The 110,525-nt window shown below is 70.4% G+C and carries 106 protein-coding genes and 2 tRNA genes; 49 read left to right on the top strand and 59 right to left on the bottom strand.

Translation table 11 applies throughout. The annotated features are described in order from the left end of the window. The 7 genes from MKK60_RS16315 to MKK60_RS16285 form a co-directional block, all read right to left on the bottom strand. A partial coding sequence (locus tag MKK60_RS16315) for a 3-deoxy-7-phosphoheptulonate synthase class II (RefSeq protein ID WP_243987302.1) occupies window positions 1-1,114 on the bottom strand: 1,114 nt, incomplete at its 3' end. A gap of 155 nt (window positions 1,115-1,269) precedes the next feature. Beyond that, window positions 1,270-1,638 (bottom strand): RNA polymerase sigma factor region1.1 domain-containing protein, encoded by a 369-nt coding sequence (locus MKK60_RS16310; protein ID WP_147842866.1) that lies wholly within the window; start codon window positions 1,636-1,638, stop codon window positions 1,270-1,272. A 55-nt stretch (window positions 1,639-1,693) separates the two neighbouring features. After that, window positions 1,694-3,079 carry a glutathione-disulfide reductase gene (gene gor / locus MKK60_RS16305; RefSeq protein WP_243987300.1) on the bottom strand — a complete coding sequence of 462 codons (1,386 nt, stop codon included), beginning with the start codon at window positions 3,077-3,079 and terminating at the stop codon, window positions 1,694-1,696. Continuing rightward, the gene (locus tag MKK60_RS16300; RefSeq protein WP_243987324.1) at window positions 3,076-4,263 is read right to left on the bottom strand and encodes an O-antigen ligase family protein; all 1,188 of its coding nucleotides are present in this window, start codon (window positions 4,261-4,263) and stop codon (window positions 3,076-3,078) included. Before MKK60_RS16300 ends, gor begins: the two co-directional genes overlap by 4 nt. A gap of 79 nt (window positions 4,264-4,342) precedes the next feature. Continuing rightward, window positions 4,343-4,915, bottom strand: a complete 573-nt coding sequence (locus MKK60_RS16295) for a DUF2059 domain-containing protein (RefSeq protein WP_405042593.1) — start codon at window positions 4,913-4,915, stop codon at window positions 4,343-4,345. Window positions 4,916-4,998: 83 nt separating this feature from the next. Further along, entirely contained in the window at window positions 4,999-5,712 is a 714-nt protein-coding gene (gene rpiA, locus MKK60_RS16290) for a ribose-5-phosphate isomerase RpiA (RefSeq protein ID WP_243987294.1), read from the bottom strand. A 166-nt stretch (window positions 5,713-5,878) separates the two neighbouring features. Next, window positions 5,879-6,343: a hypothetical protein gene (locus MKK60_RS16285; RefSeq protein ID WP_147858171.1), complete on the bottom strand. Its 465-nt coding sequence runs from the start codon at window positions 6,341-6,343 to the stop codon at window positions 5,879-5,881. A gap of 175 nt (window positions 6,344-6,518) precedes the next feature. On the opposite strand from MKK60_RS16285, the gene gph reads away from it, so the two are divergent. Next, on the top strand, window positions 6,519-7,202 hold the full coding sequence (gene gph, locus MKK60_RS16280) for a phosphoglycolate phosphatase (protein ID WP_243987287.1): 684 nt from the start codon (window positions 6,519-6,521) through the stop codon (window positions 7,200-7,202). On the opposite strand, the gene MKK60_RS16275 is transcribed toward gph, so the two are convergent. The 6 genes from MKK60_RS16275 to MKK60_RS16250 form a co-directional block, all read right to left on the bottom strand. After that, on the bottom strand, window positions 7,193-10,429 hold the full coding sequence (locus tag MKK60_RS16275) for an efflux RND transporter permease subunit (RefSeq protein WP_243987279.1): 3,237 nt from the start codon (window positions 10,427-10,429) through the stop codon (window positions 7,193-7,195). The genes gph and MKK60_RS16275 overlap by 10 nt on opposite strands. A gap of 143 nt (window positions 10,430-10,572) precedes the next feature. Continuing rightward, window positions 10,573-11,703, bottom strand: a complete 1,131-nt coding sequence (locus MKK60_RS16270) for a M48 family metallopeptidase (protein ID WP_409567414.1) — start codon at window positions 11,701-11,703, stop codon at window positions 10,573-10,575. Further along, window positions 11,700-12,953 (bottom strand): DUF898 family protein, encoded by a 1,254-nt coding sequence (locus MKK60_RS16265; RefSeq protein ID WP_243987275.1) that lies wholly within the window; start codon window positions 12,951-12,953, stop codon window positions 11,700-11,702. The genes MKK60_RS16270 and MKK60_RS16265 overlap by 4 nt, the downstream gene beginning before the upstream one ends. Window positions 12,954-12,986: 33 nt before the next feature. Continuing rightward, window positions 12,987-13,421, bottom strand: coding sequence for a tellurite resistance TerB family protein (locus MKK60_RS16260; RefSeq protein ID WP_147844056.1), 435 nt, complete (start codon window positions 13,419-13,421; stop codon window positions 12,987-12,989). Window positions 13,422-13,533: 112 nt separating this feature from the next. Further along, the gene (locus MKK60_RS16255; protein WP_147844055.1) at window positions 13,534-13,758 is read right to left on the bottom strand and encodes a YbdD/YjiX family protein; all 225 of its coding nucleotides are present in this window, start codon (window positions 13,756-13,758) and stop codon (window positions 13,534-13,536) included. 5 nt (window positions 13,759-13,763) lie between these two features. Continuing rightward, the gene (locus MKK60_RS16250) at window positions 13,764-15,821 is read right to left on the bottom strand and encodes a carbon starvation CstA family protein (RefSeq protein WP_243987273.1); all 2,058 of its coding nucleotides are present in this window, start codon (window positions 15,819-15,821) and stop codon (window positions 13,764-13,766) included. A gap of 206 nt (window positions 15,822-16,027) precedes the next feature. On the opposite strand from MKK60_RS16250, the gene MKK60_RS16245 reads away from it, so the two are divergent. Further along, window positions 16,028-16,894: an NAD(P)-dependent oxidoreductase gene (locus tag MKK60_RS16245; protein WP_243987322.1), complete on the top strand. Its 867-nt coding sequence runs from the start codon at window positions 16,028-16,030 to the stop codon at window positions 16,892-16,894. A 6-nt stretch (window positions 16,895-16,900) separates the two neighbouring features. Here the strand turns inward: MKK60_RS16245 and miaA are convergent, their stop codons facing one another. Beyond that, entirely contained in the window at window positions 16,901-17,824 is a 924-nt protein-coding gene (gene miaA, locus MKK60_RS16240; protein ID WP_243987271.1) for a tRNA (adenosine(37)-N6)-dimethylallyltransferase MiaA, read from the bottom strand. A 19-nt stretch (window positions 17,825-17,843) separates the two neighbouring features. Between miaA and serB the strand changes: the two genes are divergently transcribed. Then, window positions 17,844-18,740, top strand: coding sequence for a phosphoserine phosphatase SerB (gene serB / locus MKK60_RS16235; RefSeq protein WP_243987263.1), 897 nt, complete (start codon window positions 17,844-17,846; stop codon window positions 18,738-18,740). A 6-nt stretch (window positions 18,741-18,746) separates the two neighbouring features. Here serB and MKK60_RS16230 read toward each other — a convergent pair whose 3' ends face one another. The 6 genes from MKK60_RS16230 to MKK60_RS16205 all read right to left on the bottom strand — a co-directional run bounded on the left by MKK60_RS16230 (window position 18,747) and on the right by MKK60_RS16205 (window position 24,589). Then, window positions 18,747-19,169, bottom strand: a complete 423-nt coding sequence (locus tag MKK60_RS16230; RefSeq protein ID WP_313901133.1) for a hypothetical protein — start codon at window positions 19,167-19,169, stop codon at window positions 18,747-18,749. Window positions 19,170-19,261: 92 nt separating this feature from the next. Further along, window positions 19,262-20,785, bottom strand: a complete 1,524-nt coding sequence (locus tag MKK60_RS16225) for a Do family serine endopeptidase (protein WP_243987256.1) — start codon at window positions 20,783-20,785, stop codon at window positions 19,262-19,264. Window positions 20,786-20,912: 127 nt separating this feature from the next. Next, window positions 20,913-21,869 (bottom strand): protease modulator HflC, encoded by a 957-nt coding sequence (hflC, locus tag MKK60_RS16220; protein WP_147843690.1) that lies wholly within the window; start codon window positions 21,867-21,869, stop codon window positions 20,913-20,915. Beyond that, window positions 21,866-23,038, bottom strand: coding sequence for an FtsH protease activity modulator HflK (gene hflK / locus MKK60_RS16215; protein WP_243987249.1), 1,173 nt, complete (start codon window positions 23,036-23,038; stop codon window positions 21,866-21,868). Before hflK ends, hflC begins: the two co-directional genes overlap by 4 nt. A gap of 235 nt (window positions 23,039-23,273) precedes the next feature. Further along, window positions 23,274-23,795, bottom strand: coding sequence for a dihydrofolate reductase (locus MKK60_RS16210; protein WP_409567413.1), 522 nt, complete (start codon window positions 23,793-23,795; stop codon window positions 23,274-23,276). Then, window positions 23,795-24,589, bottom strand: a complete 795-nt coding sequence (locus MKK60_RS16205) for a thymidylate synthase (RefSeq protein ID WP_243987319.1) — start codon at window positions 24,587-24,589, stop codon at window positions 23,795-23,797. Before MKK60_RS16205 ends, MKK60_RS16210 begins: the two co-directional genes overlap by 1 nt. Before the next feature lie 121 nt (window positions 24,590-24,710). Here MKK60_RS16205 and selA point away from each other — a divergent pair, with 121 nt between their 5' ends. Then, window positions 24,711-26,132 (top strand): L-seryl-tRNA(Sec) selenium transferase, encoded by a 1,422-nt coding sequence (gene selA, locus MKK60_RS16200; RefSeq protein WP_243987241.1) that lies wholly within the window; start codon window positions 24,711-24,713, stop codon window positions 26,130-26,132. 171 nt (window positions 26,133-26,303) lie between these two features. Continuing rightward, the gene (locus MKK60_RS16195; RefSeq protein WP_147726067.1) at window positions 26,304-26,780 is read left to right on the top strand and encodes a MarR family winged helix-turn-helix transcriptional regulator; all 477 of its coding nucleotides are present in this window, start codon (window positions 26,304-26,306) and stop codon (window positions 26,778-26,780) included. 13 nt (window positions 26,781-26,793) lie between these two features. On the opposite strand, the gene MKK60_RS16190 is transcribed toward MKK60_RS16195, so the two are convergent. The 3 genes from MKK60_RS16190 to MKK60_RS16180 form a co-directional block, all read right to left on the bottom strand. Next, window positions 26,794-27,315 (bottom strand): SRPBCC family protein, encoded by a 522-nt coding sequence (locus MKK60_RS16190; RefSeq protein WP_243937735.1) that lies wholly within the window; start codon window positions 27,313-27,315, stop codon window positions 26,794-26,796. Between the two features lie 51 nt (window positions 27,316-27,366). Next, on the bottom strand, window positions 27,367-28,701 hold the full coding sequence (locus tag MKK60_RS16185) for an alpha-amylase family glycosyl hydrolase (RefSeq protein WP_243987230.1): 1,335 nt from the start codon (window positions 28,699-28,701) through the stop codon (window positions 27,367-27,369). 62 nt (window positions 28,702-28,763) lie between these two features. Beyond that, the gene (locus MKK60_RS16180) at window positions 28,764-30,158 is read right to left on the bottom strand and encodes a pentapeptide repeat-containing protein (RefSeq protein WP_243987221.1); all 1,395 of its coding nucleotides are present in this window, start codon (window positions 30,156-30,158) and stop codon (window positions 28,764-28,766) included. A gap of 185 nt (window positions 30,159-30,343) precedes the next feature. On the opposite strand from MKK60_RS16180, the gene MKK60_RS16175 reads away from it, so the two are divergent. Then, entirely contained in the window at window positions 30,344-32,635 is a 2,292-nt protein-coding gene (locus MKK60_RS16175; RefSeq protein WP_243987219.1) for an FdhF/YdeP family oxidoreductase, read from the top strand. A 103-nt stretch (window positions 32,636-32,738) separates the two neighbouring features. Here the strand turns inward: MKK60_RS16175 and MKK60_RS16170 are convergent, their stop codons facing one another. The 5 genes from MKK60_RS16170 to MKK60_RS28605 all read right to left on the bottom strand — a co-directional run bounded on the left by MKK60_RS16170 (window position 32,739) and on the right by MKK60_RS28605 (window position 37,201). Then, the gene (locus tag MKK60_RS16170) at window positions 32,739-32,954 is read right to left on the bottom strand and encodes a hypothetical protein (protein ID WP_147726058.1); all 216 of its coding nucleotides are present in this window, start codon (window positions 32,952-32,954) and stop codon (window positions 32,739-32,741) included. A 101-nt stretch (window positions 32,955-33,055) separates the two neighbouring features. Then, window positions 33,056-33,757, bottom strand: a complete 702-nt coding sequence (locus MKK60_RS16165) for a BA14K family protein (protein WP_243987211.1) — start codon at window positions 33,755-33,757, stop codon at window positions 33,056-33,058. 116 nt (window positions 33,758-33,873) lie between these two features. Further along, entirely contained in the window at window positions 33,874-35,106 is a 1,233-nt protein-coding gene (locus tag MKK60_RS16160; protein ID WP_243987209.1) for an acyl-CoA dehydrogenase, read from the bottom strand. A 128-nt stretch (window positions 35,107-35,234) separates the two neighbouring features. Continuing rightward, the gene (locus tag MKK60_RS16155; RefSeq protein ID WP_279604120.1) at window positions 35,235-36,152 is read right to left on the bottom strand and encodes an AEC family transporter; all 918 of its coding nucleotides are present in this window, start codon (window positions 36,150-36,152) and stop codon (window positions 35,235-35,237) included. A 116-nt stretch (window positions 36,153-36,268) separates the two neighbouring features. Continuing rightward, on the bottom strand, window positions 36,269-37,201 hold the full coding sequence (locus MKK60_RS28605) for a 3-hydroxyacyl-CoA dehydrogenase NAD-binding domain-containing protein (protein ID WP_243987205.1): 933 nt from the start codon (window positions 37,199-37,201) through the stop codon (window positions 36,269-36,271). Window positions 37,202-37,315: 114 nt separating this feature from the next. On the opposite strand from MKK60_RS28605, the gene MKK60_RS16145 reads away from it, so the two are divergent. The 5 genes from MKK60_RS16145 (at window position 37,316) to MKK60_RS16125 (ending at window position 41,985) form a co-directional block, all read left to right on the top strand. Then, complete coding sequence (locus tag MKK60_RS16145; RefSeq protein ID WP_147726062.1) at window positions 37,316-38,296, top strand: ABC transporter substrate-binding protein; 981 nt, start codon at window positions 37,316-37,318, stop codon at window positions 38,294-38,296. Next, window positions 38,296-39,105: an ABC transporter permease gene (locus tag MKK60_RS16140; RefSeq protein ID WP_243946193.1), complete on the top strand. Its 810-nt coding sequence runs from the start codon at window positions 38,296-38,298 to the stop codon at window positions 39,103-39,105. The genes MKK60_RS16145 and MKK60_RS16140 overlap by 1 nt, the downstream gene beginning before the upstream one ends. A gap of 7 nt (window positions 39,106-39,112) precedes the next feature. Further along, window positions 39,113-39,907 (top strand): ABC transporter ATP-binding protein, encoded by a 795-nt coding sequence (locus tag MKK60_RS16135; protein WP_147726064.1) that lies wholly within the window; start codon window positions 39,113-39,115, stop codon window positions 39,905-39,907. Window positions 39,908-40,001: 94 nt separating this feature from the next. Beyond that, complete coding sequence (locus MKK60_RS16130) at window positions 40,002-40,655, top strand: ABC transporter ATP-binding protein (RefSeq protein WP_147726065.1); 654 nt, start codon at window positions 40,002-40,004, stop codon at window positions 40,653-40,655. Window positions 40,656-40,743: 88 nt separating this feature from the next. Continuing rightward, entirely contained in the window at window positions 40,744-41,985 is a 1,242-nt protein-coding gene (locus MKK60_RS16125; RefSeq protein WP_243987203.1) for a capsule biosynthesis protein, read from the top strand. 27 nt (window positions 41,986-42,012) lie between these two features. Here MKK60_RS16125 and MKK60_RS16120 read toward each other — a convergent pair whose 3' ends face one another. Further along, window positions 42,013-42,753 carry a general stress protein gene (locus MKK60_RS16120; protein ID WP_243987201.1) on the bottom strand — a complete coding sequence of 247 codons (741 nt, stop codon included), beginning with the start codon at window positions 42,751-42,753 and terminating at the stop codon, window positions 42,013-42,015. A gap of 197 nt (window positions 42,754-42,950) precedes the next feature. Between MKK60_RS16120 and flhA the strand changes: the two genes are divergently transcribed. Next, window positions 42,951-45,098: a flagellar biosynthesis protein FlhA gene (gene flhA, locus MKK60_RS16115; RefSeq protein WP_147728230.1), complete on the top strand. Its 2,148-nt coding sequence runs from the start codon at window positions 42,951-42,953 to the stop codon at window positions 45,096-45,098. On the opposite strand, the gene MKK60_RS16110 is transcribed toward flhA, so the two are convergent. The 5 genes from MKK60_RS16110 to fliI all read right to left on the bottom strand — a co-directional run bounded on the left by MKK60_RS16110 (window position 45,010) and on the right by fliI (window position 49,136). Then, window positions 45,010-45,531 carry a hypothetical protein gene (locus tag MKK60_RS16110; protein WP_243987199.1) on the bottom strand — a complete coding sequence of 174 codons (522 nt, stop codon included), beginning with the start codon at window positions 45,529-45,531 and terminating at the stop codon, window positions 45,010-45,012. The two genes, flhA and MKK60_RS16110, sit on opposite strands and share 89 nt — an antisense overlap. Continuing rightward, window positions 45,528-45,998, bottom strand: a complete 471-nt coding sequence (locus tag MKK60_RS16105; protein WP_243987197.1) for a hypothetical protein — start codon at window positions 45,996-45,998, stop codon at window positions 45,528-45,530. The genes MKK60_RS16110 and MKK60_RS16105 overlap by 4 nt, the downstream gene beginning before the upstream one ends. Window positions 45,999-46,053: 55 nt before the next feature. Next, window positions 46,054-47,106, bottom strand: a complete 1,053-nt coding sequence (locus MKK60_RS16100; protein ID WP_147728231.1) for a lysylphosphatidylglycerol synthase domain-containing protein — start codon at window positions 47,104-47,106, stop codon at window positions 46,054-46,056. Between the two features lie 174 nt (window positions 47,107-47,280). Continuing rightward, entirely contained in the window at window positions 47,281-47,694 is a 414-nt protein-coding gene (gene fliJ / locus MKK60_RS16095) for a flagellar export protein FliJ (protein ID WP_243987195.1), read from the bottom strand. Between the two features lie 86 nt (window positions 47,695-47,780). Then, on the bottom strand, window positions 47,781-49,136 hold the full coding sequence (gene fliI / locus MKK60_RS16090) for a flagellar protein export ATPase FliI (RefSeq protein WP_147843018.1): 1,356 nt from the start codon (window positions 49,134-49,136) through the stop codon (window positions 47,781-47,783). A 418-nt stretch (window positions 49,137-49,554) separates the two neighbouring features. On the opposite strand from fliI, the gene ctrA reads away from it, so the two are divergent. The 6 genes from ctrA (at window position 49,555) to MKK60_RS16060 (ending at window position 55,349) form a co-directional block, all read left to right on the top strand. Continuing rightward, the gene (gene ctrA, locus MKK60_RS16085) at window positions 49,555-50,256 is read left to right on the top strand and encodes a response regulator transcription factor CtrA (RefSeq protein WP_147727979.1); all 702 of its coding nucleotides are present in this window, start codon (window positions 49,555-49,557) and stop codon (window positions 50,254-50,256) included. Window positions 50,257-50,671: 415 nt separating this feature from the next. Beyond that, on the top strand, window positions 50,672-52,234 hold the full coding sequence (locus MKK60_RS16080) for a 2-isopropylmalate synthase (protein WP_243987186.1): 1,563 nt from the start codon (window positions 50,672-50,674) through the stop codon (window positions 52,232-52,234). A gap of 142 nt (window positions 52,235-52,376) precedes the next feature. Next, a tRNA-Lys gene (locus MKK60_RS16075) sits at window positions 52,377-52,452 on the top strand. A 174-nt stretch (window positions 52,453-52,626) separates the two neighbouring features. Then, on the top strand, window positions 52,627-53,424 hold the full coding sequence (locus MKK60_RS16070; protein ID WP_243987184.1) for an ABC transporter ATP-binding protein: 798 nt from the start codon (window positions 52,627-52,629) through the stop codon (window positions 53,422-53,424). Further along, complete coding sequence (locus MKK60_RS16065) at window positions 53,424-54,308, top strand: ABC transporter permease (RefSeq protein WP_243937758.1); 885 nt, start codon at window positions 53,424-53,426, stop codon at window positions 54,306-54,308. Before MKK60_RS16070 ends, MKK60_RS16065 begins: the two co-directional genes overlap by 1 nt. A gap of 75 nt (window positions 54,309-54,383) precedes the next feature. Then, complete coding sequence (locus tag MKK60_RS16060) at window positions 54,384-55,349, top strand: ABC transporter substrate-binding protein (RefSeq protein ID WP_243987182.1); 966 nt, start codon at window positions 54,384-54,386, stop codon at window positions 55,347-55,349. Window positions 55,350-55,391: 42 nt separating this feature from the next. Here the strand turns inward: MKK60_RS16060 and MKK60_RS16055 are convergent, their stop codons facing one another. Together MKK60_RS16055 and MKK60_RS28475 are read right to left on the bottom strand one after the other, a co-directional pair. Beyond that, window positions 55,392-55,637 carry a hypothetical protein gene (locus tag MKK60_RS16055; protein WP_243987180.1) on the bottom strand — a complete coding sequence of 82 codons (246 nt, stop codon included), beginning with the start codon at window positions 55,635-55,637 and terminating at the stop codon, window positions 55,392-55,394. A gap of 121 nt (window positions 55,638-55,758) precedes the next feature. Next, window positions 55,759-56,559 (bottom strand): cold-shock protein, encoded by an 801-nt coding sequence (locus MKK60_RS28475; RefSeq protein ID WP_147858186.1) that lies wholly within the window; start codon window positions 56,557-56,559, stop codon window positions 55,759-55,761. Between the two features lie 306 nt (window positions 56,560-56,865). Between MKK60_RS28475 and MKK60_RS16040 the strand changes: the two genes are divergently transcribed. The 3 genes from MKK60_RS16040 (at window position 56,866) to MKK60_RS16030 (ending at window position 59,385) form a co-directional block, all read left to right on the top strand. Beyond that, window positions 56,866-57,339: a response regulator gene (locus MKK60_RS16040; protein ID WP_147729085.1), complete on the top strand. Its 474-nt coding sequence runs from the start codon at window positions 56,866-56,868 to the stop codon at window positions 57,337-57,339. A gap of 229 nt (window positions 57,340-57,568) precedes the next feature. After that, window positions 57,569-58,657: a Ppx/GppA phosphatase family protein gene (locus tag MKK60_RS16035; protein ID WP_147729084.1), complete on the top strand. Its 1,089-nt coding sequence runs from the start codon at window positions 57,569-57,571 to the stop codon at window positions 58,655-58,657. After that, complete coding sequence (locus tag MKK60_RS16030) at window positions 58,654-59,385, top strand: RlmE family RNA methyltransferase (RefSeq protein ID WP_147729083.1); 732 nt, start codon at window positions 58,654-58,656, stop codon at window positions 59,383-59,385. Before MKK60_RS16035 ends, MKK60_RS16030 begins: the two co-directional genes overlap by 4 nt. A 279-nt stretch (window positions 59,386-59,664) precedes the next feature. Here the strand turns inward: MKK60_RS16030 and MKK60_RS16025 are convergent, their stop codons facing one another. The 5 genes from MKK60_RS16025 to MKK60_RS16005 all read right to left on the bottom strand — a co-directional run bounded on the left by MKK60_RS16025 (window position 59,665) and on the right by MKK60_RS16005 (window position 66,967). Beyond that, window positions 59,665-60,897, bottom strand: a complete 1,233-nt coding sequence (locus tag MKK60_RS16025) for a DUF4167 domain-containing protein (RefSeq protein ID WP_243987178.1) — start codon at window positions 60,895-60,897, stop codon at window positions 59,665-59,667. A 442-nt stretch (window positions 60,898-61,339) separates the two neighbouring features. Beyond that, window positions 61,340-62,239 carry a peptide chain release factor N(5)-glutamine methyltransferase gene (gene prmC / locus MKK60_RS16020; RefSeq protein WP_409567412.1) on the bottom strand — a complete coding sequence of 300 codons (900 nt, stop codon included), beginning with the start codon at window positions 62,237-62,239 and terminating at the stop codon, window positions 61,340-61,342. Beyond that, entirely contained in the window at window positions 62,236-63,321 is a 1,086-nt protein-coding gene (gene prfA, locus MKK60_RS16015; protein WP_243987176.1) for a peptide chain release factor 1, read from the bottom strand. Before prfA ends, prmC begins: the two co-directional genes overlap by 4 nt. 60 nt (window positions 63,322-63,381) lie before the next feature. Next, window positions 63,382-65,646 carry a phosphoenolpyruvate--protein phosphotransferase gene (ptsP, locus tag MKK60_RS16010; RefSeq protein WP_243987169.1) on the bottom strand — a complete coding sequence of 755 codons (2,265 nt, stop codon included), beginning with the start codon at window positions 65,644-65,646 and terminating at the stop codon, window positions 63,382-63,384. A gap of 85 nt (window positions 65,647-65,731) precedes the next feature. Continuing rightward, window positions 65,732-66,967: an aspartate kinase gene (locus MKK60_RS16005; protein ID WP_243987167.1), complete on the bottom strand. Its 1,236-nt coding sequence runs from the start codon at window positions 66,965-66,967 to the stop codon at window positions 65,732-65,734. 280 nt (window positions 66,968-67,247) lie between these two features. Between MKK60_RS16005 and ubiG the strand changes: the two genes are divergently transcribed. From ubiG to MKK60_RS15990, 3 genes are read left to right on the top strand one after another with little or no spacing between them, the layout of a single operon-like run. Next, window positions 67,248-68,036 carry a bifunctional 2-polyprenyl-6-hydroxyphenol methylase/3-demethylubiquinol 3-O-methyltransferase UbiG gene (gene ubiG / locus MKK60_RS16000; RefSeq protein ID WP_243987160.1) on the top strand — a complete coding sequence of 263 codons (789 nt, stop codon included), beginning with the start codon at window positions 67,248-67,250 and terminating at the stop codon, window positions 68,034-68,036. 45 nt (window positions 68,037-68,081) lie between these two features. Further along, window positions 68,082-68,642 carry a YbhB/YbcL family Raf kinase inhibitor-like protein gene (locus MKK60_RS15995; RefSeq protein WP_243987153.1) on the top strand — a complete coding sequence of 187 codons (561 nt, stop codon included), beginning with the start codon at window positions 68,082-68,084 and terminating at the stop codon, window positions 68,640-68,642. Between the two features lie 49 nt (window positions 68,643-68,691). Next, complete coding sequence (locus MKK60_RS15990) at window positions 68,692-69,666, top strand: NADPH:quinone oxidoreductase family protein (protein WP_243987151.1); 975 nt, start codon at window positions 68,692-68,694, stop codon at window positions 69,664-69,666. A 4-nt stretch (window positions 69,667-69,670) separates the two neighbouring features. Here MKK60_RS15990 and MKK60_RS15985 read toward each other — a convergent pair whose 3' ends face one another. From MKK60_RS15985 to MKK60_RS15970, 4 genes are all read right to left on the bottom strand, one after another. Then, window positions 69,671-70,684: an adenosine kinase gene (locus MKK60_RS15985; protein ID WP_243987149.1), complete on the bottom strand. Its 1,014-nt coding sequence runs from the start codon at window positions 70,682-70,684 to the stop codon at window positions 69,671-69,673. A 67-nt stretch (window positions 70,685-70,751) separates the two neighbouring features. Then, complete coding sequence (locus tag MKK60_RS15980) at window positions 70,752-71,306, bottom strand: Uma2 family endonuclease (RefSeq protein WP_243987147.1); 555 nt, start codon at window positions 71,304-71,306, stop codon at window positions 70,752-70,754. 43 nt (window positions 71,307-71,349) lie between these two features. Continuing rightward, window positions 71,350-71,670, bottom strand: coding sequence for a hypothetical protein (locus MKK60_RS15975; protein ID WP_147843247.1), 321 nt, complete (start codon window positions 71,668-71,670; stop codon window positions 71,350-71,352). Between the two features lie 77 nt (window positions 71,671-71,747). Next, window positions 71,748-72,629, bottom strand: coding sequence for a sulfite oxidase heme-binding subunit YedZ (locus MKK60_RS15970; protein ID WP_243987145.1), 882 nt, complete (start codon window positions 72,627-72,629; stop codon window positions 71,748-71,750). A 203-nt stretch (window positions 72,630-72,832) separates the two neighbouring features. Here MKK60_RS15970 and MKK60_RS15965 point away from each other — a divergent pair, with 203 nt between their 5' ends. Together MKK60_RS15965 and MKK60_RS15960 are read left to right on the top strand one after the other, a co-directional pair. After that, complete coding sequence (locus MKK60_RS15965; protein ID WP_243987143.1) at window positions 72,833-73,852, top strand: aldo/keto reductase; 1,020 nt, start codon at window positions 72,833-72,835, stop codon at window positions 73,850-73,852. A 131-nt stretch (window positions 73,853-73,983) separates the two neighbouring features. Next, complete coding sequence (locus MKK60_RS15960) at window positions 73,984-75,105, top strand: DUF2336 domain-containing protein (protein ID WP_243987133.1); 1,122 nt, start codon at window positions 73,984-73,986, stop codon at window positions 75,103-75,105. A gap of 71 nt (window positions 75,106-75,176) precedes the next feature. On the opposite strand, the gene MKK60_RS15955 is transcribed toward MKK60_RS15960, so the two are convergent. Further along, a complete protein-coding gene (locus tag MKK60_RS15955; protein WP_243987131.1) occupies window positions 75,177-75,515 on the bottom strand; it encodes a hypothetical protein in 339 nt (112 codons plus the stop codon). A gap of 322 nt (window positions 75,516-75,837) precedes the next feature. Here MKK60_RS15955 and MKK60_RS15950 point away from each other — a divergent pair, with 322 nt between their 5' ends. The 3 genes from MKK60_RS15950 to MKK60_RS15940 are packed head-to-tail and all read left to right on the top strand — an operon-like array spanning window position 75,838 to window position 78,883. Further along, window positions 75,838-77,733 carry a PAS domain-containing sensor histidine kinase gene (locus tag MKK60_RS15950; protein WP_243987129.1) on the top strand — a complete coding sequence of 632 codons (1,896 nt, stop codon included), beginning with the start codon at window positions 75,838-75,840 and terminating at the stop codon, window positions 77,731-77,733. Window positions 77,734-77,765: 32 nt separating this feature from the next. Continuing rightward, the gene (locus MKK60_RS15945) at window positions 77,766-78,485 is read left to right on the top strand and encodes a peptidoglycan-binding domain-containing protein (protein WP_243987309.1); all 720 of its coding nucleotides are present in this window, start codon (window positions 77,766-77,768) and stop codon (window positions 78,483-78,485) included. Window positions 78,486-78,541: 56 nt separating this feature from the next. Next, complete coding sequence (locus tag MKK60_RS15940) at window positions 78,542-78,883, top strand: DUF1491 family protein (RefSeq protein WP_243987127.1); 342 nt, start codon at window positions 78,542-78,544, stop codon at window positions 78,881-78,883. Window positions 78,884-78,926: 43 nt separating this feature from the next. Here the strand turns inward: MKK60_RS15940 and gltX are convergent, their stop codons facing one another. Further along, window positions 78,927-80,270, bottom strand: a complete 1,344-nt coding sequence (gltX, locus tag MKK60_RS15935) for a glutamate--tRNA ligase (protein ID WP_243987125.1) — start codon at window positions 80,268-80,270, stop codon at window positions 78,927-78,929. 173 nt (window positions 80,271-80,443) lie between these two features. On the opposite strand from gltX, the gene MKK60_RS15930 reads away from it, so the two are divergent. Next, the gene (locus MKK60_RS15930) at window positions 80,444-80,752 is read left to right on the top strand and encodes a hypothetical protein (protein ID WP_147728608.1); all 309 of its coding nucleotides are present in this window, start codon (window positions 80,444-80,446) and stop codon (window positions 80,750-80,752) included. A gap of 176 nt (window positions 80,753-80,928) precedes the next feature. Further along, window positions 80,929-81,003: transfer RNA gene (locus MKK60_RS15925), tRNA-Val, on the top strand. Between the two features lie 129 nt (window positions 81,004-81,132). Here the strand turns inward: MKK60_RS15925 and MKK60_RS15920 are convergent. Together MKK60_RS15920 and MKK60_RS15915 are read right to left on the bottom strand one after the other, a co-directional pair. Continuing rightward, window positions 81,133-82,044, bottom strand: coding sequence for a neutral zinc metallopeptidase (locus MKK60_RS15920; RefSeq protein WP_147728610.1), 912 nt, complete (start codon window positions 82,042-82,044; stop codon window positions 81,133-81,135). 87 nt (window positions 82,045-82,131) lie between these two features. Beyond that, window positions 82,132-83,028 carry a uracil-DNA glycosylase family protein gene (locus tag MKK60_RS15915; RefSeq protein WP_243987307.1) on the bottom strand — a complete coding sequence of 299 codons (897 nt, stop codon included), beginning with the start codon at window positions 83,026-83,028 and terminating at the stop codon, window positions 82,132-82,134. 228 nt (window positions 83,029-83,256) lie between these two features. On the opposite strand from MKK60_RS15915, the gene MKK60_RS15910 reads away from it, so the two are divergent. The 3 genes from MKK60_RS15910 (at window position 83,257) to MKK60_RS15900 (ending at window position 88,062) form a co-directional block, all read left to right on the top strand. Further along, window positions 83,257-84,930, top strand: a complete 1,674-nt coding sequence (locus tag MKK60_RS15910) for an electron transfer flavoprotein-ubiquinone oxidoreductase (protein ID WP_243987123.1) — start codon at window positions 83,257-83,259, stop codon at window positions 84,928-84,930. Between the two features lie 277 nt (window positions 84,931-85,207). Then, window positions 85,208-87,076, top strand: coding sequence for a tetratricopeptide repeat protein (locus tag MKK60_RS15905; RefSeq protein WP_243987304.1), 1,869 nt, complete (start codon window positions 85,208-85,210; stop codon window positions 87,074-87,076). Between the two features lie 110 nt (window positions 87,077-87,186). Beyond that, window positions 87,187-88,062 carry a 4-(cytidine 5'-diphospho)-2-C-methyl-D-erythritol kinase gene (locus tag MKK60_RS15900; RefSeq protein ID WP_243987121.1) on the top strand — a complete coding sequence of 292 codons (876 nt, stop codon included), beginning with the start codon at window positions 87,187-87,189 and terminating at the stop codon, window positions 88,060-88,062. A gap of 59 nt (window positions 88,063-88,121) precedes the next feature. On the opposite strand, the gene MKK60_RS15895 is transcribed toward MKK60_RS15900, so the two are convergent. Further along, window positions 88,122-89,144, bottom strand: a complete 1,023-nt coding sequence (locus MKK60_RS15895) for a polyprenyl synthetase family protein (RefSeq protein WP_147725412.1) — start codon at window positions 89,142-89,144, stop codon at window positions 88,122-88,124. Between the two features lie 161 nt (window positions 89,145-89,305). Here MKK60_RS15895 and MKK60_RS15890 point away from each other — a divergent pair, with 161 nt between their 5' ends. After that, window positions 89,306-89,536 (top strand): DUF2007 domain-containing protein, encoded by a 231-nt coding sequence (locus MKK60_RS15890; protein ID WP_243987120.1) that lies wholly within the window; start codon window positions 89,306-89,308, stop codon window positions 89,534-89,536. A gap of 2 nt (window positions 89,537-89,538) precedes the next feature. After that, entirely contained in the window at window positions 89,539-90,288 is a 750-nt protein-coding gene (locus MKK60_RS15885; RefSeq protein ID WP_243987118.1) for a tRNA1(Val) (adenine(37)-N6)-methyltransferase, read from the top strand. 72 nt (window positions 90,289-90,360) lie between these two features. On the opposite strand, the gene MKK60_RS15880 is transcribed toward MKK60_RS15885, so the two are convergent. Next, complete coding sequence (locus MKK60_RS15880; RefSeq protein ID WP_187275371.1) at window positions 90,361-90,615, bottom strand: hypothetical protein; 255 nt, start codon at window positions 90,613-90,615, stop codon at window positions 90,361-90,363. Between the two features lie 228 nt (window positions 90,616-90,843). Between MKK60_RS15880 and MKK60_RS15875 the strand changes: the two genes are divergently transcribed. Next, on the top strand, window positions 90,844-91,698 hold the full coding sequence (locus MKK60_RS15875; RefSeq protein WP_243987117.1) for a S49 family peptidase: 855 nt from the start codon (window positions 90,844-90,846) through the stop codon (window positions 91,696-91,698). A gap of 45 nt (window positions 91,699-91,743) precedes the next feature. Here the strand turns inward: MKK60_RS15875 and MKK60_RS15870 are convergent, their stop codons facing one another. After that, window positions 91,744-92,007: a hypothetical protein gene (locus MKK60_RS15870; protein ID WP_147725407.1), complete on the bottom strand. Its 264-nt coding sequence runs from the start codon at window positions 92,005-92,007 to the stop codon at window positions 91,744-91,746. Between the two features lie 211 nt (window positions 92,008-92,218). On the opposite strand from MKK60_RS15870, the gene MKK60_RS15865 reads away from it, so the two are divergent. From MKK60_RS15865 to MKK60_RS15850, 4 genes are all read left to right on the top strand, one after another. Next, window positions 92,219-93,157, top strand: a complete 939-nt coding sequence (locus MKK60_RS15865; protein ID WP_243937789.1) for a glycine--tRNA ligase subunit alpha — start codon at window positions 92,219-92,221, stop codon at window positions 93,155-93,157. Next, a complete protein-coding gene (locus tag MKK60_RS15860; RefSeq protein ID WP_243987115.1) occupies window positions 93,154-93,600 on the top strand; it encodes a DUF3828 domain-containing protein in 447 nt (148 codons plus the stop codon). The genes MKK60_RS15865 and MKK60_RS15860 overlap by 4 nt, the downstream gene beginning before the upstream one ends. A 93-nt stretch (window positions 93,601-93,693) precedes the next feature. Next, the gene (glyS, locus tag MKK60_RS15855) at window positions 93,694-95,904 is read left to right on the top strand and encodes a glycine--tRNA ligase subunit beta (protein ID WP_243987113.1); all 2,211 of its coding nucleotides are present in this window, start codon (window positions 93,694-93,696) and stop codon (window positions 95,902-95,904) included. Window positions 95,905-96,121: 217 nt separating this feature from the next. Next, the gene (locus MKK60_RS15850) at window positions 96,122-96,475 is read left to right on the top strand and encodes an endonuclease domain-containing protein (protein WP_243936209.1); all 354 of its coding nucleotides are present in this window, start codon (window positions 96,122-96,124) and stop codon (window positions 96,473-96,475) included. 9 nt (window positions 96,476-96,484) lie between these two features. On the opposite strand, the gene MKK60_RS15845 is transcribed toward MKK60_RS15850, so the two are convergent. After that, window positions 96,485-97,486, bottom strand: a complete 1,002-nt coding sequence (locus MKK60_RS15845; RefSeq protein WP_147841290.1) for a magnesium transporter CorA family protein — start codon at window positions 97,484-97,486, stop codon at window positions 96,485-96,487. Between the two features lie 211 nt (window positions 97,487-97,697). On the opposite strand from MKK60_RS15845, the gene groES reads away from it, so the two are divergent. After that, a complete protein-coding gene (groES, locus tag MKK60_RS15840) occupies window positions 97,698-97,985 on the top strand; it encodes a co-chaperone GroES (RefSeq protein ID WP_055886789.1) in 288 nt (95 codons plus the stop codon). An 83-nt stretch (window positions 97,986-98,068) separates the two neighbouring features. Beyond that, window positions 98,069-99,721, top strand: coding sequence for a chaperonin GroEL (groL, locus tag MKK60_RS15835; RefSeq protein ID WP_147725401.1), 1,653 nt, complete (start codon window positions 98,069-98,071; stop codon window positions 99,719-99,721). Between the two features lie 328 nt (window positions 99,722-100,049). Here the strand turns inward: groL and MKK60_RS15830 are convergent, their stop codons facing one another. Further along, entirely contained in the window at window positions 100,050-100,733 is a 684-nt protein-coding gene (locus MKK60_RS15830) for a peptidase inhibitor family I36 protein (RefSeq protein WP_243987105.1), read from the bottom strand. Between the two features lie 318 nt (window positions 100,734-101,051). Between MKK60_RS15830 and MKK60_RS15825 the strand changes: the two genes are divergently transcribed. The 3 genes from MKK60_RS15825 to MKK60_RS15815 all read left to right on the top strand — a co-directional run bounded on the left by MKK60_RS15825 (window position 101,052) and on the right by MKK60_RS15815 (window position 104,063). Beyond that, a complete protein-coding gene (locus MKK60_RS15825; RefSeq protein WP_147841289.1) occupies window positions 101,052-101,345 on the top strand; it encodes a hypothetical protein in 294 nt (97 codons plus the stop codon). Between the two features lie 129 nt (window positions 101,346-101,474). Further along, on the top strand, window positions 101,475-103,589 hold the full coding sequence (locus MKK60_RS15820) for an ABC transporter ATP-binding protein/permease (protein WP_243987103.1): 2,115 nt from the start codon (window positions 101,475-101,477) through the stop codon (window positions 103,587-103,589). 174 nt (window positions 103,590-103,763) lie between these two features. Next, complete coding sequence (locus tag MKK60_RS15815) at window positions 103,764-104,063, top strand: hypothetical protein (RefSeq protein ID WP_147725398.1); 300 nt, start codon at window positions 103,764-103,766, stop codon at window positions 104,061-104,063. Between the two features lie 80 nt (window positions 104,064-104,143). Here MKK60_RS15815 and eda read toward each other — a convergent pair whose 3' ends face one another. The 3 genes from eda to MKK60_RS15800 all read right to left on the bottom strand — a co-directional run bounded on the left by eda (window position 104,144) and on the right by MKK60_RS15800 (window position 107,874). Then, a complete protein-coding gene (gene eda, locus MKK60_RS15810) occupies window positions 104,144-104,758 on the bottom strand; it encodes a bifunctional 4-hydroxy-2-oxoglutarate aldolase/2-dehydro-3-deoxy-phosphogluconate aldolase (RefSeq protein WP_243987101.1) in 615 nt (204 codons plus the stop codon). 22 nt (window positions 104,759-104,780) lie between these two features. Continuing rightward, complete coding sequence (edd, locus tag MKK60_RS15805; protein WP_147725396.1) at window positions 104,781-106,604, bottom strand: phosphogluconate dehydratase; 1,824 nt, start codon at window positions 106,602-106,604, stop codon at window positions 104,781-104,783. A 160-nt stretch (window positions 106,605-106,764) separates the two neighbouring features. Next, window positions 106,765-107,874 (bottom strand): type II asparaginase, encoded by a 1,110-nt coding sequence (locus tag MKK60_RS15800; protein ID WP_243987099.1) that lies wholly within the window; start codon window positions 107,872-107,874, stop codon window positions 106,765-106,767. Between the two features lie 178 nt (window positions 107,875-108,052). Between MKK60_RS15800 and MKK60_RS15795 the strand changes: the two genes are divergently transcribed. After that, on the top strand, window positions 108,053-108,268 hold the full coding sequence (locus MKK60_RS15795) for a hypothetical protein (protein ID WP_147725394.1): 216 nt from the start codon (window positions 108,053-108,055) through the stop codon (window positions 108,266-108,268). Window positions 108,269-108,407: 139 nt separating this feature from the next. Further along, on the top strand, window positions 108,408-108,656 hold the full coding sequence (locus MKK60_RS15790) for a hypothetical protein (protein ID WP_147725393.1): 249 nt from the start codon (window positions 108,408-108,410) through the stop codon (window positions 108,654-108,656). Between the two features lie 21 nt (window positions 108,657-108,677). Here the strand turns inward: MKK60_RS15790 and MKK60_RS15785 are convergent, their stop codons facing one another. Both MKK60_RS15785 and MKK60_RS15780 read right to left on the bottom strand, forming a co-directional pair. Further along, entirely contained in the window at window positions 108,678-108,953 is a 276-nt protein-coding gene (locus MKK60_RS15785; RefSeq protein ID WP_243987088.1) for a hypothetical protein, read from the bottom strand. A gap of 9 nt (window positions 108,954-108,962) precedes the next feature. Next, the gene (locus MKK60_RS15780) at window positions 108,963-109,853 is read right to left on the bottom strand and encodes a DNA/RNA non-specific endonuclease (RefSeq protein WP_405042548.1); all 891 of its coding nucleotides are present in this window, start codon (window positions 109,851-109,853) and stop codon (window positions 108,963-108,965) included. A gap of 513 nt (window positions 109,854-110,366) precedes the next feature. On the opposite strand from MKK60_RS15780, the gene MKK60_RS15775 reads away from it, so the two are divergent. Further along, window positions 110,367-110,525 (top strand): 1-deoxy-D-xylulose-5-phosphate synthase N-terminal domain-containing protein (locus tag MKK60_RS15775; protein WP_243936377.1); only part of this gene is annotated, 159 nt, incomplete at its 3' end.

The raw sequence follows: 110,525 nt of genomic DNA, 5'->3' as shown, positions 1-110,525 counted from the left end.
TCACCCGCTCGAACGGGCGCGTCTTGTAGCGGCCGGCCGAGATCGTGTTGCCGTGCATCGGATCGCAGACCCACACGACGCTGCGCCCCTCGCGCTCGATCGCGCGAACCAGGCGCGGAAGATGCTCGCCGACCTTGTCCGCCCCGAACCGGCAGATCAGGCTGAGCCGACCGGCCTCGTTGCCGGGATTCAGCTTGTCGACGAGCCGGATCAGGCCGTCGGCCTCCATCGACGGCCCGCACTTCAGGCCGATCGGGTTGCAGATGCCGCGGGCGTACTCGACGTGGGCGTGATCGGGCTGGCGCGTCCGGTCGCCGATCCACAGCATGTGGCCCGACGTGGCGTACCAATCGCCGGTCGTCGAATCGACGCGGGTCATCGCCTCCTCGTAGCCGAGCAGCAGCGCCTCGTGGCTGGTATAGAAGTCGGTGGTCCGCACCTCCTGGTGCGTCTCGGGATTGATCCCGATGGCGCGCATGAAGTCGAGCGCCTCCGTCATCCGCTCGGCGACGTCGGCGTAGCGAGACGATTGCGGGCTGTCCTTGACGAAGCCCAGCATCCAGCGGTGGGAGTTCTCGAGGTTGGCGTAGCCGCCGGTCGCGAAGGCGCGCAGCAGGTTGAGCGTCGCCGCCGACTGCCGGTACGCCTCGAGCTGCCGGCGCGGATCCGGAATGCGTGCCTCGTCCGTGAAGGTCAGGCCGTTGACGATGTCGCCGCGGTAGCTCGGCAGGCTGACGCCGTCGAGCGTCTCGGTCGGCGAGGAGCGCGGCTTGGCGAACTGCCCGGCGATGCGCCCGACCTTCACCACCGGCGACGCGCCGGCGAAAGTCAGCACCAGCGCCATCTGCAGGAACACGCGGAAGAAATCGCGGATGTTGTCGGCCGAATGCTCGTCGAAGCTCTCGGCGCAATCGCCGCCCTGAAGCAGGAAGGCCTGCCCGGTGGAGACGCGCGCGAGCGCCGTCTTGAGCTTGCGCGCCTCGCCGGCGAAGACCAGGGGCGGGAAGCTCGCGAGCTGGGCCTCGACCGCTTCGAGGGCGGCCGGATCCGGATAGGCCGGCACCTGCTGAATCGGCAGGTCACGCCATGTCTTCGGTGTCCAACGCTCGCCCATCACACAACTCCCCCGCACCGTGCGGCGATCTTTTCTCCACGCCGAATCCTGGCGCGAAGCGCGGCTTATAGAGTGCTTTTTTCCGGGGTGCGAGATGAGGCCGGCGCAGGCCAGGGCGGATCGGGGGTCAGGTCCCGTATCCGCCTCCGCGAAGATCAGCCTTCGCCGTCCTCGACCTCGATGCCGTGCTCGGCCAGGATCCAGAAGATCGCTTCCAGGTCCTCCGCCGAGACGTCCCGGGGCGGAAGCGCCTCCTCCAGGTCCTCGTAGGTCAGGCAGCGGCTGCGCCGGGCCGCCGCCTTCGTCAGCAGCGCCTCGATCGCGCCCTGGATGTCGGGCGCCAGCGCGTCCCGGCTCGGCAGGGTGGTGGTGAAGGCCGGCCGGAGCGCGTCGGCCAGGAGGCCGTCGATCACGCGCTGACGCCGCGCCTGCGCGTCGCCGGCCGTCGGCACCGGCTCGGCCGGGCCGGCCTTGCCCGGCTCGCGCTTGCCGGGGTCTTTCTTGCCGGAGTCTTTCTTGCCCATCGATCGGATATGGCTCGTGAAACCGCGCCGTCGAGACCCAGCGCGACCGGGATCGTCAGCCGACGGCGACGGGATGCTTGGTCACCTGCGGGACCCGCATGGTGACCAGTTCCTCGGACGCGGTCGGGTGCACCGCGATGGTGCGGTCGAAATCGGCCTTCGTCGCGCCCATGGTCACCGAGATGCCGACCGCCTGGATGATCTCGCCGGCATCGTGCCCGAAGATGTGGACGCCCACGACCTTGTCGCTGGCGCAGTCGACCAGCACCTTCATCAGGATTTTCTCGTCGCGTCCCGACAGCGTCGCCTTCATCGGCCGGAAGCTCGCCTTGAACACGTCGATCTTCCCGAAGATCGCGCGGGCGGTGTCCTCGTTGTGGCCGACGACGCCGATCTCCGGGGTCGAGAACACCGCGGTCGGGATCAGGCGGTGGTCGACGCAGGTCGGCTTCTCGCCGAACACCGTGTCGGCGAAGGCGTGGCCCTCGCGGATCGCGATCGGCGTGAGGTTGGCGCGATTGGTGACGTCGCCGACCGCGTAGATCGAGGGCACCGCGGTCCGCGAGTAGGCGTCGACCGGGATCGCGCCGGCGGCGTCGGTCTCGATCCCGACGCGGTCGAGGCCGAGCCCGCCGACGTTCGGGCGCCGGCCGGTCGCGATCAGCACCTGGTCGACCGTGATCGTCTCGCCGTCGTCCAGCGTCGCGGCGATGCCGTCCGCGACGCGCTCGAGCTTCGCGAGGGTGCGCCCGAGCTTGAGCGACATCCGCCTGGCGTAGGCTTCGCCGAGCGCGTCGCGGATCTCGTCGTCGAAGCCACGCAGCAGCCTGTCGCCGCGATGGAGCAGCGTCGTCCGGCTGCCCAGGGCCGAGAACACGCCGGCGAACTCGACGGCGATGTAGCCGCCGCCGATCACCAGGATGCGCTCGGGCAGCGTCTCCAGCTCGAACACCTCGTTCGAGGTGATCGCCAGCTCGGCGCCCGGCACCGCCGGTTCCTTCACCGGATGGGCGCCGACCGCCACCAGGATCACCTTGGCGGTCACGCGCGCGCCGCTGCCGACGAGGCGGATCGTGTGCGCGTCCTCGATCACGGCGCGCTCCGGCACCACCGTGACCCCGGCGCGGATCAGGTTGGCGTCGTAGATCCCTTCGAGCCGGGTCACCTCGGCGTCGCGCCGCCGCTTCAGGACGCTCCAGTCGAAGCGTGGTGCCTCGACGGTCCAGCCGAACCCGGCGGCGTCCTCGAACTCGTCGGCGAAGCGACCGGCATAGACCATCAGCTTCTTCGGCACGCAGCCGCGGATCACGCAGGTGCCGCCGACGCGGTACTCTTCCGCCATCGTGACGCGGGCGCCGTAGCCGGCCGCGATCCGCGCGGCGCGAACGCCGCCCGAGCCGCCGCCGATGACGAACAGGTCGACGTCGTAGGTGTCGGTCATGACGGGGTCCGATCGGGCGCGGCCGAAGGCCGGGGAAGGGGTGCCTGCGCGGTGCGGTGCCCGGCATCGCGCAGCCAGGTGATGGCAGCGCCGAGGCCGGCGGTCCACCACGCCGCCCAGGTGTTGTGCTCGACCAAGGCGATGGCCGCCGCCGCCGCGATCAGGGCGAGCGCCGTCGCGCGCTCGGCCGAATCCGAACCCGCGACCGGCGCGAGCATCAGCATCGAGACGGCCGCCACGAGCACGGCGCCGACGACGCCGAGCTCGGCCCAGACCTGAAGGAACGCGTTGTGCGGATGGCCGACCGCCAGAAGCGTGCGCATCTCGGGATCGAGGCGTTGGGCCACCGGCGTCTCGGCGAAGCGGGCGGAGGTGCCGAAGCCCGCCCCGACCCACGGATCCGCCGCGACCGCGGCGCCGAAGCTGCGGGCGATGGCGACGCGGGCGCGCGACGAGGAATGCACCAGCCGCTCGTGCGCGGCCTCCGGCATGAAGCGATCGAGCAGGTCGCCCTCCACCGGCGCCAGCGCCACCGCGAGGCCGAGGCTCAGCCCGGCCACGCCGACGGCGAGCCGGCCCGGCACGAGCCGCGCGAGGGCGAACATCGCCCCGCCGGCGATCAGCCCCATGGCGGCGGCTCCGCTCACCGAGCGCAGGATGCCGAGGGTCGCGAAGGCCAAGGCGACGAGGGCGAGAACCCGCCGGCCCTGCCGCCACAGCGCCAGGGCGAGCGGGCCGGCGACGACGGCGAGGGTCAGCGCCGGGCGGTTGTAGACGAATTCCGCCACCCGCTGACCGAGCGCGCGCTGCAGCGGCAGGCCGGTGGCGAGGCCGACGGCGATGGTCAGCCCGGCGAGCACCACCATCGCCGCCGCGAGCGGGGCCGCGAAGGCCGGGATGCGCCCCGGCGCGAGGCGGACGAGGAGGTAGGCGGCGACGAGCGTCGGCAGGAACTCGCCGGCCATCCGCAGCGACAGCGCGGGGAACGGCGTCCAGGCCAGGGTGAGCGCGCACCAGGCGAGGAACGCCAGCCCGGCGAGGCCGATCGGCCTCGCGAGCGGCGGGACGAGGCGGCGCGGGACCGCGCCGGCATCCTCTACGCAGCGCCCGGCGAGGAACAGGACGGCCGCGACGACGACGACGAGGGGGCTCGACCGGTTGGCCAGCGCCATCGCCAGGGGCATCACGGCGAGCGCGACGGCGCCCGCTGCATAGAGTCGTTGGGACGGGGACACGGGCCGGCCGCGCGGTCGATTCGTGTGCCTACTGGAGCTGGTGCCCGCGCTTGCCCATCTCGGCGCGCACGCGGACCATGACGTATTCCGAGACTTCCTGGGTCCAGGTCTGCATCGCCTGCACCATCTCGTCGAGGATCTGAGGCTGGGTCTCGACGTAGCGCTTGCCGGCGGGCGAGCGGAAGAACGCCGCGATGTCCTGCAGCTCGGCTTCGCTGAGCTTGTTCGCGTAGATTCGCGCCGCGGTGTCGATGATGCGCTGCTTCTGCAGCTCCATCTCGGGGTTGAGGCCCTGCAGCACTTCGTCGAGGTCCTTGCTCAGCTCGGGGCGGGTCACGGTCTGCTGCTTGATCTGCTCGGCGAAGGCCGGAATGATCGAGTCGAACGAGCGCGCGATGCCGGAATTGAGCATCACCTCGCGGGCGAGCGCGAGATGGTTGGCGCCGATCGTCGGGGCGCCGCGCGTGGCCGGGGCGGCGGGCGCGGCCGGCGTCGCGGCGGGCTTCTGAGGCGCAGCCTTCTGGGCCTGTGCGAGGCCGGGCGCAGCGGCGACAAGGGCCGCGACCAGCACGGGGAAGAGGCGGCGGGAGAGGACGGGCATTCCGGGCATTCCTGAAGCGAGGGGAAGAGCCGGCGCCGGCATCCGAGACCGTCGCCGGGGTGCCGTCGGGCGCGCTGATGCAGCTATGCGAGGCTGCCGATCACGGTGATCTCGGCCTGCCCGTCGCGGTCCTCGGCGAGGATGGCCGCGGTGGCGATCCCGAGGAACAGGCCGTGCTCGACCACGCCCGGCACCGACCAGAGCAGCGCCGACAGCCGCTCGGCATCGGCGATCCGCCCGAGGCGCGCGTCGAGGATGTGGTGGCCGCCGTCGGTCGTGAGCGGCGCGCCGCCGGGGGCCATGCGCAGCGCGACCGCACCCGTGCAGCCGGCGCGCGCGATCGCCGCCTCGACGGCGCGCCGGGTCGCCGTGAGGCCGAAGACGTTGACCTCGATCGGCAGCGGGAAGGCGCCGAGCGTCCCGACGCGCTTGGCGGCATCGGCGATCACCACCATGCGGCGGCTGGCGCAGGCGACGATCTTCTCGCGCAGCAGCGCCGCGCCGCCGCCCTTGATTAGCCGGAGATCGGCATCGACCTCGTCGGCCCCGTCGATCGTCAGGTCGAGCTCGGGCAGTTCCTCCAGCGTCGCGAGGCGGATGCCTTCCCGCGTCGCCGCCGCGTGGGTCGCTTCGGAGGTCGGGACGCCGACGACGTCGAGGCCGTCGCGAACCCGCGCGCCGAGCAACGCGACGAAGGCCGCCGCCGTCGATCCGGTGCCGAGGCCGAGCCGCATTCCGGGCTCGACGAGATCGAGGGCGCGGGCGGCGGCCGCGCGGCGCAGGTCCGGGCCGCTCACGACGACGTCCCGCCGTCGGGTCTCACGAAAGGATGCATGCGCAGGGTGCCGGTCCGTCCCGTTGGGATGCGGCACGCCCTAGCATGGCCGCCGTCGCGCCGGGAAGCCGCGGTACCGGCCGAGACCGGTATTCGGATGACGATCCCCCCGGTGGGATCTGGCTTCGTCAGAACCGGCTGCCCCCCTGCGGCGGCGTCGCGCTCGCGCCGGCCCGGCCCGGGACGCTGCCGACGAGCGGCGCCTCGGCGGCCCCCTCGGCCGACGGGTTGGTCTGCTGGGTGCAGACGACCTGCTCCTTCTTCACCAGCACGAAGCAGATGCTCATCTCGCCGGTGCGGTAGTTCACCCGGAACACGCCCGCCTCCCGGGTGTGGCGCGTCGCCACGAGCCCGTATTCCGACGGGGGCTGCGCACCCGCGCCCTCGCCGGCCGCGAAGCAGACGGTGAGGCCGATGCCGCCGGCGCCTTCCTGCAAGCCGTACTGGCACGAGGTGACCTCGCCGGTGACCTTGTCGACCCGATACATGCGGTTGAGGTCGGCCTGGGGCGCCGGAACGAACTCGAACGAGGCGGCGGCGGCGGTACCCGGCGCGAGCAGGCCGAGGCCGAGGGCGAGCAGAGGGAGTTTCATGGGGGGTCCCGGAGGGTGTGACGCCCCTCCTTTCGAGGGTTTTTCGGGCAAGTGTGGGGCGCCGCACGCCGTCTCGCGCACGACCCGAACGGTTTCGAAACCTGCCCGCAACCTTGCCCCGCCGCGGGTGGCCGGCTAGCGAGGGCCCCTCCCCCCGCCGCCCCGGAAAGACCCGATGCCCACCCTGCCGAAGATCGCCGTGTTCGACCTCGACGGCACCCTGGCCGAGACCGCGGGCGACCTCGTCGGCACGCTCAACGTGCTGCTCGTGCGGGAAGGCCTGCCGGAACTGGCGCTCGAGGAGGCCCGCGACCTGATCGGCGCCGGCGCCAAGGCGCTGATCCGCCGCGGCTTCGAGGCCGCCGGCCGCGAGCTGACGCCGGAGCGGCACGAGGCGCTGTTCGGCGACTTCCTGGAGCATTACGGCGCGCATCTGTGCGAGCGCTCGCACCTCTATCCCGGCGTGGTCGAGGCGCTGGATCGGCTCGAGGCCGAGGGCTTCCGGCTGGCCGTCTGCACCAACAAGGACGAGGGGCTCGCGGTCGACCTGCTCGACCAACTCGGCATCGGCGGCCGTTTCGCCGCGATCTGCGGGCGCGCGACCTTCCCCTACAGCAAGCCCGATCCGCGCCACATCACGCTGACCATCGGCCGGGCCGGCGGCGATCCGGAGCGCGCGGTGATGGTCGGCGATTCCCGCGCCGACATCGATGCCGCCAAAGCCGCCGGCATCCCGGTGGTGGCGGTCACCTTCGGCTACACCGACACGCCGGTGGACCAGCTCGGGCCGGACCGGGTGATCTCGCACTTCTCGGACCTGCCCGGTGCCGTCGCCGAGCTGCTGTCGGCTCAGGCGTAGTCCTCCGGCACCCGGACCTTGCCCGCGCGCAGCAGCGTGTAGAGGAACGGCACGAACAGCAGCGTCGCCGGCGTGCCGAAGGCGATGCCGCCCATCACGGCGCGGGCGAGCGCGGCGTTCTGCTCGCCGCCCTCGCCCGTGCCGAGCGCCATCGGGATCAGGCCGAGGAACATCGCGCCCGCCGTCATCAGCACCGGGCGCAGGCGCGTCTCGCCGGCGAGCAGGGCGGCGTCGACCGCCGAGCACCCCGTCGCCTCGCGATGCTCGCGGGCGAAGGTGACGAGCAGGATCGAGTTCGCGGACGCGATGCCCACCGACATGATCGCGCCGAACAGCGACGGGATCGAGAAGGTGGTGCCGGTGATGAACAGGCTCGCGACGATGCCGCAGAAGGCGAGCGGCAGGGCGGCCAGCACCACGAAGGGATCGCCCCAGCTCTGATAGTTCACCGCCATCAGCAGGTAGACGGCGATGAGCGCGATGCTCAGGCCGACGCCGAGGCGCAGGAACGCCGAGTCCATGTTCTCGATCTGCCCGCGCACGGTGATCTTGTCGGGCACCGGCAGCGCCTTCTGCTCCTCGTCGACGATGGTGCGGATCTCCCGCGCCACCGAGCCGAGGTCGGAATCCTGCACCGCCGCGTAGATGTTGTAGGTCGGCGCCGTGTTGACGTGGTTGACCACGGTCTGCGTCGCCTCGCGGCGCAGGGTCGAGACGCTGGAGAGCAGGGTCAGCACGCCCGGCTGGTCGCTGTTGGCGCGCACCAGCAGCGGCGTGTTCTGCAGGTCGGTGAGCGAGGCGTTGCGGTATTCCGGCGTCTGCACCCAGAGCTGGTACGGGATGCCGGTCTTCGGGTCGGTCCAGAAGTTCGGCGTCACCTGGAAGGAGCCCGACAGGGAGACGTTGAGCCCCTGCGCCACCTGCTGCTGGGTCAGCCCGAGCTCCGAGGCGAGGCGGCGGTCGACGTCGACGAAAAACTGCGGCGTGCCGACGATCTGGTGCAGGTGCACGTCGACCGCGCCCTTCGTCTCCTTCAGGCGGCGGACGATGTTCTGGGCGACCGCGAGGTCCTTCTCGGCGTTGCGGCCCGAGACCTGGATGTCGATCTGCGCCAGCGTGCCGAAGTTCAGGATCTGCGTGATGATGTCGGAGGGCTGGAAGTAGACGATCACGTCGGGGAAGCGCTCGCGCAGCACCTCGCGCAGGCGCTTGGTGTAGGCGCCGACGTCGCCGTGTCCCTCGCGCAGGTTCACCAGCATCTGGCCGTCGTTGTAGCCGACGAAGGAGCCGTCCGAGAACGCGAAGTTGTAGTTGTTCGAGGGCAGGCCGATGTTGTCGAGGATCTGCTCGATCTCGCCGTCCGGGATCACCTCGCGCACCGTGGCGCCGACGGCCGCGAAAACCTGCTCGGCGGTCTCGATCCGCATGCCGGGCCGGGTGCGCAGGTGCAGCGTGAGCTGGCTCGAGGCGACCTGCGGGAAGTAGTCGCGCCCGACGAAGGTGAACAGCCCGGCCGTGCCGAGGAACACCAGCAGGACGACGGCGATCGTCGCGACGCGGCGGCGCACCACGACGTGGAGCAGCCCGAGATAGCCGCGGTGGAAGCGCTCGAAGCGCGCCTCGAAGCCGTTCCGGAAACGCCCGGCGACGTGGATCACCGGGCGCCCGAGCCAACCGATGGCCCGCGCCACCCGCCCGCGCCGCGGCGGCGCGACGGCGTCGGGCCCGCCGCCATGTCGCTCGACGTACTCGCGCGCGACCAGCACGTCGATCAGCACCGGCACGAGGGTGCGCGAGAGCAGGTACGAGGTCAGCATCGCGAACACGACCGCGAGCGCCTGCGGTGTGAACAGGTACTTCGGCGTGTCGGCCAGCGCGAAGACCGAGACGAAGGCGGCGCAGATCGACAGCGTCGAGATCAGCGTCGGCTTCGCGATGCTGGCGGCGCCCTCGACCACGGACTTGCGGAACGGCTCGCCCTCCTCGAACAGCCGATAGGTGTTCTCGATCGCCACCGTCGCGTCGTCGACGAGGATGCCGACGGCGAGCGCGAGGCCGCCCAGCGTCATCACGTTGATGGTCTGGCCGAGCGCGGCGAGGATCGCGAGCGAGGTCAGGATCGAGAGCGGGATCGAGATCAGCACGACGATGGTCGAGCGCCACGAGCCGAGGAACAGCAGGATCGTCAGGCCGGTGAGGCAGGCGGCGATCGCCGCCTCGTGGATCACGCCCTCGATCGCGGCGGAGACGAAGACCGACTGGTCGAACAGCGGCTTGATCGCCATGCCGTCGGGCGCGGCGGCCTGGATCTCGGGCAGCACCTTCTTGACGTTGTTGACCACGTCCAGCGTCGAGGCGGTGCCGTTCTTGAAGATCCGCATCAGCACCGAATGCAGCCCGTCCGAGCGCACGATGTTGACCTGAGGCGGGCCGCCGTCGCGGACGTAGGCGACGTCGCGCACCAGCACCGGCTGGCCGGCCACGACCTTGATCGGGATCTCGTTCAGCGCCGCGATCGCGTCCGGGGTCGCGTTGAGCAGGACCGGATATTGCTGCTCGCCGATCTTGACCAAGCCGGAGGGCACAGTGAGGTTCTGCGCTGTCATCGCGTTGGTGACGTCGAGCGCCGTGAGGCCGAGCGCCCGCAGCGCCTGGAGGTCGAGATCGACCATGATCTGTCGCGGCGTGCCGCCGAACGGCGACGGCAGCGTCGAGCCCGGCACCTGAACCAGGCGCTGGCGGATGCGGTACTGCGCGTAATCGTAGACCTTGGTCAGGCTCTCCTTGGTCGAGGTCAGCGCGAGCTGGATCACCGGCACCGAGGAGGCCGAGAACCGCAGCACGATCGGCGGCTGCACGCCCGGCGGCATCGCCGAGCGGATCGAGTTCATCGCCGAGACGACCTGGGTGATGGCGAGGTCGACGCTGACCTCGCCGTCGAAGTAGATCTTCTGGATCGCGGTGCCCTGGAGCGTCGTCGACTCCATCCGCTTGATGTTGTTGACGTTGTTCGAAAGCGAGAACTCGGCGTAGGTGGTGATCCGCCGCTCCATCTCCGGCGTCGACAGGCCGGTATAGGTCCAGACCACCACGACCACGGGGATGTCGACGATCGGCAGCACGTCCTTGGGCGCGACCACGATCGCACCGCCCCCGGCGAGCATCATCAGCACGGCGAGCACGTAGGTCGTGATGCGGAACTTCAGTGCGTACTGGACGAGGCCCATCTGGTCTCCGCGATCCGGCCACGGCCCGGATCATCGCATCATGAATTCAGGCGCCACCGAACGCGAGTATTGTTTCGCGATCATGTCCGCGCGCTGCGGCTGCGAAGAGGCCGCAGGCCCTTGCGGCGTGGTCGAAGGCCGGCTCAGACCCGCCGTCGCTGGCTCGGGCGGGGTTTCGGTGCAGGCTTGTCCGGCCCGTCCGTCGCCCCGGGGCAGATCCCGCGCAGCTGCATCCAATCGGCGTCGCTCAGGATGTGCCTGTCGGGGTCCCGGGCCCCGGCGAGGGCGCGGATCGTCGCGGCACGCTCGCGGGTGAAGGGATGGCTGCGCAGGAGGGCCGGGTCGGCATCCGCCTCGTCCTTGGCGATCCGCTCGAGCATCGAGGCCAGCGCCGCCGCGTCGCCGCCGGCCGACCGCATCGCGGCGACGGAATAGGCGTCGGCCGCCCGCTCGGCATCGCGGCTGTAGCCGGCCGAGAGCACGGCCTGGCCGAGGGCGACGATCACGGTGGAGCCGGTGAGGTCGCCGAGCACGAGGCTGAGCAGGAACGACGTGCCCGAGGCCTGGATCAGCGCCCGGGTCGGATCGCGCAACGCCACGTGCCCGAGCTCGTGCGCCAGCACGCCGGCGAACTCGTCGGCGCTCCGCGCCTTGGCGATCAGCTCGGAGAGCACGACGACGCGCGCGCCCGGCAACGTCACCGCGTTCGCGGTGTCGTGGCGGCGGACCGTGACCGCGAGATCGGGCGGCAGGCCGCGACCGGCCGCGAGGCGGGCGACGAGGCGGTCGAGCACGGCCCGGCCGGCCGGCTCCGCGCAGGGCGCCGGTTCGCCCATCAGGTCGAGCACCTGCGCCTCCACCGCGGTGCCGAGGCGCGCCTCGATGCCGGCCGGCACCAGCGGCGCGAGAACGCCCGCCGCGATCGGAAGGCCGAAGAACACGGTGAGCAGGACCGCGATGCCGACCGCAAGCGAGCCGGCGACGAGGCGCCAGGTTCCTCCGCCCGCGTCCGCGCGCTTGCGCAGGTCGGGGCAGCGGGTTTCGAGACATGCGGCGAACGACGGGTCCACGACCTCGACATGGCCGGGATCGCCCGCGATCCCGAGGCGCAGCAGCGGGGCCTGCCCCTCGCCGGCCCGCAAATCGGTCAGGTTCCAGTCGCGATGGACCTCCAGCCCGGTGATCTCGAGGCGCTCGCCGAGGTGCAGGGTCACCGCGTGCGGCGCGGCGCTCCGTCCGTCGAACCAGCGGCCGGACGCGGTGAGCGCCATCAGAACCCGATCTGCAGCGCGCCGCCGACGTCGAGCGCGTCGGCGAGGCCCTCGTTGAGGCCGCTGCCGGGCCCGTGGCTCGCGGCGAGGATGCGGTTCAGGCCGTCGGCATCGGCCACCTGCGTCGTGGTCGCGACCGCGGCCCAGAGTCGGGCCTGGACGACGCGCACGTACAGCACCGCGAAGGCGAGCGCGCCGCCGAGATAGAGCAGGCCGCCGCCGAGCACCGCCGCCCAGGCCAGCCCGTCGCCGCCCGCGGCCCGCGCGGCGAGGCCGGCGAGCAGCGCGATCAGGCCGACCACCACGACGAAGCCGAGGAGCGACAGCGCGTAGACGAGGTAGGGCCAGTAGAATTGCCGCGCGCGGAGCGTCGAGACGAGGCGTACCGGCCCGAGGCGCGCCGCGTTCATGAAGACCCGCGTCTCGCGCGCCCGATAGAACGGCACCAGCAGGAGCGAGAGCGGAAGGCAGAAGCCGGCGGTGATCCCGAGCGCGACGGCGAGGGTCGCGATCCGGGTGCCGGCATAGGCGGGGTTGAGGATGAGATCGCCGCCCTTGCCCCCGGGCTTGGGCAGCATCAGGTCGATCGGCAGGACGAAGTCGTTGGCGGCGATCAGCGCCAGCAGCAGGGCGAGCACCGGGCCGAGCGCCACCGCGTAGAACAGCAGCCAAGGCCCGAGGAGCGCGCGCCCGCGCGCGTCGGACGCCATCCGGCCGGTGCCGATCAGGGTGTGGCCGATGCGGTAGCGCTCGAGGCCGGCGCGCATGAACGGGAAAGCGAGGCCCAGCGTCGCCAGCGTCAGCGCCCACCACAGGGCTGCCCGGCCGGCATAGGCGAGGCCCGAGCCGTCCTGGCCAAGGCGGATGCCGCGCCACAGCGTCCGCATCGCCCGGTAGCGGCGCCCGCGGTAGATCGCGAACTGCCCGAGCAGGAACAAGATGACGAAGGACAGGATCGCCGAGTACGGCGCCAGGCTCGGCAGCGCGATCGCCAGGCCGAACAGCCCGACATAGATCACGATCAGCAGCCCGAGGGCCGCGAGGAAGCCGAGAAAGAGCTCGCGCCCGGTGCCGGTGTAATCCGCCGGGCTGCCGTCGACGACGGTGCGGCTCCAGAAGAAGCGCCGCAGGTCGGTCATGTACCAGAAGCGGTAGATGCCGAAGGTGACGAGCGAGAGCAGGAACCCGACGAACGCGAGCCCGGTGAGGCCGCGGAGCCGGGTGTCGAAGGCAACCTGTCCGGTCCGCGACATGGATCCCCTTCCGGGCCTGCGATCGACGGCCGGTCAGCGCAGCAGGGCCGATTTCTCGACCTGGAGGGCGGCGGCGATCTCGTCGAGCGCCTTGTGCTCGACCTCGCTGATGCCGCCGAAATCGGCGACGTCGGCGGCGATCAGGAAGATGTCCTGGCGCTGGTCGAGCGGCCGGTCGGCGATGGCCGCGACGTGGCGCAGGTTCTCGATCCGCCCGGCGCGGGTCTTGGCGCGGGCGATGCCCTCGTACAGCTCCTGCTCGATCCGCAGGGTGTCGTAGGATTTCTGGAGGATCGGGTTGGCGCGCATGCCCGAGATCGCCGACTCGACCTCCTCCTCGTCGACGTCGCCGTCGGCGATCGTCACGTTGGCCGCGGCCGAAACCGCGGCAGCAAGAAACAGGCCGTCGCCGGCATAGGACATGATCGTCCGGCCGAACCGCAGAATGGCGTCCTGGAAGATGCTCATTGCCTACCTCGCACTCGCCTGACTCACGGGAAATGCCCGTTCGGAGTCAAGCGTTTCCCGCCCGCGACCGGGCCGCATCCTCGAACGATCCGTCCGTCACGCCGTCGCATGGTCAACAGCAGCGAAATCCGCTGGTGTTGCCGACACCGAACCGCGCGTTCTCCCGATGGCGGAAGAACTCGATCTCGGTCATCGGCGCCTGGTCGGGATGCGTCCGCGCGACGTGGGCGGCATAGGCCGCGTAATCGCCCTGCCCCACCATCAGGCGCGCGCCGTCGCAGACGCACTTGGACAGGGCCTTCCAACGGTCGCGCAGGTTCTGCGAAGCTGCCTCCATCGGCCCTACTCCGCCGCGACGATGCGGGCTTCGCTCTCGAGGGCCGTCCAGCGGTCGGAGCGCAGCGCCTTGACGCAGGCGGCGATGCCGAAGCCGGCGATCGCCACGACGAGGCCGATGAACAGCGCGGCGAGCACCGCGTCGATCCGGTCGTTCAGCACGATCTGGCCCATCTGGCCGAGGTCCTTGGCCGGTGCCAGCACCTTGCCTTCCGCCAGCGCGCCCGCGTAGCGCTCGGCATGGGCGAGGAACCCGATCTTCGGGTCGGCGGAGAAGATCTTCTGCCAGCCCGCGATGAGGGTGCAGATGCACAGCCACGCGGTCGGGATGATCGTCACGAACGCGTAGCGCTCGCGCTTCATCTTGAAGATCACCACCGTGCACAGCGTCAGCGCCACGGCGGCCAGCATCTGGTTCGAGATGCCGAACAGCGGCCATAGCGTGTTGATGCCGCCGAGCGGGTCGGTCACGCCCTGGTAGAGGAAGTAACCCCAGGCGCCGACCGCGATGGCCGTCGCCAGGATGCTCGGCACCCAGGCGTTGGTCTGCTTGAACGACGGCACCGCCAGCCCGACCAGGTCCTGCACCATGAAGCGGCAGGCGCGGGTCCCCGCATCGACCGCGGTGAGGATGAACAGCGCCTCGAACAGGATCGCGAAGTGATACCAGAACGCCATCATCGCCTTGCCGCCGATGGCGCTGGAGATGATGTGCGCCATGCCGACGGCGAGGGTCGGCGCGCCGCCGGCCCGCGCGACGATGGTGCGCTCGCCGACGTCGCTGGCGGTCTGGGCGATCACCTCGGGCGTGGTCGGGAAGCCGAGCTTCGTCACCGCGGCGGCGGCGGTCTCCGGCGTCGTGCCGAGGAGCGCGACCGGCGCGTTCATCGTGAAGTACACGCCCGGATCGATGACGGTGGCCGAGACCAGCGCCATCACCGCGACGAAGCTCTCCATCAGCATGCCGCCGTAGCCGATGAAGCGCGCATCCGCCTCGCTGGCGATCAGCTTGGGCGTGGTGCCCGAGGCGATCAGCGCGTGGAAGCCCGAGACCGAGCCGCAGGCGATCGTGATGAACAGGAACGGGAAGAGCTGGCCCGCCCAGACCGGCCCGGTGCCGTCCACGAACTTGGTCACCGCCGGCATCTGCATGTGCGGGGCGACGAAGGCGATGCCCAGCGCGAGGCCGACGATCGTGCCGATCTTCAGGAAGGTCGAGAGGTAGTCGCGCGGGGCCAGCAGGAGCCAGACCGGCAGGATCGAGGCGACGAACCCGTAGCCGATCAGCATCCAGCAGAGCTGCGTCCCGGTGAAGGTGAAGGCCGGGCCCCAGACCGGGCTGTCGGCGATCGCGCCGCCGCCGAAGATCGCCGCCATCAGCAGGACGAAGCCGAGGATCGAGACCTCGCCGATGCGGCCGGGGCGGATGTAGCGGGTGTAGACGCCCATCAGCATCGCGATCGGGATCGTCGACATCACGGTGAAGGTGCCCCACGGGCTCTCGGCCAGCGCCTTGACGACGATGAGCGCGAGCACCGCCAGCAGGATCACCATGATCAGGAACGTGCCGAACAGCGCGATGATGCCCGGGACGGTGCCGAGCTCGGTGCGGATCAGCTCGCCGAGCGAGCGCCCGTCGCGCCGCATCGAGACGAACAGGACCATGAAGTCCTGCACCGCGCCGGCGAGCACGACGCCGGCGAGGATCCAGAGCAGGCCGGGCAGGTAGCCCATCTGCGCGGCCAGCACCGGGCCGACGAGGGGGCCGGCACCGGCGATCGCCGCGAAGTGGTGGCCGAACAGGACGCTCTTGTTCGTCGGGACGTAGTCGAGCCCGTCGTTGTGGAGGACGGCCGGCGTCTCGCGCTTGGGATCGAGCCGCATCACCTTCTCGGCGATGAACAGCGCGTAGTAGCGATAGGCGATGAGGTAGACGCAGACCGCCGCGACGACGAGCCAGAGCGCGTTCACCGCTTCGCCGCGCTCGACGGCGACGATGGCGAGCGCCGCCGCCCCCAACGCACCGACCAGGGCCCAGGGGCCATGCCTACCGATCGCGCCCATCGTTCCACTCCCGAAGCCGGCACTCGGGGGCCGACGATCCCGCGCGTGATGCCGCAATTTTGGATTGAGGAAAATCCCCATCGCGGCAGCGAGTGGACAACCGCGCGGCGTTGTCGCGATCCGCTTCGCATCGTCGGCGCCGCGGTTTGACGCTGCGGTGCGCGATACCTAGACCGCTCCAGCAGCACACGAGACGGAGACGGATGATGGCGAAGGTCGCGTTCCTGGGGCTCGGCGTCATGGGCGCCCCGATGGCCGGACACCTGGTCAAGAAGGGCCACTCGGTCACCGTCTACAACCGCACGGCCGCCAAGGCCGAGGCGTGGGTGGCGGTCAACGGCGGCGCGCATGCGCCGACGCCGCGCGAGGCTTCCGAGGGCGCCGAGATCGTCTTCGCCTGCGTCGGCAACGACGACGACCTGCGCGGCGTCGTGCTCGGTCCGGACGGCGCGCTCGCCGGCATGGAGGCCGGTGCGATCTTCGTCGATCACACCACCGCCTCGGCCGAGGTGGCCCGCGAGCTTGCCGAGGCCGCGACCGCGAGGGGGCTGGGCTTCATCGACGCCCCGGTCTCCGGCGGCCAGGCCGGCGCCGAGAACGGCATGCTCACCGTGATGTGCGGCGGCGGCCAGGGCTGCTACGACAAGGTCGAGAGCGCGATCGGCGCCTATGCGCGCGCCTGCCGGCTGATGGGGCCGGTCGGGGCGGGCCAGCTCACCAAGATGGTCAATCAGATCTGCATCGCCGGCCTCGTCCAGGGGCTGTCCGAGGGCGTGCACTTCGCCAAGAAGGCGGGGCTCGACGTGGAGGCGGTGCTTTCCGTGATCTCGAAGGGGGCCGCCGGCTCCTGGCAGATGGAGAACCGCGGCTCGACCATGAACGCGGGGAAGTTCGATTTCGGCTTCGCCGTCGACTGGATGCGCAAGGACCTCGGCATCCTGCTCGACGAAGCGCGCCGCAACGGCGCCAAGCTCCCGGTCTCGGCCCTCGTCGACCAGTTCTACGCCGACATCCAGGCCATGGGCGGCAACCGCTGGGACACGTCGAGCCTCGTCGCGCGCCTGGAGCGCTGAGATCCCTCAGCCGATTTCCGCCATCGCCGCCTCGGGCGTTAGCCAGCGCCACTCCGCCCCCATCTGGTGGCGGAACCAGGTGAACTGGCGCTTGGCGTAGCGCCGGGTGTCGGCCTGCCCGCGCACGATCGCCTCCTCGAGCCCGATCGCGCCGTCGAGATGCGCGATCAGGCCGGGCACCCCGTGGGCGCGCATCACCGGCAGCAGCGGGTCGAGGCGGCGCTCGCGCAGCGCCGCGACCTCGTCGAGGGCGCCCCGCTGCATCATCGTGCGGAAGCGCGCGTCGATGCGGGCGCGCAGCAGCTCGCGCTCGGGCGCCAGGAAGATCTTCAGCAGCCTTCGCCCCGCGAGCGGACCGGGCACGCGTGGCCCGTGGAACGCGGCGATCGGCCGGCCGGTGGCGGCGAGGATCTCGAGCGCGCGCATGACCCGGGCGCGGTCGCTCGGCCGCAACAGGGCGGCGCCGGCGGGGTCGCGTTCGGCGAGATCAGCGTGCAGCGCCTCGGTCGGGCGGCCCTCGCTCTCGGAGCGGATCGCGGCGCGCACGGCCTCCGGCACCGGCGGGAGGTCGGACAGGCCCTCCTCCAGGCTGCGGAAGTACAGCCCGGTTCCGCCGACGAAGACGGGCAGTCGCCCGTCGAGACCGGCCAGCAGCGACGCGGCGTCCCGCGCGAAATGCCCGGCAGAGTAGTTCACCGCCCCGTCGACATGCCCATAGAGGCGATGCGCGACGCTTGCCTCCTCCGCCAGCTCCGGTCGCGCCGAGAGGATGCGCAGGTCGGCGTAGACCTGCATCGAGTCGGTGTTGACGACGATCCCGCCGTGACGGAGCGCCAGCGCCGTCGCGAGCGCCGACTTGCCCGACGCGGTCGGCCCTGCAATGAGGATCGCCTCCGGCCGCTCCTGCGACGACGCACTTGAAAGCGGCAACACGAAATCGTCGGCTCCGATGACCCTTGTCGCGACCCTGATAGCAAATGAGGCCCGCCCCGCCATCACCGATGCGGTGCTGGCCGAGGCGCGCCTGGTTCTCGCGACCGAGCATCAGCCGCGCATCCTGCACGGCGAGGTCGCCGCCGAGTTGCTGGTGCCGGGGGCTGCGGTCGCCGCGCCGGCGTTCACCGCGCGGTTGCGGACGGCGCTCGCGGGCGAGCCGATCGACGTCGCGGTGCTGCCGGCGGACGCCCACCGGCGCAGGCGCCTGTTCCTCGCGGACATGGACTCGACCATGATCGAGCAGGAATGCATCGACGAGCTCGCCGACACGATCGGCCTGAAGCAGCAGGTCTCGGCGATCACCGAGCGCGCGATGCGCGGCGAGATCGCCTTCGAGCCCGCTCTGCGCCAGCGCGTCGCCCTGCTTCGCGACGTATCGGCCGGCGTCGTCGACGCGCTGATCCGCGACCGGCTGACCCTGACGCCGGGCGGTCGCACGCTCGTGCACACGATGAAGGCGCACGGCGCACGCACCTGCCTGGTGTCGGGCGGCTTCACGCTGTTCACCGGGCCGATCGCCGAAGCGCTCGGCTTCGACGAGCATCACGCCAACCGGCTCGGGCTCTCGGACGGGCGCCTGACCGGCCTGGTGGACGACCCCATCGTCGGGCGTGCCGAGAAGCGCGCGACGCTGATCGCGCTCCGCGATGGCCTCGGACTGGACGTAGCGGAGACGATGGCGGTCGGCGACGGGGCCAACGACCTCGACATGCTCGGCGAGGCGGGCCTCGGCGTGGCGTTTCGCGCGAAGCCGGCTGTGGCCGCCGCGGCGCGCGTCCGGATCGAGCACGGCGACCTGAGCGCGCTGCTCTACCTGCAGGGCTACATGGCGAGCGAGTTCGTCGCCTGACCGCCGTCAGTGCAGGCTGCGGACGAGCGCGACGACCGCGCCGAGGATCGCGACCGTCTGGAACCCGATCATCCCGAACATCCACTTGATGATGTCGGACTTCGCCGTCGCGATGTCCGCCTTCGTCGAGAGGCGCAGCGCATCGATGTCATGTCGGACCGCGACGATGTCGGCCTGCATCGTCACGCGGAACGCTTCGATGTCGTGCCGGACATCCGCGATGTCGGTCTTGGTCGGAATGCCGCTGGCGAACACCTCGGACATGGCGTCCGCCATCCCCTCCACCTGCTCCGGCGTGAGGTGAGCCTTCTCGCGCAGATTGCGCGCGAACTTCAACGTATCGAAGGCGATAGCGTTCACGGGGGCGGCCGGCTCGCGCGCGGGCATCCGCAGGATGCGAAGGGTGACGGGTTCGGTCCTTGCAGGCAAGGTATCCGCCGGCTTTCGTCCGCCACCAAAGAGAACGCCGCCGCCCGGATCGGGCGGCGGCGTCGGTTCGTGCCGTTATCTTGGCGAAAAGGTCAGTCCAGGCCGATCGCCACGAACCGGACGTCGCCGGTCGCGCTGGCGACCAGCAGAAGCACCGACTTGCGGGAATCCTTGCGAAGAGCCTCGACGCGCTTGGTCACGTCGGCCGGCGTGTTGACCGCCTCCTGCCCGACCTCGACGATGACTTCGCCCGGCTGGATGCGCTTGTCGGCCGCGGTCGAGTTCGGGTCGACGCGGGTGACGACCACGCCCTTCACGCCGTCCTTGATGCTGTACTTCCGGCGAAGCTCGTCGGTGAGGCCCGAGAGGTTGAGGCCGAGCGCCTGACGCGTGGCGCTCTCGGCCTCGGGCTGGCGGAGGTTGGCGAGCTGCGGCTTGTCGCTGTCCTCGAGACGGCCGAGCGTCACGGCCTTGGTGCTCTCTTCGCCCTTCCGGACGACGACCACGTCGACCTTCTGCCCGACCGGGGTCGAGGCGACGATGCGCGGCAGGTCGCTCGAGGCCTTCACCGCCGTGCCGTTGAACTTGACGATCACGTCGCCGACCTCGAGGCCCGAGGTCTTGGCCGGCCCCTTCTCGTCGACGCCGGCGATCAGCGCGCCCTTGGCGCCCCCCTTCAGCCCGAGCGCTTCGGCGGTGGCGTCGTCCACGTTCTGGATGCGCACGCCGAGCCAGCCGCGACGGACCTCGCCGAACTCGCGGAGCTGGTCGATCACCGGCTTGGCCGAGCTCGACGGAACCGCGAAGCCGATGCCGACGGAGCCACCGGTCGGCGACAGGATCGCCGTGTTGATGCCGATCACCTCGCCGTCCATGTTGAACAGCGGGCCGCCCGAATTGCCCTTGTTGATGGCCGCATCGGTCTGCAGGTAGTTGTCGTAGGGACCGGACTCGATGTTGCGGCCGCGCGCCGAGACGATGCCGGCCGACACCGAGCCGCCGAGGCCGAACGGGTTGCCGATCGCGATGACCCAGTCGCCGGCGCGCATCTTGTCCGAATCGCCGAACGGCACCGCCTTCAGCGGGCGCTCCGCCGTCGGCTTCACGCGCAGCACGGCGAGGTCGATCTTGGAATCCTTGCCGATGATCTCGGCCTTCAGCTTCGTGCCGTCGTGCAGGATCACCTGGATGTCGTTGGCGTCGCCGATGACGTGGTTGTTCGTCACCACGATCCCGGACGCGTCGATAATGAAGCCGGAGCCGAGCGAGCTCGACTTGCGCTGCTGGCGCGGGTTGTCGCTCTCGCCGCGCTGCTCCGGGCCGCCGCGCCCGCCGCGCTTGTTGAAGAATTCCTCGAACAGATCCTCGAACGGGGTCCCGGGCGGCAGCTGCGGGCCGGCGCGGTTGCCGGGGCGCGCTTCGACGGTGGTCGACGCCGAGATGTTGACCACCGCGTCGTCGACCTTCTCCGCGAGGTCGGCGAGCGAATCCGGCCCCTTGGCATAGGCCGGCATCACAACGGACGAGGATGCGATCAGGATCGCGGCGGCGACGGACCGCGCGGAGCGGCGGAACCGGGCGAGGGAATGCGCGGGCGCGCTCGCGGCGGGGTGCATGATCGACCTCTTCAAGAACGCGTTTCCGGTGCTGTCGGGTGCCGCCGATCGGCGGCTGGCGGTTCGATGGCCGCCTTAAGATCGGCGGCGGCCCGCCCCGTTCAAGGGCGGGCCGCCTGCGTCATGGTCAGCGTGCCGGGCCGGTCGAGCCGGTCGTCGCTGCCGGGTCGGACCCGCGCGGCGCCCCGCCCTGCGCCGCCTTGCCCTGCGGATCGCTGAAGTAGCGGAAGAAGTCCGAGTTCGGGCTCATCACCAGCCGGGTCTCGTTCCCCTTCAGCCCAGTCTCGTAGGCCTGCATCGAGCGATAGAAGCTGAAGAAGCCCGCATCCTTCCCGAAGGCCTCCGCGAGGATGCGGTTCTTGTCAGCGTCGCCCTGGCCGCGCAGCTTCTCCGCCGTCTGGGTCGCGTCGGCGAGAATCACGGTCACGTCCCGGTCGGCCTTCGCCTTGATCGTCGCGGCGATCTGGTCGCCGTTGGCGCGGATGTCGGCGGCCTCGCGCTCGCGCTCCGTCTTCATCCGGCGATAGACCGCGACGCTGTTCTGGGCGGGCAGGTCGACGCGGGTCATCCGCAGGTCGACGATCTGCACGCCGAGCGCCTTGGCCTCCCGGTTCACGTCCTCCTGGATCTGGTTCATCAGGCGGGTGCGCTCGGTCTTGACGATGGCGTCGCGTGTCGAGCGCGCCAGGACGTTGCGCAGGGACGAGTTGGTGAAGCTCGCGAGGCGCTGGTTGGCCAGCGCGACGTTGTTCACCGACTGGTAGAACCGCAGTGGATCGACGATCCGGTAGCGGGCAAAGGCGTCGACCTCGAGGTTTTGCCGGTCGGCGGTCAAGAGCGTCTGCACCGGCAGGTCGAGGTCGAGGACGCGCTTGTCGAAGAGCACCACGTTCTCGACGAAGGGCAGCTTGAAGTAGAGCCCGGGCTTGTCCTCGCCGGTCTGGTTCAGGACGGCGCGGACGCGGCCGAACTGTAGCACCAGCGCCTGCTGCATCTGCCCGACGGTGAAGACCGAGGCATAGAAGGCGAGTGCGAGGGCGGCGGCGACGACCGCCGAGCCCGTGCGGATGGCCTGTGCGTTCATCGGGCCGCTCCATTGGTCTGCGCCGGGGCGGGGGTGCGGGACCCGAACTCGGCCAGCGGCAGCACCGGCACGACGCCAGCGGCACCGGTCGCGCCGGAGCCGGCGACGCTCTGATCGATGATCACCTTGTTCACGGAGCCGAGCACCTTCTCCATCGTCTCCAGGAAGATCCGCTCGCGGCTGATCGCCGGGGCGGTCTTGTAGGAGGCGTAGACCTCGTCGAAGCGCGCGGCCTGGCCCGTCGCGTCGGCGGTCGCCTTGGTCTTGTAGGCTTCCGCCGCCTGGACGATCTGCGAGGCACGGCCGCGGGCCTGCGGAACCTCGCGGCTGGCATAGGTCTTGGCCTCGTTCTGCGCCGTGTCGGCGTCCTGCTGGGCCGCGTTCACGTCGATGAAGGCGGGCCGGACTTCCGGCGGCGGGTTGACGCTGACGAGCTGCACCACCTCGATGCGCACGCCGGCGCCGTACTCGTCGAGCGCGTTCTGAGTGATCTCCTTGACCTCCTGCGCGACGCTCGACTGCTCGTTCGTCAGGATCGCCTGGATGTTGCGGCGGCCGACCACCTCACGCATCGCGCTCTCGGCGATCGCCTTGATCGTGCCTTCCGGGTTCTGGAGATTGAACACGTAGTCCGAGGCCTTGAGCGGGTTCACGCGCCACTGCACCTCGAAGTCGAGGTCGACGATGTTCTCGTCGCCCGTCAGCATCAGGCTCTCGTCGGGCATGTCGCGCGAGCGCGCCTGGGTTCCGCCGCCGGAGCGGAAGCCGACCTGGATCGAGTTCACCTGGCCGACATTCGGCTTGATCACGCCGCCGACCGGATAGGGGAAGTTGTAGCGCAGGCCCTCGCCCTTGGAGCCGACGTAGCGCCCGAAGATCGTCTCGATGCCGACCTGGTTGGGGGCGACGGTGTAGAAGCCGGTCGCGAGCCAGAGGCCCACCGCCAAGGCGCCGATCACCACGAAGCTCTTGCCGCCGCCGAGCGAGCCGCCCGGCATCACGCCACGCAGGCGGTCCTGGCCGCGGCGCAGAAGATCCTCGAGATTGGGTGGTGTCTTGCCGCCACCGCCACCGCCGCTGCCCCAGGGGCCGCCGCCATTGCCGCCGCCGCCACGACCCCAGGGACCTCCCCCGCCGCCACTGCCGCCGCTCTGATTGCTCCAAGGCATGCTAGCCGTCTTCTCCTGCCTGCTGCGGGATTGCCCGCGCGCCAACGGTTCGAACCGCCCGAACGGCCCGCGACCGTGTCCAAACCTGCCCGGATGAGGCAGCCACCGGAACGAGCGGAGGCCTACGCACCTGCGAGGGACCGTCGCCTGCTGTCAAGGCAAGCAGGTGGGCATCGGCGCCGCCTTTGGCAACCGCGACCGGACGCCCCTCCACATCCGAGGGAAATCGTGGTTTTCACGGGATGCGTTCGAGGTCCACGAACGTGTAGGCGTGCTCGTCGTGCGGACCGGCCGGATGCGCCTCGCGGAAAGTCTCGCGAAACAGGGTCCGGTCGAAGGCGGGGAAGCGCGTATCGCCGTCCGGGCTCGCCGCGACCTCGGTCAGCCTGAGGGCGTCGGCATGGGGGAGCGCGAGCCGGTAGATCTCGGCACCGCCGACCACCATCAACTCCTCGGCCGCCGCGGCCGCCAGCGCCTGCGACCAATCGTGAACCGTCTCGATCCCGTCGGCCGCGAAGGCGGGATCGCGGGTCATGACCAGCGTGCGGCGACCCGGCAGGGGGCGGCCGATCGAGGCGTAGGTCTTGCGCCCCATCAGCATCGGCTTGCCCATGGTCACCGCCTTGAACCGTTTCAGGTCGCCGCGCAGGTGCCACGCGAGCCCGTTGTCCCGGCCGATCACGCCGTTCTCGGCCAAGGCCACCACCAAGGTGATCTTGGCCGGCCGCATACCGGCCCCGTGCGTCGGGGACGGCATCAGACGGCCACCGGCGCGCGGATGGCGGGATGGGGCTCGTAGCCCTCGATCGCGATGTCCTCGTAGCGGAAGGCGAACAGGTCGCGGACCTCCGGGTTGAGGCGCAGCGTCGGCAGCGGCCGCGGCGTGCGCGTGAGCTGGAGGCGCGCCTGGTCGAGGTGATTCCGGTAGAGATGCGCGTCACCGAAGCTGTGGACGAAATCGCCGGGGCGCAGCCCGGTGACCTGCGCGATCATCGCGGTCAGCAGGGCGTAGCTCGCGATGTTGAACGGCACCCCGAGGAAGACGTCGGCCGAGCGCTGGTAGAGCTGGCACGAGAGCCGACCATCGGCGACGTAGAACTGGAACAGGCAGTGGCACGGCGCCAGCGCCATCCGGTCGAGGTCGGCCGGGTTCCAGGCCGAGACGATGAGACGGCGTGAATCGGGATTGCGGCGGATCTCGTCGACGACCCAGGCGATCTGGTCGACGGTGCCGCCGCCGGGCTTCTCCCAGGAACGCCACTGCTTGCCGTAGACCGGGCCGAGATCGCCCTGCGCGTCGGCCCACTCGTCCCAGATCGTCACGCCGTTGGCGCGCAGCGCGCCGACATTGGTGTCGCCGGTGAGGAACCACAGCAGCTCGTGGATGATCGAGCGCAGGTGCAGCTGCTTGGTGGTGACCAGGGGAAAGCCCCGGCCGAGATCGAACCGCATCTGGTGGCCGAACACCGAGAGGGTGCCGGTGCCGGTGCGGTCTTCCTTGGCGCAGCCCTCGTCGAGGATGCGGGTGAGCAGCTGGTGATACACGTCCATCATCCGACTTCCTGCCCGCGTTCGCGGGCGTTGCCAAGAGCGGGTCGCGGGCGGAGGGCCGACGGCGTGCGTGCGGCTTCGCGGGACTGGATGGAGCGGTCCGACCTGCTATCACTCGTTCATGGCTTCACGTGCGTCCGCTCCCCGTCCTCGCGAACAGGCACAGGGCGCGCGACCTCCCTCCGTCGAGCGGCTTCTCGGTGACGAAGCCTCCGTCGCGCTGGTGGAGAGGTTCGGCCGAACCGCTCTCCGGGACGCGATCCGCGACGATCTCGCCGCGATCCGGGCCGGCGGGGATGGCGTGCCGGAGGCGGCCGAGATCCTCGCCCGCGTCGGCCATGCTCTGGCCCGGCAGGCGAGCCCGTCCTTGCGGCGGGTCTTCAACCTCACCGGCACCGTTCTGCACACCAATCTCGGCCGCGCCCTGCTGCCGCCCGAGGCGGCCGCCGCGGTATCGGCGGTGATGACGGGCGCGAGCAACCTCGAGTTCGACCTCGCCACGGGCGAGCGCGGCGAGCGCGACGACCATGTCGAGGCGCTGATCTGTCGGCTGACCGGGGCGGAGGCGGCGATCGTCGTCAACAACAACGCGGCGGCCGTCTTTCTCGTCCTTAACGCGCTCGCGATGCGCAAGGAGGTGGTGGTCTCCCGCGGCGAGCTCGTGGAGATCGGCGGCTCGTTCCGCGTGCCCGACGTGATGGCGCGGGCCGGGTGTCGCCTGCGCGAGGTCGGCACCACGAACCGGACCCACCTGCGCGACTTCGACGAGGCGCTCGGCCCGCGCACCGGCCTGGTGATGCGGGTCCATCCCAGCAACTACGAGATCCGCGGGTTCACGGCGCAGCCCCGCGAGGAGGCGCTCGGCGCGCTCTGCCGCGAGCGCGGCGTGCCGCTGGCGCTCGACCTCGGCAGCGGCAGCCTGATCGATCTGGCCGCGCATGGCCTGCCGCCGGAGCCGACCGTGCGGGCCGCCCTCGCCCATGCCGACCTCGTTACCTTCAGCGGCGACAAGCTCCTCGGCGGGGTCCAGTGCGGGATCGTCGCCGGGCGCGCCGACCTGCTGCGGAAGGTTCGCAAGAGCCCGCTGAAGCGCGCGTTGCGGGTCGACAAGATGACCTACGCCGCGCTCGAGGCGACGCTGCGGCTCTACCTGCATCCCGAGCGCTTGGCCGAGCGCCTGCCGACGCTGCGCCTCCTGACGCGCCCGGCCGAGGCGATCGACGCCCAGGCGCGCCGGCTCGCGCCGGAGGTGGCACGTCGCCTCGCCGGCCGGGCGGAGGTCGCGGTCGCGGCCTGCAGCAGCCAGATCGGCTCGGGCGCCCTGCCGGTGGAGACCCTGCCGAGCGCCTGTCTGGTCCTGACCCCGCCCGCGGGCGAGGGCGGGCGCCGCGGCGGTGCCTGGCCGAAGCGCATGGCCGCCCTCCTGCGCGATCTGCCGGTCCCGGTGATCGGCCGGATCGCCGACGGCGCCCTGCACCTCGACCTGCGCACGCTTGAGGACGAGCCCGGCCTGCTCGCGAGCCTCGACGCGCTCGCCGCCTGAGACGGCAAGTGGCTCCATGCAATAAGTGGCTCTATGCAATGAGGTTTGCGACGGAATTTCACGTTCGCCCCCTCACCGATCGGACATATCGTGCTATGCCGGAAGGCCGGGGCGACGCGCGAGCGCGACGGAGACTCGCGCGTGACGATGTGGGCGACTGAGATGGCGTGCATGACGGAGGCGACGCGGGAGGCGCCCGAGGCGGAAGCCGAGCGGACCAGGGATCCCCTGCTGCTCGACAACCAGCTCTGCTACGCCCTCTATGCGGCCGCGCACCGGATGACGAAGTCCTACCGCCCGCTGCTGGAGCGGATCGGGCTGACCTACCCGCAATATCTCGTGCTGATGGTCCTGTGGGAGACCGACGGGGTCACCGTCTCCGAGATCGGGCGGCGCCTGCGCCTCGATTCCGGCACGCTGACGCCCGTGCTCAAGCGGCTCGAGGCGGCGGGGCTGCTCCAGCGCAACCGACGCCGCTCCGACGAGCGCGAGGTCGAGATCGCCCTGACCGAGAAGGGGCGTGCCCTGCGCGCCGACGCGGCGGAGGTGCGCCAGAGCGTCATGTGCCAGCTCGATCTGACCGAGCCCGAGGTGCAGGCGATGCGCATCGACCTGAACCACCTCATCGACAGCCTGTCGAAGGACTGACCGCACGGCTCGCCTAGGGAGCGGCTTCCTTGGCGATGCCGGCGAGGCCCGCCTCGTAGACGCCGGCGATGTCGGCGACCGCCTCGGCCTCGGTCATCCCCTCCGCCTCGAAGCGCGCGGTCCAGGTGACCGTCGCACCCTTGCCGATCGGCGTGACCGAGAGCGTCGACGTGTAGTCCTTCGCCGGCAACGGCCCGGAGACGAGCCTGTAGGAATAGCTCAGCGCCGCCTCGTCCCGCGCGGTCTCGATCTCGATGAGCGTGCCGAGGCCGCCCGCCGCGACGAGGGCGCGCACCGGGGCGCCGTCTTCCGACGACAGCGTGCAGCGCGTCACCTGCGGGTGCCACCGCGCGATGTCGCAGAAGCCGCCGATCAACGACCAGATCGCGGCGGGCGGCGCGGCGACGATGCGGGAGCGGGTCACTTCCAGCGCCGAGGCGGCCCCGGCATGCGCGACGATGCCGAGCGAGACCGCGAGGACGAGGTGTCCGGGCGACGGCTTGCGGATCCCGGTCGTGCGCGCTCGCGTCTGCATGGTCGGCCTCGTCCGCTTCACGATCTCCACCTAGGGCGGCGCGCCTGGCGATCACGCCTTTGCCGCGAGGATCGCCCATCCGTGCGGCGAAAGGCGGATGCGGGCCTGAGACTCGCCCTCGCCGATCACCTCGCCCTGCCCGGCTTCGAGGCCGAGCACGCCCGGCGCCGGCTGCTCCGACGGCTCGTCCGACAGGTTGAGGGCGAGGAGGAGCCGTTGCCCGTCGCCGTGCGCTTCCAGCGTCAGGGCGGTGTTGGTCAGATGCAGCGCGCGCGTCCGCGCCGTGTGCAGCCACGGATGCCGCCGGCGCAGGGCGATGAGGTCCTGATGCAGCCGGTAGGTCGGCCAGCCTTCCGGCGCGAGGTCGTCGGGGCTCGGGGGGAAGGCCGGGCGGACGGCGTCGTCGCCGCCGGCCCGGTCCTCCTTGATGCCGCGGAAGGCCTGCTCGTCGCCGGCATAGATCGAGGGCGTGCCGCCGACGGTGAGCAGCACGGCCAGGGCATGGGGCAGGTGCCGGATGTCGGCGATCCGGCTCGCGATCCGGGTAACGTCGTGGTTGCCGACGAAGGTCATCGGCACGAAGGCGTCGAGAAAGTCGTCGTGCCGCTTCAGGGCGTGTGCCAGCTCGAACAGGTTGCAGTCGTTGAGGCCGCTCCAGATCGCCTTCCACAGCTCGTACTGCGTCACCGAATCGAGGCCGGTCTCGGCGACGATGCCGGCGTAATCGCCGTGGATCACCTCGCCGACGAGGTAGGCGTCCGGATGCGCCGCGCGGACCCGCGGCAGGACGCGCGTCCAGAAGGCGCGCGGGACGGCGTAGGCCGCGTCGAGGCGCCAGCCGTCGGCGCCGCGGGCCAGCCAGTGATTCATCACCGCGACGACGTGGTCGGCGACCTCTGGGTGGTTGTGGTTCAGGGTGACCAGCGCGCTGTGGCCCTCGAAGCAGCGGTGGTCCGGCACGTCGCTGGGGTTGGTGCCCTCCGGCCAGGACAGGTGGAACCAGCCGGCCCGGGCGGCGGACGGGCCCTCGTCGAGGACAGTGCGGAACGCCGGAAAATCCTGCCCGACATGGTTGAACACGCCGTCGAGCAGGACCTTCAGCCCGCGGGCATGGGCCGCCGCGATCAGCCGGTCGAAGTCGGCCTCGTCGCCGAGCCGCTGGTCGATGCGCAGGTAGTCGATCGTGTCGTAGCCGTGGGTCGCGGACGCGAAGATCGGGCCGAGCGCGAGGCCGGTCGCGCCGAGATCGGCGGCGTAGTCGAGCCAGGCGACGATGTGGTCCAGGCGATGCGCGACCTCGGCGCCGCGTCGGCGCGTGCCTTCCGCCCCGACGAAGCCGAGCGGGTAGACCTGCCACCACACGGTGTCGCGAATCCAGTCGGGCATGAAGGTGCGTGATCCTCGGCCGGCGCGGCCATGCCCCGTGACATAGGGCGCGCCCGGCAAAATCAGCGGCGCAGCCGGTTGCCGAGCACGAAGCCGTAGAGCCCCATCAGGATGATGCCGGCGGCGCCTTCGATGCCGACGAGCAGGTTGGTGAAGCGGCCGATCGGCTTGACGCCGATCTCCGGCGGGTTCGCCGTCATCATGTTGAGCGCGCTGTAGCTCAGCCAGTCGACGGCGTTCCGGGTCGGCTCGGTCGACCCGTCCGGGATCAGGCCGCCGGCGAAACCGAACAGGACCGCGAAGACGACGATCAGGATGGCGAAGGCGCGGGCGATCCGCGACAGGCTCTCGCCGTAGTCGCACAGCCACTCGACGAAGCGGTCCGAGGTCCAGCGGTAGCCGTGGCGCAGGAACGCCCGCCCGTCCCGTGCGGTCCAGGCCGCGCGGGTCTTCTCCCCGGCCTCGAACCGCCCCATCCTTCGGCCGCGCTTGTACGCCCAGCTCGCCTCGTCGTGGCTCCCGATGCTCTTCAGATTCTGCTCCAGCGCGAGGTAGCTCGCCTGCGCGCCGGCGTAGTCGCCCGCGGCCTCCTCGCCGACCATGCCGCCGAGCTGCTCGATCCGCATCCGCGTGCCGTTGAGCCAGGCGCCGGCGAAGCGGGCATGGTGCAGCTTGCACGTGACGAAGTTGAGCCGGACCAGGCTGGTCTCCGAGAGGTCCGCGCCGGAGAGGTCGGCGCCGTCGAGCTTGACGTTCGAGAGGTTGGCGCCGCGAAGCCTCGAGCCGACGAGGCGCGCCTTGGTCAGGCTCGCGCCCTCGAAGTCCGCGTGCGTCAGGTTCACGTCGGAGAGGTCGGCCTCGTCGAGCCGCGCCCCCTTGAAGCTGGTGTCGTCGGCATCCGCCCCGGTGAAGTCCGCGCCCCACAGGTCGGCGCCGGAGAAGTTCGCGCCGTCGAGCAGCGCCTGCGGGAACTTCGCGAAGCGCAACGCCGCGTCGTCGAAGCGTGCATCCTCCAGCATCGCCTCGCGAAAGCTCGCCTGGCCGGCGACGATGCCCCGGAAATCGGTGCCGCTGAGGTCGGCCTCGCCGAGGTCGGCCTCTTCCAGGTTCGCGCCGGCGAAGGTGGCGGAGCGGCCGACCGCGCCGGAGAGGTTCGCCCGCCGCAGGTTCGCGGCCGAGAGGTTCGCCCCTTCCATCCGGGCCCGGTCGAGGACCGCGTCGGCGAGGTTCAGGCCGCCGCATTCGGGGTCCCACCACGCCGGCGCGGGCGCCTCAGGGTCGATGCGCTGCGCGAGCGTTGCGCCCGCGGCGTCGATGCGCACGAGATCGAGCCCGTGCTCGCCGGTCCCGAAGCGGGTGCTCCCCGCGGCGGCGATCCGGTCGAGGACCGCTTCGGTTCGGGCGTCGAGTGGGGCGTCTGCGGCGCGCGGCAGCGGGGTCTCGTTCCGGTCGGACAATCGGGGGCGTGCTTTCGATGATGGCCGGGGCGAGCCGTAGCACGGCCGACCGTCCGCCGCCGACCCTGCGCGCGCGCGATGTTTGCCGCATGCGCCCGACCGGACCCTTTCGCACCGACGGACGGTTCTTCCCCGAAGATCGCGCCTCCGGCCCGATCCGCGAACGCGAAGTTGGAGTCTCGGGAATGACGGATTCGGTGCAGCTCGATCCCTACGAGGGGCCGGCCGGCGGCTGGGGGTCGGCGAAGTCGCTGACCGAGATCCTGCTGCGCGAGCAGATCCCCGTCACCGGCGGGTTGATGCTGCGCCACCAAAACAAGCCCGGCGGGTTCATGTGCGTCAGCTGCGCCTGGGCCAAGCCCGGCAAGCCGGCGGTGTTCGAGTATTGCGAGAACGGCGCCAAGGCCACCGCGTGGGAGGTGACGCGCAAGCGCGTCGGCGCCGACTTCTTCGCCGCCCATACCGTGACCGAGCTCGCCGGCTGGCGCGACTACGATCTCGAGGAGCTCGGCCGCCTCACCGTGCCGCTGCGCTGGGACGCGGCGACCGACCGGTACCGGCCGGTCTCGTGGGACGACGCCTTCGCGGAGATCGGCGCCGAGCTGAAGGCGCTCGAGCCGAAGCAGGCGGTGTTCTACGCCTCGGGCCGCGCCTCGCTCGAGACCTCGTACATGTACGGCCTGCTGGCGCGGCTCTACGGCAACAACAACCTGCCCGACTCGTCGAACATGTGCCACGAATCGACCTCCGTGGCCCTGCCCGAGAGCATCGGCTCGCCGGTCGGCACCGTGTTGCTGGAGGCGTTCGAGCATACCGACTGCATCCTGTTCTTCGGCAAGAACACCGGCTCGAACGCGGCGCGGATGCTGCACCCGCTGCAGGACGCCAGCCGGCGCGGCGTCCCGATCATCACCTTCAACCCGTTCCGCGAGCGCGGGCTGGAGCGCTTCACCAACCCGCAGGCGCCGCTCGAGATGCTGACGCGATCCGAGACGCGGATCTCGTCGCAGTACCTCCAGGTGAAGGCCGGCGGCGACCTCGGGGCGATCTACGGCATCTGCAAGGCGCTGCTGGCGCTCGACGACGCGGCGATCGCGAGCGGGGCGGAGCGGGTTCTCGACACCGCCTTCATCGCCGAGCACACCCAGGGCTTCGAGGCGTTCGCGGCCTCCGTGCGCGAGAAGACCTGGGACGAGCTCGAGCGGCATTCCGGCCTGACGCGGAAGGCCCTGGAGCAGACGGCCGCGACCTACGCCAAGGCGAAGGCGACGATCGGCGTCTACGGGATGGGGCTGACGCAGCACCGCATGGGCGTCGAGACGGTGCAGGCCCTGGTCAACCTGCTCATGATGCGCGGCAACATCGGGAAGCGCGGCGCCGGCATCTGCCCGGTCCGGGGGCACTCCAACGTCCAGGGGCAGCGCACGGTCGGCATCACCGAGAAGCCGGAGCTGGTGCCGAACGACAAGCTGCGGCAGCTCTACGATTTCGAGCCGCCGATGGAGAAGGGCCTCAACACCGTCGAGGCCTGCGAGGGCATCCTCGACGGGACGGTGAAGGCGTTCGTGGCGCTCGGCGGGAACTTCATCCGCGCCGTCCCGGAGACCACGCTGATGGAGGCGGCCTGGAAGAGGCTGCGCCTGACGGTGCAGATCTCGACCAAGCTCAACCGCAACCACCTGATCCACGGCGAGGTCGCCTACATCCTGCCCTGCCTCGGCCGGATCGAGATCGACCAGCAGGCCGGAGGACGGCAGGCGGTCTCGATGGAGGATTCGACCGCGTGCATCCACGGCTCGAAGGGCTATGCCGAGCCGGCGGGACCGGAACTGCTTTCCGAGCCGCGGATCGTCGCCGGGATCGCCAAGGCGACGCTGGCGCCCAATCCGCGAATCGACTGGGATCGCTGGGGCAGCGACTACGCCAGCGTGCGCGACGCGATCGAGGCGACCTATCCGGATCAGTTCAAGGACTTCAACGCGCGGATGTGGACGCCCGGCGGCTTCCGCCGTCCGATCCCCGCGGCCGACCGCGATTGGAAGACCGAGAGCGGCAAGGCGAACTTCGTCACCCCCCGCGGGCTGTCGGCCGATCCCGACACCGAGCAGGCTGATCCGGATGTGATGCGCCTCATCACGATGCGGTCGAACGATCAGTTCAACACCACGATCTACGGCTACGACGATCGCTTCCGCGGCGTCAAAGGCACGCGCATGGTGCTGTTCATGAACCGCGACGACATCGCCCGCCTCGGCCTGCGCGATGCGCAGAACGTCGATCTCGTCGGTGCGGCCAACGACCAGGTGGTTCGGCGGGTGGATGGGTTTCGGGTGCTCGCCTACGACATCCCGAAGGGTTGCGTCGGCGGCTACTACCCCGAATGCAATCCGCTGATCCCGCTCTGGCACCATGCCGAGCGCAGCAAGGTGCCCGCGGCGAAGTCGGTCCCGGTGCGGATCGAGGTCGCCTCGGCCTGAGACCGGTCGCGGGCGAAGGACGATCGGCGCATCGCGGGCGCCGATCCGACGGGTGATCGATCATGGAACGCCGGCCCGAGCCTTTCGGGTCGGCGTTGGGCCGTCAGCCCTCGGCCTGTATCTCGGGCGCCATGTAAGGGCGGCCCTCGGCGGTCAGCGCCCGGTCGACAGCCTCGATCGCGACGAGGATGCGGGTCAGGTCCTCGGCCATCGAGACCGGCGCGAGATCGATCCCGGCGAGCCGCTTGGTCATCGCGTTGCGCTGGCGTGCGAGCACGGTTCGGGCGCGATGCAGGTCTTCGATTTCGTCGGCCATCATGATGTGAGTTTCCCTTCGGCCCGGCACGGTATCCGGCCGGCAGCAAAAAGCCCCGCGACCCTCTCGGCCGCGGGGCTCTCCTTCAGTTCGGCACGATGCCGTTACGGGCAGGAATGCCGCTGGCCGTCGTTGCCAAGGTAGGTCTGCGACCGCACATCGTAGGAGCGGAAGCGCTGGATGCAGTAGCTCACCGATTCCTGCGGCCCCGGCGCCACCTCGGTCTGAACCTCGGTGTATCCCGGATTGTAGCCGTAGCCGTAGCCGGCCGGCGCATAGCCGCCGCCGTAGTAGTTGTCGTCGTAGCCGTATCCGCCGTAGCCGTAACCCAGGCCGCCGCCGATCAGCGCGCCGGTCGCCAGCCCGAGGCCGAGCCCGGCAGCGCCGTATCCGAGGCCGCGACCGTACCCGCCGCGGTAACCGCGCCCATAACCGGCGCCGTAGCCCCGGCCGATCCCGCGGTTGGCGAAGCCCGCGTTGTTGGCGAAGCCGCGGTTTCCGCCGAATGCGCCGCGATTGGCGAAGCCGGCATTGCCGCCGAACGCGCCTCGGTTGGCGAAGCCGCCGCCTATCCCGCGATTGGCGAAGCCACCGCCACCGCCGCCGATGCCGCGACCCGCGAAGCCGCCACCACCGAAGCCGCGGCCTCCACCGAAGCCACGGCCGCCCCCGAACCCGCCGCCGCCGAAGCCGTGGCCGCCGCCGATGCCGCCGCCGCGACCGCCGAAGCCACGGGCGTCGACCGTCGCCGGAAGCATCGCGAGGGCGCCGACCATCAGCGCGGATGTCAGAACAATCCGTTTCATAAGATTCTCACTCGTTCATCGACATGATGTTGTCGGATAAACAACGCGCGAGAGAAAGAAACGTACCGTTGTATCATATGCCCGCGGCGAAACATCCAATCGTCGCGGTCCTCCGTTCAGAAGAAGGCCTGCAGCCCGGTCTGCGCACGCCCGAGGATCAGGGCGTGGACGTCGTGCGTGCCCTCGTAGGTATTGACCGTCTCGAGGTTCTGGGCGTGCCGCATCACGTGGTACTCGCCCATGATGCCGTTGCCGCCGTGCATGTCGCGGGCGGTCCGCGCGATGTCGAGCGCCTTGCCGCAATTGTTGCGCTTGATCAGCGAGATCATCTCCGGCGCCATCTTGCCCTCGTCCATCAGGCGGCCGACGCGCAAGGACGCCTGCAGCCCGAGGGTGATCTCGGTCTGCATGTCGGCGAGCTTCTTCTGGATCAGCTGCGTCTGCGCCAGCGGACGGCCGAACTGCTTGCGCTCCAGGGTGTAGGACCGCGCCCGGTGCCAGCAATCCTCGGCGGCACCCATCGCCCCCCACGAGATGCCGTAGCGGGCGCGGTTGAGGCAGCCGAACGGCCCCTTCAGCCCGGAGACGTTCGGCAGCAGCGCGTCCTCGCCGACCTCAACGCCCTCCATCACGATCTCGCCTGTGGTCGAGGCGCGAAGCGACAGCTTTCCCTTCAGCGTCGGGGCGGAGAGCCCCTTCATGCCCTTCTCCAGGATGAAGCCGCGGATCGCGCCGTCATGCGCGTCGGACTTCGCCCAGACCACGAACACGTCGGCGAAGGGCGCGTTCGAGATCCACATCTTGGCGCCCGACAGGCGGTAGCCGCCGTCGATCTTCTCGGCTCGCGTCTTCATCCCGCCGGGATCCGAGCCGGCATCGGGCTCGGTCAGGCCGAAGCAGCCGATGAACTCGCCGGACGCGAGCTTCGGCAGGAACTTGCGGCGCTGCGCCTCGGAGCCGTAGGCGTGGATCGGGTACATCACCAGGGACGACTGCACGCTCATCATCGAGCGGTAGCCGGAATCGACCCGCTCGACGGCGCGGGCCACCAAGCCGTAGGCGACGTAGCCGGCGCCGGCGCAGCCGTACTCCTCCGGGATCGTCACGCCGAGCAGGCCGAGCGCGCCCATCTCTTGAAACAGGTCCGGGTCGGTCTTCTCCTCGGCGTAGGCCTCGACGATGCCGGGCAGCAGGCGCTCCTGCGCGAAGTCGTGCGCCACGTCGCGGATCGCGCGCTCGTCCTCGGTGAGCTGGTCGTCGAGCAGGAACGGGTCGTCCCAGACGAAGCCGGCCGACGCCTTGGCCGTGGGGCCGGCGCTTCCGGCAGGCGCGCGCATCGGTGCGTTCATGGTCGGTCCCTCTCCGAGACTGTCTTCGCCGGTTCGGTGGTCCGCCGGTCCGTTGCTCGCGAAAATAGACGGATGCGCGCCGACTTCCACCGCGCCCGGCGCGGCGAAGGGTCAGCCGCGCGCCGCTGTCACGTCCGGCCGAGCAGGGTCAGCCAGGCGATGGTGGTGAAGGGCGCGAGCAGCGTCGAGACCAGCAGGGAGGCCGCGATCAGCCCGGTCTCGGTGCGGTAGCGCATGGCGAGCAGGTAGGCGTTGATGCCGACCGGCATCGCCGCGAACAGGGTCGCGACGCCGGCATAGGCCGGCGGCATCGCGAACACCTTGGTCGCCAGCAGCCACACGATCAGCGGATGCACGACGAGCTTGAGCAGCGCGATCACCACGGCACCCGGCAGGTCGAACAGCACCCGGTAGCGCCGCAGCCCGGCGCCGAGCGCGATCAGCGCGCAGGTCGAGGCGGTCGCCGCGAACATGTCGATCAGCGACTTCGGGATGCCGGACGGGACGACGCCGCCCTGCTTCAGCGCCATCCCGATGAGCAGCGCCACGAAGATCGGGTTGCGGATCAGCACGAGAGCGAGGCCGCGCAGGCGCTGCCACAGGGAGCGACCGGCCTCCGCCTCGATCAGGAAGGTGGCGCAGCCCATCATCAGCGGCAGGTGGACGGCGAGCAGCAGGAAGAGCGGGAACGCGCCCTCCTCGCCGTAGGCCTGCAGGATGGTCGGCACGCCGACGAAGATCGTGTTGGACTGGCTCGCAGCGAAGCCGTGCAGGATCGCGCCCTGCCGCCCGATGCCGTCCCGCCTCCGCGCAATCAGCGAGCCGGCGAGCCACGACACGCCGGCGCCGCCGAAATAGGCGATCCAGTAGCCCCAGGCGATCTCGCCTTCGAGGCCGGGCCTGGTCAGCGTCGCGATGATCAGCGACGGCACGGCGATGGCGAAGACGTATTCCGACAGGCCCTCGCTCACCTTGTCGGAGAGCAGCCCGGCGAGCGCGGCGCCCCAGCCGATCAGGATGATCCCGAAGATCGGGACGATGATCATCACGGCGTTCACGGGATGGCCGACCGGTTCGTGTTCGAGGAGGTGCCGCGCATAGCACGCCCGTTGCGGCCGTCGCGCTGCGCCCGGCGCATGGCCGCAGCGAACCCTTGCGCCGGCTACGGCCCGGCGACCTCGGTCCGGGCCTTCAGGATGTCGATCAGCGCCCGGTCGCGGCGGGCTTCGAGGTCGGCGAGCGAGCGTCCGGCCGCCTCCGCCGCGACGCCCTCGACGATGGCGTCCTTCACCGCCTCGCTCAGGTCTGGATGGCCGAGGCTCTCCCAGCGGCGGACCTGGCTCGGGCCGAGATGGTCGAGATAGTGCCGGATGCCGCCCGCGCCGCCGCCGAGATGGTAGGTCATGTGCGGCCCCATCGCCGCCCAGCGCAGGCCCGGCCCGTTGCAGAGCGCGGCGTCGATGTCGGCGACGCTCGCGACCCCCTCGGCGACGAGGTTCACCGCCTCGCGGTACAGGGCCGAGGCGAGGCGGTTGGCGACGTGGCCCGGCATCTCGCGCCGCAGGATCACCGGGCGCCGTCCGAGCCCGGCGTAGAACGCCGCCGCGCGCTCGGCGACCGCGGCGTCGCCGGTGACGATCTCGACCAGCGGAACTAGGTGCGGCGGGTGGAACGGGTGGGCGACGATCACGCGCTCGGGCGTGCCGCAATCGGCGACGATCCGGCTGCGCAGCATCGCCGAGGTGCTCGACGCGACGATCACGCCGGGGGCCGCCCGCGCGTCGAGCTCGGCCAGGATCGCGCGCTTGACCGCCTCGTTCTCCGGCGCGTTCTCCTGGACGAAGACGGCGCCGGACACGGCTTGGTCGAGCGTCTCGCAGATCTCGAGGCGACCCGTGCCGGTCGGGCCGAGCTCGGCCAGCTGATCGCGGTATCGGGCGACGGACGCAAGCATCCGATCGGCGAAGCCGGGGGCGGTGTCGTAGGCCGCCACATCGAAGCCGTGCGCCAGGAAGAGCGCCGCCCAGCTCGCGCCGAGCGTGCCGCAGCCGACCACGGCTATCGGGCCGGTTTCATCCGTTTCAACAGCTGTCACCGCGTCGCCTCCCTGCGCTTTACTTTCAGTCGAGCCCGCGCCTAGTCAATGCGACGGCCGGCGTACAGCGTCGGGCCAAACGCAGGCGGGACGACCTGCGACCGGAGGACATCGATGTTCAAGCGCGCTTCGGCTGCCGCCGCCGCAATCCTGTTCCTGGCCGCCGGAGCGGCGCAGGCCGACGACGTCGTCCGCCTCGGGAACCTGAAGTTCGCCCATTACGGCGCGATCTCGTACATGAAGGAGATCGCCCCGAAGTTCGGCCTGAAGATCGACGAGAAGCAGTTCGCCAAGGGCGCCGACATCTATCCGGCGATGGCGGTCGACCAGATCGACATCTCGGCCTCGGGCGCCGACGGCGCGGTGGCGGCGCGCGGCAACGGCGTGAAGCTCTACGTCGTGGCGGGCTTCGCCAACGGCGGCGTGCGGATCCTGAAGCGGCCGGACCTCGACGCGGTGAAGACGCTGAAGGACGTGAAGGGCCTCAAGGTCGCCACCGTCCGCGGCGGGACGCAGGACCTGATGCTGCTCGCCGAGCTCGACAAGCACGGCATGACCTGGGGCGAGCGCGCCGGCAAGGACGTGCAGCTGATCTACTTCAACAACTACGCCGACCTAAACCAGGCGCTGGCGCAGAAGTACGTCGACGTGATCTGCCAGTCGGAGCCGCAATCGACCCAGGCGATCAGCGCCGGCTGGGGCGTCGAGGTGGTCAAGCCCTACGACACGCCGATCGGCATTCCGGTGCGTCCGCTCGTCATGACCGAGAAGATGTACAACGAGAAGCCCGAGATCGCCGGACGCGTCCTCAAGCTGTTCGTGGCCGCGACCAAGGCGTTCATCGACGACCCGGCGCTCGCCGAGAAGTACGTGCGGGAATCGGTGTTCAAGGGCCAGCTCTCGAGCCAGGACTTTCGCGACGGCATGGCCAACGCGAGCTACACCTACGACGTCCCGGCCGGCCACATGCAGACGACCACCGACTACATGATGAAGTACGGCCTGGGTAAGATGGTGACCCCGCCCAAGAGCGACGCCGAGTGGGTGAAGACCGATCTTCTCGACAGGGCCAAGGCCGAGCTGAAGATCAAGTGATGCGGCTGTCCTCGCTTCGCGGCGCCGTCGTCCCGGTCGGGCTGCTGGTCCTCTGGGAGATCCTGAGCCGGGTCGGGGTGTTTTCGCCGATCGTCCTGCCGCCGCCGAGCGCGGTCGCGGTGAAGTGGTATGCCGGCCTCCTGCCCGCCCTCCCCTACGAGCCGGGCCAGGAGAGCTACGCCGCCTGGCTCTTCTCCGGCGAGATGCCGCACGACGCGGTGTCGAGCCTGACGCGGGTGCTCTCGGGCTTCGTCATCGGGGCCGGGCTCGCGGTGCCGACCGGGCTGATGCTCGGCACCAGCGACCGGCTCTACGCGCTGTTCAACCCGCTGCTGCAGGTGCTGCGCCCGATCCCGCCGATCGCCTACATCCCGCTCGCCATCGTCTGGTTCGGGCTCGGCAACCCGCCCGCCCTGTTCCTGATCGCGCTCGGCACCTTCTTCCCGGTGCTGGTCAACACCATCGCCGGCGTCCGGCAGGTGGACTCGATCTACATCCGCGCAGCCCGGAACCTCGGGGCGAATTCCTGGACGATGTTCCGCCGCGTGATCCTGCCGGCGGCGAGCCCCTATGTGCTGGCCGGCATGCGGATCGGGATCGGCACGGCCTTCATCGTCGTGATCGTCGCCGAGATGATCGCGGTCTCCGACGGCCTCGGCTACCGCATCCTCGAGGCGCGCGAGTACATGTGGTCGGACAAGATCATCGGCGGCATGCTGACGATCGGCATCCTCGGCCTGATCATCGACGGCGCGATGAGCCGCCTCAACGACCACCTGCTGCGCTGGCATCGCGGCCTCGAGCGATAGGCCGTTCATGTCCGCAGAGATCGTCGTCGCGAACGCCGTGAAGGTGTTCGGCTCTGGAACCGCCGCGGTCGCGGCGCTGCAGGACATCACCGCCACGGTGCCCGAAGGCCAGTTCCTGTGCCTGCTCGGTCCGTCGGGCTGCGGCAAGTCCACCCTGCTGAACGCCATCGCCGGCTTCACCCCGCTGACCGACGGGCGGATCACGCTGGGCGGCCGCCCGGTGACCCAGCCGGGGCCGGACCGCGGCATGGTTTTCCAGGAATACGCGCTGTTCCCGTGGATGAACGTCGAGGACAACGTGCGCTTCGGCCTCGACATCAAGGGGGTGCCCAAGCCCGAGGCGACCGTCACCGTCGACCGCATCGTCGCGACGCTCGGCCTTTCCGACTTCCGCAAGCGCTATCCGAAGGACCTGTCCGGCGGCATGCGCCAGCGCGTCGCGATCGCCCGCATCCTGGCCCTCGACCCGCCGGTGATGCTGATGGACGAGCCCTTCGGCGCGCTCGACGCCCTGACCCGCCGAACGCTGCAGGACGAGCTGCTCCGGATCTGGTCGGAATACCGCAAGACGATCGTGTTCGTGACGCACTCGATCGAGGAGGCGATCTACCTCGCCGACCGCATCCTGGTGATGACCTACCGCCCGGGCCGGATCAAACGCGACGTCGTCGTGCCGATGCCGCGCCCGCGCGATCCGGCGAGCCAGGACTTCAACGCGATCAAGCGCGAGCTCGGCGCGCTGGTGATGGAGGAGCAGCAGCGCTTCACCAACGCCGAGTTGCACGCCCCGGCCGTCGATTAGGCGCGCGGCCGGCCATCCTCAGATTCGCCGTTTTCGGTGCGCACAGCCGCGGGGCGGCCTGCCGACCCGGTCGCGCCGAGGAGACCGGCCCGCGGTGATCCGCTTCGAGAACGTCACCAAGATCTACAAGACCGACGGCCACCGCCGCACGATCCTGGAGCGGGTGTCGCTGACGCTGAAGCCCGGCATCAGCTACGGCATCCTCGGGATCAACGGCGCCGGCAAGTCGACGACGATGCGCATGATCGGCGGCACCGAGGAGCCGACGAGCGGCAAGATCAAGCGGAACCTCCGGGTCTCCTGGCCGCTCGGCTTCGGCGGCGGCTTCCACCCGATGATGACGGGGCGCGACAACGTGATCTTCGTCGCCCGGGTGTACGGCGAGGACCCGAAGCGGGTGCTCGACTACGTCGAGGACTTCTCCGAACTCGGCAGCTACCTCGACGTGCCGATCCGGACCTACTCCTCCGGCATGGGCTCCCGCCTCGCCTTCGGGATGAGCATGGCGATCCCGTTCGACTGCTACCTGATCGACGAGGTCACGGCGGTCGGCGACGCGCGCTTCCAGCGGCGCTGCTCGGAGGTGTTCGCCGAGCGGCGCAAGTCGGCCGACGTCATCATGGTGTCCCACTCGATGGAGACCATCCGCGAGTGGTGCACGCAGGGCATCGTGCTGATCAACGGCCGCGCGATCATCTACGAGGACGTCAACGACGCGATCGAGGTCTATCGCCGCCTGAACGCGTGAGGATGCGCGGCGCGGCAGACATCGTTTCGCCGCGCACGAAGCCGAGGATGGTCGCCGCCTCCGCCGGGACAACGGAAACAGCAGGTCCATGAACGTCGAGATCCGCAATCCCCAGGGCCAGCCGTTGACGACCGCCGACCGGTCCAAGGCGGTGGCGGAGTCGCTGAGCCAGATCGCGCGGCTGTCCCGCTTCGCCGATCGCAAGAAGGGCATCCGCTCCTACCAGAGCCACGTGAAGAGCGATCCGTGGCTGCCGATCCTGTTCGTGCTCTGCTTCGTCCTGCCGACCGCGCTCGGCGGGATCTATTACGGCCTCATCGCCTCCGACCGCTTCGTCACCGAGGCGCGCTTTGCGCTGCGCCCGGCGCTCGGCGGCGCCGAGAAGGCGACCCCCGACGCGGTCGGCACCAACGCCGGCGTTCCCAAGGAGATGCTGGCCCAGGACGTGCTGATCACGCACCAGTACGTCCTCAGCCGGCCGATGTTGGAAGTCATCCAGGCGAAGCTGCCGATCCGGGAATGGTTCAGCCGGGATCAGATCGACTTCCTCTCCCGCTTCGACGCCGAGAAGCCGATCGAGAAGTTCCTGAAATACTGGCGCGAGCGCGTGAACGTCGAGCTCGAGGGCAGCTCCGGCATCATGTCGCTGACGGTGTCGGCATTCGACCCGGCCGAGTCGCTGGCGATCACCAAGGCGGTGATGGCGGAAGCCGAGCGGATGGTGAACGAGCTCAGCATGCGCGCGCGCACCGACGCGGTCGCCGAGAGCAACCGCGAGATGCGCCTCGCCGAGGAACGCCTCGCCAAGATCCGCTTCGCGGTGCGCGACCTGCGCAACCGGGACGGCGTCCTCGACGCGCAGAAGGCCAACGAGACCAATCTGAAGGTGATCGGCGAGCTTCGTGCCGCGCGCATCAACCTGTCGGTTCAGCTGACGATGTCGCTGCGCGACCTCGCACCGGAATCGCGCCGGATCCAAGACATGAAGGCGCAGATCAAGGACCTCGACGACAACATCAGCCGGATCGAGCGTCAGTCGGCGAGCCAGGATCCGGAGCAGAAGCGCCTGCTCTCCGACGCGCTGACGCGGTTCGAGGCCTTGGACAACGAGCGCAAGGACACCGAGAAATACTACGCCAAGGTCATCGCGGCCAACGAGCGCGCGCGGATGATCGCGGCGCGGCAGATCGAGTTCTTCAGCCCGATCGTCGAGCCGGTGCTGGCGGAATCCTCGACGCAGCCGCGGCGCCTGCTGATGAGCAGCCTGGTCGCGGCGGGCGCGGCGGTGTTCTTCGCCGCCGCCCTGTTTGCCCGCAAGCAGATAACCTGATCGCCGCAAGGCGACCAGGTTCGGGGGTCAGCGGCGGTCCGATCCGAAGGTCTGGGTCGGCGCAGGCGGCGTGCCCGCGGCCTTGTGCTCCTCCGCCGGCAGCAGGGTGTGGCCGCTCTCGGTGTCGAGCCCCGTCGTAGTCGAGCCCGCGGCGCCGATCGCGGTCGACCCGATCTCACCCCTCGCCCCGTCCGAGCCGGTCATCCCACCGGTCCAGCCCTGTGCCCGCCAGTCCTGCGCCCGCTCGTCGAGATCGATCGAGCCGTGCCGATCGAGGATGGCGAGGACGCGGTCGGCATGGCCCTCGTCGACGCGCGCGGTGACGAGGGTCCCGCCCCGGCGCACGCCCTCCGCATAGGTCTCCGCCTCGTGCTCGCTGAGGCCGGCGCCGGTCAGCGCGCCGAGCAGCCCGCCCGCCGCCGCGCCGACGCCGGCGCCGGCCGCGGTTGCGATGAGCCAGCCCGCCGCCACCACCGGGCCGATGCCGGGAATCGCCAGCATCCCGAGCCCCGCCAGGAGGCCGGCGCCGCCGCCGAGCACGGTGCCGAGCGTCGCGCCGGTGCCGGCGCCTCCGACGTTGGCGTCGTTCGGGTCGGACGAGCGCGTCGGATCCCCGACGGGGGCCAAGCGCCCGGCGTGCCGATCCTCGGCGTTGTTCGCGACGATGCTGATGTCGCCGTGCGGGATGCCCTCGGCCTCGAGCTTGTCGACCGCGCGGGCCGCCGCGTCGTAATCGTCGAACAGGGCGGTGATGGCTCGCATCGCCATGGGCATTCCTCCGGTGTCGAACCTCGGATCGCGCAAACCGCCTGGACGGCGGGCCCGATCCCGAGCCCGTTCAAGCCGCGGAATCCGAGCCGGGTTCCAGCTTGGCCTTAGGCATCGATCGCCTCCGTTAAGGCGCCGCTAACCATCCGCCCGGCAGATCTTGCCGGGTCCGCCCGTCGCGGGCGGGAGCGGTGGACATGAGCGAGACGGCGATCGCGTCGGAGCGGAGCGGAGGCCTGTCGGCGCTCGCCGGCTTCTCGATGCCGAACCGCGCCAGCCTCGATGCGCTCACCAAGCGCACCGACCTGTTCTTCGCCACCGCGGTGATGGGCATCCTCGCGGTGCTGATCTTCCCGCTGCCGTCGGTGCTGCTCGACCTGCTGCTTGCCGTGTCGATCATCATGTCGGTGCTGATCATGATGACCGGGCTGTTCATCGACAACCCGCTCGAGTTCACCGTCTTCCCGACGCTGCTGCTGATGGCGACCATGCTGCGGCTGGCGCTCAACCTCGCCTCGACCCGGCTGATCCTCGGACACGGTCACGAGGGCACGGCGGCGGCCGGCCACGTCATCGAAGCCTTCGGCAACTTCGTGATGGGCGGCAACTTCGTCATCGGGATCATCGTGTTCGCGATCCTGATCATCGTGAACTTCGTCGTGATCACCAAGGGCTCGGGCCGCATCGCCGAGGTCGCGGCGCGGTTCACCCTCGACGCGATGCCCGGCAAGCAGATGGCGATCGACGCCGACCTCTCGGCCGGCCTGATCGACGAGAAGGTCGCCAAGGCGCGGCGCTCGGCGCTCGAGGAGGAATCGTCGTTCTTCGGCGCCATGGACGGCGCCTCGAAGTTCGTCCGCGGCGACGCGATCGCCGCCCTGCTCATCACCTTCATCAACGTGGTCGGCGGCATCATCATCGGCGTCGCGCAGCAGGACATGGCGATCGGCGCGGCGGCCAAGAGCTACACCCTGCTCACCATCGGCGACGGCCTCGCCTCGCAGGTTCCGGCGCTGATCGTCTCGACCGCGGCCGGCATCCTCGTCTCGAAGGCCGGCGTGAAGGGCTCGGCCGATAAGGCGCTGGGCAAGCAGCTCGCCAACTACCCGAAGGCGCTCGGCATGTCCTCGGGCGTGATGGTGCTGATCGCGCTGATGCCCGGCATGCCGATGCTGCCGTTCCTCGCCCTCGCCGGCGCCTCCGGCTACGCCGCCTGGCGGTTCGCGAAGACCGCCCGCGAGGCGCCCCCGCTCGATGCCGCCGGCGTGCCGATGGACGCGGCGGCGGTGGCGGCCGCGGCCAAGGAGAAGGAGGAGACGGTCACCGACCTCCTGAAGCTCGATGAGCTCAAGCTCGAGATGGGCTACGCCCTCCTCGCCCTCGTCAACGGCGAGGGACAGGACCGGCTGACCGACCAGATCAAGGCGCTGCGCCGGCAGCTGGCGGCCGATCTCGGCTTCGTCATGCCCTCCGTTCGGATCCTCGACAACGTCCAGCTCGATGCCAACGCGTACGTCGTGCGCGTGAAGGAGATCGAGGCCGGAACCGGCCAGATCTTCCCCGGCCAGTTCATGGCGATGGACCCGATGGGCGGGCAGGTGCAGCTTCCCGGCCAGCACATGCTGGAGCCGACCTTCGGCCTGCCGGCGACCTGGATCGACGCGTCCCTGCGCGATCAGGCCCAGCTCAAGGGCTACACGGTCGTCGATGCGGCCACCGTCGTCTCGACGCACCTCACCGAGATCATTAAGGCGCACGTCTCGGAACTTCTCAACCACGTCGAGGTCTCGAAGCTGCTGCGCGAGCTGTCCAAGGAGCACGCCGACCTGGTCAAGGAGGTCGTGCCCTCGCAGATCAACACCACGGGCATCCAGCGGGTGCTGCAGTTCCTGCTGGCCGAGCGCGTCTCGATCCGCGACCTCGGCGCCATCGTCGAGGGCATCGCCGAGGTCGCCGGATCGATCAAGAACCCGCGCGACATCGTCGAGCACGTCCGCGCGCGGCTCGGCCGCCAGATCTGTGCGCAGTATCAGGGCGCCGACGGCATGCTGCCGATTATCACCCTGTCGCCGGCCTGGGAGCAGGCCTTCCTCGATTCGATCGTCGGCGAGCGCGACGAGCGCTACCTGGCGATGCAGCCCTCGAAGCTCACCGAATTCGTGCAGACGGTGCGCGACCGGTTCGAGACCGCCGCCCGCATGGGCGAGATGCCGGTGCTCGTCACCTCGGTCCAGGCCCGGCCCTTCGTCCGCTCGATCATCGAGCGCTTCCGCCGCGAGACGCCGGTGATGAGCCAGGCGGAGATTCACGCGCGGGCGCGGCTTCGCAACGTCGGCTCGGTCTGAGGTCCGGCGGCGGATAATCGAGCGGCAGGCTTCGAACGCCGCGGCGATAGGGAAATCGCGCGCGTTGCAGCGGATCCGGACCCGTGAAGATCAGGCGAACCCGGAAGGCGACCGGGCTCGCGCAGAGCAGGTAGTCGCGCAGGTTCGGCTCGTCCGGCAGGAACCACGCCGTGGTGAGGTAACGCGCGTCGTCCCGCACCCATCCGGGGATCGGCAATCCCCAACGGCGTGCAAGATGCTCGGCGATCGCACCGAGATAGGCGTCCGCGCGCCGATCGCCGACGAGTCCGGGATCGCCGGCGATCATCGCCGCCTGGCGCTCGATCTCGCCGTCGAGCGCGTAGAACGCGTCGAGGAACTCGCGGCTGTGATGATCCCATTCGCCATCCTCGCGGATGCGGATGGCGAGCGCGTGCAGCGTGGCGGGTCTCACGACGACGCGTCCAGGACGCCCGGAAAGCGGAGTTGCGCATCGATCGGCGGGGCTTCGTCGTAGATCGACGCGTCGAGGGCGTGCAGGCTTTCCAGGTCGAGGATCCCGAGATGGGCGGCGAGCGCGCGGGCATCGTCAATGTCGCGCGTTCCGCGATCGAGGCTGCTCAGGGCGCGGAGCTTCATGGCGAGGAGATCATGCGGACGGGCCACGAGCGTCCTCAGCCCCGGGGGGCCCTCGCTGGGATAGGTGCCCGACACATCGAACAAGCTCTCGGGCTCGTCGAGGGGCGTGAACATGCCGACGGCATTGTTGAGCCAGTCGGGATCGAGTCCCATCAGCCCGGCGACCCGGGCGACGGATGGCGCGAGCGTCGCCTCGTCGAAGCCTTCCCGCACCACCGCGTCGACGTCTCGCGTCGATCGCCGCCATGCGACGCGAAGGTTCAGAGCGCCGCCACGGTGCACGACCAGTTCGACGAAAAGGCCTCGCGCGGCCAGATCCGCTCCGAGGCCCTGTCTCTCACACCGTCTTCTGCTTCAGGTCCCGCTCGATCTTCGCCGGATCGAGGCCGGGCGCGACGAGCGGCGGGTCCGGCGTGGGGGCTGCCGACGTCCCGGTCCCGCGCAGGGCGCCGGCCAGGCGGTTGCGCTCGTAGAGCAGCACCACGATCACCGAGATCAGGAACGGAAGCCAGAAATAGAACATCCGGAAGACGAGGAGCGCGGCGATGATCGAGGGCCGAGCGATGTCGGGCATCGCCACCACGAAGACCAGCTCGAACACGCCGAGGCCGCCCGGCGCGTTCGAGACCAGCGCCGCCGAGAACGAGGCGAGGAAGACCGCAAGGACCACGAGGAAGCCGGGATTGTGCGCCTCGGGCAGCGCGAAATAGATGATGCCGGCGGCCCCCAGCAGCTCCAGCGGGGCCGCGATGATCTGCCGGATCATGATCGGCGGGCGCGGGTACTCGAGCTTGAACGACCGGATCGTCAGCGGCTTCAGCCGGAGCAGCGAGCCGGCGATGTAGAGCGCGACCGCGCCGAGCAGGACAGCGCCGAGGGTGCGGGCGGTGCTCGGGTTGGTGAGGATCGCCGGCAGGTAGCCCTGGAGGCGCGTCAGGGTATCGGGGAGCGCGACGAGCACGAAGCCGCCGAGCAGGATCGTCCCGAGGCCGAAGGTGAAGGAGCACAGGGCCACGAGCACCGCGACCTGCGCGGCCGACAGGCCCTTGGCGGTGTAGGCGCGGTAGCGCACCACCGCCCCGGAGAACACCGAGGCGCCGATGTTGTGCGACAGCGCGTAGGTGGTGAAGGAGCAGACCGAGACGAAGAACGTCGAGATGTGCGTCACGCCGAGATGCAGCAGCGCGATCCGGTCGTACCAAGCCAAAGCGGCGTACGCGACCAGCGTCGACAGGGCGGCGAGCAGGAAGCGGTGCGGCGGGATGGCGGCGAGGCTGCCCTTGATCTCCGACAGCGAGATGCCGCGCAATTCACGAAACAGCAGGTATCCGGAGACGATCACCGCGGCGAGGCCGACGATCGGCCAGATGAAATCGCTGATCTTCTTCATGGACACCGACACCTCGGGGGGAACGCCCCTGATGCGTCAGGACGCGACGCATCGCAAGCACGCCCGCGGGAGCGCGCCTGCGCGGTCTGATGTCATCGGATCATGACGGTTTCGTGCCGCCTTGCCTCTCGCGCGGACGCGTGTCTCGCGTGAGGCGCTGGGGCGCGGCTCGCCTCAGGCGCGGGCGCGGGCGCGGGCGAGGCCGATCCCGTCCATCGCCGCCTGCTCGCGGACGGCTTCCGCGGCGCGCTCGGCCGAGCGCTCGCGATCGTCGAGGATCTCGACCTTCTTCAGGTCCTCGAACGCCTCGCCGAGCTCGGCCTTGGCCTCGGCGAGCTGGCCTTCCAGGGCGATCGCCGATTGGCGCATGTTGTCCCGGCGCGTGGCGGCGGCGCGGGCATAGGTCGGGTAGGCGAAATGCCCGATGTCGGTGATGCCGGCGCGGGCCTCCTCGTGGACGACCTCGCGGTCGAGCTCCATCGCCATGCGCTGGAAGTCGGCCATCATCATCTCGATCTGGGTGACGCGGCGGCGCTTCTCGTCGACCTGAAAGCGGCGCAGCCGGATCAGCGTGTCACGCGATTTCATGGGATACGCTCACTCCACACAACGCAGGAGATCCAGGCATATGACCCGAGGAGCGGAGGCGGCGAAGGGCCGCCGCACCGCACGTCTCAGGAACCGCCCACGATCTCCGCGAGCCGTGCGTAACCATCGCCGATGGAGGTTGCTTCTTCCTTACCCTGCCCCAGAAAAGCCTCCAATCGCGGCATGAGCGCCACCGCCTCGTCGACCTCGGCCGAGGCGCCGGCGCGGTAGGCGCCGAGGCGGATCAGCTCCTCCATGTCGGCGTAGGTCGCGAGCAGCTTGCGCGCCCGCCGCACCACCGGGAGGAAGGCCGGGTCGCAGGACCGCGGCATGGTGCGCGAGACCGAGCGCAGCACGTTCACCGCCGGATAGCGCCCGCGCTCGGCGATGGAGCGCTCCATCACGATGTGCCCGTCGAGGATGCCGCGCACCGCATCCGCCACCGGCTCGTTGTGGTCGTCGCCCTCCACCAGAACCGTGAACAGCGCCGAGATCGTCCCCTCCCCCACGCCGGGGCCGGCGCGCTCGAGCAGGCGCGGCAGCTCCGAGAACACCGTCGGGGTGTAGCCCTTGGCGGTCGGCGGCTCGCCGGCGGCAAGGCCGATGTCGCGCTGGGCCATGGCGAAGCGCGTGATCGAATCGATCATGCACAGCACCTTGGCGCCCTGATCGCGGAAATGCTCGGCGACGGAGAGGGTCACGTAGGCGGCGTTCCGGCGCATCAGGGCCGGCTCGTCCGAGGTCGCGACCACGACCACGGACCGGGCGAGGCCGGCGGCGCCGAGGTCGTCCTGCAGGAATTCCTGAACCTCGCGGCCGCGCTCGCCCACGAGACCGATCACCGCGACGTCGGCGGCGGTGTAGCGGGCGAGCATCGACAGCAGCACGGACTTGCCGACGCCGGAGCCGGCGAAGATGCCCATGCGCTGCCCGGCGCACATCGTCAGGAAGGTGTTGAGGCAGCGCACCCCGAGATCGAGTGGCGTCCCGACGCGGCGTCGGGCATGGGCGGGCGGTGGGTCGGCCCGCAGCGGGTAGATCTCCGGCCCGCTGGCGAGCGGGCCGAGGCCGTCCACCGGGCGGCCCAGCGCATCGACGACGCGCCCGAGCCAGGCCGGCGAGGGCCGGATCGCGCCCGCGGCCTCGTCGCGGACGAAGGCGGGGCAGCCGCGGCGGACGCCCTCGAGCGAGCCGAACGGCATGGCGAGCGCCCGGTCGCCCTGGAAGCCGATGATCTCGCACGGGATCAGCCCGGCGCTGCCGGCGCCCTCGACGTCGAGCCGCCCGCCGAGCCGCATCGCGGCGACGGGGCCTGCGACCTCGACGAGCAGGCCGCGAATCGCCACGACCCGTCCGTAGGTCTCCAGCGGCTCGACGCGCTCCAGCCCGGCGCGGATTCCCGAGAGCGTCCGTGCCGCGGTCCCGCCCTGGTCCTGCGTCATTCCTGAAGCCCTAACGGTTCGTTTACCTCCCTCCTTAACACTGCGGTCATCGGGCTTGTAGCGGGGCCGATCGCAGTGCCGGTCCGGGTCCCTCGATCCGCTCAGGACATGCGTGCCGGATGTGGCGGAACGGTCACAAACGGGTGCGGCCCGTTACGGGTGAAGGACTTGGCTGGGGCGGGGGGCGCGGCGTCGGCCGCGGACGGTTTGTGCGGTGAGAACAGACCGCAAACACCGGACGCAAAAAGGTCGAGGCGGGGTCAAACGATCGCTTGCCACACAGAATCAGGTTTTGTTAACGATTAACGAATAGCGTTTCACGTCAATGACGATGGGGCGTCCGTCCACAGGCCGGTGGCGGACGAATGGCGGCGACGTGTCCGAACGCTGATACGGCCGGCCGGGCTGGGGATCGACGATGCGGGTACTTCTGATCGAGGACGACGGCGCCACGGCGCAGAGCATCGAGTTGATGCTCAAGTCCGAGAACTTCAACACCTACACCACCGATCTCGGTGAGGAAGGAATCGATCTCGGCAAGCTCTACGATTACGACATCATCCTGCTCGATCTGAATTTGCCCGACATGTCGGGCTACGAAGTGCTTCGCAACCTTCGCGTCGCCAAGGTCAAGACGCCGATCCTGATCCTGTCGGGCATGGCCGGCATCGAGGACAAGGTGAAGGGCCTCGGCTTCGGCGCCGACGACTACCTCACTAAGCCGTTCCACAAGGACGAGCTCGTGGCCCGCATCCACGCGATCGTCCGCCGCTCGAAGGGCCACGCCCAGTCGGTAATCACCACCGCCGACCTGATCGTGAACCTCGACCAGAAGACCGTCGAGGTCGCCGGCTCCCGCGTCCACCTAACCGGCAAGGAGTACCAGATGCTGGAGCTCCTCTCGCTGCGGAAGGGCACGACGCTGACCAAGGAGATGTTCCTCAACCATCTCTACGGCGGCATGGACGAGCCCGAGCTGAAGATCATCGACGTGTTCATCTGCAAGCTGCGGAAGAAGCTCGCCAATGCCAGCCAGGGCAAGAACTACATCGAGACCGTCTGGGGCCGCGGCTACGTGCTGCGCGAGCCGATGGACGCCGAGGAGCGCATCGCCGTCTGATCCTCGCCCGCCCCGGCTCTTCCCTCTACAGGCACCCGCGGAGCGATCCGCGGGTGCCTTCTTCGTTGCGGCGGCCGGTTTCGCCGCTCGGCCGGTCGACGGTCGTGCTTGTCTTTGGGCCCAACCAGGGATATCCACGCTGCCTGCGTCGCCGGCCCCGCACATCTCCGTGCGGTCCCGAGATCGGCGCCGAGGAGAGACGAGCCTTGGCCAGCGCCGGCTCAGCACCCGTCATCGTCGAGGCCGCGACCGCGGCGTCGCTGACGCGCGCCCTCCGCTCGCTTCTGCTTACCCGCCCCTGAGGGCCGTCCGGGCGTTCGCCTGGGCCTTCAGGGGATCGCATGGCCGACCTCACAGGCTTCGAAGGCCGCCCGATCCGCTCGGCGGGGGCGCGCCGCGACAGGGTGGACAACCGATGACCAGCGTTTCCGAGACGAAAAAAGACCGCGTCGTGATCTTCGACACGACGTTGCGCGACGGCGAGCAATGCCCGGGCGCGACCATGACCCTTGACGAGAAGCTCGCCGTCGCCGAGCTGCTCGACGCGATGGGCGTCGACGTCATCGAGGCCGGCTTCCCGATCGCCTCGAACGGCGACTTCGAGGCCGTCTCGGAGATCGCCCGCCGCGCCAAGCGCGCCACCATCGCCGGGCTCGCCCGCGCCATCCCCGCCGACATCGCCCGGGCCGGCGAAGCGGTGCGGCACGCCCGCCAGGGGCGCATCCACACCTTCGTCTCGACCTCGCCGATCCATCTCGCGCACCAGATGCGCAAGACCGAGGACGAAGTCGTCGAGATCATCCTCAAGACGGTGGCGCAGGCCCGCGACCTCGTCGCCGACGTCGAGTGGTCGGCGATGGACGCGACCCGCACGCCGATCGACTACCTGTGCCGCTGCGTCGAGGCGGCGATCAGGGCCGGCGCGACGACGATCAACCTGCCCGACACCGTCGGCTACGCGACGCCGGGCGAGTACCGCGCGATGTTCGAGGCGGTGCGCGCGCGCTTGCCGAACGCCGACAAGGCGATCTTCTCGGTCCATTGCCACAACGATCTCGGCCTCGCGATCGCCAACACGCTGGCCGGCATCGAGGGCGGCGCGCGGCAGGTCGAGTGCACGATCAACGGCATCGGCGAGCGCGCGGGCAACGCGGCGCTGGAGGAGGTGGTGATGGCGATCCGCACCCGCTCCGACGTGCTGCCCTACGAGACCGGCATCGAATCGACGATGCTGACCCGGGCCTCGAAGCTCGTCAGCCACGCCACGAACTTCCCGGTGCAGTTCAACAAGGCAATCGTCGGCCGCAACGCCTTCGCGCACGAGAGCGGCATCCACCAGGACGGCATGCTCAAGCACGCCGAGACCTACGAGATCATGACCCCGGCCTCGGTCGGCCTCACCAAGACCAACCTGGTGATGGGCAAGCATTCCGGCCGCGCCGCCTTCCGCTCGAAGCTCGACGAGCTCGGATTGAGGCTGTCCGACAACCAGCTGCAGGACGTTTTCGAGCGGTTCAAGGCCTTGGCCGACCGCAAGAAGAACGTCTACGACGAGGACATCGAGGCGCTGGTCGACGAGAATCTCGCCACCGCGCACGACCGCATTCGCCTGGTCTCGCTCTCGGTCATCGCCGGCACGCGCGGGCCGCAGCGCGCGACGATGAAGGTCGCCGTCGACGGCAAGACGCTCACCGAGGAGGCCGACGGCAACGGGCCGGTCGACGCGGTGTTCAACGCGATCCAGGCGCTGGTGCCGCACGAGGCGCAGCTCGAGCTCTACCAGGTCCACGCGGTCACCGCCGGCACGGATGCCCAGGCGGAGGTTTCGGTGCGGCTGAAGGCCGGCGAGCGGTCGATCACCGCACGCGGCGCCGACCCCGACACCCTCGTCGCCTCGGCCAAGGCCTACCTCTCGGCGCTGAACAAGCTCTCGGCCTCGGCCGTACGCCTCCACGCGCAGCACGCGGCGGCGGAGTAGGCCGAAAACCGACCGGCCCGGGGGAAAATTCCGGCTCGCGGGCAAAAACCGCGAACACGGGGTGGACAGCCCCCGGCCCGGTTGGTATCAGCCCGCATCGCAGCGGGACTTGGTGGACCGCGGCGGATCGCTCAATGCGATCGGGCGCATAGCTCAGTTGGTAGAGCAGCTGACTCTTAATCAGCGGGTCCTAGGTTCGAACCCTAGTGCGCCCACCAAAAGATTCCGAACTTCGATGATGTGAGGGCAGGACGCGGTCGCGCGTCCTGCCCTTCTTCGTTTGGTCCGGCGCCACCGATCACGCGTGTCTCGCCGTTTCGGCCTCACGCCTGCATTCTGCATGCAGTTTGGCCCGGGCCTTGCTGGATCCCGCCGTCAGCGTGGAGCCGGTGATGGATGCGGTTGCGAACGGCCGGGACGTGCAGCTCGCCCTGCGGGGCATCCGCAAGGCGTTCCCGGCGAAGGGTGGTGCCGTCCCGGTGCTCGACGGGCTGAGCTTCGACATCTACGAGCGCGACTTCGTCAGCATCATCGGCCCGTCCGGCTGCGGCAAGACCACGGTCTTCAACGTGATCGCCGGCCTGCTCGAGCCCGATGAGGGGACGATGCGCTTTCGCGGCGAGATCGTGCCCGGCCTGTCCGGCCGCGTCGGCTACATGATGCAGAAGGACCTGCTGTTCCCCTGGCGCACGGTCCTGCAGAACGTGATGCTCGGCCTGGAGATGAAGGGCGTCGACGCCAGGGCCGCCACCGAGACGGCACAGGACTACCTCGCCCGCTTCGGCCTGTCCGGCTTCGAGAACGCCTACCCCAAGACCCTGTCGGGCGGCATGCGGCAGCGCGCGGCGCTGATCCGGACGCTGATCATGGATCCGGACATCCTGCTCCTCGACGAGCCGTTCTCGGCGCTCGACTACCAGACCCGGCTCTACCTCGAAGGCGTGCTGCTCGACGCGGTCGAGACCTTCCACAAGACCGTCGTGCTCGTGACCCACGACATCGACGAGGCGGTGGCGCTCTCGAAGCGCGTCGTGGTGCTGGGCAATCGCCCGACCCGGGTGAAGGCGGTGCACGACATCGCGCTCAGCGATCGGTCGCCGATCGGCGCCCGCAGCGATCCGCGCTTCTCCGAGTATTTCAACACGCTCTGCGGCGAGCTCGACATCCAGACCAGCGCGAGGGCGGCCTGATGGCGATCCAGATCCTATCCCACGAACAGGCACCGCCGGAGGCGGCGAGCCGACCGACGCCGCCGGCCCGACGCCGCCGGCCCGGTGCCCTGGCACGGGCGATCGACACCACGCTCGGGCGCGGGCTGATCCAGCTCCTCGCGGTGGCCGTGTTCTTCGCGGCTTGGGAGGTCGCGGTCGATGCCGGCTGGCTCACCGAGTTCCTGGTCGGCGCGCCCTCGGGCATCTGGCGGGTGTTCGTCAAGAGCGTGCTCGACGGCAGCCTCGCCCACGACACCTGGCTCACGGTGGTGGAGGCCATCCTGGGCTTCGTGATCGGCACCGCGATCGGCTCGGTCGCGGGGCTCGGGCTCTGGTACTCGGTGCTGGTGGCGCGGATCGTCGAGCCGTTCATCGTCGCGATCAACTCGGTGCCGAAGATCGCGCTCGCCCCGATCGTGATCCTGTGGTTCGGCACCGGGTTCGTCTCGAAGGTCGCGCTCGCGGTCTCGCTAACGGCGCTGGTCGCGCTGATCGCGGCGTACCAGGCCGCCCGGGACGCCGATCCCGACCTGCAGGCGCTGCTGGCCTCGATGGGCGCCTCGAAGAACCGGATCTTCCGCTCGGTGATCGTGCCGTCGACGCTGCCGGCGATCATCGGGATGTTCCGGATCAACATCGGCTTCGCGCTGGTCGGCGCGGTCGTCGGCGAGTTCATCTCGTCCCAGGCCGGGCTCGGCCACCTGATCTACAACGCCTCGTCGCTCTACGACCTCAACGCCGTCTGGGTCGGGCTGTTCGTGCTGATGTTCGTCGGCTTCCTGCTCTACCACGTCATCGATTTCGCCGAGCGCCGCATCCTGCCGTGGCGGCAGGTCGACACCGCCGGCAGCGTCCAGGTCTGAGTTCCAAGCCGGCGGAGCGCGGCTCGCCGCGGCCGTCCGCCCCGCCCTTCCCGCCAGCAGAACGAGAGCCTTCCGATGATCCAGCGTCGTCCCCTCATCGCGACCGTCGCCGCGGCCTGGCTGATGGGGGCCCTGCCCGCCTCGGCGGCGGCGCTGAAGGCGACCGTGAGCCAGGCCTTCCAGTCGATGCTCTACCTGCCGCTCTACGTCGCCCTGGACGAGGGCCTGTTCGAGAAGGCGGGCATCGACGTGACCAAGGAGACGGCCGGCGCGCCGAGCGTCGCGCTCTCGGCGGTGATCTCGAAGAGCGCGCAGTTCTCGATCCACGGCCCGGAATGGACCGCGGTGGCGGCCTCGAAGGGCGCGCCCGTCGGCGTCATCGCCAACGTCGTCAACGGTGCCGCCGTGTGGATCGCGACGACGCCGGACTTCGTCTTCAAGGACGTGAAGGACCTCAAGGGGCAGACCATCGTCACTGGGTTGATGCCGACGACGAGCACCTCGCTGTTCCTCAAGCTCTTGAAGGAGAACGGCCTGTCGAAGGACGACGTGACGCTGACGCAGGTGCAGCTCGGCACCGAGCCGGGCCCGTTCCTCGCCGGCCAGGCCAAGGTCGCCGTGCTGTACGAGCCCGGCCTCGATCAGGTCGCCGCCAAGGGGATGAAGGTCGTCCTCGGCTTCCCCGAGAAGTACGGCCCCTACGCCTTCTCGGCGGTGAGCGCGCGCAAGGATGTCGATCCGGCGGTGGCGCAGGCCTTCGTCGACGGCATGCAGGCGGCGATCCGGCTGATGCAGTCCGATCCGGCCAAGGCGGTCGCGGTGGCGAAGAAGGAGTTCCCCAACCTCGATCCGACCGTGGTCGAGGCTGCGGTCAAGCGCATGATGGGCGACAAGGTCTATCCGGAAAGCGTCGACATCACGTCCGATGCCCTCAAGATCGCCCTCGATACGCAGATCGCCCTCGGCAACCTCGCGGCCCAGCCGGACTACGCGACCTTCGTGCGGCGCGATTTCATCATCAAGGCAATGGCCGGCCAGTAGCGCCCGGTGCCGTCCGCGATCTCAGCGCGGATGGTCCCCGTCTCAGCGGGCGGCCGGACGCGACGATTGGAGGGACTTCGCTGCCATCGACGCGCTCGGTGGCAGATCGTTCGCGCTCGGAACCGCCGCGTCCTTCTCCGGGAGGGGGCCGGGCTTCTTCGCATCCCGCCCGCGCTCGAAGCCGTAGCCGAGGTTCACGCCGGCATAGGCGCCGGTGAAATCCTCGGCCCTCGCCTGCTGCGCCGTGGCGAGGGCGAGCAGGATGCCGAACGGTACGGCACGACGCATGAGATGTCTCCGATTGTCGTCCCGGAACGCAAAACGGCGGCCCCGTGAAGGACCGCCGTTTCCAATCGCATCGGGAACGCGGCGGAAGCGAGGCCGCCGCGTTCGCCAAAAATGCCGCCGATCAATCGTCGACGTTGATGCTCTGAGCCTCGCGGCCCTTCTGGCCGTCGACCACACCGAGCGTCACGGTCTGACCCTCGGCAAGCGACTCGAGGCCGGCCCGCGACAGGGCGGAGCGATGGACGAACACGTCCTTGCCGCCGTCGTTCACCGACACGAAGCCGAAGCCCTTGGCCGGGTCGTACCACTTCACGGTGCCCTGCATCTCGGTCGAGGGGCCCGAGGCGACGCGGCCACCGCCGCCGTAACCGCCGCCGCCGCCACCGAAGCCGCCACCGGCGCCGCCGTAACCACCGCCGGCACCGTAGCCGCCGGCGCCGCCGAAGCCGCCGGCGCGCGGGGGACGCGCATCGCGCATCTCGCGCCGGGGCGGAGCCGCCTCGGCCGTCGAGGTGTCGACGCTGGTCACGTTGGTGACCTGCGGACCCTTCTGGCCCTGCGCGGTCTGAACGGTGAGCCGGGTGCCCGGCAGCAGGTCGTCATGGCCGGCGGCCTCGACGGCGCGGATGTGGAGGAAGGCGTCGCCCGAGCCGTCGCCCAGCTCAACGAAGCCGAAGCCCTTCTCCTTGTTGAACCACTTGACCGTGGCATCGCGCTCCGGACCCGTAGGGGCCGCCGCAGCCCGGGGAGCGCCGCGATCGAAACCACCGCCGCCGCCACCGAACCCGCCACCGCCGCCGCCGAAGCCGCCGCCACCGTATCCGCCGCCACTCGGGGGAGCCTGATCAGGCCATCTCGGCTCTGCGCCACCCTCATCGAAGCCGCGCTTCTGCGGCCCCCGGAAATCACGACCACGTCCCATCGAAAGCTCGCCAAAAACCGTCCGCCGACCACGTCTCGAATACCGCGTGCGCGCCATCCCAGACAGCTCACGCCCCGCACTCCCATTACCCCCGGTCGCGGTAACCAAGAATAACGCCTCAGTCCTGACGCAATTGGCCGTTGACCGCAAGGACCTTGTTGTCGATCCGCTCGGAGTTCCATCACTTTCTCGTCGTCGTGAAACCCAGGCTTGCAAAGCGCGCCGTGTTAGGGAAGCGCAAAGGCCGGGTGCGTATGCAGAGGGACAGGCTCCCGCATCCGCCGGGGCCCGCGTGCCGCCCCCTCGATGATCGCGACCCCGACCTTCCCAGACTTCTCCGCCCTCGTGGTCGACGAGAGCCTCTACATCCGTCGAATCGTGCGCGACATGCTGATGCGCGTCGGCATCAAGCGGGTGCTGGAGGCGCCGGACGGGGCCGAGGCGCTCGGCGTGCTCGCCGAGAGCAAGCCCGACCTGACGATCATCGACTGGGATCTGGCGATCCTCTCGGGCGAGGAGTTCATCCGGCTGGCGCGCACGCCCTCGACCTCCCCCTGCCCGACGATTCCCATCATCCTGATGCTCGCCCAGCCGCGTCGGAACGTCGTCGACCGCGCGATCACCCTCGGCGTCAACGAGATCATCGCGAAACCGTTTTCGCCCAAGACGTTGTGGTCGCGCCTCGACGAGGTGATCAACCGGCCGCGACCCTACTCCCAGGTGAAGAGCCTGTTGCGGCCGACCTCCCGCGCCGCTAGCCTCGCCAAAGCGATGGCCTGACGCGACCGCGTGATCGCGCATCGCATCCGATGTCTCGGCGGCCGGGTCTCGGCGTCGGGCGAATGGTTTTCGATCCTCTTCGCCTGCTGCGGTCGCGCCGACGGCCGTGGATGCAGTTCCGGCATTCGTGAACGGGACGTTGCAGTTCGCTGCCGAGCGAGTAGGGTCGAGCGTGAATGATGGCCGGGCGGTTCGCCGGGGCCAGGGATGGGAAAGCGCGGCGACGCCGATGAGGGACGAGAGTGGCGCGACCGCGCCGGCCCGCCCCCAGGGCGCGCCACCGGCAGGGGCACCCGGTTCCGCCCCCGCGGTCTCGCATCGCGACGTGCGCCGCAACGCCTACGCGGCCCTGGATCTTGGCACCAACAACTGCCGCCTGCTCATCGCCGAGCCGTCCTCGCACGGCTTCCGGGTGATCGACGCGTTCTCGCGCATCGTCCGGCTCGGCGAGGGACTCGGCAGCTCCGACCGGCTCAGCGAGGCGGCGATCGAGCGGACGATCGACGCGCTGCGGATCTGCAAGGGGAAGATGCGCGCCCGCGGCGTCGGGCGGGCCAAGATCATCGCCACGGAGGCCTGCCGGCTCGCCGTGAACGGTGCCGAGTTCGTCGCGCGCGTGCGGGCCGAGGTCGGCCTCGATCTCGAGATCGTCGACCGGCAGACCGAGGCCTACCTCGCCGTCACCGGCTGCGCCGCGCTCGCCGACCCGCAAGCCGAATCGGTGGTGATCTTCGACATCGGCGGCGGCTCGACCGAGATCGCCTGGCTCGACGGCTCGGCCGCCAACCCCTCGACCGATCCGACCCTGCGCATCCGCGCCTGGGATTCGCTGCCGGTCGGCGTCGTCACCCTGGCCGAGCGCCACGGCGGCTCCGAGGTGACGCGGATGATGTTCGAGGGCATGGTCGAGGAGGTGGCCGAGATGCTGGGCCCCTTCGCGATCCGTGCGGCGGCCGCGGCGACGGCGCCCGGCTTCCACCTGCTCGGAACCTCCGGCACCGTCACCACCATCGCGGCGATGCACCTGCGCCTCGTGCGCTACGAGCGCCGCCGGGTCGACGGGCTGTGGATGAGCGACGCCGAGGTCGCCGGTGCGATCGACGACCTGCTCGACACGCGGCTCGACCAGCGGGCGGAGAACCCGTGCATCGGCCGCGACCGCGCCGACTTGGTCCTCGCCGGCTGCGCGATCCTGGAGGCGATCCGCCGTGCCTTCCCGGCCGAGCGCCTGCGCATCGCCGATCGCGGCCTGCGCGAAGGATTGTTGATGAACATGATGCGGGAAGACGGCGTGTGGCGCCGCGGGGGCTACCGGTGACCGACAGGCGTGGCGGAGCGGGCGCGACGGGCGGAGTCCGCGGCGATCTCAAGCAGCGGGTGAAGACCGGGCGCGGGCGCACCCATTCGCAGAAGAGCTGGCTCGAGCGCCAGCTCAACGATCCCTACGTCCAGCGGGCCAAGCGCGAAGGATACCGCTCGCGGGCGGCCTTCAAGCTGATGGAGATCGACGAGCGCTTCAAGCTGCTGAAGCCCGGCCAGCGCATCGTCGATCTCGGCGCCGCCCCCGGCGGCTGGTCGCAGGTCGCGGCGAAGATCGTCGGCGAGACCGGCCGCATCGTCGGAATCGACCTGCTCGAGATCGAGCCGATGCCGGGCGTCGAGTTCATCACCCTCGACTTCCTCGACCCCGAGGCGCCGAAGCGCCTCACCGGCCTGCTCGGCGGCCCGGCCGACCTCGTGCTGTCCGACATGGCCGCCAACGCCACCGGCCACAAGAAGACCGATCACCTGCGCATCATCGGGCTCGCCGAGACCGCGGCCGAGTTCGCGCGAGAGGTTCTGGCGCCCGGCGGCGCCTACCTCGCCAAGGTGCTGCAGGGCGGTACCGAGACCGCGTTGCTCACCGACCTCAAGCGCGACTTCTCCCTCGTGCGGCACGTCAAGCCGAATGCCAGCCGCGCCGATTCGAGCGAGCTCTACGTGCTGGCGACCGGCTATCGCGGGCCGACGCCGGCCCTCGCCCTCGCCGAGGCGGACGGGGACTGATTCGCGGCGCTCCGCCTGCTGCGCGCACGGGTGGTTTGGCTCGAAACGCCGGTGCCGTGGCACCCATGCCGGCTCGGTGACCTGCCGCGAGAGCCTATCGCTCGACGCCCGCTGGCACTGCCGGGAGGCCTGGATCTCACGTCTCTCCGGCCCGTTCTCTGCGTCCGAGCGTATCCCGACCGGGTGAAGGCCGGATCGGCCCTTCGGGGACCGACCTTCGGATACGAAATAGGCCACCCCGGAGATCCGGGGCGGCCTGTCTCGCGGGAATGATGGCGTCTACTCGACCGAGGAGGCGCCGTCCGGTGCCTTGGTCTCCGGCGAACCTTCGGCCTCGGTCCCCTCGAAGCGCGGGCGCCGCCGGCGACGGACCTTCGGAGCCGGCGCGTCCTCGCCTTCGGCCGTGGGCAGGCTCGGCGCCTGCGCCTCCGCCACGGGCGCTTCGGCGGCCGGTGGCAGGCGGGGCGGCGTCATCAGGAAGGCCGGGAGGCCGGCCGCATCCTCGGCGACGGGCCGCGGCTCCTCGCGGCGACGCTCGCGCCGGGCCGGAGCCTCGGCCCGGGCCGGCGCTTCCGCACGCACCGGCGCCTCGGCGCGGGCCGGCATCTCGGTCCGGGCCTCCTGGCGCGGCTCGCGGCGCGGCTGCTCTGTGCGTCCGTTCTCGTAACGGTTCTCGCGGGGCGCTTCGGCGCGCGGCTGCTCCTGACGAGACGGATCCTGGCGCGGAAACTCGTCCCGCGGCTGATCGCGACGGTTGAACTCGGCGCGGTTCTCCTGCCGATTGTCCTGGCGCGGATACTCCTGCCGCCCGTTCTCCTGCCGTCCATTCTCCTGCCGCCCGCTGTCCTGGCGGTTGAAGGTCTGCCGGGGCGCGTCCTGGCGATCGTAATCGGCGCGCTGGCCGTGCTCCTGGCGGCCCTGATCCTGCCGGCCGCCGTCCTGGCGGTTGCCGTCGGGACGCTGGTTGTCGAAGCGGGCGCCGTTGTCGAAACGCGGCCGGTCGTTGCGGTTGTTCTGGAACCGGTCGCGGCGCTCCTGGCGGTCGCCGCGGTTCTGGTTCTGGCCGAACCTGTCCTGCTGGTTGCGATCCTGGCCGCGATCCTGGCGCCCGTCCTGCTGGCCGCCCTCGCTGCGGTTGTCGTAGGGCTGCGGCTGTTGGCCCGGATCGCCGTATTCGGGCGCGTAGCCGGCATAGCCCTGGCCGTTGGCCTCGCCGCCCTGCTCGTCGTCGCCGTCCTCCATATCGTCGTCGTACGACCGCGAGGCGTAGCCGGCGCCGGCCTGCGGGCGGCCCTGCTCCTGCGCGCCGGAGATGATCCGGAAATAGTGCTCGCCGTGCTGGAAGTAGTTCTCCGCCGCCACCGGGTCGCCCGCCGCCTGCGCGTCCCGCGCGAGCTGAGCGTACTTGTCGGCGATGTGCTGGGCGGTGCCGCGGACTTTGACGTCGGGTCCGTTGGATTCGTAGGACCGGGTCAGCGGGTTCGGGCCCTTCGGCCGGTTCCGGCCGCGCACCCGTCGGTTCTGGTTTGGTCTCATCGGTCTCAGATGACCCTCGTTACTGCGAAAGGCGCGTCTGGTCGGGGGGAAGGCTGGGGGCCGGGCTCCCGAGGCGCCGCAGTGCGGGTCCTCGCCGGCGCCCGCGGACGGATCATCGGAATTGATCCACGACCCGCTCGCCTACCAGCCGTCTGTCCCGATCCCTCGGGGCCTACGCTTGCGTCCAAGACGCCCGTCGATTGTCAGGTTCGAAAACCGCCGCGCCGCTGCTCAAACCCGAGCCTGCGTCTGATCGACGGTGGAGCGATCGGCCGCCACCCCGCAAAGGATGCGCTATACCGAACCTACGGCTTTCCGTCTTAACGGATCGTCCGCGAACCGCAAGTCGAGACGGGGGATCCAGCGCGAAGTTGATGGGGATTCCGACGAATTTTGCGTGATCGGTGCCAAAAATCCCCTATGCGGGCGCCCTGTCGGGCCGACCGACGAACGACGCGACCCGCGTATGCCCGGCGAGGTCGCGCGTGATGCCGCTCGGTCGAAGGCCCGCCTTCCGGCCCAGATCCGTCACGGCGTCCGCCTGATCGTAGCCAATCTCGAGGTGGAGCGAGCCGCCCGGCGCGAGCAACCCGCCTGCCGTCGCATCGACGATCCGTCGATAGGCCGCAAGCCCGTCGCCGCCGCCGTCGAGCGCGGCCATCGGATCGTGCTCGCGCACCTCGCGATCGAGGCCGGCGATCACGGCGCTGGCGATGTAGGGCGGGTTCGAGACCACCCGGTCGAACCGGCCGACGAGCGCCTCGCACCAATCGCCGGCGACGAACAGGGTGCGATCGGCGACGCCGTTGTCGAGCGCGTTCGCGCGCGCCGTGCGCAGGGCATTCCAGGAGCGATCGAGGCCGATGCCGGTCGCGTTCGGCAGCGCGCTCAGCAGCGCGACCAGGATGCAGCCGCTGCCGGTGCCGAGGTCGAGGATGCGGAGGGGGGCCGCCGGGTCCGAAACCGTTTCCAGCGTGGCGTCGACCAACGTTTCGGTGTCGGGCCGCGGCACCAGCGTTTCCGGGGACAGCCGGAACGGCAGGCCCCAGAACTCCCACGTTCCGAGGATGCGGGCCACCGGTTCTCCGGCAACGCGCCGGCGCGCGGCGGCCTCCAACCTGTCCGCGCCCTCCGACCCGAGGGCTCGGCCGCCGTGCAGCGCGAGGTCGACGGCGCGGAGATCGAGCATGCCGAGCATCAGGAAGCGGGCATCGCCCTCGGGTATGCCTTCCGCGGCGAAGCATTCGGCGAGGCGCCGCAGGGCAAGGCTGCGCGTATGATCCGGGCGGACGATGCGCGCGTCGGCCCGTCCGCTCACGCCATGCCTTCGGCGGCGAGCAGCTCGGCCTGATGCTCCGTCACGAGCGCGTCGACCAGCTCGTCGAGGGCGGTGCCGGCGAGCATCTCCTCCAGCTTGTACAGGGTGAGGTTGATGCGGTGGTCGGTCACCCGGCCCTGCGGGAAGTTGTAGGTTCGGATGCGCTCCGAGCGGTCGCCGGTGCCGACCTGCGACTTGCGGTCGGCGGCGCGGACCGCGTCCTTGGCCGAGCGCTCGGCATCGTAGAGCTTGGCCCGCAGCAGCGACATCGCGCGGGCGCGGTTCTTGTGCTGGGAGCGCTCCTCCTGGACGAAGATCACGATCCCCGACGGCAGGTGGGTGATGCGGATCGCCGATTCGGTCTTGTTGACGTGCTGGCCGCCGGCCCCCTGCGAGCGCATGGTGTCGATCTTCAGGTCGGCGTCGTTGACGACGATGTCGACCTCCTCGGCCTCGGGCAGGACCGCGACGGTGGCGGCGGAGGTGTGGATCCGCCCCTGCGCCTCGGTGTCGGGCACGCGCTGGACCCGGTGGGCGCCGCTCTCGAACTTCAGGCGGGCGAACACGCCGCGGCCCTTCACCTCCGCCACGACCTCGCGATAGCCGCCGACGGTGCCCTCGCTCTCGGAGATGACCTCGACCTTCCAGCCCTTGGTGTCGGCGTACTTGGCGTACATCCGGAACAGGTCGCCGGCGAACAGCGCGGCCTCGTCGCCACCGGTGCCGGCGCGGATTTCGAGGATCGCGCTCTTCTCGTCGGCCGCGTCCTTGGGCAGCAGCATCAGCTGCAGGTCGCGGTGCGCCTTGATCAGCGCGTCCTCGGCGTCGGGCTTCTCGGCGGCGGCGAGCGCACGCATCTCCGGGTCGCCGCCGGGCTCGTCGATCAGCGCCTCGACCTCGGCCAGGTTGGCGGCGGCGGCGCGATAGGCGTGGATGCCGGCGACCACGGGATCGAGATCCGACAGCTCGCGGGAGAGCTGGACGATGCTCTCCGAGCTCGCATCGCCGGCGGCGAGGGTGCCGGTGACGATGTCGTGGCGCACGAGGATGGCGTCGAGGCGGTCGGGGGAAAAGGGGATCATCGACCGGGGTCTACTCTGGGACGCTGACGGAAACGAGCCCGGTTTTCACGCTGGGCGGGGTCAGACCGGGATGCCGTGGGCCTTGGCGAAGGCGGCGAGCGCCGGGCGGATCGAGGCGCCGTCATGGGCGCGGGCCATCTCGGCGTCGATCACGTCGGCGATCGCCCGCGCGTCGAGGCTCAGCACCATCGCCTTGATCGGGCCGATCGAGGCGGGCGACATCGAGAGGTCGCGGAAGCCCATGCCGATCAGCGCCATCGCTTCGAGCGGCCGTCCGCCGATCTCGCCGCACACCGTCACCGGGCATCCGGCCGCGTTCGCGCGCTCGGCGATCAACCGGAAGGCGCGGATCGCCGCGGCGCAGAGCGGATCGAACCGGTCCGCGACGCGGCGGTTCTCGCGGTCGACCGCGAACAGGAACTGCATCAGGTCGTTCGAGCCGACCGACAGAAAGTCGGCCACCTGCGCGATCTCGTCGATCTGGAACAAGAGCGAGGGCACCTCGACCATCGCGCCGAGGCGGCAATCGCTCGGCAGCGGATGGCCGTGGCGGCGCAGATGCGCCTTCTCGCGATCGACGATCGCCTTGGCCCGGACGAACTCGTCGACCGTGGCCACCATCGGGAACATGATCTTGAGCGGCCGCCCGGCCGCCGCCCTCAGCAGCGCGCGCAGCTGCACCCGCAGCAGCGCCGGCCGGTCGAGGCCGATCCGGATCGCGCGCCAGCCCAGCGCCGGGTTCTCCTCCTCGAGCTTGGGCATGTACGGCAGGATCTTGTCGCCGCCGATGTCGAGCGTGCGGATCGTCACCGGCCGGTCGCCGGTGGCGGCGAACACCGCCTCGTACAGCGCCTGCTGCTCGGCCGCCGAGGGCATCCGCTGCGCCACCATGAACTGCAGCTCGGTGCGGAACAGGCCGATGCCCTCCGCGCCGGTCTCGTTGAGGTGGCCGAGGTCGACGAGCAGGCCGGCATTGAGGTGCAGGCCGATGCGGATGCCGTCGCGGGTGGTCGCGGGGACGTCGCGCAGCGCCCGGTACTGCTCCTGCCGCTTGGCGCGCAGGCGCACCATCTCGGCATAGGCCGCCTCGATCTCCGGCCCGGGGCGGACCTGGACCTCGCCGGAGACGCCGTCGACGATGATCGCGTCACCCGAATCGCACAGCGCCGTCGCGTTCTCGACCTCGCCGACGGCAGGGATGCCGAGCGCCCGCGCGACGATCGCGATGTGGCTCGTCGGGCCGCCCTCCTCCAGCACGACGCCGCGCAGGCGCGACGGGTCGTAGTCGAGCAGCGCCGCCGGGCCCATCGAGCGGGCGACCAGGATCGCGTTGTCGGGCAGGTAGGCGCCCGCGCCCGCGCCCTCCTGCCCGGTCAAGCGGCGCAGCAGGCGGTTGGCGAGGTCGTCGAGGTCGTGCAGGCGATCGCGCAGGTACGGGTCGCTCTGGCGCATCATCCGGGCGCGGTTGTCCGACTGGACGCGCTCGACCGCCGCCTCCGCGGTCAAGCCCGAGACCACTGCCTCGCGCATCCGGCGCAGCCAGCCCTTGTCGTGGGCGAACATGCGCACCGTTTCCAGCACCTCGCGCGATTCGCCGGTGCCGATCTTGTCGCCGCGCTCGACCAGGTCGTCGATCGCCGAGCGCACCGCCTCGATCGCGGCCTCGAGCCGGGCGATCTCGGCCTCGACGTTCTCGGCGATCAGCGTCTTCACGACGATGCGCGGCTCGTGCAGCACCACGTGGCCGAGGCCGATGCCGTCGGCGAGCACGACGCCGCGGGCGTTGACGGCGCGGCGCGCCGCGGTGCCGGCGTCGGGAGCCAGCCCCTGCAGCTCGCCGGACGCGATCATCTCCGAGAGCACCATCGCGGTGGTCTGGAGCGCCTCGATCTCCTCGTCGGAATAGACGCGGTAGGTCTTGTTCTGGACGGTGAGCACACCGAGCGTGTTGCCGGCCCGGAGCAGCGGCACGCCGAGGAAGGCGTGATACGCCTCCTCGCCCGTCTCCGGGCGGTAGGAGAAAGCCGGGTGGGTCTGCGCGTCGGAAAGCGACAGCGGCTCGGCCGTCTGCGCGATCAGGCCGACGAGGCCCTCGTCGGCGCGCATCCGGGTCAGGTGGACCGCCTCGCGGTTCAGGCCCTCGGTGGCGAACAGCTCGAGCGTGTTGTCGTCGCGCAGGACGTAGACCGAGCACACCTCGGCGATGACGTTGGCGGCGATGACCACGACGATGCGGTCCAGGCGCGCCTGGGGGCTGACCGGCTCCGCCATGGCTTCGCGGAGGCGGCGCAGCAGCAGGCGCGGGCCTCCGGGCGCAGCGGGCATCGTCTGGTCAATCCCCTGTCAGCGCGACGCCGGGTGTCGGCGCCGGGCAATCTCAGGTCGCACCCGTCGGACGGGCCTGCAAGCCTCAGGCCTGATCCAGGCCGTATAGCGAGTGGAGCGTGCGGACGGCAAGCTCGGTATAGGCCGCGTCGATCAGGACAGAGAACTTGATCTCGGAGGTGGTGATCGCCCGGATGTTGATGCCCTTGTCGGCCAGCGCCCGGAACGCCTTGGCCGCGACGCCGGCATGGCTGCGCATCCCGACGCCGATCGCCGAAACCTTCACCACGTCGGTGGCGCCCTCGATCTGCGCGAACCCGATCGTGTCGTGCGCCCGGTCGAGCACCGTGCGCGCCCGGTCGTAGTCGGCGGCCGGCACCGTGAAGGTCATGTCGGTGGTCGACTGGTCGCCCGACACCGTCTGGATGATCATGTCGACGTTGATGTTGGCGTCGGCCAGCGGCCCGAAGATCGCGGCGGCGACGCCGGGGCTGTCCTTGACGCGGCGAAGCGTGATCTGCGCCTCGTCCCGCGCGAAGGCGATCCCGGTGATGATCTGCTGTTCCACGTCTGTGTCCTCGTCGCAGATGAGGGTGCCGGGGCGCGCGGCGTCCGGCGGATCGAAGGAGGAGCGGACCGTGGTCGGCACCCGGTGCACCATGGCGAGCTCGACGGAGCGGACCTGCAGCACCTTGGCGCCGAGCGAGGCCATCTCCAGCATCTCCTCGAAGGTGACGCGCTCCATGCGCCGCGCCTTCGGCACGACGCGCGGGTCGGTGGTGTAGACCCCGTCCACGTCGGTGTAGATGTCGCAGCGCTCGGCGCCGATGGCGGCGGCGACGGCCACCGCGCTGGTATCCGACCCGCCGCGGCCCAACGTCGTGATCCGGCCGGTCTCGGCATGGATGCCCTGGAAGCCGGCGATCACCGCGACCTCGCCGCGCTTGAACCCTGCGTCGAGCCGGGTGCCGTCGATCTCCTCGATGCGGGCCGAGCCGTGCGCGTCGGACGTCAGGATCGGCACCTGCCAGCCCTGCCAGGAGCGGGCCGGGATCCCGGCCTTGCGCAGCGCGATCGCCAGGAGGCCCGAGGTCACCTGCTCGCCCGAGGCGACCACGGCATCGTACTCGGCGGCCTCGTATTCGGGGTCGGCGTCCTTGACCCAGCCGACGAGCTCGTTGGTCTTGCCCGACATCGCCGAGACTACGACCGCGACCTCGTAGCCGGCCGCGACCTCGCGGGCGACGTGGGCGGCCACGTTGCGGATGCGCTCGACGTTGGCGACCGAGGTGCCGCCGAATTTCATCACCAGACGGGGCATGCAGCGTCCGCGTTTCTCAAACTTCGTCGAACGACCGATCCGGGCTCAGATGTCCGGGCGTGTTCGGCGGCCTCCAACGATTCGCGAACGGCCGCGCCGCCGGCTGTACCGGACCGGCGTCCGGCGGGTACAAGCGGGGTCGGGGGCTGTCAACACGCCGCCAAGCTCCACTTACCCGGAATGCAGGGTCGGCCGCACCCGCTCGGCCGGTCGCCCGTGCGCGGTCGGCGCGGGACTGCGACCACCGAGCGCGCGCCGTCCCCGAATGGAAAGAGATCGGATGACCATCGACGAGACCGCCGCCGGGATCGAGGCGGGTGCGAGCAGCAGCGCGGGCCTCGGCTTCGTCGACCCCGGCGAGGTCGCCCGGTTCGATGCGCTCGCCGCGACGTGGTGGGATCCGCGCGGTCCGATGCGGGTGCTGCACCGCTTCAATCCCGTCCGCCTCGCCTACATCCGCGACGCGGTCTGCCGTCATCACGGGCGGTCGGTCGAGACGCCGTTCGCGCTGCAGGGCCTCTCGATCGTCGATGTCGGCTGCGGCGGCGGCGTGCTGTCGGAGCCGCTCGCGCGCCTGGGTGCCGACGTCACCGGCCTCGACCCGGCGGCGCAGAACATCGCCGCCGCGCGACGCCACGCGGAGGCCGAGGGCGTGCCCGTCGACTATCGCGCAGAGACCATCGAGTCGGTGGTCGCCGCCGGCAAGACCTTCGACGTGGTGCTGATCATGGAGGTGATCGAGCACGTGACCGACATGCCGGCTTTCGTCCGCACGGCGGCATCGGCGGTGAAGCCCGGCGGCCTGCTCTTCGCCGCGACGCTCAACCGGACGATGCGCTCCTTCGCGCTCGCCATCGTCGGCGCCGAGTACGTCCTCGGCTGGCTCCCCAAGGGCACCCACGACTGGGAGAAGTTCGTGACGCCATCCGAGCTGTCGGCGGCGCTCGGCGGCGGCGGCCTGTCGGTCACCGACACCACGGGCGTCGTCTACAATCCGCTCACCGACGGCTGGCGGCTGGGCCGCGACACGGCGGTGAACTACATGCTGGCGGCCGAGCGCCCTGCCTAGCACGCAGGGCACTGTTCGACCGGCGTCAGAATCGAAGGAGACCCGATGCTCGAGAAGATCCCCGCAGCGGTCGGCCAGGCCCTGTCCGGCCTCAAGGCCGGCCTCAAGAAGACCGTCTTCCACGTCGATTTCGCCGATGCCCCGGAGACGATCGCGCTGACGAGCCCGGCCTTTGCCGACGGCGCCGGCATGCCGGTCCGCTTCACCGCGGATGGCGACGGGACGTCGCCGCCGCTCGCCTGGAGCGGCCTTTCCGCGGGCACGGCGAGCGTCGCGATCCTCGCCGAGGATGCCGGCAGCCCGACGCCGCAGCCGCTGGTGCACCTCATCGTCTGGAACCTCGCGCCGGACGTTTCGGATCTGGCCGAGGGGGCGGCCTCCGCGAACGCGCGCGTCGATCTCGGCAAGAACAGCTTCCTCAAGGACGGCTGGCTTCCGCCCGACCCGCCCACCGGCCACGGCCCGCACCGCTACCTGTTCCAGGTCTACGCCCTCGACCGCCTCCTCGACCTGCCGGCCTCGCCGGGCCGCGGCGCCCTGGTCGATGCGATGCGCGGCCACGTCCTGGCCAAGGGATCGCTGGCAGGAATCTACGAGCGGCGCTGAGGCGATCGGCTGGCCTTGGGCAACTGGTGAAACGAACGGAAGGCGCGCGATGAAGGCTCTCCTGTGCACCCGGCTCGGCGGCCCGGACGACCTGTCGATCGCGACGCTGCCCGATCCCGTCCCCGGCCCGGGCGAGGCCCTGGTGCGGGTCACCGTCGCCGCGCTCAACTTCTTCGACACGCTGATCATCGCCGGGCGGTATCAGGTGAAGCCCGAGCTGCCGTTCTCGCCCGGGGGCGAGGCCTGCGGCGTGGTCGAGGCCCTGGGACCGGGCGCGGACGGCGTGCGGGTCGGCGATCGGGTGATCGTGCATGCCAATTACGGCACCTGCCGCGAACGGCTCGCGGTGCCCGCACGCATGCTGACGCCGGTTCCGGCCGGGGTGAGCAACGAGCAGGCTGCCGGCCTCACGATCACCTACGGCACGTCCCTCCATGCCTTGCGCAACCGCGCGAAGATCCGGCCCGGCGAATGGCTCGCGGTGCTCGGGGCGTCGGGCGGGGTCGGTCTCGCGGCGGTCGAGCTTGGGGCGCTGCTCGGGGCGCGGGTGATCGCCTGCGCCTCCTCGGAGGACAAGCTCGCCATCGCCCGGCAGCACGGGGCGGAGGTGGGCCTCGTCTACGATCCGGCCACCCTGCGCGACGCCCTGAAGGACGCGACCGGGGGCAAGGGCGTCGACGTGGTCTACGACGCGGTCGGCGACGCCTTCTCGGAACCGGCCTTCCGCGCGCTGACCTGGCGCGGCCGCTTCCTCGTCGTCGGCTTTGCCGCGGGCGAGATTCCCCGCCTGCCCCTCAACATCATGCTGCTGAAGGAGCTCGACGTGATGGGCGTCCACTGGGGCGTCTTCACCGAGCGCGAGCCGGAGGTGCACCGCGAGAACCAGCGCCAGATGCTCGCATGGGTCGCCGAGGGGCGGCTGACCGCGCGGGTGCACGGCGTCTACCCCCTCGAGGACTACGCCGCGGCCCTCGGCATCCTCAGCCGGCGCGAGGCGGTGGGCAAGGTGCTGCTCCGGCCCTGATCCTTCAGATCAGCCCCTGCGCCTTGGCGAGCGCGACGAGGTCGCCCTGCGGCCGGGCGCCGATGTGCTGGATCACCTCCGCCGCCGCGAGCGCGCCGAGGCGGGCCGAGGTGACGTAGTCGAGGCCGCGGGCGTGACCGGCCAGGACGCCGGCGGCGAAGAGGTCGCCCGCGCCGGTGGTGTCGACCACCTCGCGCACCGGCGAGGCCTCGACCGAGCGGATCTCGCCGCCCTTCACCACCATCGCGCCCTCGGACGAGCGCGTGACGAGGCCGAGCAGGTGCCGCCCGCGGGCGTCGCGCTCGTCGCGGAGCGCCTTCAGCGCCGCGTCCGCGTCGTCGGTCTGGTAGAGGCTCTGCAACTCGCCGATGTTGGCGAACAGGATGTCGACGCTGCCGTCGCGGATCAGCCCGAGGAACTCGTCGCGGTAGCGGCCGACGCAGAACGCGTCCGACAGGGTCAGCGCCACCGCGTTGCCGGCGCCGTGGGCGATCGTCACCGCCTTGCGGAACGCATCCTTGGCGGCCGGCGGGTCCCAGAGGTAGCCCTCGAGGTAGACGACGCGGGCGCTCGCGACCGTCGCCTCGTCGAGGTCGGCCGGCGACAGGCCCTGGCAGGCGCCGAGATAGGTGTTCATCGTGCGCTCGCCGTCGGGCGTCACGAGGACGAAGCAGCGGGCGGTGGCCGGCCCGTCGGTCGCCACCGGCACGTCGAACGCGACGCCGGTCGCCTTCAGGTCGTGGCTGAACAGGCCGCCGAGCTCGTCGTCGCGGACCTTGCCGACGAAGCCGGTCTTGGCGCCGAGCAGCGCCGCGCCGACCGCCGTGTTGGCGCCCGACCCACCCGACACGATCGTCGCCGGCCCCATCGCGGAGAACAGCGCCTCGGCGCGCGGCTCGTCGATCAGCGCCATCGCGCCCTTCGGCACGCCCTGGTTGGCGAGGAAACCCTCGTCCGTGCGGGCGATGACGTCGACGATGGCGTTGCCGAGCACCAGGAGGTCGAGGCGAGCGGTCATGCGGGCGTCCCTTCGGAAATTCGCTCGCGCTCTCGCACCGGCGCCCGGTAGGGTCAAGCGAGGCGGCTCAGGCGTCGTCGTAGAGTTCGGCGAGCGGGACGGTGATGCCGGGAGGATCGAAGGTCAGCACGCCGTCCGAGACGATACGCGTCTCGATGACGTCGTCGGCGCGACGATGATGGTGGACGGCGAGGCGTTTGACCGTGTCGATGAGGAGGTAATGCATCACGCTCGGGATGCCGAAGTAGCCTGCGAATTTCGCGCCCGTATCGATCGATCGCGTGCTCGGCGAGAGGACATCGACCACGATGACCGGATCCGTCACTTCCACCGTGTTCGGATCGAGACGAGGTCCGCAACGGACGAGGGCGTCAGGCTCGAAAGCCGTGGTGCGTTCGATCCGAATCGTCATTCCGTCCGGGAGCACCTGGCAGGGCAAGCCTTCCCGCCGAATGACAGCCCGCAACGCGAGTTGAGCGGCGAATTTCGTCTCGGCATGCCGGACCCGTTCCGGCGGCATCGCGAAGACCTCGCCGTCGAGCAACTCATGCCGCCCCGGTCGTCCCTCGCCCCAGGCCAGGAACTCGCCGACGGTCATGCGCGGTGTCGGCTTCACGCTCATGCGGCGAGCTTAACATGTCCCGATCGGGCCGCGAAGGCGGCCGCTACTGCATCGACTTCACTTCGCACTGCGCGTAATCGGCGCTCGCCTTCACGTAGGCGTTGAGCTTCTGCACGTAGCCTTCCGCGATCGGCCGGAACGCCTGGAGCTGCAGGTTGTAGGCCTTGATCGCGTCGTTGTAGCTGTAGGCCTCCCAGCCGGGGCACCCGCCCTTGGCATCGAGGCAGGCGGGTTTCGCCGGCAGGGCCGGCTTCTCCGGCTTGGCCGAGGCGGGCGGCGCCTCCGGCAGCGGGCAGGCGGCGAGCGCCGCGCCGGGGCAGACCAGCGCGAGGACGAGCGAGGATCGGCTCAGGAAACCGCGCATGGACAGGTCGAGCTCCGTTCGGCCCGCCGCGGGGCCGCGCCGGGTTGTGCGTCAGCGTGCCGGCGGGAGCAAGGCGCCTATGCGGCCGGCTGGACGCGCTGCGGACGGCCCGCCCGCGGCGCCGGCGCCTTCGCACCCGGCGGCACGCGCACGAGGGCGACGACGGGCAGCGTCAGGCCGGCCGCGAGGACCCACCAGGCCGGGCGGATCACGTCGGAAAAGTCGAGGTTGGCGCCGAGCACGAGGTCGGCCGGGATGCCGCTCTTGATCCCGTACCAGGCCGCCTCGATGCCCGCGGTCGCGAGGGCGGCGGCAACGGCGAGCAGCGCGAGCGACCACGGCCGCATCGGCAGCCTGAACCGTTGCATCAGGCGCCAGCCCATCAGCAGCACGAACAGCCCGGTCCAGAACACCGGATCGGAGACGTCGATCTTCGATTGCAGAAAGTAGTGCAGCAGCCCGAGGATGCCGATCGCGTAGGCCGCCTTGTGCAGGCGCGACCAGCTCGCGCCCATCCGCCGGATCGCGGCGTCGGTCGAGGTCGCCCCGAGGGCGATGAGGCCGACGAGCGCGACGAAGCCGATCGTGAGGTAGAACCGCAGCGCGATCTCGGAGACGACCTTGGCGAGGTCGAAGTTCTGGTCGACCACGTACAGCGCGAGATGCGCCAGCGCGTAGGCCGCCGTGGTCACGCCGAGCAGGCGCCGGACGTTGATCAGCTTCGGCCAGTTCGCCACCCGCCGCAGCGGCGTGACCGCGAGGGAGGCCAGCAGGAAGCGGATCGTCCACTCGCCGGTGCCGTGGATCAGCGCCGTGATCGGCTTCGGCCCGAGCGCGTTCGTCGCGTAGGCGCCGGCGAGGTAGACGGCCGGGGCGACGGCGATCAGGAACGCGACGAGCTTCAGGAGCGAGAGGCGTCCGGCGCGGTCGAGCCAGGGCAGCGGCAGGGCGTGGGACATCTCGGCTCTTCGCATGCGGTGTCGATGACGGTCAGCGGCCCGGTCGGCCGGCACGGCGCGGGGAGCGCACGCGACCCATTCGCCGCGATGTGCCTCCGGTTACGGGCACGGGCCATTCCCGGTTCCGAACCTGCGACGACGGTTGACCCTCCGCGATCCCGGCCGAGATACCCCCGCAACCCCACGACGCAGGACCGCTTCCGATGGATTACCGCACGCTCGGCCGCTCGGGCCTCAAGGTCTCGCCGATCTGCCTCGGCACGATGATGTTCGGCGGTGCCACCGACGAGGCCGATTCCGCGCGCATCGTCGCGAGCGCCCGGGATGCGGGCGTCAACTTCATCGACACCGCCGACGTCTACAATTCCGGCGCCTCGGAAGCGATCACCGGCCGCGCGATCGCGACGGATCGGCATGCCTGGGTGCTGGCCACCAAGGTCGCCAACCCGATGGGCGACGGGCCGAACGATCGCGGCCTGTCGCGCGTCCACGTCCTTCGCGCCGCCGAGGAGAGCCTGCGCCGGCTCGGGACCGACTTCATCGACATCTACTACCTCCACAAGGAGGACCACGCGACGCCGCTCGACGAGACCGTGCGGGCGATGGAGACCCTGGTTCGCCAGGGCAAGATCCGGCACTTCGGGGTCTCGAACCACCGTTCCTGGCGGATCGCCGAGATCTGCCGCCTGTGCGACGCCTACGGCATCGACCGGCCGGTGGTGAGCCAGCCGTACTACAACGCGCTCAACCGCATGCCCGAGACCGAGCACCTGCCGGCCTGCGCGCATTTCGGCCTCGGCGTGGTGCCGTACTCGCCGCTCGCCCGCGGCGTGCTGACCGGCAAGTACGATCCCGACGCGCCGCCGCCGGCCGACACCCGCGCCGGCCGCCAGGACGCGCGGATGATGCAGACGGAATGGCGCCCGGAATCGCTGCGCATCGCCCGCACCCTGAAGGACCATGCCGAGGTGCGCGGCATCACCGCCGGGCAGTTCGCCTTTGCCTGGGTGATGAACAACCGCGCCGTGACCGCGGTGATCGCCGGCCCGCGGACCATGGAACAATGGACCGACTACCTCGGCGGGCTCGACTATCGCTTCACGCCCGAGGACGAGGCCCTGGTCGACGGCCTCGTCGTGACCGGCCATCCCTCGACGCCCGGCTACAACGATCCGGCCTACCCGATCGAGGGCCGGGTGACGGTGAGCGGCACGAAGGTCTGAGGCGGATCGGCCTCGTGCCGATCCGATCTTGGCGCAGGACGACACGTCGCTTCGGCGAGCGGCTTAAAGGTCGATTCACGCAAACGACCCTAGCGTGATGGTCGATCCAGTTCCTGCGTATCCGAAGTGCCATGCCCCCATCCGTCGAGGTCGCGCCCGACCTGTCCGGGCTGATCGAACTGTCGCGCATCGCGCATCTCGACCTGAAGCCCGTCATCCTGCGGGTCCAGACCGATCTGTTCGTGCAGGCGGCCAACCGCGACAAGTCGGAGCTCGAATCCTTCGCCTCGCTCGCCGGCGGTCTGATCCCGATCGTCGATGAGGAGACGGCGGCGATCGTTGCGGAGAAGCTCGCGCCCTTCGCCGACACGCCGCAATCCGTCCTCGCCACGCTGGCCGCCCGCGGCGGACGCGTCCGCGACATCGTGCTGGGGTCGGCGGTGACGCTTTCGCCCGCCCTGATCGATGCCGCGCTCCTCGACGGTGCCGATCTCGGCTCGGCGATGGCTGGCCGACCCGGCCTCCCCCGCGCGGTGATCGCCGAGCTGGCGCAGCGCGGCGATCCGGCGATTGACAGGGCGCTTGCCGGCAATCTCGGGATCACGCTCCGCGGCGGCGACGTCCGGCACCTCGTCGGCCGCGGCCGGACCGATCCGGACCTCGCTGGCCTCCTGCTCGCCCGCCCGGATCTCGCCGCCGGCGAGCTCGCTCCGCTCTACCTGCACGCCGACCCGATCCGGCGCGACGCGATCCGCGAGGCGATCGCCGCCACGGCCGCGCTTCGCCCCTGCCCGCCCCCGCCGCGCGATCTTGGCGGCATGCTGCTCGGCCTCTCCGCCGCCCACGACGTCCCGGGCTTCCTCGCCGCCCTGTCGGACGGGCTCGGGCTGCCGGCGAATTTCCTGCGCAGCGCGCCCGACGCCGGCTCGCGCTACGACCTGCTCACGCTGTGCCTGCGCGCCGCCGACCTCCACGAGGAGGAGGCGGTCTACGTCTTCCTGACCCTCGACGAGGCGGTCTCGCGCTCGGCCGAGCGGGTGTTCGAGCTCGTCCGCCTGTTTCGGACCACCGATCGTCCCGCCGCCCGCGACCTGCTCTCGGCGATCCTCGACCGGCCGCTGCGCGAGCGCAGCGGCGCGTCCGACGCCCACCAGCCGCACCATGCGCCGGACACGGGCAAGATCCGGCAGGCCGCGGCCGAGCGGCCGGCGAACCGGACGCCCCTGCCGATGCGGGCTCGGAAGTCGTCCTGAGATCGGCCGGCGCCGGCCGCCGGCTCGGGCTCACGCACTCCGCGTCGTCGTATCGTCCAGCACGAACGGCCTCAGCGCCCCTCCGATCCCCGCCACGGAGCCTTGCGATCGGCATCCGCGAGGGTGTCGCGCGAGGCGGCCTGCGGACCGACGTGCCGGCCGAGCTCGGCCATGGCCTCCTGCGCCAGGCGCTGCCGGGACTCCGCCGGCATCGCGCTCCAGGCGGCCGTGGCGGACCCGACCGTGGCGAGCAACGTCGATCCCGTCGCGGGCGCCGGGAACGCCGCGTCGCGCGGACCGGCCATCTCGGGTGCGGACGGAACGCTCGCGCGTGTCCCCGGCTGGTCGCGGGTGGCCGCGAGGTACGACAACGCGCCGATCACCAGGGCGGCTCGCAGCAGGAACGACATGGACGGTGATCCGGGAAGCGTGCGGGTCGAAGACGCCCGAGGGTGGGGCCGTTTTCCTGAATCCAACGTCAACCGATCGCCTAAAAGGCATTCGATGGTGAACGAGCCCCGACGGGGACACCCTGCGCGTAGTCACGGTTACGTTGTGGAAAGCATCCCGGCCATCGCGGGCCGACGCGCAACACTCGTTTAAGCCGGGTCTGCGAGGGTCGGGATCTAGTCGTTCGTCACCGAACCGGGGGGCGCGAAGGCCGAGTATTGCCAGGCATGCCGCGTTGTTGGCCGTCCTGGTCTTGGGTCTTGTGCGTTGCGCGTATCTGTCTTGCGTATTCAACACCGGCTGCCCGCGCTGCTCGACGCCCGCCTCGCGAGCTTCGTGCATGAATCGGCGATCGAGGATGCCAGCGTGCGCTTCCGCCACGAGCGCTTCCTCGTGTCGCGCCTCGCCACCGGCGCGGTGATGATGGCCGGCCTGCCGCCCTACCTGCTGTGGCGCGGCGTGCCGTCGGGCATCGAGGTCCTGGCGATCGCCAGCCTGTTCCTGCCCGTGCTCGCCGCCGTCCTGCTCTCGCGCACCGGCTCGCTGTGGATCGCGCACGCCGTCTCGTCGGCCGGCCTCACCGGCCTCGTCGTGTGCCTCGCCAGCCTCACCGGCGGCGTGCAGTCGGCCGCCGCGATCTGGCTCGTGGCGATCCCGCTCGAGGCGGTGGTCTCCGGCTCGAAGCGCGCCACCGTCGCGGCGTCGCTGCTCGCGATGGTCGGCGTCCTCTGCGTGGCGTTCACCGGATCGTGGATCATCACGAGCCCGACCATGGCGCTGTCGGCCTCCGTCGCGATGCCGGTCTTCGCCATCACCGCGATCGGCCACGTCGCCGCGCAGGTGCTGGAGCAGATGCGCAACGAGGGCCAGTGGCGCAAGCGCATGCGGGACAACGAGGCCCGCGACCGGATGCTGCTCGCGGCCATCGACGACCTCGTGACCTGGCACGACGTCAACGGCCGGGTGATCGAGGCGTCGGCCTCGGCCGAGACGCTCGTCGGCACTGATGCGATGCGCCTGCGCGGCCACGGCCTGCTCGAGCGGGTGCACGTGGCCGACCGCCCCGCCTTCCTCCAGGCGATCAGCGATGTCGCGGCTCTGGGCAAGCCGGCGACGGTGCAGCTGCGCCTCAACGTCGACCCGACCGCCCGGCGCCAGGACGGCGCGCGGCTGATCCATGTCGAGATGCGCGCCCACCGGATCGCGCAGTCGCCGTCGGGCCCGGTCGGCGTCGTCGCGGTGACCCGCGACGTGACCGAGCATCGCCGCCACGCCGAGGAGCTCGAGCGCGCCCGCGCCGAGGCAGAGCGCGCCGACGAGGTCAAGAGCCGGTTCCTGGCCAACGTCACCCACGAGCTGCGCACGCCCCTGAACGCTATCATCGGCTTCTCCGAGGTCCTGGCCGGCGAAGGCGCGGTCGTGCTCGCACCGGAGCGGGCGCGGGAATATGCCGGCATCATCGGCGCCTCGGGCCAGCACCTGCTCAGCGTCGTCAACACGCTGCTCGACATGAGCCGGATCCAAAGCGGCAACTTCGACTACGCGCCCGAGCTGGTCGACGCGGCGGCGCTGACGCGCAGCTGCTGCGACCTGATGAAGCTCAAGGCCGATGCGGTCGGCGTCGTGCTCGCGCAGGTCGCCGAGCCCGGCCCGATCGAGATCACCGCCGATTCGCGCGCCTGCCGTCAGGTGCTGATCAACCTGATCTCGAACGCGGTGAAGTTCACGCCAGCCGGCGGCCGCGTCGAGGTGGCGCTGCGCCGGACCGCGGCCGGCCTCGACCTGATCGTCTCGGATACCGGCATCGGCATCCGCGAGGCCGACCTGCCGCGACTCGGAACGCCGTTCTTCCAGGCCGGCTCCGGCGGCTACAAGCGCACCCACGAGGGCACCGGCCTCGGCCTCTCGGTGGTGCAGGGCCTCGTCGGCCTGCACGGCGGCATGATCGCGATCGAGAGCGCGCCGGATGCCGGGACCACGGTCACCGTCAGCCTGCCGAGGGCCTGCCGGTCGGCCGAGAGCCCGGTCGGCACCGCGCCGCTCACCGCCCGGGTTCGCCCGGCCGGCAGGGCTTCGGCCAACGGCGCCGTGGTGCGGCTGCCGCTCGGCCTGTTCGACACCGGGCCGACGGTGGTGCGGGAGATCGACGATCCCGCGCGCCTGCGCCGCGTCGGCTGATCGAAACGCAACGGGGAGACAGAATGTCCGAGATGCGCGACCATCGCGAGATCACCGTCGCCGGAGACGCCCGCAGCGCCCGCCCGGCCAAGGCCCCCCGCCGCCCGGCGCAGCGCCGGCCCGCCGCCGACGTGTCGGAATGGCGGATGATGCTCGGCGCCGTCGCCAGCGGGACGTTCCGGATGTGCCGGCGCAATCCCGGCGCGCTGTTCGGCGGCGTGGTCGCGTTCGGCGCGGTGGTGGTCGTCTCGATGAACGCCCTCGGCTACCAGAACGGGCGCCACCCGGCCCCGATCCTGCCGAAGATCGCGATCCGCCAAGATGCGATGAGCAAGGATGCGGCGAGCAAGGATGCCGCGAGAAAGGACCCCGCCGCGAGGTCGGCGCCTGAGAAGGTCGCCGATGCCGACCGGCCGGCCGAGACGGCGCGCACGCCTCTCAAGGCAGCAGAGGCCGCTAGGCCCGCCGCCCGCGATCCGATCGCCGACCTGATCCGATCCGACGAGACGACCGCTTCGGTGACGCCCAAGAGTGCCGTCGCGCCGCCCAAGCCGCAGCCGGCGGTGATGCAGGCGCAGAAGGCCTTGTCGAAGCTCGGCTACGGCCCGCTCAAGGCCGACGGGCTGATGGGAGCGACCACCCGCGCGGCGATCGAGAAGTTCGAGCGCGACCGCAAGCTGCCGGTGAAGGGCGAGGCCGCCGGCCGCACGCTTCGCGAGCTCGCCGCCCGCGCGGCCCTGCCCCCGGCCTGATTGCATCGCGGTCCGGCGCGGCGCATGCCCGGCGCGCATCCGCACCGGGAGGGTCCATGCCGCGCCTGCGCTCCGATTTCTGGGTTTCGGCCCATCTGCGGCGACTGGCCGTCGAGGGGATCTCCGCGGTGCAGCGCCGCCGGGGCGCGGCGGAGGCCGGCGCGATCTTCGTCAAGGTCGATCGCCTCGACGGCCGCGCCGACCTCTACGGGCCGGCGCCGCAAGCGCTGTTCAAGGACGAGGATACCGGCGGGCGTCGCTTCGTGGCGATGGTTCCGGAGGGCACGCCGCTTGATGCGGAGGAGCGCCTGACCAAGGAGATCCGGTTCGATTCCGACCTGTGGATCATCGAGATCGACGATCGCGAGGGCCGCCATCTCCTCGATCTCGCCGAGTAGAGCCGGCCGACGTTTTTCCAGGATCCGCCCGGGAGGCGGCGTCTCAGGCGGTCTCTCCGGCGAGCCGTCGCCCGGCGCGGTCCCGGCCGATCAGCGGCAGCAGGCCCGCAAGGTCGGGCCCGTGCTCCAGCCCCGTGAGCGCCAGGCGCAGCGGCATGAACAGCGCCTTGCCCTTGGCGCCGGTCCGCTCGCGGATCGTCGTCGTCCAGGCCTTCCAGGTTTCGGGTCCGTAGGGTTCGGGCGGAAGGGTGTCGAGGGCCGCCGCCGTCACGGCGGCGTCTGCGATCACCGGTGTCACCGGCCCGGCCACCACCCCCCACCAGTCCCGGACCTCGTCGATCCTGTGCAGGTTGGCCCGCACCGCGAGCCACAGCGGCTCGGCGGCCGCGGCCGGGATGCCGAGCGCGTCCAGGCGCTCGGCGGCGTCGGCGAAGGGCATCGCGTGCAGGATGCGGGCGTTGAGCCCGTCGAGCTCGTGCGGGTCGAACTTGGCCGGCGCCCGCGAGATGTGGGCGAGGTCGACGAGGCCGGCGAGCTCGTCCAGCGTCGCGACGGCGCGGACCGCCTCCGCCGATCCGGTCAGCACGGCGAGCGAGCGGACGGCGGCCGGCTCGTAGCCCGCCTCGCGCAAGGACCGCAGCGAGAGGTGGCCGAGGCGCTTGGAAAGCCCCTCCCCGTCCGCCGTGGTCAGCAGGTTGTGGTGGCCGAAGATCGGCAGCGTCTCCGCCAGCGCCTCGAAGATCTGCACCTGAACGCCGGTGTTGGTGACGTGGTCTTCGCCGCGGATCACGTGGGTGACGCCGAGGTCGGCGTCGTCGACCACCGAGGGCAGCGTGTAGAGGTAGCTGCCGTCGGCCCGCACCAGCACCGGGTCCGAGAGCGAGGCGCAGTCGACATGGGCCTCGCCGCGGACGAGGTCGTCCCAGGCGACGACGCGCGGCTCGAGCTTGAAGCGCCAATACGGGATGCGGCCCTCGGCCTCCATCGCCGCCCGCTCGTTGGCGGTGAGCGCGAGGGCGGCGCGGTCGTAGATCGGCGGCAGGCCGCGGCCGAGCTGGCGCTTGCGCCGCCGCTCCAGCTCCTCCGACGTCTCGTAGCATGGATAGAGCCGGCCGAGCGCCTTCAACCTGTTGGCGGCCGCGTGGTAGATCGCGGTCCGGTCGGATTGGCGGGCGCGTAGATCCGGCACGATGCCGAGCCAGGCGAGGTCGGTCTCGATCGCCTCGGCGAAGGCCTCGGTCGAGCGTTCGCGGTCGGTGTCGTCCAGCCGGAGCAGGAAGCGGCCGCCGCGCGCGCGGGCGAACAGCGCGTTCAGCAGCGCCGGGCGCGCATTGCCGATGTGGAGGAAGCCGGTCGGAGACGGCGCGAAGCGGACGAGAGGAGCCATGCTGGGCTCATAACCCCCAATCGACCTGCTCGGCCACAGCCCGTCGGACGGAGGGAGCCGCACGCCCCGCGAGGACCGACGGAAACGCGCGCCGGGTTTCGCGGTTGAAGACCTGTGTCGTTCGACCGGCTGCGCGCAGCGCGGCGTCCACTATCCAGGGAGATCACCCTCCGATGCGATCGATTCTCCTCGCCACCGTCGTCGCCGCGGCGACGCCGGCCTTCGCCCAGAGCAACGCACCGGCACCGATCCGCCAGCCGAACCCGCCTCAGCAGGTCGCGCCGGGCACGCCGCCGGGCACCGTCGCGGTTCCGGGTGGCGCTACCAACAGCGGCTCCGGGGCCGGCGCCGTGGTTGCGCCGACCGGCACCGGCGCGGCGACGGTCACGACGGATTCCGCGGCGGGCGGCAACGCCGACCAGCCCGAGCGCGGCGTTCCCCAGATGGGCCGCGGCGGCGGCGGCAACGCCGGCGGCCAGTAGGGCGCGAGGCGGTTTTCCGATCGGAGCCGGCGCGGCCGTCGACATTGGTGGGCGGTCGCGCCGGTTCTGCAGCTTGACGCCGCCGCCTACCCCGCCCTAGAAGGCCCTCGTCCCGGGATCGAAGGCGCCAGCGCCGGTCGCCCCGGTCGCGGCGACGGCGAGTCGCCGCGCGGTACGGACGGTTAGCACAGCGGTAGTGCGTTCCCTTCACACGGGAAAGGTCGCAGGTTCGATCCCTGCACCGTCCACCATTCTCTCCCGCATCGCCGTCACGGCATGGTTCGACGCGGGGCGAGCGCTCGTGCGTGCTAGCCCGAGCGCTCGGAATCGTCGGGAGCCGCATCGCTTCCCCCGCAGAGGAGGGAGCAAGCTGGCGAGGGTCAGTTGTTTGCGGTCCGGAACGTGTCGCAGGACTTCGTCTGGCCGCTCTTGTAGCCGTTCATGAACCAGCGCTGGCGCTGCTCGGACGAGCCGTGGGTGAACGAATCCGGCACGGCGTAGCCTTGGCTCTGCTTCTGCAGCTTGTCGTCGCCGATCGCGCTCGCCGCGTTCATCGCCTCGTCGATGTCGCCCTGCTCGAGCGCGTTGTACTTGTCGTTGGAGTTCTTGGCCCAGACACCGGCGAGGCAGTCGGCCATCAGCTCGATCCGCACGGAAAGCGCGTTGGCGTCTCGCTTCGAGGACGCCTGCTGCTGCCGGGCCTGAACCTTGCCGAGAATGCCGAGGACGTCCTGCACGTGGTGGCCGACCTCGTGAGCGATGACGTAGGCGTAGGCGAAGTCGCCCTTCACGCCGAACTTCTGCTCCATCTCCTTGAAGAAGCCCGTGTCGAGATAGACCTTCTTGTCGAGCGGGCAGTAGAACGGGCCCATCGCGGCCTGGGCCGAGCCACAGCCGCTGCGGGTGCCGCCGGTGTAGAGCACCATCGTCGTTGGGGTGTACTGCTTGCCGGTCTGGTTCGGCAGGATCTGGCTCCATACGTCCTCGGTGTTGCCGAGGATCTTGGAGGCGAAGCGGCCGCTGTCGTCGGTCGGCGCGGTCTTGCGGCGCGTCTGGGTCTGCGGATCGGCCGGTTCCTCGCGCTGGCTGCCGCCGCCACGGGTGATCTGCTCGGCGCCCCCCATCAGGATCGCCGGGTTGATGCCCGTGACCCAGCTGATGATCAGGATGACGACGATCGCGCCGATGCCGAGGCCGCCGGCGCCGCCGCCCGGGAAGCCCATCCCACCACCGCCGCCCTCGCCGCGACGATCCTCGACGTTGTCCGAACTCCGAAAATCGTCCCAGCGCATGGTCTCGACCGCCACTCGTTCTCACGACGCCGTTATCGCGAGTCGCAGGGTAATGACACAGGCCGAAGGACGGTTCCGCCGGAACGGTCAAGCTTTTCCGTCGAGTGCGGTGCGCAAAAGCCGGAAATCGCGCCAGGCGAGCCGCTTCTGCATCGGCTGCCGCAGCAGGTAGGCCGGGTGCAGGGTGGCGAGGGCCCGCACGGTGCGGTGAGGCATCGCGTAGGGGTAGAACCGCCCGCGCGCCTTCAGGATGCCGTCCTTGGTGCCGGTGATCGCCTTCGTCGCCGGGCTGCCGAGGCAGACGATGATGTCGGGGTCGGCCAGCTCGATCTGGCGCTCCAGGAAGGGCCGGCACACGGCCAGTTCCTGGATCGTCGGCTCGCGGTTGCCCGGCGGACGCCACGGCACCACGTTGGCGACGTAGGCCTTGGTCCGGTCGAGGCCGATCGCCGCCATCATCCGGTCGAGCAGCTGGCCCGAGCGACCCATGAACGGCTTGCCGATGCGGTCCTCGTCGGCGCCGGGCGCCTCGCCGATGAACATCAGCTTCGCGGCCGGATTGCCGTCGGCGAAGACGAGGTTCTTCGCGGTGAACTTCAGCGGGCAGGCGTCGAAGGTCGCCATCAACGCCTCGAGCTCCTCGAGCGTCCCGACATCCTTCGCCCGTGCCCGCGCATCGATCGCCGCATCCTCGGGCTTTGCCGATGCCGACTGCCCGTAGGTACGCGGCGGAGCCTTCTTGGGCGCCGGCGGCGGATCGCCCCGCGGCGGCAGCTCGCGGCGCGGCGCTTCCGGCTGTTCCCGGCGCGGCGCGTCCACCTGCGCCTCGCGCACGGGCGCGCTGCGACGCAGGGTCGGCGCCGGGGTGTCGGCTTCCCGGAAGCGGTCGTGGGGCGCCTCGTCGAGGGCGAGGTCGACGCCGCTCTCCACATGGAAATCGAGGTACGCGATCAGGTCGCGCTGTGCGTCCGCCGACGAGGTCATGAGCATCATGTGGGGCTTCGCACGCCTGTGGACAACGCGGCATTCCGGTCGGCGTCAGGCCGCGACGCTGCGCAACTTGGCCGCTCCCGCGCCCGATCCCCTGCCAGCAGCGGCTTGCCAACCTACATTGGAACGGGTTCAGAACGACGGCAACGGCGCATCGAACGATCGGACGGCGGAGACGCACGGTCCGCGCGCACGAACGAGACACGGCAGGAGACGACAGGCATGGCGCATCCCGAACGCGAGGGTATGGATTTCGACGTGGTCGTCGTCGGCGCGGGGCCGGCCGGGCTCGCCGCCGCCATCCGCCTGAAGCAGCACGCGCTCGAAAGCGGCGACGAGGTCAACGTGGTCGTCGTGGAGAAGGGCTCCGAGGTCGGCGCCCACATCCTGTCGGGCGCCGTGATCGACCCGTCGGGCCTCGACGTCCTCGTGCCGGACTGGCGCGACGATCCCGAGCGGCCGCTGAAGACCGCGGTGGAGCGCGACGAGTTCCTGTTCCTGACCAAGAACAGCGGCGTCACCCTGCCGAACCTGTTCTTCCCGAAGTTCATGTCGAACCACGGCAACTTCGTCGGCTCGCTCTCGAACGTGACCAAGTACCTCGGCGCGAAGGCCGAGGCGCTCGGCGTCGAGATCTATCCCGGCTTTCCGGCCTCCGAGGTGCTCTACGACGACCGGGGCGTCGTCGTCGGCGTCGCCACCGGCGACCTCGGCATCGCCAAGTCGGGCGAGCCGCGCGACGACTACACCCGCGGCATGGAGCTGCGCGGCAAGTATGTGATCTTCGGCGAGGGGGCGCGCGGCTCGCTGACCAAGACGGTGATCGACCGGTTCCAGCTCAACCGGCACAGCGACCACCAGAAGTACGGGCTCGGCGTGAAGGAGCTGTGGCAGCTCGCGCCCGGCAAGTTCGAGCCGGGCCTGGTGCGGCACTCGATGGGCTGGCCGCTGCCGAACAAGGCCGGCGGCGGCTCGTGGCTCTACCACTTCGACGACCACCTGCTTTCGGTCGGCTTCGTCACGCACCTGAACTACGAGAACCCGACCCTGTCGCCGTTCGAGGAGTTCCAGCGCTTCAAGACCCACCCGATGATCCGCGAGGTGTTCGAGGGCGCCAAGCGCATCGGCTACGGCGCCCGCGCGATCATGGAAGGCGGATGGCAATCGGTGCCGAAGCTCGTCTTCCCCGGCGGTTGCCTCGTCGGCGATTCCGCCGGCTTCGTGAACGTGCCGCGCATCAAGGGCTCGCACAACGCGGTGCTCTCCGGGATGCAGGCGGCCGACGCCATCGCCGCCGCGCTGAAGGCCGGGCGCCAGGGCGACGAGCTCACCGCCTACGATGCCGGCTGGCGCGACAGCGCGATCGGCACCGACCTCAAGGCGGTCCGCAACGTCAAGCCGCTGTGGTCGCGCTACGGCACGCTCGCGGGCGTGGGCTTGGGCGGCCTCGACATGTGGTCCAACACCCTGCTGAACGCCTCGATCTTCGGCACGCTGAAGCACGGCAAGCCCGACTACGCCTGCACCAAGCCGATCTCCGAGGTGACGCCGATCGTCTACCCGAAGCCCGACGGCAAGCTCACCTTCGACCGGCTGTCCTCGGTCTACCTCTCGAACACCAACCACGAGGAGGACCAGCCGGCCCACCTTCAGGTCAAGGACATGGGCCTGCAGAAGACCTCCGAGCACGACGTGTTCGGCGGGCCCTCCGCGCGCTACTGCCCGGCGGGCGTCTACGAGTGGGTCGAGGATGCGGCCGCCGGCGACGGCGTGCGCTACCAGATCAACGCGCAGAACTGCGTCCACTGCAAGACCTGCGATATCAAGGACCCCAACCAGAACATCAACTGGATGACGCCGGAGGGACCTGGCGGGCCGAACTACCCCAACATGTGATCGGATCGATCCGCCTCGTCCGCTCCGCGCGATCCACGTCGCGCGGAGCGGATTCGCTCGGCGAACCCGCTTCGCGGGAACCGGACGCGCGAGCCGAAAGGGTCGTCCGTCGGGGCCTGGAACGATCGAATCGCGGCGGGTCCGGCGGCGTCCGGCGGTCGGGCCCGCGCCATCCTTTCGCCTTGCGGGCATGGCGGGAAGAGTCCAGTGTCCCCGCCGAATTCGGCGCCGCCTGGCCGCGATGGGCAGGCGCCCGCAGGAGCCGTGAACGGTGCCCATGACCGATGTCCGTCCCCGCCGCACCCGCACGGTGCTCGCCCTGACGCTCGCCGCGAGCGTCTCGCTCGGCGGACAAGCGTTCGCGATGCAGCCGCGCGAATCCAGCCCGATGTCGGAGTACGAGCCGGCGGAGTCGCTTGAGGGCAACTTCCTCTCGGCCTACATCGCCGGGGCCTCCCGCGACACCGCGGCGGCGGCGAGCTTCTACCGCGAGGCGGTGAAGGCCGATCCGCGCAACACCGATCTGCTCGAGCGGGCCTTCGTCTCGCTGCTCGCCGACGGCGCCCTGCCCGACGCGTTCCGCGCGGCCGAGCGCCTCGTCAACCGCGACTCGACCAACGGGCTGGCGCAGCTGTCGCTCGGCGTGCGCCAGATCAAGGCCGGCCAGTGGGCCGCCGCCCGCCAGAATTTTTCGCGCAGCGGGCGCGGGGCCGCCGCCGACCTCACCGCGACGCTCCTCACCGCCTGGGCCTATGCGGGTGCCGGCGACGGCAAGCGCGCCCTCGAGACCGTGAGCAAGCTCAAGGGCGAGCGCTACTACAACACCTTCCGCGACTATCATGCCGGCCTGATCGCCAGCGTCACCGGCGACCAGGCCGAGGCGGAGCGCCGCCTCAAGGCGGCCTACGACGCCGACAAGAACACCCTGCGCATCGTCGACGCCTACGCACGGTTCGAGGCCAATGCCGGCCGCACCGACCTCGCGATCCAGGCCTATACCGACTTCGACGCCCTGATGCCGCGCCACCCGATCGTGCGCGACGCCCTCGACAAGCTGAAGGCCGGCAAGCCGCTCGCCCGCCTCGTCACCACGGCGCAGGAAGGCGCCGGCGAGGTCCTGTACGGGCTCGGCTCGGCCGGATCGACGCAGGGCGACGAGCTGCCGGCGGTGGTCTACCTCCGGCTCGCCCTCTACCTCGCCCCCGAGCATGCGCTGGCGCGCCTGACGCTCGCCGACACCCTCGACCGGATGAAGCAGCCGGAGAAGGCGAACGAGGCCTACGCCCAGATCCCGGCGACGTCGCCGCTGAAGCTCAACGCCGACATCCAGATCGGCCTCAACCTCGAGCAGGCCGGCAAGGGCGACGAGGCGCTGCAGTACCTCGACGCCGCGATGAAGGCGCATCCCGACGACATCGACGTCATCACCGCGCTCGGCAACGTGCAGCGCTCGCGCAAGAAGTACGAGGAGGCGGCCGAGACCTACAGCCGCGCGATCGCGCTCATCGGCGACCGGCCGCAGGCGAACTTCTGGACGACCTACTATTTCCGCGGCACCGCCTACGAGCGCGCCAAGCAATGGCCGAAGGCCGAGGCCGACCTGAAGAAGGCCCTGGATCTCGTGCCGGCGAGCCAGCCGGCGGCGAAGGCGCAGGTGCTGAACTATCTCGGCTATTCCTGGGTCGACCAGAAGATCAACATCGACGACGCCTTCAAGCTGCTGAAGCAGGCGGCCGACGCCAGCCCGCGCGACGGCATGATCGTCGACAGCCTCGGCTGGGCCTATTTCCGCCTCGGGCGCTGGGACGACGCGGTGCGCGAGCTCGAGAAGGCCGTGGAGCTGAAGCCGGGCGACCCGACCATCAACGACCACCTCGGCGACGCCTACTGGCGCTCCGGCCGGCGCCTCGAAGGCAAGTTCCAGTGGCAGCACGCCAAGGACCTGAACCCCGAGCCCGACGACCTCGTGCAGATCAACGAGAAGCTGAAGAACGGCCTGCCCGACACCGACAAGCCGACCGCCACGGCGGAGAACCCGCCGGCTCCGGTTGCCGCGCCGCACAACGCCGAGAACCCGGAACTGCCGAAGGGCGCCCCGGCCCCGAGCGAGGCGCCGGGCTCGGCCGACAAGAAGAGCGGCGGCTGAGCACAGTCAGTTAGAAGACGAACCGATCATGCCGGCTGCCGCGCAAGGCAGCCGGCTTTTCTTTGCGACGCATCCTCAAGGGCGTCGCGGGCACCGTTCGAAGACACACGATGGCTTTGCTCACCACCCGCGCTCCGGCGAAGATCAACCTGACCCTGCACGTGCTCGGGCGTCGCCCCGGCGACGGCTACCACGTGCTGGAAAGCCTGGTGGCGTTCGCCGGCGTCGGCGATGCGCTGACGCTGGATCCCGGCCCGGAGCTGTCGCTCTCGGTGAGCGGCCCCACCGCGGGACCGGCCGGCCCGACCGGCGACAACCTCGTCGTGCGGGCGACACGGCATCTCGCGGAGGCGATGCCGGATCTCAGGCTCGGCGCGTTCGATCTCGTCAAGCGGCTGCCGGTGGCGGCGGGGATCGGCGGAGGGTCGTCGGATGCGGCCGCGGCGCTGCGCCTGCTCGCGGAGCTGAACGGCCTGCCCCTCGACCATCCGGCGGTGATCGCCGCCGCGCGGGCCACCGGGGCCGACGTGCCGGTCTGCCTCGATCCGCGGGCCCGCATGATGCGCGGCGCCGGCGAGGAGATCGGCCCGGCGCTCGGGATGCAGCCGTTCCCGGCGGTGCTGATCAACCCCGGCGTGCCGGTGCCGACGGCACCGGTGTTCAAGGCGCTCGGCCTCCGGGTCGGCGATCGCTTGAACGGCACGCCCCATCCCGGGATCGGCCCGGAATCCGGGGTCGAGGCTCTGGTCGCGGCGATCGGGCCGGCGCGCAACGACCTCGAAGCCCCGGCGCTCACCGTGGCGCCGGCGATCGGCACCGCGCTCGCGGCGCTCCGCACCCAGGCGGGCTGCCGGCTCGCGCGGATGTCGGGTTCGGGCGCGACGGTGTTCGCGGTCTTCGCCGATCGTCATTCGGCGTCGCGGGCCGCGTGCGCCATCGGTTCGACGCAGCCGACGTGGTGGACGGTCGCGACCTACCTGCGCTGACGGACGGGCGGAAGCGTCGAGAGGATCTGTGAAGTGGTTGGAGGGCCGCCGCGTGCGGATCAGTGGACGCGCGAAACGCAGAAATCCACGACCTGCAGCAGCGCCGACTTCATCGGGCTTTCGGGGAAGGGATCGAGCGCATCCCGTGCCAGCGTGCCGTAGTCGCGCGCGCGGGCGACCGTCTCCTCGAGGGCGTGGTGCCGCCGCAGGATCGCGTGCGCGGTCTCGAGATCGCCGTCTTCCAGCGCACCCTGCTCCAGAGTCCGGCGCCAGAAGGCGCGCTCCTCCTCGGTGCCGCGGCGGACGGCGAGCACGATCGGCAGGGTGATCTTGCCTTCGCGAAAATCGTCGCCGACGTTCTTGCCGAGCGCTGCGCTGGTGCCGCCGTAGTCGAGCACGTCGTCGATGAGCTGAAAGGCGATGCCGAGGTTCATGCCGTAGGCGCGGCAGGCCTCCTGCTCGGCGACCGGGCGCCCGGCGAGGACCGGACCGACCTCGCAGGCGGCGGCGAACAGCTCCGCGGTCTTGGCACGGATCACCGCGAGGTACGCGTCCTCCGAGGTGCCGGTGTTCTTGGCGGCGGTGAGCTGCATGACCTCGCCCTCGGCGATCACCGTCGCGGCGGCCGAGAGGATGTCGAGGGCGCGCAGGGAGCCGACCTCGACCATCATCCGGAACGCTTGCCCAAGCAGGAAGTCGCCGACGAGCACGCTCGCCTCGTTGCCCCACTTGATCCGCGCCGCGACCCGACCGCGGCGCATGTCGCTGCCGTCCACCACGTCGTCGTGCAGCAGGGTCGCGGTGTGCATGAACTCGACGCTGGCGGCGAGCTTCACGTCCCCGTCGTGGCCGGAATAGCCGCAGAGGTCGGCGCTCGCCAGGGTCAGGATCGGGCGCAGGCGCTTGCCGCCGGAATCGATCAGATGGTTGGCGACCTCGGGGATCATCGCCACGTCGGAACCGGTGCGCGACAGGATCTGGGCGTTCACCCGCTCCATGCCGCCCGACACCAGGGCCACGAGGTCGGCGAGGCTCGCTTCCGCGTCGGGGCGGCCTTCTTCGATGGAAACGACGACACCCAAGGTCCGATGCCTCCAGACCGATTTCGACTGCAGCGCGCGATGCGCCACCCCTTCGCATGCGCTTGAGGGCACCGCAACATGCGTCCGCGAAACCGGATATGGTGCCGGCGCACGCCAGCGCGCACGCGACGAAAGCGCCCTCCACCGGGAACAGGGTTGTGATGACCGAGCTGATCCGCACCAACGACATCGTCCTGATCGGCTTCGCGCAATCGCTGCTCGAAGGCGCCGACATCCCGGTGCTCGTCGCCGACAACCACATGAGCCTGATGGAGGGCTCGATCGGCGCCTTCCCCCGGCGCCTGCTGGTGCCCGGCGATCATGCCGCGCAGGCGCGCCGGCTCCTGCGCGACGCCGGGCTCGCGCACGAGCTTCGCGATGCGAACCGCTGATCATGGCCGAGGTGCCGGACGACTTTCTCGGCGGAACCCTGCGCCTGCTGCAGCCGCCGCGCGGCAGCCATCGAGCCGGGACCGACGCGGTCCTGCTGGCGCGGTGGATCGAGCCGAAGCCGGGCGACGTCGTCTGCGACGTCGGGGCCGGGACGGGGGCGGTCGGGCTCGCCGTCGGCATCCGCGAACCCGGCAGCCGCATCGTGCTGGTCGAGCGCGCGCCCGAGATCGCCGCGCTGGCGCGCCGGAACGCCGAGCTGAACGCGCTGGCCGACCGGGTGACGGTGGTCGAGGCCGACGTGCTCGCCTCCGGTGCCGATCGCCGCAGCGCCGGCCTCGCAACGGGTTGCGCCGACATCGTGCTCACCAACCCGCCGTTCTTCGAGGCGGGACGTCACCGCCCGTCGCCGGACGCGGGCAAGGCCGCCGCCCACGACTTCCCTGTGGGCGGGTTGGAGCGCTGGATCCGGACCTGCACCGACCTGCTTCGACCGGACGGTCGGCTCGGGTTGATCCACCGGGCCGACGCCCTGCCGCTTTGCCTCGAAGCCCTGCGCAACCGGTTCGGCGGCGTCGCGATCCGTCCGGTCCACGCCCGCGCCGAGCGTCCGGCGATCCGCATCCTCGTCCGCGCGACCAAGGGAAGCCGTGCCGCGCTCGAATTGCATCCGCCGCTCGTCCTGCAGGGGGCGGACGGCGGCTTCACCGCCGAGGCGGACGCCCTGCACCGTGGCCGGCCCTGGCCGGCGTGAAGGTGCATGCGGGGCAAATCATCCGCGACGCATGAAAAGAGAGGGCGTCCCGGACGCCCCCCTCGCAAAACCTCAGTAGAACCGCAGCCGGCGATGATGACCGTGATGGTGGTGGTGATGATGCCGGCGCCAGTGATGGTGACGGTGCCAGCGGTGATGCCGGTGCCAGCGATGGTGGCGATGCCAATGGCGGCGGCCGTGCCAGCGGGCATTCTGCACCAGCGGCGCGGCATCGTTCTGCGCGGCGGTGATCGGCACCGTCATCGGGGCGGCCTTCGCCGAGAGGCTCAGGCCCGTCGCGCCGCCGAGCAGCGCGAGCACGACCATCAGAAATCTCCAGGATCGCATCGAGACGTCCTCTCCTTACCTGTGGGACGGGCGAGGGGTCGGGCCCCGCCCGGGCGGAGAACGCTCCGCCGCGCCGGAAACGGCGGCCGGCGCGATTCGGTTCGATCGGCAGGCCGCGAAACGACGCGCCCTGCTCCGCAAGCCTTGCCGTGGGGCCGGCGATGACCACCTCCCACGACGCGGGCCTTCTCCCACCATCGGATCTCCATGTCCTTCGCCGTTCCGGATTTCGTGCGTGCGCTCCTTCCGGCGCGCTTTCGCAAGACGCGGTCGCGCGTCGCCGTGGTGCGCCTGAACGGCGCCATCGGCGCGGTCTCGCCGCTGCGCCCGGGCCTCTCGATCGCCACGGTCGCGGGCAGCCTGGAGCGCGCCTTCGCGATGCCGGGCGCGGTCGCCGTGGCGATCGTGATCAACTCGCCGGGCGGCGCGCCGGCGCAATCCCACCTGATCCACCGGCGCATCCGGGATCTCGCCGTGGAGAAGAACCTGCCGGTCTACGCCTTCGTCGAGGACGTGGCGGCGTCGGGCGGCTACATGATCGCCTGCGCGGCCGACACCATCGTCGCCGACCCGACCTCGGTGGTCGGCTCGATCGGCGTCGTCTCGGCCGGCTTCGGGTTCGACAAGCTGCTCGCGCGCATCGGCGTCGAGCGCCGCGTCCACACCCAGGGCGACGCCAAGGCGATGCTCGATCCGTTCCGGCCGGAGGACCCGGCCGACGTCGAACGCCTGCTGCGCATCCAGGCCGACGTGCAGGACCTGTTCACCGGTCTCGTCACGACGCGTCGCCCGACGTTGAGGTCCGGCGAGAACCTGTTCACGGGGGCGATCTGGACGGGACGGCAGGCTCTCGAGCTCGGGCTCGTCGACGCGGTCGGCGACATCCGCTCGACGCTGCGCGCCCGTTTCGGCGAGGACGTGGACCTGAGGCTGATCGCCGAGGCGAAGGGGTCGTTCGTCGCCCGCCTGCTGCGCCGCGGGGCGCCGGGCGGGATCGGCGTGGCCGACGAGGCCATCGCCGCGATCGAGGAGCGTGCGGCCTGGGCGCGTTACGGCCTGTGAGGCGACGTCGCGCGGAGGCCGCAAGGCCGCCACACGACGGCGCGCTCAGCGCGCGAGGCAGGCGGCGTCCGGCGTGCCGTACCCGCTGTAGACCACCCGCACCTTGCGGGTGCAGCCCTCGGCCTTGACGGCCGGCGCGGCGACGGGCGCCACCTCGACCGGCACCACCGCGACCGGCACGGCCACCGCCGAGACGTCGTCCACGGTGGCCAGCGCGCTGCTGGCGCTCATCACCAGCGGTGTCGCGACGAGCGAGGCGGCGACGAGGACCGCGAAGACGGTGACGTTCTTCTTGGCGAGGCTGCGCATGACTGTTGTTCCGTCGCGTTCGGCCGGGGCGGGCGGCCGATATCCCAGTGTTGGGCAATAAACTTGGCCGTCGCGATACGGTTCCGCTTGTCTGCCGAAATTGCGCCGCATTCGGTGTGCGCCCGCACCCGCGCCGGCGTCTCGGTTGCCCAATGCGGTCGCCCGCGCTTAAACGCTGCCGCCTCCCCTGCCCGACGACGAAGAAGCGCCCATGCCGAGCGATGCCGATCTCAGCCCGAAAACGTCGTTCCAGGGCCTGATCCTGACCCTGCAGCGCTTCTGGGCCGCCAAGGGCTGCGTGATCCTGCAGCCTTACGACATGGAGGTCGGGGCGGGCACGTTCCACCCGGCGACGACGCTGCGCGCGCTCGGCCCGAAGCCGTGGAAGGCCGCCTACGTCCAGCCCTCGCGCCGGCCGAAGGACGGGCGCTACGGCGAGAACCCGAACCGGCTGCAGCACTACTACCAGTTCCAGGTCATCCTGAAGCCGAACCCCGAGAACCTGCAGGAGCTCTACCTCGAATCGCTCGCCGCGATCGGCGTCGATCTCGCCCTGCACGACATCCGCTTCGTCGAGGACGACTGGGAAAGCCCCACGCTGGGTGCCTGGGGTCTCGGCTGGGAATGCTGGTGCGACGGCATGGAGGTGAGCCAGTTCACCTACTTCCAGCAGGTCGCCGGCCTCGAATGCGCACCGGTCGCGGGCGAGCTGACCTACGGGCTGGAGCGCCTGGCGATGTACGTGCAGGGCGTGGAGAACGTCTACGATCTGAACTTCAACGGCGGCGTCGGCGCGGACAGGGTGAGCTACGGCGACGTATTCCTGCAGGCCGAGCAGGAATATTCGCGGCACAACTTCGAGGCGGCCGACACGGCGATGCTGTTCCGCCAGTTCGCCGATTCCGAGAAGGCCTGCCGCCTCTACCTCGACGCCGGCGCTCCCGAGCGCGCTGGCGCGCGCCACCGCATGGTTCAGCCGGCCTACGACCAGTGCATCAAGGCGAGCCACGTCTTCAACCTGCTCGACGCCCGCGGCGTGATCTCGGTGACCGAGCGCCAGAGCTACATCCTGCGGGTGCGCGAGCTGGCCAAGGCCTGCGGCGCGGCCTGGCTGCTCACGGAGGCCGGCGGCGCGCCGGCGGCGGCATGAACCGGTTCGCGTTCGCCACCCTGGCCTTGTTCGCCCTCGGCGCTGCTCCGGCCTTCGCCCAGTCCGCCACCGACCCGGTCGAGACCGTGCGCGCGTTCTACGCCAAGGACGATATCGGCGCGGTCGGCTTCTATGCCGCGCGCGTGCGCTCGCTCTACGAGCGGGACCGGCGCGAGGCCGGAAACGAGGTCGGCCGACTGGATTTCGCCTTCTACGTGAACGGGCAGGACACGGAGGCGAACTGGGAGAAGACCCTGAAGCTCACCATGCTCGCATCCGACGACGCGCGTGCGGTGGTGCAGGCGACCTTCCACAACGGCACGCCGCAGGACCTGCGCTACGATCTCGTGCGCGAGAACGGGCGCTGGCTGATCGCCGACGTGCGCTCGACGACGGCGCAAACCTGGGATCTCGTGACGATCCTTTCTGCGAAGCTGCCCTAGCCCGAGCGCGACGCGCAGATCAGCGGCGGCATCCCGCGCCTCTCCGCACGCTCCGTCTCGACGGACGCGGAGCGGGCGTCTATTCCCGCGGCCATGCCCGATTTGCTGCTCGAACTCCGCTCCGAAGAAATCCCGGCCCGCATGCAGCGGCGCGCGGCCGAGGACCTGAAGAAGCTCGTCACCGACGCGCTGGTCGAGCGCGGCTTCCTCTACGACGGCGCGAAGGCCTTCGCGACCCCGCGCCGGCTGGCGCTCCACATCGCCGGCTTGCCCGCGCGCGGCGAGGCTTTGCGCGAGGAGCGGCGCGGACCGAAGGTCGGCGCGCCGGACGCCGCGGTGCAGGGCTTCCTGCGCGGCGCCGGGCTGACGAGCCTCGACCAGGCGCGGACGATCATCGACCCGAAGAAGGGCGAGTTCTACCTCGCGGTGATCGAAAAGCCCGGCCGCGAGACGCTGGACGTGCTGGCCGAGGTCCTGCCGGCGATCATCAAGAGCTTCCCCTGGCCGAAATCCATGCGCTGGGGGGCGGCCTCGGCGCAGGCGGGCGCCCTGCGCTGGGTGCGCCCGCTGCAATCGATCGTCGCGACCTTCGGCCCGGAGACCGAGACGCCGGACCTGGTGCCGTTCGAGGTCGGCGGCATCACGTCGGGCACCACCACCTACGGCCACCGCTTCCTGGCGCCCGGCGCGATCGAGGTCCGTCGCTTCGACGACTACGTCCGGAGCCTGGAGCGCGCCAAGGTCGTGCTCGATGCGGATCGCCGCAAGGACATCATCCTGCACGACGCCCGCGACCTCGCCTTCGCCCGCGGCCTCGAGCTCGTGGAGGACGAGGGCCTGCTGGAGGAGGTCGCAGGCCTCGTCGAATGGCCGGTGGTGCTGATGGGCACCTTCGACCAAAGCTTCCTCGACATCCCGGGCGAGGCGGTGCGCGCCACCATCCGCGCCAACCAGAAATGCTTCGTCGTGCGCGACGCCGGCGGCGCGCTGGCGCCGGCCTTCATCCTGGTCTCGAACCTCGTCGCCACGGACGGCGGCGCCGCGATCACCGCGGGCAACGAGCGCGTGGTCCGCGCCCGGCTCTCGGACGCGAAGTTCTTCTGGGAGACCGACAAGGCGATCCGCCTCGCGGACCGCCTGCCGAAGCTTGACACCATCGTGTTTCACGAAAAGCTCGGGACGCAGGGCGAGCGGGTGCAGCGCATCGCGGCGCTCGCGCGTGAGCTTGCCTCCCTCGTCGGCGCCGATGCCGACCTCGCCGAGCGCGCCGCGCGGCTCGCCAAGGCGGACCTCGTCACCGAGATGGTCGGCGAGTTTCCCGAGCTGCAGGGCTTGATGGGCGCCCGCTACGCCGCGCTCCGGGGCGAGAACCCGAGCGTCTGTGCCGCGATCGAGGAGCACTACAAGCCGGTCGGGCCGAGCGACCGCGTGCCGACCGATCCGGTCTCGGTGGCGGTGGCGCTCGCCGACAAGCTCGACACGCTGGTGGGCTTCTGGGCGATCGACGAGAAGCCCACCGGGAGCAAGGACCCGTACGCGCTGCGGCGGGCGGCTTTGGGGGTGATCCGGACCACGCTGGAGCGGTCCCTGCGGCTGCCGCTTTCGAGCGTCGCCAACCGACAGTTCGCCATCGCGGAAACCCGTGGCGCGCCGGCCGCCTCCGCCGAGCCCGCAAGCATCCGCGAGGACGATCTCGGCTCGGCCGGCTTCCATTTCTCCGCAATCGTCGAGACCGACGGCGAGGCCGACCGAAGCCCGTCGGCCCAGCGCGTCGCCGACTTGCTGGCCTTCTTCGCCGACCGCCTCAAAGTCTACCTGCGCGACAAGGGCGCCCGCCACGACCTGATCGATGCGGTCTTCGCGCTGCCCGGCCAGGACGACCTGCTGATGGTGGTCCGCCGGGTCGAGGCGCTCGGCGCCTTCCTCGACACCGAGGACGGCAGGAACCTGCTCGCCGGCGTGAAGCGCGCCTCGAACATCCTGCGCATCGAGGAAAAGAAGGACGGCCGCGCCTACGATGCCGAGCCCGATGCCGCGCTCGCCGCCGCCGGCCAGCCCGAGGAGCGGGCGCTCGCCGAGGCACTGGCGACGGCGCGGGTCGAGGCTTCGGCGGCGGTCGCGAAGGAGGATTTTGCCGGCGCGATGCGGGCGCTCTCGCACCTGCGCGCCCCGGTGGACGCCTTCTTCGAGCACGTCACCGTCAACGCCGACGACGCTGCGCTTCGCGAGAACCGCCTCGCCCTCCTCAACGCGCTGCGCGCCGCAACCCGAGAAGTCGCAGACTTCTCGGCGATCGTGGGGTGAACCGCGGGTCCCTTCTCCCAGGGGGAGAAGGGCAGGACGATCTACACTTCCTATAGGGGGACGCGCGGGTCCCCTCTCCCGTCCGGGAGAGGGACAGGGTGAGGGATGCGCCTTCTCCGGATGAACCTGTCCCCTCACCCCAACCCTCTCCCGAACGGGAGAGGGTGTGCGTCGCGCATCCGCGAGGTCGCGTCGGCTTGTGAGGTCAGGTCATGGCATGCCGAACCCGACGCAGCGTGCGACGAATTTGCGGGCGACGCAGACCGGTGCGGAGGCACGGCTCTGGCGCGTCCTCCGCAATCGGCAGCTGAACGGGCGCAAGTTCCGGCGGCAATGGCCGATCGATCGCTACGTCGTCGATTTCGCCTGCATCGAGGCGAAGCGCGTCGTCGAGGTCGTGGGTGCGACGCATGGATCGCAGGCCGCGATCGCGTCCGATGCCGTTCGGACCGAATGGCTCGGACGATGCGGGTTCGAGGTCGTGCGCATCGCCAACGCCGAGATCGACGAAAACCTCGACGGCGTCCGCGGGACGATTCTCGCCGCGATCGAGCGGCGCGATGTCCTCTGATGCGCCGCCTCAGAACCAACCCTTGATCCGGAACACCACGATCGGGATGATCGCGCTCGCGAGGATCAGGCTGAGCGCGTAGGGGTAGCCGTAGGCCCAATCCAGCTCGGGCATGTGCTTGAAGTTCATCCCGTACATCGACGCGATCAGCGTTGGCGGCACGCCGACCACCGAGACGACGGTGAGGACGCGGAAGACGTTGTTCTGCTCGATGTTGATCAGGCCCAAGGCCGCGTCGAGGAGGAACTGGACGTTCTCCGAGAGCCGGGTCTCGAACTCGTCGAGGGATTCGATGTCCCGGCGGATCGTCTCGAAGCGTGCATCGGTCTCCTCCTGGGCCAGCACCTGCTCGCAGGCTCCGGCGACGAAGGGCACGATGCGCTCGAGGCCGAGCAGGCTCGCCCGGATCTTGCCGAGCACCTTCCCGCGGCGGGCGATGCCCCGCAGGATGCGCTTCAGCGCCAGGTCGCGGCGGCGCGGCGGAGCCTTCTCGTCGGATTTCGACGGTCGGGCGCGCACGTCGAAGTCGAAGATCCGCGTCGAGAGGCCGTCGAGCTCGGCGCCCATGTCCTCGAGCGCATCGGCGAGGCTGTCGACCAGCTCCTCCATCAGCAGCAGGAAGACCTCGATCCCGGTCTTGGCGACCTCCCCCTCGTCGATCCGCTTGCGCACCTCGGTGAAGGCGCGCAGCTCGTGGAAGCGCACGGTGACGAGGTGGTCCGGCGTCAGGACGAAGCCGAGCGGCTTGAGCAGCGAGTCGGTGCTCTCGAAGGTCACCATCGGCGTCGAGAGCGACAGGCCGTTCTTCAGCCGGCGCAGGCGGCTGGAGCTCTCGACCTCGGACAGCGCCTTGCGCGAAGGCACGCGGATGCCGGTGGCCTCCTCCACCGCCCGGGCCTCCTCGGGGGTCGGATCGTTGAGGTCGATCCACACGGTCTGGGTCGGGACGGCGGCGCGGCCGCCGGTGTCGCTCGGCGCGAGCGCGCCCTCGGGGCCGTGCAGGCTGAGCATGAAAGGGAATTCCGTCGGCGCTTGCGATGAGGGGGAGAAACCCGGCGCGCGACGGCCGCCGCGGGGTGCGACAGACTTGACTCGCCAAGGGGCCGCCGCTATCTCGCCCGCAGCCTTGGCACTCATCTTCCACGAGTGCTAACGGCCAGGGTTGGACGCGGGTCTCCGCGGCATCAACGCCGATTTGCGAATTCAAACAAGAGGGCAGCTCATGAAGTTCCGTCCGCTGCACGACCGGGTCGTCGTCCGCCGCATCGAAGGCGAAGAGAAGACCAAGGGCGGCATCATCATCCCCGACACCGCCAAGGAGAAGCCGCAGGAAGGCGAGATCGTCGCCGTCGGCCCGGGCGCCCGCGACGAGGCCGGCCGCATCAACGCGCTCGACGTCAAGGCCGGCGACCGCGTCCTGTTCGGCAAGTGGTCGGGCACCGAGGTCAAGATCGACGGTCAGGATCTCCTGATCATGAAGGAATCCGACATCATGGGCGTCGTCGCCTGAGGTCTTCGGACACCTGACGTAACCGCCCTTCGAGGCCCGCCCGGGTCTTGGGGCTTCTCCACCAACGAAAAGGAATCCTGCACATGGCAGCGAAAGACGTTCGTTTCTCCTCCGACGCGCGCGACAAGATGCTCCGCGGCGTCGACATCCTCGCGGATGCCGTCAAGGTGACGCTCGGCCCCAAGGGCCGCAACGTCGTGATCGAGAAGAGCTTCGGCGCGCCGCGCATCACCAAGGACGGCGTCACCGTCGCCAAGGAGATCGAGCTCTCCGACAAGTTCGAGAACATGGGCGCCCAGATGGTGCGCGAAGTGGCCTCGAAGACCAACGACATCGCCGGTGACGGCACCACCACCGCGACCGTGCTCGCCCAGGCGATTGTCCGCGAAGGCGCCAAGTACGTCGCCGCCGGCATGAACCCGATGGACCTGAAGCGCGGCATCGACCTCGCCACGGCCGCCGCGGTCAAGGACATCATCGCGCGCTCCAAGAAGGTCGCCTCGTCCGAGGAGGTCGCCCAGGTCGGCACGATCTCGTCGAACGGCGACAAGGAAATCGGCGAGATGATCGCCCACGCGATGCAGAAGGTCGGCAACGAGGGTGTCATCACCGTCGAGGAAGCCAAGACCGCCGAGACCGAGCTCGACGTCGTCGAGGGCATGCAGTTCGACCGCGGCTACCTGTCCCCGTACTTCATCACGAACGCGGAGAAGATGGTCGCCGAGCTCGAGGACCCCTACATCCTCATCCACGAGAAGAAGCTGTCGTCGCTCCAGGCGATGCTGCCGGTGCTCGAGGCCGTGGTGCAGACCGGCAAGCCGCTGGTCATCATCGCCGAGGACATCGAGGGCGAGGCGCTCGCCACCCTCGTGGTCAACAAGCTGCGCGGCGGCCTGAAGGTCGCGGCCGTGAAGGCGCCGGGCTTCGGCGATCGCCGCAAGGCGATGCTCGAGGACATCGCGATCCTCACGCAGGGCCAGATGATCGCCGAGGATCTCGGCATCAAGCTCGAGAACGTCACCCTGCCGATGCTCGGCCGCGCCAAGCGGATCCGCATCGAGAAGGAGACCACGACGATCATCGACGGTTCGGGCGAGAAGGCCGACATCGAGGCGCGCGTCGGGCAGATCAAGGCGCAGATCGAGGAGACCACCTCGGACTACGACCGTGAGAAGCTCCAGGAGCGCCTGGCCAAGCTCGCCGGCGGCGTCGCGGTCATCCGCGTCGGCGGCGCGACCGAGGTCGAGGTCAAGGAGAAGAAGGACCGCGTCGACGACGCGCTCAACGCCACCCGCGCTGCGGTGGAAGAGGGCATCGTCCCCGGCGGCGGCACCGCCCTGCTCCGCGCCAAGAAGGCGGTCGCCGCCCTCTCGAGCGACAACCCCGACGTCCAGGCCGGCATCAAGATCGTGCTGAAGGCGCTCGAGGCCCCGATCCGTCAGATCGCCCAGAACTCGGGCGTCGAGGGCTCCATCGTCGTCGGCAAGATCACCGACAACACCAGCTCCGAGTCCTACGGCTTCAACGCCCAGACGGAAGAGTACGTCGACATGATCCAGGCCGGCATCATCGACCCGGCCAAGGTCGTGCGCACCGCCCTGCAGGACGCGGCCTCGGTCGCCGGCCTGCTCGTCACCACCGAAGCCATGATCGCCGACTCTCCGAAGAAGGACAGCGGCGCCCCCATGGGCGGCGGCGGCGGCATGGGCGGCATGGGCGGCGGGATGGACTTCTAAGTCCGAGCCACCATTGCAACGTCGGAAGGGGGTCGCCGCGAGGCGGCCCCTTTTTTCGTTGCGCTTGGGCCCGGGTCGGCGCCGTCTTCCCGACGCTGTGAAACGATCGGCGAGCGGACGCTTGGACGACGAGGGGGCTCGGGCGGCTTCGGGGAAGCCTGCGGCAGATCTGTCTCGACCATTGGCCGCGCGCGCGCGGCCTCCCGCGGACATCCTGAGCGGGAGGCTCTGACGCGACGCGCTTCAAGCCTTTCAACGGGGAAGTCGACGAGAGCCGCAGCGGCGATTCTGCGAAAAGGACGACAGGAGCGATCGACGACGCGCCGTGTCAGCCCGCCCGCTTTCCGCAGCGGACGTAGGATGCGGTGCCCTTGCCGCTCGTCCAGGTCAGGCGGTCGCCGTCGACGACGAGGCGGACCTGGGAGGACCAGCGCCGGCCGCGCTCGGCGCAGTCCGCGGCCATGGTCCAGGCGTTCCCGACGCGTCGGCCGTCGTGGAAGCTGCAGATCGTCCGCCCGGCACTGGCGCGCTCGGGCGTGATCGTCGCGGGGATGTAGCCGCGTCGGCGCGAGCGCTTGCCGCAGGCGGCCTCGGTCGGGCCCCAGGTCCCGACGTACTCGGCGCGCTCCACCCGCGGCGGCGGTGCGGGCACCGAAGCAGCGGCCGGTGCCGAGACCGCCGCGACGACCGGAGCCGGCGCTTCGACGACGCGCGGCACCTGTACTTCGGGCACCGGCGTGGCGGCCGCGACGGCGATGGTCTGCGGCAAGGGGGGGAAGCCGAAGGCGGGCACCTCCGGCGGGGCGGCGGCGGCCGGCCTGAACGGGAGATCTTCGCTGAGGAACGTCACGCTATACCCGAAAAGCGTGCCCCAGCCGGCGGCGAGCGCGACGAACAGCGCGACCCAGCGCTTCGAAACGGGACGGCCCGCTCCGCTGCTCTGTTCCGTCGGGTACGCCTCGAGCCCCGCCGCCATCGTCATCCCGCCCTCCCCTTCGTGGGCCGCACGCATCCGACGCCGAAATCTTCCGTGCGCCCGTCCGTCGCGACGCGGGAGCGATGGAGATGCCGAAGGTCCGCCGGGACGCCGCCTCGAAGATCCAGCGATTCGCAGACTGCGCACCGCGGGCGACGAAATCTTAACAAGTCTTGCGCGGCGCGAAATCCCTAAACGCGCGAATACGGCGCTGCGGCGGCGACGGATCGCAGGTGGGTCTTCGACGCGACACTTCCGGCGTTGCATCGGTGCAATGGCGGGTGCACCAATTCACTGCCATGCTCGCGCGCCGCTCCCTTCAGGGCGAGCCAACGAGGCGCCCGATTCCCAGCGATGAGATGCTTCGCCACGGCTCTTGTGATCGCCCTCGCGTCGGGGCCGGCCTCGGCGCAGACGCGGCAGGCGACACCGCGCATCGCCTGCGCGGACGCGATGGAGATGGTCAAGCGCGGCGGCGACGTGACGATCGCGGTCGGCGGCGCGCAGCCCGAGCGCATCGTGCGCGACCGCAGCTTCTGCGACCTGTCCGAGATCGCCGAGCTTCGCCTCGTGCCCACCCGCGACAACCCGCAATGCCCGATCGGCTATCGCTGTCGCGAGCCGGGCTTCGAGGAATGGAACTGGTAGGCGGCCGGCTCACGCGCGGTTGAGCGTCGCGCCCTGGCCGGTGCCACGATCTCGCCACGACCCGCGGTCACTGCCGCCGGGAAGGGCTTCGCGAACGGAGCCGATCGTCAAGATTTCCGGGAGACGCGCGTGGCCGCACTTCGAAGCGGGCTCGGCCTGCAGGCCGTCCTCACGGCGCTCGCCGCCCTCGCGCTGCTGGCGGCACCCGGCGTCCCCGCCCCGCCGCTCTACGTCTCGCTCGCGGGCTTCGCCATGGCCGGCATCCTGCTCGCCTCGGCCAACCTCTCCGCCTACCTGAAGGTCTTCGTCTCGGTCTACGGGATCGGCTACCTCGTGCTCGCCGGCGGCAAGACGCTGGCCGCGATGGGAGCGCTGCCGCCGACGCTCGCCGCCCTGCTCCCGCCGGACTTCGCGGCCACGGGCGCCGTGGTGTTCGGCGGGCTGGTCCTGGCGATCTCCTACCTGAAGCCGATCCGCGCGATCACCCTGATCGCCGATCCGTACTTCGCCAGCCGCGAGGCGCCGACCCGGGAGATCGGCCCGTTCCGCTTCTTCGGCAACACCGAGGGCAAGGTCGGGCAGCGGCTGGTGGCGCTGTCGATCTTCATCACCTTCGCCCAGGTAGCGCTGCAGCTGCGCCTGAACTTCTGGTTCCGCGACCTGTTCAATGCGCTGCAGGAGTACAATGCCGACGCGTTCTGGTACCAGCTCGTCTGGATCTTCGCCCCGCTCGCCACGATCTGGGTCGTGGTCGGCATGTTCGACACCTTCGTCGACGCGTCGCTCCACCTGCGCTGGCGGACCTGGCTGACCCGGAGCTTCTACGAGCGTTGGCTCGACGGCGGCACGCATTACCGCATCCCCTTCACCGGCGAGCACGCGGACAACCCGGACCAGCGCATCCAGAGCGACGTCAACCTGTTCATCTCGCAGACGACGACGCTCTCGATCCGCCTGCTGTCACAGGCGGCGACCCTGGTCTCGTTCATGGTCATCCTGTGGGGCCTGTCGCGCGATTTCGTCTTGCCGTTCACCGACACCGTGGTCCCGGGCTTCCTGGTCTGGCTCGTCGTCGGCTACGCGCTGGTCGGCACCTGGCTGACGCACCTGATCGGACGCCCGCTGATCGGGCTCGACTTCCGGCAGGAGAAGGTCGAGGCCGACTTCCGCTTCTCGCTCGCCCGCTCGCGGATCTACTCCGAGCAGATCGCGCTCCTGCGCGGCGAGCGCGCGGAGAACGTCAGGCTGAAGAGCCTGTTCGGCGAGATCATCGACAACTACCTCGGCATCATCTACCGGCGGATCAAGCTCGGCAGCTTCACGCTGTCCTACAGCCAGATCAGCGTGGTGTTTCCCTACATCCTCGCCGCGCCGAGCTACTTCCTCAAGAAGATCACCCTCGGACAGTTCCAGCAGACCGGCGACGCCTTCTCCAGCGTGCAGTCGTCGCTGTCGTTCTTCATCAACTCCTACGTCACGATCGCGGCCTACAAGGCCAACACCAACCGTCTCGCCTCGTTCAAGCGCGCGATGACGCTGGCCGAAGCCTATTCCGCCGCCTCCGACGGGCTCGGCCACGGCAACGCCACCGGGTCCGACGTGACCGCGACCGGGCTGACGCTCGCCCTGCCCGACGGGCGGACGATCGTCACCGCCGACAGCCTTGCGATGACGAAGGGCGCGTCGACGCTCGTCACCGGCCCCTCGGGCTCCGGCAAGTCGACCCTGTTCCGCGCGATCGCCGGGATCTGGCCGTTCGGCAAGGGCCGGATCGACGTGCCCGCCGGCCAATCGGCCCTGGTGCTGCCGCAGCGGCCCTACATTCCCCTCGGCACGCTGCGCGGTGCCGTGTGCTACCCGAACACAACCGACCAGTTTCCGGACGCGGCGATCCGCGAGGCGCTGGTCGCGGCGCAACTGCCGGCTCTGGTCGATCGCCTGGACGAGGTCGACGCCTGGGACCAGCGCCTGTCCGGCGGCGAGCAGCAGCGCCTGGCGATCGCTCGCGCGGTGCTGGCCAAGCCCGAATGGCTGTTCCTCGACGAATCCACCGCCGCCCTCGACGAGCCGAGCGAGGCCGGCATCTACCGGATGCTGCGCGAGACCCTGCCCAACACCACGATCGTCTCGATCGGCCATCGCTCGACCCTGCACGAGCACCATCAGCGCCGGGTCGACATGCAGAGCACGGGGGACGGCCGGTTCAGCCCGCGCGAGCTTCGCGCCGTCGCGCCAGCGGAATAGTCCCGGCTGCAAAACGTAAGACACCGCCGTTAGACGGCTCATCGTCGTCGCTCGAAGTCGCCGTACAGCAATGCGGGAGGGTTCACCCGTCCGCATTGCCAGGTTGAAATAATAAAGGAACCCTCCGGCGGTCCTGACGTTTGATACCCGCCTCAAGAAACTGCGGAGAAACGCATGACCAAGATCACCACTTTCGCCGGTGCCGCCGCTCTCGTTCTGATGTCGTCGGCCGCGTTCGCCGCGCCGTGCTCGACCGGAACCACCGTCACCCCCGACAAGGACGCCAGCAAGGCCTCGACGGTCGATCCGAAGGCCACCGCCAACACCAGCCCCGGCGCCAAGGGCGAGTCGCCCGGCACCGTCGGCGCGATGAACAAGGCCGGTTCCGCCGCCGGAGCCACCTCGCCGGCGGACGTCAACGCCCAGGACAAGGGCAACCCGACCGCCGCGCAGGCTGCCAAGAACGATTGCTGATCGACGATAGCGGATCGGCATCGATCCGGTTCGAGACGTTGCGCCCGCTCCGGGAAACCGGGGCGGGCGTTTTCGTGCGCCTAGTGCCGCAGGCCGGTCGCCGCCAGGGCGGCCTTGCGGATCGCGTCCACGTCCGGCGCGCCGGGCTTCACGACCCAGCTTCCGCCGACGCAGAGAACTGCGTCGAGCGCGAGCCAGTCCGGCGCCGTCGCCTCGGAGATGCCGCCGGTCGGGCAGAACCGGACCTGCCCGAACGGGGCGGCCAGCGCCTTCAGCGCCTTGATCCCGCCGGACGCTTCCGCCGGGAAGAACTTGAACCGGTCGAGCCCGTGGTCGAGCCCGCGCATGATGTCGGCGGCATTCGCCACCCCCGGCAGGTAGGGGATGCCGCGCTTCAACGCCGCCTCGGTGAGCGGCGGGGTGAGGCCGGGGCTGACGATGAACGTCGCGCCGGCTTCGATCGCCGCGTCGAGGTCGCGCTCGTTGAGGACCGTTCCCGCCCCGACCACCGCGCCCTCCACCCGCGACATTGCGCGGATCACGTCGAGGGCGGCCGGCGTGCGGAGCGTGACCTCGAGCGCGGTCAGGCCGCCCTCGACCAGGGCTCGTGCGATCGGCTCGGCATGCTCGACGTCCTCGATCACGAGGACGGGGATCACGGGGACGGTGCGCATCAGCGCGTCGATGCCGGTCATGATTGGATCTCCCGTTTCGTGATCATAGGCCGGCGGCCGCGAGCATCGCCGAGGCGCCCTGCTCGGCCCCGTCGGCGCCGTGGCGCATGAAGGCGAACAGCTCCCGCCCGGTCCCGGTGGCCGGCGGCGGCGCCGCGGCCTCGTCGCGGGCGGCGAGTTCCGCGTCGTCGACGAGCACCTGCAGCAGCCCTTCCTCCGCGCTGAGCCGCACGATGTCGCCGTCGCGGATCTTCGCGATGAGGCCGCCGCCGAGCGCCTCCGGGCTGAGATGGATCGCCGCCGGCACCTTGCCCGACGCACCCGACATCCGGCCGTCCGTGACCAGGGCGACCTTGTGGCCGCGGTCCTGCAGCACGCCGAGCTGCGGCGTGAGCTTGTGCAGTTCCGGCATCCCGTTGGCGCGGGGGCCCTGGAAGCGAACCACAACGACCACGTCGCGCTCGAGCTCGCCCGCCTTGAACGCCTTCAGCACGTCGTCCTGGTCGTCGAAGACGCGGGCCGGCGCCTCGATCGTGCGACGGTGCTCGTCCACGGCGCTGGTCTTGAAGGTGGCGCGGCCGAGGTTTCCCTTCACCAGGCGCATCCCGCCATCGGCCTGGAACGGCGCGGCGGGCTTGCGCAGCATCGTGTCGTCGAGGCTCTCGGGCACCGCCTCCTCGAAGGTCAGCGCGTCGCCCGACAGCTTCGGGTCGCGGGCGTGGTCGCGCAGGCGCGAACCGGACACGGTGAGGATGTCGTCGTGCAGCAGGCCGGCGTCGATCAGGCTCGCCATCACGAAGCTCATCCCGCCGGCGGCGTGGAAATGGTTCACGTCGCCGGAGCCGTTCGGATAGACCCGGGCGATCAGCGGCACCACACCGGACAGCCGGTCGAAATCCTCCCAGTCGAGAACGATGCCGGCGGCACGCGCCATCGCCGGCAGGTGGATCGCGTGGTTGGTCGAGCCGCCGGTGGCGAGCAGCCCGACCACCGCGTTGACGATCGCCTTCTCGTCGATGCAGCGCCCGAGCGGCCGGTAGTCGTTGCCCGACGCGCCGATCTCCGACAGCCGGTGGATCGCGGCGCGAGTCACGGCCTGTCGCAGCTTGGTGCCCGGATTGATGAACGAGGCGCCGGGCATGTGCAGGCCCATCACGTCCATCATCATCTGATTGGAGTTCGCGGTGCCGTAGAACGTGCAGGTGCCGGCCCCGTGATAGGAGGCGGATTCCGATTCCAGCAGCTCCTCGCGCCCGACCTTGCCCTCGGCGTAGAGCTGGCGGATGCGCTGCTTCTCCTTGTTGGCGATCCCCGTCGGCATCGGCCCGGCCGGGATCAGGATCGTCGGCAGGTGGCCGAAGCGCAGCGCGCCGATGATCAGGCCCGGCACGATCTTGTCGCAGATGCCGAGCAGGGCGGCCCCGTCGAACATGCCGTGGCTGAGCGCGACCGCCGCCGACAGGGCGATGGCGTCGCGCGAGAACAGCGACAGCTCCATGCCGCGCTGGCCTTGGGTGACGCCGTCGCACATCGCCGGCGTGCCGCCCGCGACCTGCGCCGTCGCGCCGACCTCGCGGGCGAACAGCTTGATCTGCTCGGGGTAGCGTCCGTAGGGCTGATGCGCCGACAGCATGTCGTTGTAGGCGGTGACGATGCCGATGTTCATCGCGCGGCCGGAGCGGATCGCGGCCTTGTCCTCGCCGGAGGCCGCGAAGCCGTGGGCGAGGTTGCCGCAGGCCAGCGTCGGCCGGTGCACGCCCGAATCCCGCTCGCGCCGGATGAGGTCGAGATAGGCGGCCCGCGAGTCGCGCGAGCGCTCGACAATGCGGGCCGTCACCGCCGCGACCACCGGATGAATCTCTGTCATCGCATGCCCTCTCGACGGCTCGGAGCCGAAGCGCTCCGAGACCGTCCTGTCCGTGGTCGGGCTCGGGTGAGCCGACCGTGATGCGAACGTCTAGGCCCGCTGCCCGACCGTAAGATGGCGGCGACGGGCAAGACGGCAGGGGAAGCCGGAGCGTCGAGCCTCAGTACTGCCAGAAGATCCGTTGCAGTTCCTTGGTGTCGCTGGTCTTGGTCAGCGCGACCGCCGCGAGGATCTTCGCCTTCTGCGGGTTCAGGTCGTGCGCGACGACCCAGTCGTAGGTGTCGTCGGGCTGCTCGGCGTTGCGCAGCACGAACCCGTCGGGCACCCGCGACGAGCGGATGATCAGCGTGCCCTTGGCGCGGATGTCCTTCAGCGTGTCGACGAGATAGCCCGGCACCGAGCCGTTTCCGGTGCCGGCATTGACGATCGCCTTGGCGCCGGCATCGACCGCGGCCTTGTAGGCGCCGGGGAACATGTTGCCCGAGCCGTAGACGATCGCCACCAGCGGCAGGCTGTCGATCGTGTCGATGTCGAACTCGGAGCTGGTGCCGTGGCGCTTGTCGAGGCTGCGGAAGAAGTAGGTCTTGCCCTCGACCACCATGCCGAGCGAGCCCCAGTGGCTGAAGAACGCGCTCGGCACGATGTTGGTGCGCTTGGTGGCGTCGCGACCGGACTGGATCTGGTCGTTCATCGTCACCGTCACGCCCTTGCCGATCGCCTCCTTGCTGCCGGCGACCGCGACCGCGTCGAGCAGGTTGAGCGCGCCGTCGGCGGAGATGGCGGTGGACGGGCGCATCGAGCCGACGACGACGATCGGCTTGTCGGTCTTCACCACGAGGTTGAGGAACAGCGACGTCTCCTCCAGCGTGTCCGTGCCGTGGGTGACGACCACGCCGTCCACGTCGCTCTGCTTGACGAGCTGCGAGACGCGCTTGGCCAGCTGCACCAGCTGCGCGTCGGTGAAGCTCTCGGAGGCGATCTGGAAGACCTGCTCGCCGCGGACGTTGGCGATGGCCGACATCTGCGGCACCGCCGCGATCAGCTTCTCGACGCCGACCTTGGCCGCCTGGTAGGTCGCGCTGTTGGCGGCATCCGCGCCGGCGCCGGCGATGGTGCCGCCGGTGGCCAGGATCACCACGTTGGGCTTGCCGACCTTCGCCTCGACCGCCGCGTCGGGCATCTCGCGCGCGATCGCCGCCCCCGTCAGCGACAGGCTCGCCAGGAGAACGGCCGCGACCGCGGCACACCGGCTGGATCTGACAGACAGCATCGACAATCCTTCGTCATGACCGCCGCAGCGCGGCGTGCCGGCCGCATGGTAGGCCGGCCGTCCTACGAGGCAAGAACGAAGCCGCTCGCCGAAGCGTCGCCCTCGCCGAACCGTCATGCCGGATCGTTCCGCGAGCTTGAGCGTTTCCTCGAAACATTCGTCCGGGAGAGGCGCCCCCATGCTGACCTTCGCCAGCCTTCTGGAAGACGTGAAGGGCAACGCGCCCGCCCGTGCAGCGATGTCGCTTCTCGACGCGGCGCTCGCGCGTCGCACGTCGGACGAGCAGGGCGCCTTCTGGCGTGCGATCGACCTGTACTACGTGTCGCGCAAGGCGCCGGGCGCCGAGCCGCAAGCGACGGAGGCGGGTCCCTCTCCCACCACGCAGGCCCCGTGACGATCGGGCCTCGTCCAGCGAGACCGAGGGGTTGATCTCCGGCGGGGCTTGCGCGGCGGTCCCGCTCCGGCCGATCACGCGCACGGCGCGGTACTGCCGGGCCTTCGTGCCACCGCGATCCACAACAGTCAGGAACCCCATGTCCGAACCCGACGACGAGCCCCTCGACGCCGTCTCCCGCCTCTACGCGAAGATGCTGGCGATGGAGATCGTGATGGGCGTGCTGATCGGGCGCCTGTCGGAGGAGGACCCCGAGGTTCGAGAGGATGTGAAGCGCGACGTCGCGGTGCTCCTGGCCGACATGCCGATCGACGGGGCGAGCGAGGAGCTGATCGCCGCCGAGGTCCGCCGCGCTGCCGAGGCGCTGACGAGCGTGCGGATCGCCTGAGCGAGCGGATCGCCGTCGCCGTCAGGCGAAAGGGTTCTTCACGATGGTCGGTTCCGTCGCCGATTCGGCGACCCTGCCCGGCAGGTCCGCCGCCTCGAGCGACGCGACGATCGCGTCGACCGTGGCCTTGAGCGCACGCGCCTGGGCCAAGCCCGCCGCGTCCCGCGTCAGGTCGAGGGAGCCGTGGAGCGCGATCGTCTCCGGGCCGTTCTCGAACGCGAGCGCCCCGATGGTCCTCACCGCGGCCCCGTCGGCGAAGGGCTCGAAGGCGGCCTCGCCGTCCTTGGATTTCTTCATGGCTGATCCTCAGAAGATCGCGCGGAGCAGTTGCCGCAGCGCACGGTGCAGCGCGCGCACGGCCTCGTGGCCGAGCCAGTCCTGCCAGGTCTGCTCCCGTCCGCGGGGACGATGGTTGGCGATGTCGTCGCGGGAATAGGCGCGCGGCTCCGGTAGGGTCATCGCCGAGGCCTTCTGGCCCGGCGGCAGCGACGGGAAGGCGTCGATCCCGGCGATGGTGCGGAGCGCAGCGAGGGACACCGACTGGAAGGTCCCGCTGCCGTCGTTCGGCGCGAGCCAGGCACCGCCCTCCCCGGCCACCGGATCGTAGATCGCCTTGAACATCTGCGTCGGCACCAGCACCCGGCCGTTGATCGAGGCGAGCCCGTCGCCCGCGTAGACCGGCCCGGTCACGACGAAGAGCTGCCCGCGCCGGGTCGCGAGCCGGCGGGTGCTCTCCTCGATCGCGGCCCACAGGCTCCGGTTCAGCACGCGATCCTGCGGCACGATGTTGGCGAGGCTGAAGGATTGCGCCTGAGCCTCGCCGGTCGGCATGTCGCCGGCCGGCGCGAGGTGGCCGCGGTCGAAGCCGCTGCGGACGTAGTCGTCGAGCCGCGCGCGGTCGTCCGGCGGGACGCGGTCCTCGTCGTGGAAGGCGTCGATCCGCTCCACCAGCCGCGCCGCCGCGACGCTCGCTCGCGTCAGGTGCTCCGCGGCGTAGAGCGGCGTTCGCGCCACGCCGGAATGGAGCACCGCGTAGGCATCGAAGCACAGGGCCAGCGTCCTGGGGGCGAGCTTCGGGTTGGTCAGCTCCGGCGCTCGGCCGTCGGCGAACAGCGCCGGGCAGGCGTCCGACGACCGCGCCGCGCCGCATCCGAGCAGGAGGACGACGGCGGCGAGGCGGGCCGGCTTCAGGAGCACGTGCGGATCCTTCGCGGGCCCGACGGCGTCGGGCGCTCGCGCCACGCGCACGGCCGCCCGAGCGTCCCCTCGAACGGGCGCACGTCGCGGTCGGGCCCACCCGGCACGGTCCGCGGCGGGCAATCCCCGAGATAGGCACACGCGAACGTGAAGTCCCCGTCGACCGGGCGGGGATCGGCCTCGGCTCCGGTGCTGAAGACGATGGTGAGAATGGTCAGGATTCCGGGCAGCACAATGCGGAGCGACGCGGGCCTCATGTGGCAGCGAAGGCACGAAACCGGGAAAAGGGAGGGATGAAACATTGATCGGATCCCACAAGGTCCGTAATTGGCACTATCATGACAGCGGCCGTACCAACGTTCCCGCGAGCGGGCGACGGCGAGTTCGGTCGAGGCGTGGTCGGAACGACCCCGTCGTCACACGAGAGGCGGACCGCGTGCCGGTCGCCTCGGATCGACGCGGCCTGCCACGGATGCCTTTCGGGCCGGACGTCATAAGCGAGCGAGTGGTTCATTGACACCTCAAGAAAACGCCCCCTCGATTTTGGACGGTTTGTCCGAGACGTCCGCGTTGCGGTTGCTTCCGGAGAGCGATCTCCGGGCGGTGGCGGACGCGGTTCGCTCGGAGATGATCGAGGCCGTGTCGGTGACGGGCGGCCATCTCGGGTCGGGG

It is taken from the genome of Methylobacterium sp. J-092 (assembly GCF_022829325.1).
Classification (GTDB): domain Bacteria; phylum Pseudomonadota; class Alphaproteobacteria; order Rhizobiales; family Beijerinckiaceae; genus Methylobacterium.
Note: the sequence above shows the minus strand (reverse complement) of the source record. Positions and strands in the feature narration are given on the sequence as shown.

Excerpts from the sequence above, each read along its gene's own strand:
- MKK60_RS16175 (WP_243987219.1), top strand. The coding sequence starts at position 30,344 with ATGACGGATTCGGTGCAGCTCGATCCCTACGAGGGGCCGGCCGGCGGC.
- MKK60_RS16185 (WP_243987230.1), bottom strand. The coding sequence starts at position 28,701 with ATGCCCGACTGGATTCGCGACACCGTGTGGTGGCAGGTCTACCCGCTC.
- hflC (WP_147843690.1), bottom strand. The coding sequence starts at position 21,869 with ATGAACGCACAGGCCATCCGCACGGGCTCGGCGGTCGTCGCCGCCGCC.
- glyS (WP_243987113.1), top strand. The coding sequence starts at position 93,694 with ATGCCCGATTTGCTGCTCGAACTCCGCTCCGAAGAAATCCCGGCCCGC.
- MKK60_RS16210 (WP_409567413.1), bottom strand. The coding sequence starts at position 23,795 with ATGCCGTCCCCGACGCACGGGGCCGGTATGCGGCCGGCCAAGATCACC.
- groL (WP_147725401.1), top strand. The coding sequence starts at position 98,069 with ATGGCAGCGAAAGACGTTCGTTTCTCCTCCGACGCGCGCGACAAGATG.
- ptsP (WP_243987169.1), bottom strand. The coding sequence starts at position 65,646 with ATGCCCGCTGCGCCCGGAGGCCCGCGCCTGCTGCTGCGCCGCCTCCGC.
- MKK60_RS15795 (WP_147725394.1), top strand. The coding sequence starts at position 108,053 with ATGCTGACCTTCGCCAGCCTTCTGGAAGACGTGAAGGGCAACGCGCCC.
- MKK60_RS15870 (WP_147725407.1), bottom strand. The coding sequence starts at position 92,007 with ATGCGCAGCCTCGCCAAGAAGAACGTCACCGTCTTCGCGGTCCTCGTC.
- MKK60_RS16100 (WP_147728231.1), bottom strand. The coding sequence starts at position 47,106 with ATGAAGAAGATCAGCGATTTCATCTGGCCGATCGTCGGCCTCGCCGCG.
- MKK60_RS15860 (WP_243987115.1), top strand. The coding sequence starts at position 93,154 with ATGAACCGGTTCGCGTTCGCCACCCTGGCCTTGTTCGCCCTCGGCGCT.
- MKK60_RS16250 (WP_243987273.1), bottom strand. The coding sequence starts at position 15,821 with ATGGGCGCGATCGGTAGGCATGGCCCCTGGGCCCTGGTCGGTGCGTTG.
- MKK60_RS15975 (WP_147843247.1), bottom strand. The coding sequence starts at position 71,670 with ATGCGCGGTTTCCTGAGCCGATCCTCGCTCGTCCTCGCGCTGGTCTGC.
- MKK60_RS16155 (WP_279604120.1), bottom strand. The coding sequence starts at position 36,152 with ATGATCATCGTCCCGATCTTCGGGATCATCCTGATCGGCTGGGGCGCC.
- MKK60_RS15910 (WP_243987123.1), top strand. The coding sequence starts at position 83,257 with ATGGCGCATCCCGAACGCGAGGGTATGGATTTCGACGTGGTCGTCGTC.
- MKK60_RS15945 (WP_243987309.1), top strand. The coding sequence starts at position 77,766 with ATGCGCGACCATCGCGAGATCACCGTCGCCGGAGACGCCCGCAGCGCC.
- MKK60_RS16300 (WP_243987324.1), bottom strand. The coding sequence starts at position 4,263 with ATGCCCCTGGCGATGGCGCTGGCCAACCGGTCGAGCCCCCTCGTCGTC.
- MKK60_RS16255 (WP_147844055.1), bottom strand. The coding sequence starts at position 13,758 with ATGGAGGCAGCTTCGCAGAACCTGCGCGACCGTTGGAAGGCCCTGTCC.
- eda (WP_243987101.1), bottom strand. The coding sequence starts at position 104,758 with ATGACCGGCATCGACGCGCTGATGCGCACCGTCCCCGTGATCCCCGTC.
- groES (WP_055886789.1), top strand. The coding sequence starts at position 97,698 with ATGAAGTTCCGTCCGCTGCACGACCGGGTCGTCGTCCGCCGCATCGAA.
- MKK60_RS16060 (WP_243987182.1), top strand. The coding sequence starts at position 54,384 with ATGATCCAGCGTCGTCCCCTCATCGCGACCGTCGCCGCGGCCTGGCTG.
- MKK60_RS15915 (WP_243987307.1), bottom strand. The coding sequence starts at position 83,028 with ATGACCTCGTCGGCGGACGCACAGCGCGACCTGATCGCGTACCTCGAT.
- MKK60_RS15985 (WP_243987149.1), bottom strand. The coding sequence starts at position 70,684 with ATGACCGCTCGCCTCGACCTCCTGGTGCTCGGCAACGCCATCGTCGAC.
- MKK60_RS16135 (WP_147726064.1), top strand. The coding sequence starts at position 39,113 with ATGTCCGCAGAGATCGTCGTCGCGAACGCCGTGAAGGTGTTCGGCTCT.
- MKK60_RS16070 (WP_243987184.1), top strand. The coding sequence starts at position 52,627 with ATGGATGCGGTTGCGAACGGCCGGGACGTGCAGCTCGCCCTGCGGGGC.
- edd (WP_147725396.1), bottom strand. The coding sequence starts at position 106,604 with ATGACAGAGATTCATCCGGTGGTCGCGGCGGTGACGGCCCGCATTGTC.
- MKK60_RS16285 (WP_147858171.1), bottom strand. The coding sequence starts at position 6,343 with ATGAAACTCCCTCTGCTCGCCCTCGGCCTCGGCCTGCTCGCGCCGGGT.
- MKK60_RS15885 (WP_243987118.1), top strand. The coding sequence starts at position 89,539 with ATGGCCGAGGTGCCGGACGACTTTCTCGGCGGAACCCTGCGCCTGCTG.
- MKK60_RS16295 (WP_405042593.1), bottom strand. The coding sequence starts at position 4,915 with ATGCCCGTCCTCTCCCGCCGCCTCTTCCCCGTGCTGGTCGCGGCCCTT.
- MKK60_RS15865 (WP_243937789.1), top strand. The coding sequence starts at position 92,219 with ATGCCGAGCGATGCCGATCTCAGCCCGAAAACGTCGTTCCAGGGCCTG.
- MKK60_RS16065 (WP_243937758.1), top strand. The coding sequence starts at position 53,424 with ATGGCGATCCAGATCCTATCCCACGAACAGGCACCGCCGGAGGCGGCG.
- MKK60_RS15890 (WP_243987120.1), top strand. The coding sequence starts at position 89,306 with ATGACCGAGCTGATCCGCACCAACGACATCGTCCTGATCGGCTTCGCG.
- MKK60_RS16190 (WP_243937735.1), bottom strand. The coding sequence starts at position 27,315 with ATGCAGACGCGAGCGCGCACGACCGGGATCCGCAAGCCGTCGCCCGGA.
- serB (WP_243987263.1), top strand. The coding sequence starts at position 17,844 with ATGACCCTTGTCGCGACCCTGATAGCAAATGAGGCCCGCCCCGCCATC.
- flhA (WP_147728230.1), top strand. The coding sequence starts at position 42,951 with ATGAGCGAGACGGCGATCGCGTCGGAGCGGAGCGGAGGCCTGTCGGCG.
- ubiG (WP_243987160.1), top strand. The coding sequence starts at position 67,248 with ATGACCATCGACGAGACCGCCGCCGGGATCGAGGCGGGTGCGAGCAGC.
- MKK60_RS15785 (WP_243987088.1), bottom strand. The coding sequence starts at position 108,953 with ATGAAGAAATCCAAGGACGGCGAGGCCGCCTTCGAGCCCTTCGCCGAC.
- MKK60_RS16275 (WP_243987279.1), bottom strand. The coding sequence starts at position 10,429 with ATGGGCCTCGTCCAGTACGCACTGAAGTTCCGCATCACGACCTACGTG.
- hflK (WP_243987249.1), bottom strand. The coding sequence starts at position 23,038 with ATGCCTTGGAGCAATCAGAGCGGCGGCAGTGGCGGCGGGGGAGGTCCC.
- MKK60_RS15970 (WP_243987145.1), bottom strand. The coding sequence starts at position 72,629 with ATGTCCCACGCCCTGCCGCTGCCCTGGCTCGACCGCGCCGGACGCCTC.
- MKK60_RS15845 (WP_147841290.1), bottom strand. The coding sequence starts at position 97,486 with ATGCTCAGCCTGCACGGCCCCGAGGGCGCGCTCGCGCCGAGCGACACC.
- MKK60_RS15815 (WP_147725398.1), top strand. The coding sequence starts at position 103,764 with ATGACCAAGATCACCACTTTCGCCGGTGCCGCCGCTCTCGTTCTGATG.
- prfA (WP_243987176.1), bottom strand. The coding sequence starts at position 63,321 with ATGATCCCCTTTTCCCCCGACCGCCTCGACGCCATCCTCGTGCGCCAC.
- MKK60_RS16225 (WP_243987256.1), bottom strand. The coding sequence starts at position 20,785 with ATGCACCCCGCCGCGAGCGCGCCCGCGCATTCCCTCGCCCGGTTCCGC.
- MKK60_RS15955 (WP_243987131.1), bottom strand. The coding sequence starts at position 75,515 with ATGTCGTTCCTGCTGCGAGCCGCCCTGGTGATCGGCGCGTTGTCGTAC.
- ctrA (WP_147727979.1), top strand. The coding sequence starts at position 49,555 with ATGCGGGTACTTCTGATCGAGGACGACGGCGCCACGGCGCAGAGCATC.
- MKK60_RS15930 (WP_147728608.1), top strand. The coding sequence starts at position 80,444 with ATGCGATCGATTCTCCTCGCCACCGTCGTCGCCGCGGCGACGCCGGCC.
- MKK60_RS16260 (WP_147844056.1), bottom strand. The coding sequence starts at position 13,421 with ATGAGCATCTTCCAGGACGCCATTCTGCGGTTCGGCCGGACGATCATG.
- MKK60_RS15980 (WP_243987147.1), bottom strand. The coding sequence starts at position 71,306 with ATGAGCGTGAAGCCGACACCGCGCATGACCGTCGGCGAGTTCCTGGCC.
- MKK60_RS15830 (WP_243987105.1), bottom strand. The coding sequence starts at position 100,733 with ATGCGTGCGGCCCACGAAGGGGAGGGCGGGATGACGATGGCGGCGGGG.
- fliJ (WP_243987195.1), bottom strand. The coding sequence starts at position 47,694 with ATGAAATCGCGTGACACGCTGATCCGGCTGCGCCGCTTTCAGGTCGAC.
- gltX (WP_243987125.1), bottom strand. The coding sequence starts at position 80,270 with ATGGCTCCTCTCGTCCGCTTCGCGCCGTCTCCGACCGGCTTCCTCCAC.
- MKK60_RS15790 (WP_147725393.1), top strand. The coding sequence starts at position 108,408 with ATGTCCGAACCCGACGACGAGCCCCTCGACGCCGTCTCCCGCCTCTAC.
- MKK60_RS16165 (WP_243987211.1), bottom strand. The coding sequence starts at position 33,757 with ATGAAACGGATTGTTCTGACATCCGCGCTGATGGTCGGCGCCCTCGCG.
- gor (WP_243987300.1), bottom strand. The coding sequence starts at position 3,079 with ATGACCGACACCTACGACGTCGACCTGTTCGTCATCGGCGGCGGCTCG.
- gph (WP_243987287.1), top strand. The coding sequence starts at position 6,519 with ATGCCCACCCTGCCGAAGATCGCCGTGTTCGACCTCGACGGCACCCTG.
- MKK60_RS16125 (WP_243987203.1), top strand. The coding sequence starts at position 40,744 with ATGAACGTCGAGATCCGCAATCCCCAGGGCCAGCCGTTGACGACCGCC.
- MKK60_RS16040 (WP_147729085.1), top strand. The coding sequence starts at position 56,866 with ATGATCGCGACCCCGACCTTCCCAGACTTCTCCGCCCTCGTGGTCGAC.
- MKK60_RS28475 (WP_147858186.1), bottom strand. The coding sequence starts at position 56,559 with ATGGGACGTGGTCGTGATTTCCGGGGGCCGCAGAAGCGCGGCTTCGAT.
- MKK60_RS16160 (WP_243987209.1), bottom strand. The coding sequence starts at position 35,106 with ATGAACGCACCGATGCGCGCGCCTGCCGGAAGCGCCGGCCCCACGGCC.
- MKK60_RS15825 (WP_147841289.1), top strand. The coding sequence starts at position 101,052 with ATGAGATGCTTCGCCACGGCTCTTGTGATCGCCCTCGCGTCGGGGCCG.
- MKK60_RS16055 (WP_243987180.1), bottom strand. The coding sequence starts at position 55,637 with ATGCGTCGTGCCGTACCGTTCGGCATCCTGCTCGCCCTCGCCACGGCG.
- MKK60_RS15850 (WP_243936209.1), top strand. The coding sequence starts at position 96,122 with ATGCCGAACCCGACGCAGCGTGCGACGAATTTGCGGGCGACGCAGACC.
- MKK60_RS16245 (WP_243987322.1), top strand. The coding sequence starts at position 16,028 with ATGGCGAAGGTCGCGTTCCTGGGGCTCGGCGTCATGGGCGCCCCGATG.
- selA (WP_243987241.1), top strand. The coding sequence starts at position 24,711 with ATGGCTTCACGTGCGTCCGCTCCCCGTCCTCGCGAACAGGCACAGGGC.
- MKK60_RS15920 (WP_147728610.1), bottom strand. The coding sequence starts at position 82,044 with ATGCGCTGGGACGATTTTCGGAGTTCGGACAACGTCGAGGATCGTCGC.
- MKK60_RS15965 (WP_243987143.1), top strand. The coding sequence starts at position 72,833 with ATGGATTACCGCACGCTCGGCCGCTCGGGCCTCAAGGTCTCGCCGATC.
- MKK60_RS15960 (WP_243987133.1), top strand. The coding sequence starts at position 73,984 with ATGCCCCCATCCGTCGAGGTCGCGCCCGACCTGTCCGGGCTGATCGAA.
- MKK60_RS16140 (WP_243946193.1), top strand. The coding sequence starts at position 38,296 with ATGCGGCTGTCCTCGCTTCGCGGCGCCGTCGTCCCGGTCGGGCTGCTG.
- MKK60_RS16005 (WP_243987167.1), bottom strand. The coding sequence starts at position 66,967 with ATGCCCCGTCTGGTGATGAAATTCGGCGGCACCTCGGTCGCCAACGTC.
- MKK60_RS16170 (WP_147726058.1), bottom strand. The coding sequence starts at position 32,954 with ATGATGGCCGACGAAATCGAAGACCTGCATCGCGCCCGAACCGTGCTC.
- MKK60_RS15800 (WP_243987099.1), bottom strand. The coding sequence starts at position 107,874 with ATGCTGTCTGTCAGATCCAGCCGGTGTGCCGCGGTCGCGGCCGTTCTC.
- MKK60_RS15995 (WP_243987153.1), top strand. The coding sequence starts at position 68,082 with ATGCTCGAGAAGATCCCCGCAGCGGTCGGCCAGGCCCTGTCCGGCCTC.
- fliI (WP_147843018.1), bottom strand. The coding sequence starts at position 49,136 with ATGACGCAGGACCAGGGCGGGACCGCGGCACGGACGCTCTCGGGAATC.
- MKK60_RS16265 (WP_243987275.1), bottom strand. The coding sequence starts at position 12,953 with ATGTCGCGGACCGGACAGGTTGCCTTCGACACCCGGCTCCGCGGCCTC.
- MKK60_RS16310 (WP_147842866.1), bottom strand. The coding sequence starts at position 1,638 with ATGGGCAAGAAAGACTCCGGCAAGAAAGACCCCGGCAAGCGCGAGCCG.
- MKK60_RS16035 (WP_147729084.1), top strand. The coding sequence starts at position 57,569 with ATGAGGGACGAGAGTGGCGCGACCGCGCCGGCCCGCCCCCAGGGCGCG.
- MKK60_RS16120 (WP_243987201.1), bottom strand. The coding sequence starts at position 42,753 with ATGGCGATGCGAGCCATCACCGCCCTGTTCGACGATTACGACGCGGCG.
- MKK60_RS16195 (WP_147726067.1), top strand. The coding sequence starts at position 26,304 with ATGACGGAGGCGACGCGGGAGGCGCCCGAGGCGGAAGCCGAGCGGACC.
- MKK60_RS16205 (WP_243987319.1), bottom strand. The coding sequence starts at position 24,589 with ATGGACGTGTATCACCAGCTGCTCACCCGCATCCTCGACGAGGGCTGC.
- MKK60_RS16080 (WP_243987186.1), top strand. The coding sequence starts at position 50,672 with ATGACCAGCGTTTCCGAGACGAAAAAAGACCGCGTCGTGATCTTCGAC.
- MKK60_RS15875 (WP_243987117.1), top strand. The coding sequence starts at position 90,844 with ATGTCCTTCGCCGTTCCGGATTTCGTGCGTGCGCTCCTTCCGGCGCGC.
- MKK60_RS15900 (WP_243987121.1), top strand. The coding sequence starts at position 87,187 with ATGGCTTTGCTCACCACCCGCGCTCCGGCGAAGATCAACCTGACCCTG.
- MKK60_RS15990 (WP_243987151.1), top strand. The coding sequence starts at position 68,692 with ATGAAGGCTCTCCTGTGCACCCGGCTCGGCGGCCCGGACGACCTGTCG.
- MKK60_RS15905 (WP_243987304.1), top strand. The coding sequence starts at position 85,208 with ATGACCGATGTCCGTCCCCGCCGCACCCGCACGGTGCTCGCCCTGACG.
- MKK60_RS16145 (WP_147726062.1), top strand. The coding sequence starts at position 37,316 with ATGTTCAAGCGCGCTTCGGCTGCCGCCGCCGCAATCCTGTTCCTGGCC.
- MKK60_RS15940 (WP_243987127.1), top strand. The coding sequence starts at position 78,542 with ATGCCGCGCCTGCGCTCCGATTTCTGGGTTTCGGCCCATCTGCGGCGA.
- MKK60_RS15880 (WP_187275371.1), bottom strand. The coding sequence starts at position 90,615 with ATGGTCGTGCTCGCGCTGCTCGGCGGCGCGACGGGCCTGAGCCTCTCG.